The following is a 115,343-nucleotide window of genomic DNA, read 5'->3' as shown; positions in this document are numbered from 1 at the left end:
GTGAGTGCACGCTCGGCGAAAAGGGGCTACGCGCTCTGGGCGGAAAGCTTCCGGTACTCCAGCACGGTGTCGATGATCCCGTAGTCCTTGGCCTCTTCGGCGGTCAGGATCTTGTCCCGGTCGGTGTCCTTGCGGACCGTCGCGGCGTCCTTGCCGGTGTGGCGGGCCAGCGTGGTCTCCATCAGGGTGCGCATCCGCTCGATCTCGGCGGCCTGGATTTCCAGGTCGGAGAACTGCCCCTGGATGACGCCCTGCAGCGAAGGCTGGTGGATCAGCACCCGGGCGTTGGGCAGCGCCATCCGCTTGCCCGGGGTCCCGGCGGCCAGCAGCACCGCGGCCGCCGAGGCGGCCTGCCCCAGGCACACCGTCTGGATGTCGGCGCGCACGTACTGCATGGTGTCGTAAATCGCCATCAGCGAGGTGAATCCGCCGCCGGGCGAGTTGATGTACATGGTGATGTCGCGGTCGGGGTCCAGCGACTCGAGCACCAGCAACTGCGCCATGATGTCGTTCGCCGACGCGTCGTCCACCTGGACGCCGAGAAAGATGATGCGTTCCTCGAACAGCTTGTTGTAGGGATTCGACTCCTTGACACCGAAGCTGGAGTGCTCGATGAACGACGGGAGGATGTAGCGCGCCTGGGGCTGGGTTTCGGGGTTCACTGGGCTTCTCCATTGGTGATGTGGGCGGCGCGGGTGATGATGTGGTCGACGAAGCCGTATTCCAGGGCTTCCTGCGCGGTGAACCAGCGGTCGCGGTCGGAATCCGCCTCGATGCGTTCGATCGACTGGCCGGTGAATTCGGCGTTCAGCCGGAACATTTCCTTCTTGATGACGTGGAACTGCTCGGCCTGAATGGCGATGTCCGCCGCGCTCCCGGTCACCCCGCCCAGCGGCTGGTGCATCAGGATGCGGGCGTGCGGCAGCGCGTACCGCTTGCCCTTGGTGCCCGCGGCCAACAGGAACTCGCCCATCGAGGCGGCCATGCCCATCGCGTAGGTGGCGATGTCGCACGGCGCCAGCACCATGGTGTCGTAGATCGCCATGCCGGCACTGATCGAGCCGCCGGGCGAGTTGATGTAGAGCGAGATGTCTTTGGTGGAGTCCTCGGCGGCGAGCAGCAGAATCTGCGCGCACAGCCGATTGGCGATTTCGTCGCTCACCTCCGAACCCAGGAAGATGATGCGCTCGGACAGCAAGCGCTCATAGACGGAGTCCGTGAGGTTGAGACCCTGCGAGTTTGAACGCATGTCAGTCACGACCGGGGTACCTGCTTTCTGTCAGATCTGTCTTCACCGACACTAACCAACCGGGCCCGCCGTTTCGCGGCCACGCGCCCCTGAAACGGGCGCGTTCGCTCACAGCGTCATCGCGCGGTCACTCCTCGGCGTCGGCCTTCGTGGATTCTTCGGCGTCACCGGAGACGTCATCGGCGGCCTCGTCCGCCCCCGCGCGCTTGCCGAAGAACTCGTCGGTGTCGACGGTGTTTCCGGCGGTGTCGGTGACCGTCGCCGCGCGGATCACCTCGGCGATGGCCAGCGCCCGGCGCACATCGGCGAACATGGCCGGCAGCTGGTTGTTCTCCTGAAGGTAGGCCACGAGCTGCTGGGGCTCGATGCCGTACTGGCGCGACGTGGCCACCAGCCGCTCGGTCAGGTCGTCCTGGCCGACCTGGACCTCGAGCTCGTCGGCGAGCGCGTCGAGCAGCAGCTGCCGTTTGACGTCGGTCTCGGCGGCGGTGCGCGTCTCGGTCTCGAACTCCTCGCGCGACTTCCCTTGCTGGGCGAGCACCTCGTCGAGCTTGGATTCGTCGTGGTCGAGGCTGTGCAGGGCGTTGTGCAGCGCGCTGTCCACCTGCGCCTTCACGATCGCTTCGGGCAGCGGGATGTCGACCTGCTCGAGCAGCGTGTCGATCGCGGCGTCGCGGATGGCTTCGGCCTGCTGCGCGCGCTTGGTCCGGCCGACCTGCTCGCGCAGGTTGGACCGCAGCTCCTCGATGGTGTCGAATTCGCTGGCCAATTGGGCGAACTCGTCGTCGGGCTCGGGCAGCTCGCGCTGTTTGACCGACTTGACCGTGACGGTCACCTGCGCGTCCTTGCCCGCGTGCTCGCCGGTGGCCAACTGCGCGGTGAACTCCTTGGATTCGTCGACGGACAACCCGACCAGCGCCTCGTCGAGGCCCGCGATGAGCCGGCCGGAGCCGACCTCGTGGGACAGCCCCTGCGCGGCGGCGCCCGGCACCTCTTCGCCGTCGATGGTGGCCGACAGGTCGATGGAGACGAAGTCGCCGTCGGCGACCGGCCGGTCCACCCCGGTCAGGGTGCCGAATCGAGCCCGCAGGGACTGCAGTTCGGCGTCGACGTCGTCGTCACTGACCTCGATCGGGTCCACCGAGATGGTCAGCGAACCCGGGTCGGGCAGGGTGAGCTTGGGCCGGATGTCGACCTCGGCGGTGAACGCCAGCTCCTCGCCGTACTCCTTCTTGGTGACCTCGATCTCGGGCTGGCCCAGCGGGTGCACCTCCGACTCGGCGACCGCCTGTCCGTACCGCGCGGGCAGCGCGTCGGTGACGACCTGGTCGAGCATCGCCTCGCGGCCGAAGCGGGCCTCCAGCAACTTCGCCGGCGCCTTGCCGGGCCGGAAGCCGGGCAAGCGCACCTGCCTGGCCAACTCCTTGTAGGCCCGCTGGAAGTCCGGCTCGAGTTCGGAGAACGGGACCTCCACATTGATGCGCACCCGGGTGGGGCTCAACTGCTCGACGGTGCTCTTCACGGGTGTGCTCCTCGGTGCTCGTTCCTGGTCGTCGGTGGGCCGCGCAGCGTGCGGCCGGTCGTGCTGGTCGGGGTGACAGGATTTGAACCTGCGGCCTTCCGCTCCCAAAGCGGATGCGCTACCAAGCTGCGCTACACCCCGCGCTGACCTCGATGATCCTAAGGCCCCGCAAAGCCAGGTCCGTCACAGGCTTGGGCGGCGACCTCGCGGACCTCACGGAGTGATCACAAAGCCGCGTCGATTAGATTTGATCTTCGTCGCCAGCTACAGTCACGCTCGACTAAATACATGCGGGCGTAGCTCAATGGTAGAGCCCTAGTCTTCCAAACTAGCTACGCGGGTTCGATTCCCGTCGCCCGCTCGGGGCTAACTATCTGCTCGATAGAGAGGCGCCATGAGCGACCTGACGACGGACCCGTCGATCCATGGCTCATGCGCGTCGGATTTCGTCGGGGTTCGCGACGCGTTCGAGCGCAATTTCACCCTGCGCGACGAGGTCGGTGCGGCCGTCGCGGTGTGGGTGGACGGGTCTCTCGTCGTCAACCTGTGGGGCGGCTGGGCCGACGCGGCCCGCACCCGGCCCTGGCAGCAGAACACCCTGACCACGGTGTTGTCCGGCACGAAGGGCCTGTCGGCCACCTGCGTGCACCAACTGGCCGACCGCGGCGAGCTGGACCTGCAGGCGCCGGTGGCCCACTACTGGCCCGAGTTCGCTCAGGCGGGCAAACAGGACATCACGCTGGCGATGGTGATGAGCCACCGCTCCGGCGTGATCGGGCCGCGCACCCGGATGCGCTGGGAGCAGGTCGCGGATTGGGACTACGTCTGCGAACAGCTGGCCGCCGCCGAGCCCTGGTGGGAGCCGGGCACCGCGCAGGGCTACCACATGACCACCTTCGGCTTCATCATGGGCGAGGTGTTCCGCCGGGTCACGGGCCGCACGATCGGTCAGTACCTGCGGACCGAGATCGCCGAACCGTTCGGCGCCGACGTCCACATCGGGCTGCCGCTGGCCGAACAGCACCGCTGCGCCGAGCGGATCAACAAGCCGCACGCCCGGGACCTGCTGGCCGACGCGAAGGCGCCGGGCTGGCCGACCAGCCTGGCCGAGCACCCCAAGGCGGGCCTGTCCGTCTCGATGGGATTCGCCCCCGACGACGAGCTCGGCTCACACGATCTGGGCCTGTGGCGCGAACTCGAGTTCCCCGGCACCAACGGTCAGGTGTCGGCGCTGGGGTTGGCGACCTTCTACAACGCGCTCGCCCAGGAGAAGGTGCTCAGCCGCGAGCACATGGACCTGGTGCGGGTCTGTCAGGGCGGGCTGGAAACCGACCTGGTGCTGGGGCCGCGGGTCGCCGACCACGGCTGGGGTCTCGGATACATGCTCAACCAACGCTGCGTCAACGGACCCAACCCGCGGATCTTCGGCCACGGCGGGCTGGGCGGCTCGTTCGGGTTCGTCGATCTCGAGCACCGCATCGGCTACGCCTATGTGGCGAATCACTTCGACCCCACCAAGGCCAACGCCGACCCCCGCAGCCTGGTCCTGTCGAACGCGGTCTACTCCGTGCTGGGTGTCATCTAGCGGCGCCGTTAATGGCCGCCGCCACCGCCGCCACCGCCGCCGTGTCCACCACCGCCGGGGCCACCCCCGCCGGGGCCACCGGGACCGCCGGGCCCACCCGGTCCGCCGGGCCCACCGGGACCGCCCAACCCACCGGGACCGCCGGGTCCGCCGGGGTTGAGGTACGGATTAGGCCCGGGTCCGCGCCAATTGTCGTGGCAATTCCCGGTGTCCCAGTTGTCGCCCCAGCCGGGGTCCCAGAAATCGCCGGGGCACCACTGCGGGAACGGAGCGGGATGCGCCTGCGCGTCGGTCGCGACGCCCAGCCCCGCCAAGCCCAGACCCGCGATGGCGGAAATCGTTGCTGCTGATCGAGCGAGAGTCTTCATGGAGACAACACATGCCCACCCCGATTGAATTCAAACCGGAGGCGGCGATGTTTCGCCATTATTTTTGGCAGGTCGGACACCAGAACACGTTGCGGCCCTCCAGCACGGTCGTGCGGATCGGGGCTTTGCACACGCGGCACGGTTCGCCGGAGCGCCGGTAGACGTAGGAGCGGGGGCGGTCGGGGCGATACGAGGGCGCGCCGTGGTCGTGTTCGGGCCGCACCACGATGATCTTGCCCCGGCGCAACCCGACCTTCATCAGTGCCACCAGATCAATCCAGGCCGCATCGAATTCGTCCTCGCCGACGTCGCGGCCGGGGCGGAAGGGGTCGATGCCGTGGCGGTACAGCAACTCGCTGCGGTACACGTTGCCCACGCCGGCCATGACGGTCTGATCCATCAACAGTGCCCCAATGGGCCTGCGCGACTTGGCAATTCGCTTCCACGCCCACGACGGATCGGCGTCGCCGCGCAGCGGATCGGGACCCAGCCGGGCCAACACGTCGCTGACCTGCCCTTCGTCGATCACCTCGCACACCGTCGGGCCGCGCAGGTCCGTGCCGTAGTCGGCGCCGATCATGCGCATCCGCACCTGCCCGACCGCCTCGGGAAACGACCCGTCGTCGGGACGTTCCCATTCGGTGAAGGCGCCGTACAGGCCGAGATGCACGTGCACGATGGGGCCACCGGCGTAGTGGTGAAACAGGTGTTTGCCCCACGCGCTGGTGCGTTGCAACACCCGGCCGTCGACCGCCGCGGCCGCGTCGGCGAAGCGGCCCTGCGGGCTGGACACTGACACCGGCGCGCCGGCGTAGCGGCGTTGGTGCAGCCGGGCCAGCCGGTGCAGGATATGCCCTTCGGGCACGCGCGGACCTTTCCAGCGTCAGCCCGCCGCGCCGGGTACCGGCGGGGCTTGGTGGGTGCGTTCGTATTCGGCGAGGATGTCGATACGCCGTTGGTGGCGTTCGGCTTTCGACCATGGCGTGGTCACGAAGGCGTCGACGATGGCGAGCGCCTCGGCCACCGTGTGCATGCGACCGCCGATGCCGATCAGTTGCGCGTTGTTGTGTTCGCGGGCCAGGCTTGCGGTTTCGACGCTCCAGGCCAGCGCGCACCGGGCGCCGGGCACCTTGTTGGCCGCGATCTGCTCGCCGTTGCCCGACCCGCCCAGCACGATGCCCAGGCTGTCCGGGTCGGCCACCGTGCGCGTCGCGGTCGCGATGCAGAAGGCCGGGTAATCGTCGTCGGCGTCGTAGGTGAAGGCGCCGCAATCGATCGGCTCGTGGCCGGACTTTGCGAGGTGCTCGATGATCTGCTGCTTGAGCTCGAATCCGGCGTGGTCAGAGCCGAGGTAGACGCGCATGCCCGCAATCCTTACACAGCCGCGCGACGGCCCGAGCGCGCTAGGCGAAGTCGGGCTTCTCGGTGCGGCTGCGCTTGAGCTCGAAGAAGTGCGGGTAGGACGCGAAGGCCACCGAGGCGTCCCACAGCTTGCCCGCTTCCTCACCGCGCGGAATCTTCGAGAGCACCGGACCGAAGAACGCCACATCGTTGACGTGGATGGTGGGCGTGCCGACATCATCGCCGACCGCGTCCATCCCGGCGTGGTGGCTCTTGCGCAGCGCCTCGTCGTAGGCGTCGCTGTCGGCGGCGTCGGCCAACTCGGCCGGCAGGCCCACCTCGGCCAGCGACTGCTTGATCACGTCGTCCAGTTCTTTGTTGTCCTCGTTGTGAATCCGGGTTCCCATCGCGGTGTACAGCGGCGCCAGCACCTCGGCGCCGTGGGCCTGTTCGGCCGCGATCGCCACCCGCACCGGGCCGAAGGCCTTCGCCAAGCGTTCGCGGTATTCGTCGGGCAGGCCCTCGCGGTTTTCGTTGAGCACCGCCAGGCTCATCACGTGGAAGTTCACCTCGATGTCGCGAACCTTTTCCACCTCGAGGATCCAGCGCGAGGTGATCCACGCCCACGGGCACAGCGGATCGAACCAGAAATCGGCCTTGTTCTTCGCGGGCGCGTTGTCGGGCATGTCCTGTCCTCTCGTCGGTTGAAAGTCTGATCTGCACAACCGTAGGCCTCTCGCTCCTGTTCCCGGTTCGCCCGACCCGTAAGTTGGACACGTGGCACTCCCCAACCTCACCCGCGAACAAGCCGTCGAGCGCGCTTCGCTGATCACCGTCGCCAGCTACCAGATCGACCTCGACCTCACCGACTCCCACGGCGGTCCCGGCGAACGGACCTTCCGCTCGGTGACCACGGTGGTGTTCGACGCCCTCGCCGGCGCCGACACGGTCATCGACATCGCCGCCGACACGGTGCGCGGCGCCACGCTCAACGGTCGCGACCTCGACGTCTCCGGATACGACGAATCCACCGGCATCGAGTTGCGTGGCCTGGCCGACCGCAACGTCGTCGTGGTCGACGCGGACTGCCGCTACTCCAACACCGGTGAGGGTCTGCACCGGTTCGTCGACCCGGTCGACAACGAGACCTACCTGTACTCCCAATTCGAAACCGCCGACGCCAAGCGCATGTTCGCCTGCTTCGACCAGCCCGACCTCAAGGCGACCTTCGACGTGCGGGTGACCGCGCCCCGGCACTGGAAGGTGATCTCCAACGGCGCGACGGTGTCGGTGACCGACGGCCTGCACACCTTCGCCACCACCCCGCGGATGAGCACCTACCTGGTCGCCCTGATCGCCGGCCCGTACGCCGAGTGGAAGGACGCCTACACCGACGAACACGGCGAAATTCCGCTGGGCATCTACTGCCGGGCGTCGCTGGCGCCCTACATGGATGCCGAGCGGCTCTTCACCCAGACCAAGCAGGGATTCGGCTTCTACCACAAGAACTTCGGCTTGCCCTACGCCTTCGGGAAATACGATCAGCTGTTCGTCCCCGAGTTCAACGCCGGCGCAATGGAAAACGCCGGCGCGGTGACCTTCCTGGAGGACTACGTCTTCCGCAGCAAGGTCACCAGGGCGTCCTACGAACGTCGCGCCGAGACCGTGCTGCATGAGATGGCCCACATGTGGTTCGGGGATCTGGTCACCATGGCGTGGTGGGACGACCTGTGGCTGAACGAGTCCTTCGCGACGTTCGCGTCGGTGCTATGCCAAAGCGAGGCAACCGAATTCACCGAGGCATGGACCACGTTCGCGACGGTCGAAAAGTCGTGGGCCTACCGTCAGGACCAGTTGCCCTCGACCCATCCGATCGCCGCCGACATTCCGGACCTGGCCGCGGTCGAGGTGAACTTCGACGGCATCACCTACGCCAAGGGCGCGTCGGTGCTCAAGCAGCTCGTCGCCTACGTCGGGCTCGAGCACTTCCTGGCCGGGCTGCGCGACTACTTCCGCACCCACGCGTTCGGCAACGCCACGTTCGACGATCTGGTCGCCGCGCTGGAGAAGGCGTCGGGGCGCGACCTGTCCGATTGGGGGCAGCAGTGGCTGAAGACGACCGGGCTCAACACGCTGCGGCCCGATTTCGACGTCGACGGTGACGGCAGGTTCACGCGGTTCGCGGTGACCCAGAGCGGAGCCGCCCCGGGCGCCGGCGAGACCCGGGTGCACCGGCTGGCCATCGGCGTCTACGACGATGACGGGTCGGGAAAGCTGGTGCGGGTGCGCCGCGAGGAGCTCGACGTCGAGGGCCCGGTGACGGAAGTGCCTGCGTTGGTTGGGGCTTCGCGGGGACAACTGGTTCTGGTCAATGACGACGACCTGACGTACTGCTCGTTGCGGCTGGACGCCGAGTCGCTGCGCACCGCCCTGGGTCGCATCGCCGACATCGCCGAGCCACTGCCCCGCTCGCTGGTCTGGTCGGCGGCCTGGGAGATGACGCGCGAGGCCGAGCTGCGGGCCCGCGATTTCGTGGCCCTGGTGGCGGGCGGCGTGCACGCCGAAACCGAGGTCGGGGTGGCGCAGCGGCTGCTGCTTCAGGCGCAGACGGCGCTGACGTCCTACGCCGAGCCCGGCTGGGCACGCGAGGAGGGCTGGCCGCAGTTCGCCGACCGGCTGCTGGAATTGGCGCGCGCAGCGCAGCCCGGATCGGATCACCAGCTCGCCTTCGTCAACACGCTGTGCTCGTCGGTCCTGTCGACTCGCCATGTGGTGACGCTGGCCGACCTGCTCGACCGCTCCCCCGAAGACCTGGGATTGCCGGGCCTCGAGATCGACACCGACCTGCGGTGGCGGATCGTCACCGCGCTGGCCACCGCCGGCGACATCGACGCCGACGGGCCCGCCACGCCGTTCATCGACGCCGAGGTTCAGCGGGATCCGACCGCCGCCGGCAAGCGGCACGGCGCCCAGGCCGCGACGGCGCGGCCCCAACTGCAGGTCAAGGAGGAGGCGTGGACGAGGGTGGTCGAGGACGACACCCTGGCCAACATCACCGCCCGCGCGATCATCGCGGGCATCGCCCCGCCGGCGCAGCATGAGCTGCTCAAACCGTTCACCGCGCGGTATTTCGAGGCGATCTCGGGGGTGTGGGCGCGCCGGTCCAGCGAAGTGGCGCAGACGGTGGTGATCGGCCTGTACCCGCACTGGGACATCAGCGAGGACGGCATCGCCGCAGCCGACGAGTTCCTGTCCGACCCCGAGGTGCCGGCGGCGCTGCGCCGCCTGGTGCTCGAGGGCCAGGCCGGGGTGAAGCGATCGTTGCGGGCGCGCCGTTTCGACGCCGAGTAGCTAAGCCGGCGAAATGCCGGCGCTCAGCACGCGGATCGCGCTGACCAGCCCGTCCACCAGGTCGCCGCGCTCGAATGCCGAGGAAGCGGCGGCCACACCCAGCGGTGCGGCCGATTCGGCGCCGCGGCCGCGGACAGCGGAACCGTAGACCACCTCGATGACCTTCTGGTCGGGCGAGACGGCCAGCAGCACCGCATTGTCCGGCGTCGGCACGTCGGCCAGGATCTCGCGGGCCCGCGCGGCGGTGTCGTTGCCCAGGTCGCCGAGGTAGATCGCGAAACGCGTCTTGGAGGACCGCGACCCGAATTTCAGCGCGTCGTCCACCGCGACGAGATCTTTGGTCGAGAACGGGAACTGCACCGAGAGTTCGCCGGGCTCGGTGACCCCGGAGATCCGTCCGCTGGCGGTGATCACCGAGCCGTAGGGCAGCTCGGCGGGTTCCCTCGTCGCTACCTCACCACGTGCCACTGGCGCCACCTCCGACTGAGAATTCCGACGTGCCGTGCCCCCCATGGCTGTGGCCGACCTCTTCGCCGATGGCGGCCCACAGGATCGGCGGATGCGTCCACTTCTCGCCCAGCTTGTAGGACGCCGGGTGCGGCCCCTTGCGGGACCAGATCAGCACCGACAGCGCGACCACCAGCAACACGGGTATACCGACGATGATCAGGTGGAGATGCATAGGACTCACGACGCAAACCGTATCCCACCAAGCGATCCACCGGCGCGACCGGACACCAGATTGTGGCTCAGGCCGCGCCTTCGCCGAGGTATCGGGCCCAGGCCGGGTCCAGCTCCTTGACCGTCGACAACAGCCGCCAGTGCTGGCCGGTCGGCGGCATCGGCGGCCGCCGCAGCGCCCAGCCGAGCTCGCTGAGCAGCTTGTCGCCCTTGCGATGGTTGCAGGTCGAGCAGCAGGCGACGCAGTTCTCCCAGGAATGGTCGCCGCCGCGGCTGCGGGGCACCACGTGGTCGACGGTGTCCGCCTTCGCCCCGCAGTAGGCGCAGCAGAACCGGTCGCGGTGCATCAGCGCGGCGCGGGTCATCGGAACGCGCGCCCGGTAGGGAACGCGGACATACGAGCGCAGCTGGATCACCGAGGGCACGACGATCGAGCGGGTCGCCGAGTGGATGACGGGCCCGGCCGGGTCGTGATGCACCACGTCGGCCTTGCCGCAGATCACCATGACGATCGCGCGCCGCATCGGCAGCGCGGTCAGCGGCTCGTAGGTGGAATTCAGCAGCAACACCCGCCGGCGACTCCAGATGGAAGCGCTCTCCGGGCGGGCCGGCGGATGGATCTCGACACTGTGCAGCGATGACACGGTTGTGGGCCCGGTTGACCCTGCCGCGGCCACCTGACTACTGCGGTGGCTGCGGCGTCTCTTGCCCTGCGCCATAGATCCTCCGCGAACAGTCCACCATGATTCGCCGCCAATCGCACCCCTATTGCAGGTGAAACGCCGTGTCCAACCGGTGAACAGCGAGAGCGGCGTCGGGCCGCCGCGGCTTGCCGTCGCGACGATGCCCCACAATGGACGGCGATGGATGAGGTAGGACAGTCCTTCTACGACGCCGTCGGCGGTGCCGAGACCTTCCACGCGATCGTGTCGCGGTTTTACGCTCAGGTGCCCGAGGACGAGATTTTGAGCGAGCTGTATCCCCTGGATGACCTCGAGGGCGCCGAGGAGCGCTTGCGGATGTTCCTCGAGCAGTATTGGGGCGGCCCGCGCACCTACTCGGACCGGCGCGGACACCCCCGGCTGCGGATGCGGCACGTCCCGTTCCGGATCACTCCCCTGGCGCGCGACGCGTGGCTGCGCTGCATGCACACGGCCGTGGCCTCCATCGATTCGGCGACACTCGACGACGAGCACCGCCGCGAGTTGCTCAGCTATCTGGAGATGGCCGCCGACTCGCTGGTGAACTCGTCGTTCTGATGCCCAGTTCTGATGCCCAGCGAACCGAACGGAGCAGCATGAGCCCGGCAGCGTGGTGGTCGAGCGCGGTGTTCTATCAGGTGTATCCGCGGTCGTTCGCCGACAGCGACGGCGACGGCGTCGGCGACCTGGACGGAGTGACGGCCCGCCTGGACCACCTCGAGCAGCTCGGCGTGGACGCGATCTGGCTCAACCCGGTCACGGTCTCCCCGATGGCCGACCACGGGTATGACGTCGCCGATCCGCGCGACATCGACCCGTTGTTCGGCGGGATGGCGGCCATCGAACGGTTGATCGCCGCGGCGCACCGCCGGGGCATGAAGATCACCATGGACGTGGTGCCCAACCACACCAGTTCGGCCCATCCGTGGTTCGCCGCGGCGCTGGCCGCCGGGCCGGGCACCGACGCGCGGGAGCGGTATTTCTTCCGCGACGGCCGCGGCGCCGACGGGGAGCTGCCGCCCAACAACTGGACCTCCGTCTTCGGCGGCCCCGCCTGGACCCGGGTGGTCGAACCCGACGGTCAACCCGGCCAGTGGTACCTGCACCTGTTCGACACCGAGCAGCCGGACCTGAATTGGGAGCACCCGGACGTCTTCGACGATTTCGAGAAGACGCTGCGCTTCTGGCTGGAACGCGGCGTGGACGGCTTCCGCATCGACGTGGCGCACGGCATGGCCAAGCCGGCCGGCCTGCCGGATGCGCCCGACGTCGAGTCCAAGGTGTTGCACCACACCGACGACGACCCGCGCTTCAACAACCCGAGCGTGCACGACATCCACCGCGACATCCGCAGGGTGATCGACGACTACCCGGGGGCGGTGACCGTCGGCGAGGTGTGGGTGACCGACAACGCCCGCTGGGCGGAGTACCTGCGGCCCGATGAGCTGCACCTCGGGTTCAACTTCCGGCTGGCGAGGATCGAATTCGACGGCGCCGAGATCCGCGACGCGATCCAGAACTCGCTCGCCGCCACCGCCCTGCAAGACGCCGTCCCGACCTGGACGCTGTCCAACCACGACGTCGGCCGGGAGGTCACCCGCTACGGCGGCGGCGACCTCGGCCTGCGCCGGGCCCGCGCGATGGCGATGGTGATGCTCGCCCTGCCGGGCGCGGTGTTCATCTACAACGGCGAGGAACTGGGGCTGCCCGACGTCGAGCTGCCCGACGAGGTGCTGCAGGACCCGACGTGGGAACGCTCGGGACACACCGAGCGCGGCCGCGACAAATGCCGGGTGCCCATCCCCTGGTCGGGCGATGAGCCCCCGTTCGGGTTCTCGTCCTGCGCCGAGACCTGGTTGCCGATGCCGAAGGAGTGGGCGGCGCTGACCGTTAACAAGCAGAGCGCCGATCCCGACTCGACGCTGTCGTTTTTCCGGCGCGCGCTCGAATTGCGCAAGCGTCGCGTCGAGTTCGACGGCGACGATGTCGAATGGCTGGACGCCTCCGGCGACGCGGTGATCTTCCGGCGTCCCGGCGGCCTGGTGTGCGCGCTCAACTGCGGCGCACAGCCGGTGCCCGTGCCGCCGGGGGAACTCGTCCTGGCCAGCGCGCCGCTGCTCGACGCGAAACTCCCCCCGGACTCCGCGGCCTGGCTGGCGTAGCCGGTTCGGGCCTCACGGCCCGAGTCCCGGTGGGCGTTTCGCCGCGCACTGCTCTATATGTGGTGCATGACTTCCTACGCGTGGGCAGTGATCGGGGCCGGGCCGGCGGGCGTCGCCGCGGTGGGGAGGCTGCTGGATCACTGCGTCGCGGCCGAAAGGATCGCGTGGATCGATCCCGCCTTCGCCGGCGGCGACATCGGGCAAAAGTGGCGGTCGGTGTCGAGCAACACGCACGTGGGTCTGTTCCTCGAATACTTCAACGGCTCCAAGTCATTTCGGTTCGACGAAGCGCCGCCCCTGCCGCTGCGCGAGATCGACCCCCAGGAGACGTGCGCGCTGGGCCTGGTCGCCGAGCCGCTGGTGTGGATCACGGGGCAGCTTCGTGAGCAGGTCGCCACCTTCACGACGACCGCGACCGCGCTGTACCTGGAAAACCGGCGATGGCGCATCGAGACCGAACGGGACGACATCGTGGCCAGCAACGTGATCCTGGCCGTCGGGGCGGTCGCCAAGAAGCTTCATTACCCGGAGCTCGACGAGATTCCGGTGGAGGTTGCCCTCGATCCCGAGAAGCTCGCGCGTGAGCCGCTGCGGGGTGCGACGGTCGGCGTGTTCGGCTCGTCGCACTCGTCCATGATCGTGCTGCCGAATCTGCTGCGCCATCCCGTCGAGCGGGTGATCAACTTTTACCGAAGCCCACTGAAATACGCTGTGTACTTTGAGGATTGGATCCTGTTCGATGACACCGGGCTCAAGGGCCAGGCGGCGGTGTGGGCGCGGGAAAACATCGACGGGGTGCCGCCGGAACGATTGGAGCGATGCCTGGTATCGGCGCCGGAGTTCTCCGGGCAGCTGGCCCGGTGTGACCGGGTGGTCTACACCGTCGGCTTCGAACGCCGACGATTGCCCGAGACACCGCAGTTTGGGCAACTGGACTACAACCGCACCAACGGAATCCTTGCTCCCGGCCTGTTCGGGGTCGGGATCGCGTTTCCGCAGTACGCGCAGGACCGCTACGGGTACGGGCAATTCCGGGTGGGGCTCAAGAAGTTCATGGACTACCTGGATGCCGTGCTGCCGCTGTGGCTGAGTTACGGCCCCTGATCTCCGCGCCGCTGGACCGCCGACGCCGCGTTTAAACTCAGCCTGATTTCGTTCCCAAACCCGGGCGTCAGCCCAGCAGCAGCGCCGGGTCGCCGCGGCGGCGATACACCGAACCGAACCGGGCGTCCAGGCGCAGCCACGTCGGCGTGATGCGGACCCGGATCAATTCCTGGGCGTCGACGGCATCGGGTGACTGCGGCAGGAAACCCATCGCGGTCAGCGCGAACACGCAGCGCATCGGCAGCCCCACGTGTACGTCGGCGGAACTCACCTGGATGACCTCCTGGTCGAGCAGCGACACCGGCGGGCCGTGAGAGCTGCTGTGCTCCTTGGCAAGTCGCGCGCCGCTTTGGGCCAGACCGAGCACCACCCTGGCCGGGATGTCCTCGATGTGGGTGAATCCGGATTCCGGGGGCAGGGCGCCCCGCCACGCCGAGTCCATCGCGAATCCGGGATCGACGTAACCCGAGTCGTCCATCGCGGCCAGGCCGCGCGCCAGCGCATCCGCACCCACGGACAGGTCCGAGGGCCGGACCTCGCCCGGCACCACCCTGCTGGCCAGCACGTCGAAACCCGTTGCGACCCAGGCGGTCAGGAGCCCTTCGGATCGGGTCCGCAAGCGAATGATCGCCGCATCGTCGAGTCGCAGCGCGCGCTCGAGGAACGCGGCGAGATCCCGGCGGTGCTCGGCCCGAAATTGCGCGCCCAGCCACAGGCCGCGGTCGGCTACCTGATCCACCGCTGCAGATACTCCCGATGCTGCGGCGAGAGCCGTACCAGCCGCTCCTCCTCGATGTGGACGGCGGCCAGTTGCGACTCGGCGATGACGGCGGGCTTCGAGTCCGGATCCGCGTTGACCGAACGCACTTCGTAGCCCAGCGTGAAGTCGACCGCCCGCAACCGCTTGGTCCACATCGTCACCTGCAGCGGAGAATCGGCCAGCCGAAGCTGACCCTTGTAGGTGACCTTGACCTCGGCGATGAGCAACCCGATCGTCAAGATGTCGACCTCGAACGCCTCGCGCAGGAACTGCACCCGCGCCTCTTCGAGGATGGTGACCATGGTGGCGTGGTTGATGTGCTGGTACATGTCGATGTCCGACCAGCGCACCAGCACGGGCGCGACGAAGCCGATGCTCAACTCGATGAACCTCTTCCGCTCGTGCGGGTCATGCGACGGATTTGTCGCGCGGCGACGGACAGCGTCGCGAGATCCTTGTCCCCGTTTTCCTGGATCTCAAGGAGCGTCCGTCGGGCCCGCTCGACCCTGGACGCGGACAGGTGCTCCCACTCGGCGATCTTCTCTTCACCGCTTTCGTCGGGCTCCCCCACGGCGAGCACATCGAAGCACAGCGACCGCAGCGAGGCGTAGATGTCGTCACGGATTGCCAAGCGCGCCAACGAGTGCCAGCGGTCCCTGCGGGGCAGCTCGGAGACCGCCGTCAGCAGGCCGTCGGTGCCGAGCCGGTCCATCAGGGCGAAATAGGTGTCGGCCACCTCGGCGGCGTCGATGTCGTTGATGTCGCCGATGTCGATGATGTCGAGCAGGCTGAAGTGGTAGAGCCCGGCGGCCACCGTGTAGGCCAGGTCTTTGGGCGCGCCCTGGGAGGCGAATTCCGCGGCTTCCTTTTCCACGATGGCCTTGTCGTCACCGCGCAGCCATTCCGACATCCGCGGCGTCAGCGCCTTCACTTTGGCGGCGAACCGGTTGATCTCGGCGCCGACCGCCAATGGCTGTGGGCGGTAGTTGAGCAGCCAGCGTCCGGCGCGGTCGATCAGGCGTCGGGTGTCCAGGGTGAGCCGATCCGACAGGGCGACCGGCAGATTCTCCGCGCGGATGCGGCGCCAGATCTCGCTCACGCCGAAGATGGCGTCGGTGGCGACGTAGGTGCGCACCGCGTCGACCGACCCGACCCCGACGTCTTCGGTGATCCGGAAGGCGTAGCTGATGCCGGCGGCGTCCACCAGGTCGTTGATCAGCATGGTGGTCACGATCTCGCGGCGCAGCTGGTGGGTGCGGATCTCGCCGGTGAACCGTTCCCGCAACGGTTTCGGAAAGTACAGGGGCAACCGGGACGCGAACACGTCCTGTTCGGTCAGTTCGGTTTCGAGCATCTCCTCTTTGAGCCCCAGCTTCACGTGCGCCATCAGGGTGCACATCTCCGGTGAGGTGAGCCCGATGCCGGCCTCGGACCGCCGCTGAATCTCCTTTTCCGACGGCAGCGCTTCGAGTTCCCGGTTGATGCCGCGCTCGTCGACCAGGTACTGGATCAGCCTGGCGTGCACCGGAAGCAGGCTGGCCGCGTTCGCGCGGCTGGTGCCGATCAGGTCGTTCTGGTCCTCGTTGTCGGTGAGCACCAGTTGGGCGACCTCGTCGGTCATCGACTCCAGCAGCGGCTTGCGTTCCTCCGGCTTGACCTTGCCGGCGGTGACCAGGGAGTCGATCAGAATCTTGATGTTGACCTCGTGGTCGGAGCAGTCCACGCCGGCCGAGTTGTCCATCGCGTCGGTGTTGATCCGGCCGCCGGCCAGGTCGAACTCGACGCGGCCCAAGGCGGTCACCCCGAGGTTGCCGCCCTCGCCGATCACCTTGGCGCGAACCTGAGAACCGTTGACCCGCACCGGATCGTTGGCGCGGTCACCGACGTCGGAGTCGGATTCGGACTCGGCCTTGATGTAGGTGCCGATCCCCCCGTTGAACAACAGGTCCACCGGCGCCTGCAGGATGGCCTTGATCAGGTTGGGCGGGGTCATCTCGGTGACGTCACCGCCGATGCCCAACACGTCGCGGACCTGGGGGCTGACCGGAATGGACTTGTGCTCCCGGCTGTACACCCCGCCGCCCTCGCTGATCAGCGACGTGTCGTAGTCGTCCCAGGTGGAGCGCGGCAGCTCGAACATCCGCCGGCGTTCCTCCCACGAGGCCGCGGCATCGGGGTCGGGGTCGAGGAAGATGTGCCGGTGGTCGAAGGCGGCGAGTAGGCGGATGTGCTTGCTCAGCAGCATGCCGTTGCCGAAGACGTCACCGCTCATGTCGCCGATGCCGACCACGGTGAAGTCCTCGGTCTGGGTGTCGACGTCCATCTCCCGGAAGTGTCGCTTGACGGCCTCCCACGCGCCCTTGGCGGTGATGCCCATGGCCTTGTGGTCGTAGCCGACCGAGCCGCCGGACGCGAACGCGTCGCCCAGCCAGAAGCCGTAGGACTTGGCGACGTCGTTGGCGATGTCGGAGAACGTGGCGGTGCCTTTGTCCGCCGCCACCACCAGGTAGGCGTCGTCACCATCGCGACGGATGACTTCCGTTGGCGGGTTGACCTTTCCGGTCGCGTGGTCGACGTTGTCGGTGACGTCGAGCAGGCCGGAGATGAACAGCTGATAGCAGGCGACGCCTTCGGCGCGGGTGGCGTCCCGGTCGGCCGCGGCGTCGCCGGTGGGCAACGGTGGCCGCTTGACGACGAATCCGCCCTTGGCCCCGACGGGCACGATGACCGCGTTCTTGACCGCTTGCGCTTTGACCAGACCCAGGATTTCGGTGCGGAAGTCATCGCGACGGTCCGACCAGCGCAGGCCGCCGCGGGCCACCGGGCCGAACCGCAGGTGCACGCCTTCGACCCGCGGCGAATAGACGAAGATCTCGTACTTGGGGCGCGGCAACGGCAGCTCGTCGACCAGCTGAGCGTCCAGTTTGATCGCCAGCACGTTGCGGGCCCGGGCCGAACCCTTGCGTGTCACAAAGTAATTGGTGCGCAGCGTCGCCTGCACCAGCGACGCGAAGGCGCGCAGGATGCGGTCGGTGTCCAGACCCACCAGGGCGTCGATGTCGGCGGCGACCGCGGCGGCGGCCGCCTGCGCGTCACGGCCGGTCGAGGAACTCGGGTTCGGGTCGAACAGCGCCTCGAACAGCGCGACCAGGGACCGCGCGGTCGACGGGTGCTCGTTGAGCACCGATTCGATGTAGGACTGGCTGTAGGGAAAGCTAGCCTGCCGCAAGTACTTTGCGTAGGCGCGCAAGAGCACGACCTGTTGCCAGCGCAGCCCCGCGCGCATCACCAGCTCGTTGAAGCGGTCGATCTCGAGGCGTCCCTGCCAGATCGCGGTGACGGCGTCGGCGAATCGCTCGGCCATCTCGTCGCGCTCGGCTTGCGTCGACGCCGACTCGATGGTCGGGTGCGGGGATATCTTGAACTGATAGATCCACACCGGCAGCCCGTCGGAGCGGGTGACCGTGAACGGCCGCTCCTCGAGCACCACCACGCCCATGCTCTGCAGCATCGGCAGCAGCTGGCTCAGCGAGGCGGTGCGCCCGCCCAGGAACCAGGTCAGCTGGGCGGATCCGTCCTCGCCTTCGAGGAACACCAGCTTGACCGAATTGTCGTGCAGCTCTTTGATGATCGCGATGTGATCGATGGCATCGGCCGGTGTGACGGCCTGCTTGTAGACCTCGGGAAAGGCGTCCGCGTAGTACTCCGCGTCGGCGTGCCCGACGGAGCCTTCGGCGGCGGCGGCGATCAGCCGGTCGGTCCAGGTGCGCGCCGCTTCGCTCAGCATGCCCTGGATGCGGATCCGGTTGTCCTCGGAGACGTCGACCGGCGTGGCGCCGGGGTCATCGGAAGGCAGGCGCACCATGAAATGCATGAGCGCCCACGGTGATTCGCTGACCCGCGCGGTGAATTCCAGGCGGGTGCCGCCGAATTCGTGTACCAGGATGTCTTCGATCTGCAGCCGCACCGCCGTGGTGTAGCGGTCGCGGGGCAGATACACCAGGCAGGAAACGAAGTACTGGAGGCTGTCGGCGCGCAGGAACAACAACGCATTTCGCTGCGGACCCAGATCCACCACCGCTTTGGCCATCGCCAACAACCGTTCGGCGCTGAGCGTGAACAGTTCCGAGCGCGGAACGGTTTGGATGACGTCGAGCAGCAGCTGGCCGGGGTGGATCGGGTCGCTGTCGGCCATCGCCAGCGCCTCGCGGACCCGACGCGAGATCGTGGGGATCTCCAGGACGTCGGCGTTCATGGCGGCAACCGTGAACAGCCCGACGAAGCGGTGCTCGAGCACGCCGCCGTCGGCGTATTCGCGAACGGCGATGGCGTACGGGTAGGCGCCGTAGCGCAGGTAGCTGCCCACCACGGATTGCGCCAGGACCAGCAGCCGGTCGTCGTCGGTCAGCCGGGGGCGCGAGCCGGTGCGGGTGCGCAGCACGCCGAGCCCGGGCGTCCCGTCACCCGAGACGCGGCCGTCGTGCACGTGGCAGCGTTGATAGCCGAGCAGCAGGAAATTCCCGTTGCCCAGCCAGCGCAGCAGGGCCGCGACGTCGTCGCGGTCCGGCGCCGAGAAGCGGTCCTGCGCGTTGGCTTCGACCTGGGCGGCGAGGTCGTTCAGCGCGGCGATCAGGCCCGACGCGTCGCTGGCGACCTGTTGCACGTCGGCGAGAACCCGGGGCAGCAGCCGCTCGACCTCGGTGAGCCCCTTGCTGTCGACGGAAGGCAGGAGCTGCACGTGGATCCACGCCTCGCCGGCGTATTGCGATGCCCCCTCGGGCTTCGCTTCGACGCTGAGCAGATCGCCGGCGGGATTGCGGTGCACGTCGAACACCGGCGTCATGATCGCCGTATAGGGAACGCCGAGCCGATGCAGCAGCACGGTGACCGAATCCATCAGCATGCCGCCGTGGTCGGTGACGACCTGCAGCGCCGGCCCGAACCCGGCGGGGTCCTCCGCGGGGTAGACGGCGACGCGGCTTTCGCCGTCGGGGCGGTGCTGGCCGAGCCGGTAGTGCGCGCTCAGCATGGCCGGGGTGACGATCGCCGCCGGGACCGTCAGGTCGATGGGCCTGGTCTCCGCGCCGCCGGACTGGTCGCTATGCGGACCGCGATAGCTTTCCACATAGGCTTTGGAGATCCACTGGGGAATGTCCTGCTGCTGGGTGAACGTCGTCCATGGCTCGAGGTCCTGTTTGGCTCCGGGATCGATCGTCATGCCGACTGCTCCCAACTGGCGACGGTTGTCACTGCGCTCAAACGCCCCGTTCCCGCGCGGCGGGGGGCAGAGCCGACACTAGTCGCGCGTCAGCTTGCGGTGGGTCACTCTGTGCGGTCGCGCCGCCTCGGCGCCCAGCCGTTCGATCTTGTTTTCCTCGTATGCCCCGAAGTTGCCCTCGAACCAGAACCACTTGGCCTCGTTGTCGTCGTCACCCTCCCACGCAAGGATGTGGGTGCAGGTGCGGTCCAGGAACCACCGGTCGTGCGAAATCACCACCGCGCAGCCGGGGAACTGCTCGAGGGCGTTCTCCAGCGAGCTCAGGGTTTCGACGTCGAGGTCGTTGGTGGGCTCGTCGAGCAGGATGAGGTTTCCGCCCTGCTTGAGCGTCAGCGCGAGGTTGAGCCGGTTGCGCTCGCCGCCCGAGAGAACGCCGGCCGGCTTCTGCTGATCTGGGCCCTTGAACCCGAACGCCGACACGTAGGCCCGCGACGGCACCTCGGTCTGGCCGACGACGATGTGGTCCAGCCCGTCTGAGACGACCTCCCAGACGTTCTTCTTCGGATCGATGCCCGCGCGGGTCTGGTCGACGTAGCTCAGCTTGACCGTCTCGCCGACCTTGACCGTGCCGCTGTCCGGCTCCTCGAGACCGACGATGGTTTTGAACAGCGTGGTCTTGCCGACGCCGTTGGGGCCGATGACCCCGACGATGCCGTTGCGCGGCAGGGTGAACGACAGGTCCTTGATGAGGGTGCGTCCGCCGTAGCCCTTGTCGAGGTGCTCGACCTCGACCACCACGTTGCCCAGCCGCGGACCGACTGGGATCTGGATCTCCTCGAAGTCGAGCTTGCGCGTCTTCTCGGCCTCGGCGGCCATCTCCTCGTAGCGCTGCAGCCGTGCCTTGCTCTTGGCCTGGCGCGCCTTGGCCCCGGAGCGCACCCACGCCAGCTCCTCGGTCAACCGCTTCTGCAGCTTGGCGTCCTTGCGCCCCTGCACCGCGAGCCGTTCGGCCTTCTTCTCCAGGTACGTGGAGTAGTTGCCCTCGTACGGGTAGGCGCGGCCGCGGTCGAGTTCCAGGATCCATTCGGCGACGTTGTCCAGGAAGTACCGGTCGTGGGTGACCGCCAGGATCGCGCCCGCATACGAGGCGAGGTGCTGCTCGAGCCACTGCACGCTCTCGGCGTCGAGGTGGTTGGTGGGCTCGTCGAGGAGCAGCAGGTCGGGCTTGGACAGGAGCAGCTTGCACAGCGCGACGCGGCGGCGCTCACCACCGGACAGGTTGGTCACCGGCTCGTCGGGCGGCGGGCAGCGCAGCGCGTCCATGGCCTGCTCCAGCTGCGAGTCGAGGTCCCACGCGTCGGCGTGGTCGAGTTCCTCCTGCAGCCGTCCCATCTCCTCCATCAGCTCGTCGGAGTAGTCGGTGGCCATCAGCTCGGCGACCTCGTTGAAGCGGTCGAGCTTGACCTTGATCTCGCCCAGGCCCTCTTCGACGTTGCCGCGAACGGTCTTCTCCTCGTTCAGCGGCGGCTCCTGCAGCAGGATGCCGACGGTCGCGTCGTTGGCCAGGAAGGCGTCACCGTTGTTCGGCTTGTCCAGGCCCGCCATGATCCGCAAGACGCTCGACTTGCCGGCGCCGTTGGGCCCAACGACGCCGATCTTGGCGCCTGGATAGAAGCTCAACGTGACGTCGTCCAGGATCACCTTGTCGCCGTGCGCCTTGCGGACCTTCTTCATCGTGTAGATGAACTCAGCCATGCCGCGGTTGTGCCTTTCTGGTCTTGCGGGTATCGGGGGGATCCCCGCGGACCATCCTAGGCACCGCCGGGGGACGGCTAAGCCGAGAGAGGCAGTCCGTCACCGCCCGCGCCGTCGTCGGCCTCGGTGGTGTCGCCGTCGGCGTCCGCCGGTCCGCTCGCCGCGGTGGCATCCGCGGTGGTCGGACCGGTGTATCCGGGCTTCTCGATCCGGACGATCGCGCGCGACACGTCCGGCCCGACGGAGGTCGCCCGCATCTCCAGTGACGAGCGGCGGTTGCCGTCGCGGTCCTCGTACTCGCTGGTGTAGACGTGGCCCACCACGATCACCGGTGCGCCCTTGCCCAGCGCGGCCCCCACCCCGGTGACCAACCTGCCCCAGCAATTGACGTTGATGAACAGCGAGTTGCCGGGCTCCCAGCCGCCCTCGGCCGTGCGCCGGCGCGAATTGCTGGCCACGCGGAACTTCATGACCTCCTGGGTGCCGACCTGCCGTCGCTCCGGGTTGTTGACGATGTGGCCGACGACGGTGAGCGGTGTTTCAAACATGGGTTGATCCCTTTCGATTGCTTTTGTGGCTATGGCTGCCAGTAAGCGCGGCGGCACCGACGGCTCGACGGGACAACGGGCGCCGGCCCACCCGCCCTGTGGACGAAACCGTGACTGTGGATCGATGCTGATATCCGCCGATGATTGGAAGGCGTGGGACGACTACCTGCACTGGCAGACGGCCGACCGGGCCGTGCCCAAGCGGATCAACAGGCTCATCGCGGAGGCTTGCCGGTCGCCGCAGGCGGGCATCGGCAAGCCTGAGCCGCTGAAATACGGGCTCGTCGGCGCCTGGTCTCGGCGAATTACCCACGAACACCGGCTCGTCTATCGGGTCGTCGGCGATGACCTGCAGACCCTCCAGGTCCGGTATCACCACACCTAGTCGGTGGCGGACTCCTCGCGCGCCGGTCCCGACCCCTCGCGCTGCGCCAGCCGGCTCAGCATCGCGTTGTAGGCCGCCAGCTCGGCGTCATCGTCGCGGTCGGCGGCCCGGTCCAATCGTTTGGCGGTGCGACGGTCGCTGCGCGCCCACTGCACCAGCAGCGCCAGCATCACGATCACCAGCGGAAATTCCCCCGCCGACCAGGCGATGCCGCCGCCCAGCCGCTGGTCACCCAGCAGGTCGGTGTGCCAGCTCAGACCCAGCGAGCGGTAGTAGTCGGCGCCGAGCACCTTCTTGGTGCCCATCAACACCACCCCGAAGAACGCGTGCAGCGGTAGCGACGCGAACACCACGGCCACCTTGGCCAGCGGCGGGATCGGTCGCGGCGTCGGGTCCACCCCGATCACCACCCAATAGAACAGGTAGCCGCTCAGCAGGAAGTGCAGGTTCATCGCCAGGTGCCCGGCGTGACTGCTCGCGGTGATGTCGAAGAGGTTGGACAGGTACAACCCGTAGAACCCGGCGACGAACAGCACCGTGGCCACCACGGGGTTGGTGAGGAATCGCGAGAAACGACTGTGCAGCCCGGCCAGCAGCCACTCCCGCATGCCCGGCGGATCGTCGCGCCCCGCCGCGGGCAGCGCCCGCAGCGCCAGGGTGACCGGGGCGCCCAGCGCCAGCAGGATCGGCACCAGCATCGACAGGCACATGTGGACCACCATGTGCATGCTGAACATCGCCGGCATGTAGCGCCCGATTCCCGAGGACGTCACGAACAGCAACGCCGCGCAGCCGAGCAGCCAGGACACGGTCCGGCCCGGCGGCCACCTGTCGCCGCGCCGGCGCAGCCGCACCAGGCCGGCCACATAGAGCGCGGCGAGGACGATGGCCGCGGTGCCGAAGATCAGATCGAAGCGCCAGTCGAAGAGAATGCGTGCCACGGTCGGGGGCCCGTCGAAGTCGTAACCGATCTCGGCTTCGGGGACCGACGGCAGCCGGGCCGGCGGGGGCGGCGGCGCGGTGCGGCTCAGCCCGACGGCGATGCCGAACGTGAGGCCGAAGAGCGCGGCCTCGATCAGCGCCAGCCTGGCCAGCGCGGCGCGTGCCCGCGACGGGCTCGGATCCGCCTGCAGCGCAGCCACACTCACGCGCCGCTGGCGCCAGCCGACGCCACCCAACAGGCATAGCGCGACGAACTTGGCGACCACCAGGCGCCCATAACCGGTGGTGAGCAAATCGCCGGGCTGGACCCGCACCAGGGCGTTGACCAGTCCGCTCAACGCCATCGCCACCCAACACCACAGCGCGATCGACGAGAAGCGCCGCGCCGCCAGGCCGGTGTGGGCGCCGCCACGCAGGGCGTGGGCGAGCAAGGCGAGCAGGCCACCGGCCCACAGGCTGGCGGCGACCAGGTGGATCAGCAGGCCGTTGGTGGCCAGGTCGTGCGAGCCGCCGGCCGACGAATGACCGGTCAGGCCGAGCGGGATCAGCGTCAGCACCGACGCGGCGAGCAACACCGGCGTCCACGACCAGCGCAGCACCGACAGGCTCGCCACCGTGATCACGGCGGCCAGGATCGCGGTCCAGCGCCAGGCCGAGGCGGTGGCGATCAGGCCCGCCAACGACCAGATGCGCGCCGGGCCGATGTCGACGACCGCGCGACCGGACACGTCGGAGATGGTCAGTGGGACCAGTAGGGCCGCACACACCGCCCACACCCCCGACGCCACCGTCCCCAACCGCAGCGCGCGGTAGCCGTCGGCGTCGAGGACGCCGCTGCGTTGCGGCGGCACCAGGAAGGCGGCGAACAGGAACGACCCGACCGCCAGGACCGCGGCGATCTCCCCCGCCGCACGAACGAACGGCAACCCCAGCGTGGTCACCGGGCCCGGGTCGGGCAGGCCCGTCGCGGTCAGCGCGCTTGCCAGCGAGAGCGTCCCGATCCCGGCGGCCGTGCAGCCCGCCAGGGCCGCGACGCCGGCCAGCGCCGGCCACACCAGCGCGCGGCGCTGGGACGAGGCCGCGGTCGTGGCCGTGCCGGCCGGCGGAGCGACGGTCATACACCCAGGGTATGGGCGCGGGTGCCGGCTACCCGGGTCGGCTGCCCAGCCGGTCCTGATGCGCCTTGAGCTCGCGGGCCACGAACTGATCCCGGGCAATGCGTCCGACGTAGTTGGAGTCCCGGAGAATGTCGCGCAATTCGCGCAGGAAGGCGGCTCGCCGTTCGGCCAGGTCCGGGGCGGGGCCGATCAGGTCCTGATCCTCGACAACCTGGCGCGCGGTGGCGAACAACAGCGTCGACACCGATTCGCTGCTGCGGACCCGGGTCTGGGCCACATATTGCCGGCCGACGCCCAGCGCCAAGTCGGTCAGTTCCTGGTGGCCGATGTCGGCCGGGGCGTCGCGCAGCACGTCGGCGACGATCTCGTAGGCCTCGAAGAACACCCGCAGCATCGCGTCGGCCATCAGCGGACGCTTGGCGAACAGCAGCGCGTCGATCTCCTCGCCGCCGGCGGCGACGTGGGCTTGCCAGTTGTCGTGCCACGCCATCTCTTCGGCGATGTGGTCCCGGAAGGTCGCCGAGTCCGCGAAATAGAAGTCGAACTTCAGCAGATCGCGCAGCCGCGTCGCCTGGGCCCAGAACGCCGCCATGCGGTCGCCCTCGGCGTGCCTGGCGTGGGCCAGCGCGAGCTCCACGATCGAGGTCTCCAGGAAGGCGTGGATCACCGAGTTGCGGTAGAACGCGGCGGCGTGCTGGTGTTCGGGCGCGATGTGCCACACCGGCTCCCGGCCGCCGTCGACCCGGGTGATGGGGTGCCCGTTGGACAGGGCGTCGACCGCCGCCCGGACACCGTCGTGCGAGCGCAGGCGCAATGCGCTGGTGGACATCGGATTCTGTTTGCGTTCCAGATAGTCCAGCGAGTCCTGCAGCGTGTGGTGCAGCTGGCCCAGCGTCAGCGCCGCGCCGCGCGTGGTCAACAGCAGGGCGCACACCAGACCCGTCGCCGTCACCGGCGTCGCCTGCAGGATCCGCCAGGCGACCTCGAACGACATCTTCTGCAGGGCAAGCCGTTTGGCGTCCGGGTCCTGCGTCAGCGGGCCGTGCGGGGCGCCGAGGTACTGGCGCATCGACACCGCTTCGGGGAACCGGACGTAAATCTTGCCGTAGTTGCGTTCGCCCTGCGCCCTGATGAAGTTGTACAACCAGCCAACACCCTCGGGGGTCTTCTCCCCACCTCGGGCGTAGGCGGCGTATTCGGCGGTCTCGTGCAGCTGGTCGAAGCTGATCGAAACCGGTTGCAGCAGAATGTCTTCACTGCGCCCATCCAGGTACGCGTCGGCGACGTAGGCCAGCAGACCGAGCTTGGGCGGCAGCATCTTTCCGGTCCGCGAGCGGGTGCCCTCGATGGACCAGCTCAGGTTGAACCGCTTTTCGACGATGTAGCCGACGTATTCGCGCAGCACGTACTTGTACAGCTGGTCGTTGCCGATGTTGCGGCGGATGAAGATGACACCGGAACGCCGCAGCAGTGGCCCCATCGCCCCGAACGACAGGTTGATCCCGGCGAAGACATGCACCGGCGGTAACCGGTTCTCCTGCATGGCCACCGGCACCACGGCGCCGTCGATATAGGACCGATGGGAAAACAACAGCACCGCCGGGTGGGCTTCCAGGCCGGTGCGCATCGCGGCGACCTGGTACTCGTCGTAGTCGATCTCGGGATCGAACCCGCGGCTGATCATCCTGCCGAGCACCGAGACCAGGTCGACCGACGCCCTGCTCCACCCGGTGGCGAGTTCGTCGAGCATCTTCCCGGCCTCGTCGACGGTAGCGCCCGGGATCTTTGCCAGGCCGGCGCGAAACCGGTTGGACGCCAAGATCTCCGGCTTCACCAGGCGTGGCGACTTGTACTGCGGCCCGAGGATCCGGTACTCGACGCGTTCCATCGCCAAGATCGCGCGGCGGATCACGAATTGGGCGAAGTCGCTCTTGTCGTCCCCGACGGTGGTGTCACGCCACTGCCGGCGGAGTTCGGAGACCGTGGCCGATTCGCCGGCCACCACCCGCGCCCGCTGGGGTGCGTCGCGCAGGATCTGGGCCTGCATGCGTTGGTTGGGGTGGTAGGGATCCCGGCCGGGCAGCAGGCCGGTCAGCCTCGCGAGACGCCCGCGATCCGGCGGGGGTAGCCAAAACACCCGCACCGGCACGATCGAACGGTCCTCCCCCGACTCGAGCTGCTCGGCCAAAGATGTCATCGCTTCGGGCGGCGCGTCGAGCGCGGGCAGCGTGACCAGGTCGAAGTTCGCGCCCGGGTGGGCGGCACGCCGTTGATCCAGCCACGTCGTGACCAGTTCCATTTCGATCGGCGAGGCCATCGACGCCAATACCAGCGAGTCGGTTTCGGCGAGGATGGCGCTGGTATCTGCCGCCGGTTCGGTCATGGATGCCCTCGGGGCGGCGATTCCGGTGATTCGGCGCCGACGGTTCCGTCCGCGGCGGGCTGTTGCACCTCACCGTCCTTGAGAGCAACCTCGGATGCGTTCGGATTCGCCTTGGGCGCAGCCTTTTTCGCGGGGGACTTGCTCGCCGCTTTGGCCGGGGCCTTTTTCGCGGCGCCCTTTTTCGCGGCGGCCTTCTTGGCGCCGGGCTTCTTGGCGGTGGTCTTGGCGGCCCGGCTGCGGGCTTGGGCGGCCGCCTTCTTTTCGGCGTACAGGTCGACCTCGGGCAGTTCGCCGACGGGCCAGTTGGCGAGCGTGTCCAGATACAGCTGACGCACCTCTTCGATGCGCTCGGGGAGCGTGTCAACTGTCCAGTCCTGCACCGAGATCGGAGGAAAGACCGCGACGTCGACCGTGCCGGGGTTGATGATGGCCGAGTTCCTGGCGGCAACGAGCTCGGCATTGCGGATCACGATCGGGACGATCGGAATGCCCGCGGCCATCGCGAGGCGGAACGGCCCCTTCTTGAACGGACCGACCTCGGTGGTGTCGAGCCGGGTGCCCTCCGGGGCCATCAAAATGGAAAGCCCGTTCTTGGCCCTCTCCTCGACCGTGCGCATCGTCTCGAGCGCGGAGGCCGAGTCGTCCCGGTCGATGAACACCCCGTCCAGGGCCTTACCGAGCAGGGCCATGATCGGGTTCTTCTGCAGCTCCTTCTTGGCCACGGCGACCCAGTTGTCGTTGACCAGCGCTCCGGCGATGACGGGGTCAACCTGGTTGCGGTGGTTGTAGATAAAGACGGCCGGACGCTGCGCGGTCAGGTTCTCTTTCCCGACGACATTGAGATGCACTCCGGTGGTCGCGAGCACCGTTTGGGAGAACACGGAGGTGAAGAAATTGGCGCCGCGCCGCCGGCTTCCGGTCAGCACACCCATCGCCACCGCCCCGGCCCCGACGGGGACGATCGAGCCGAGCCCGGCAAGCGTGCGCACCTGGCGCCGCAGGCCCACCGGACCGCGGCTGCTGAACCGCAGGATCGGCCAGCCGCGGCGCTTGGCCACCGCCGCCATCTTGCCTTCGGGATTCGTCGGCCGCGGATTGCCGACCAGATACATCAGCGCGACGTCCTCGTCGCCGTCGGCGTAGAAGTAGCTGTCCTTGAGATCGATGTCGTGCTCGGCCGCAAAGCGTTGCACCGCAGCGGCTTTGCCCGGACCCCACAGGATCGGCTTCTGGACACCGCCGGTGAGTATGCCGTCTTCGGTGGTCTCGAATTTGTTGGTGAGCGTGTTGGGGATGCCGAGGAACCGCGCGACCGGATTGACCTGGATCGTCAGCGCCGACGAGCTGAGCACCACGGTGTGCCCGCGGGCCATGTGGGCGCGCACCAGCTCGCGCATCTCGGGGTAGATCCGCGACTCGATGCGCTGGACGAACAGCCGCTCGCCGATCTCGTCCAAGTCATCGATCAACCGGCCCGCCAGCGCCGCGGCGGCCTTGCCGATGAGGTCCTCGAACTCGATGCGCCCCAGGGTGTGGCTCAGGCCGGCCTGGACCATGCCGAGCAGTTCCCCCACGCCCATGTCGCGGCGCAGCAGCCGCTCCTGGGTCAGGATGACCGCGGTGAACCCGGCGACCAAGGTGCCGTCCAGGTCGAAGAACGCGCCGATTTTCGCGCCGGCGGGGCTGGCCATGATCTCGGCCACCGAGCCGGGCAGTCGCATGTCCGCCCCGCTTTCCGGGGTGTCGTCGGCCCGCTCTTTGGATGCGCTCATGAGCCCGACGCCGATCGAGACGACACGGCCGACTCGGTGAACGAGGCGGGGACCGCGCGCGGCGGCGGATCACCGGCCAGCGCCAGGATTTCGTCGAAACCGTCGAGCAGGCACTGGGCGAACAGCGCGTCGTTGCGTACCGAGGCCCTGTCGTAGCGCACGGTGATGGTGCACCACCCGCCACGCGAGATCAACACCACCATCATCGCCACGCCCGGCAGCGGACCGATACCATACTGCCGCAAGACTTTTGCGCCCGCGAGGTAGGTGTCTCCCGGAAAGACGGGCAGATTGCTGGCCTGCACGTCCGAACCGATCACCGAGCCGGTGAGGCCCTCCAGCACGGCGGTGGGCAAGACGCTGAGCACCGGCGCAAAAGAACCGATGATGTTCATCGCGGGCTCGTCGCGGCGCTGGGTCATCTGCGCGCGGATCTTCTTCATGCGGGACACCGGGTCGACGGTGCCGATCGGCGCGGCCAGGTTGACACCGGTGAACCGGTTGCCGCCGGCGTTGTCCGCTTCGGCCCGAAGGTTGACCGGCACCGCCATCGGCAGCGTGCTGATCGGCACGCCGAACGCCTCGTGGTACCGGCGCAAGGCTCCACACAGCCCGGCGAGGTAGGCGTCGTTGATCGATCCGCCGCCGGCTTTGGCGGCCCTGTGCAGGTCGGAGAGCGGGATGTCGATCGCCTCGGTGCGGGTGGTCAGGCTGCGCCGACGCAGCAGCGGCGACGGCTCGGCGGCCCGGTTGAGGACCCGCATGCCCGACATGGCGTATCCGACGATTCCCGAGACGGTGGCCGCCGGTTCCAGCACCGCGCGCCCGGCCGCTGACACCGCCCCCGACAGCGCACCCAGGACGCCGCCGACCACAGCGAGCGGGAGGTGGTTAATGCCTTGGCGCATCAGGTCATTCGACGTCAGGTCTTGCGGGATGGGCAGCGGCAGCGTCGGCTTCGCGGGCGGGTCGCGCTCGAGGTCATAGATCTCGGCGAACATCTGGACCCCGCCGACGCCGTCGGTGACGGCGTGGCTGACATGCAACAGAGTCGCCGCCTTCCCGTCCGCCAAGCCCTCGACCAGGGTGGCCGTCCACAGCGGCCGGGAGATGTCCATTGGTGATTGCAGGTTGACCTCGGCGAGGTCGAAGACGTCACGCAGGGTGCCGGGTTCGGACACGCGCACCCGGCGCACATGGAAATCCAGGTTGAAATCGGGATCGACCACCCAGCGCGGCGCGGCCGTCGGCAACGTCGGGACGACGACCTTCTGCCGCAGCCGCAGCACCCGCCGGGAGGCGTTCTCGAACCGGGCCCGGAACTGCTGCCAGTCCGGTGTGGTGTCCAACAGCTCCAGCGCCATGATCCCCGAGCGGGTGCGGGGATTCGCTTCGCCCCGGTGCATGAGGTAGTCGACCGGCCCAAGCTCGTCGGACAGTTTGATCGCCTCGACGGACTCAGTCATGGTCATCAACTCGACGAACCAACCTTGTCACCGTCGATCACGCTCCCGCCTTGGTCCGCGAACCCTGATGGTCACCACAACGCTAGTCGGGTTACCCCGCTGGTGAAAGGAGATGCGAGGACTGCAGCGCGCGCTCAGCCGGCCGTCAGCTGGCGGAAGTGGCCGACAGCGGCAGCGAATCCAGGACCGAGCTGACGCGCCGCCCGTAGACGACACCCAGGAAGTCGGCGACCGCGTCGGCGGCCAGCCGCGACCGAACCGTCGGGGTGATGTCGAAAGCGTGATGCGCGTTGGCGAGTTCGGCGTGCGCCACCGTGGCGGCACCGGCCCCGCGCAGCGCCGCGCAGAAGGCGCGGGCCTGGCCACTGGGAACCAGTTCGTCTTTCTCACCGTGCAGCACGAAGAACGGCGGCGCGTCGGGGTGCACATAGGAAATCGGCGACGCCGCGGTGAACCGCTCCGGCTCGTCGGCGTAGCGGGCCTTCACGACGAACTGCTCCAGGAACGGCAGCATCAGTTCGTGCATGTTGTCGAAGTCGGTGAAGTCGTAGACGCCGTAGTAGGGGGCGACCGCTTGGACGGTGGTGTCGGCGTCTTCGAAACCGGGCTGAAAATCGGGGTCGTTCGGGGTGAGCGCCGCCAGGGAGGCCAGGTGCCCGCCCGCGGACCCGCCGGTGATCGCGATGAAGTCGGGGTCGCCGCCGTAGTCGGCGATGTTCTCCCGGACCCATGCGATCGCCCGCTTGACGTCGATGAGATGCGCGGGGAAGGCGCTGCGCGGGCTCTTGCTGTAGTCGATCGACACGCAGATCCAGCCGAGTTGAACCATGCGGCTCATCAGCGTGTAGGCCTGCGGGCGCCTGCCGTTCAGCGCCCATGCCCCGCCCGGCACCTGGATGAGCACGGGCGCCCGGCACCCGGGGGCCAGGTCGTCGCGCCGCCAGATGTCGAGCAGGTTGTCGCGGCCGCGGGGGCCGTAGGAGATGTCGGAAGTCTGTGCCGCATACCGGCGGTGGGGCCCGGGCCTGCCCAACAGGCCACTGCGGGGGGCACATACGGTCCCGACGGTGGTCGGGTGGCATACCTGTTCACGGAAGCCGGGGCCGAAGGCCTCCTCGAGCGCGGTGGTGAGGGTTTGATCCGCCCGCTGGGCGGCCAACGTCTTGCCGACCCGTCCGATCGACGGATGCGCGACCCGCGACAGCGCATGACCGGTGACGACGTGCGGCGGGAATTCGGTGAAGAGCCAGCCGGTGAAAAAGCCCAGCGCGAGTGGGCCGCCTCGCAGCAGCAGGCTGCCGGCCCGATAGGCGACTTTGGCGTCGGCCGCCAGGCGTGATGCCTGGGCGCCGGCCCACGAACAGCGCGAAGTCAGGTCACTGGCCACGCTCATGACAACGTCACCTCTCGACGTCAGGCACACGCCTCGCTGCGGTTAACGGCCGATTGCCGGCCGATGTTGTACGTGTGTCGAGGTCCATCACGATAACCGATAAACGCGGCGCGGGAAGGCTTTTCGTGCGCGTGGCGGCGGGGAATCGGGCCGGGGGGTGCGGTTGGATAGACTGACCTGCACATTGCCTCCGTAGCTCAGGTGGATAGAGCAAGGGCCTTCTAATCCCTAGGTCGCAGGTTCGAATCCTGCCGGGGGCGCAGGCAGGCAAATCCGCGGGCGGCGCAGGGAATCCCGCTACGTCGGCAGCACGTGACGACGGGGTGGCCCCGGCCTTACAGCACAGGTGATCAGCAGCCGACCGGACCGCCGCCCGCCGGGCAGGTGGGTATGTCAATGGGTAAGCAGCTCACCGACGTCGTTGCGACGGCGAATGCGAGGACCAGCGCGAACAGAACTTTCTTCCCCCTGGTCATAACCGGAAAGCGTATGCCCGGCCGGCATTCCCCGCGGTGGTGTTTGGCAGAAACGGCAGAAAATCCCGCCGGAGCGGGGCGGCCGGGCGTGACCAAAACCTGTTGCGCCACTTGCCGTTGTGAGGTCAGTGGGCCGCGACATACTGCCGCCCAGCTTCTCGCTTTCAAGTAAGAGCGGGATTGCGCGGAGCCGGACGCGTCATGCGTCGCCGCACCGGTCGGACATTCCCGGTCGATTGGCGCGGTGATGCAGGTCACGACGCTATTTAGGGGGGAAATCAACGGCCACAGAACGCACCGTTAGAACCGGCGGTAATGGCTATTCGGCCCGACCGCATACCACCGGACGACCGGGCTTGGTCAAAGTGACTATCCAAAGTTTGCAGATTCAGTATTCTGGGAGAAGCGTGTCGTGACGAGCAGTTGACGCCCTCGGGGAGATCATTAGTTAGGGCGTCTTCTCTTCGAGGGGTTGGCGATATATGGCGTCGAATGACTGGCAGCCGGTAGTCCGTGTCGGAGAGCCGAGGTTCATAGCCGGCGTAGGAAGTCGAATCAAAGTCGAAGTGAAAACGAGGGGCTGGCTGAGCCGAGATTGGCGATGTTACTTCGGATCTCAGGTATCACAGCAGCAACTCGACGCGCGGTATTCCTCCTATCCGTGCTGGGACGAAGTCCAGCGGATCGAGGGCTCCTGCTCGGAGAATGAGGCGGAGCGCTACATCGAAATGATCGATGCGGCAATCCATTACGCCAACATCAAGTTGCGTAGCAATGCCACGCCGAGGACCGTCCTCCAGGGGGCGGGCTTCGATCAGCGGGCGTGTGCGGTGCGTGAGCGTCAAGCCGAACTCGACGAGCTGGCCAAGAAGTTGGCGAAACCGGAGTCCTAGTCTCCCGCATGTCCGCCCGGGTCCCAGGGCCCAATGGCCGGGCAGGTCATGCGTTTGCGCAGGTCATTCCGGAAATTGGACGAAGAGTCCCAGAAGTTGCAAATAACGTTTTCATAAACACAGCATTGTAGATTCCGACTTCCCCGTCGCACCGGCAAAGATTGGCGCGGCGCACCGCTTCGGGCCCGGCGAACTCGGCTCGGCGGTGAATGGCGTCCAACCGCCGAGACGTCCAATACGACCGATCGCCGATGTTCTTCGTAGCGCCCTTTCTCGCGCGTCCGTCGGTAATCGCGCTCACACCGGCCGAGCCGGACAACCGGCCGCGCAGTACCCTTACCTCGCCCGTCACTCCGCCGCCGAACGAACCGGCGGGCAGACGGTCCCGCAAACCAAACCCCAAGCCGGAGGTGCCCGACATGGCCCAGTCCGATCTGGTGTTGCTCGATATCGACAACCGCGTCGCGCTCATCACGGTCAACGATCCCGACCGGCGCAACGCGGTGACCGCCGAGATGTCGGGGCTGCTGCGCGACGCCGTCGAGCGGGTCGAAGCCGATAACGACGTGCACGCGGTGGTGGTCACGGGGGCCGGCAAGGCGTTCTGCGCGGGAGCCGACCTCAGCGCCCTGGGCGCCGCCGGCGGCGGGGCGGCCGAAACCGGCCTGCAGCAGCTGTACGACGGCTTCATGGCCATCGGTAGTTGCCGGCTGCCCACCATCGCCGCCGTCAACGGGGCGGCCGTCGGCGCCGGTCTGAATCTGGCCCTGGCCGCCGACGTGCGCATCGCCGGACCCGCGGCGCTGTTCGATGCGCGGTTCCAGAAGCTGGGGCTCCACCCGGGCGGCGGTGCGACGTGGATGTTGCAACGCGCGGTCGGGCCGCAGGCCGCCCGCGCGGCCCTGCTGTTCGGCATGCGCTTCGACGCCGAGGCCGCGGTGCGCCATGGCCTGGCGCTCAGTGTCGCCGACGATCCGGTGGCCGCGGCGCTGGAGCTCGCCGCCGGGCCGGCGGGCGCGCCGCGCGAGGTCGTGCTGGCGACCAAGGCGACCATGCGCGCCACCATCAGTCCGGGTTCGCTGGACCACGAGCAACACCAGCAAGCCATGCGCGCCGAGCTTGGGCCGCAGGCGCACTCGATCCAATCACCCGAATTCGCACAGCGATTGGCCGCCGCGCAACGCAGGTAGCCGGCGGACCGACGGGTCACAAATCGAGCAGCGCGATTTCGGGTGACTCGATCAGATCCCGTAACTCACAGACGAATTGGGCCGCCTGTGCGCCATCAGCGATGCGATGGTCGAACACACAGGTCAGCGACATCGTCGGGCGCACCACGATCGCGGCGCCGAGGGCCACCGGTCGCGGCTTGATCGCTCCCATCCCGAGGATGGCCGCTTCGGGGTGGTTGATCATTGGTACGCCATCGTCCACACCCAGCGCCCCAAAGTTCGAGACGGTGAACGTCGAGCCCCGCAACTCACCCGGCGTCAGGGTACCCGCACGTGCGCCGGCGATCAATTCTGCTGCGCGAGCGGCCAATTCGCGGGTGGTCTTGGCGTGGGCGTCGGCGAGGACCGGGACGAGCAGACCGCGTTCGGTGGCCGTGGCGATGCCCAAATGCACTCGGTGTTCGACGCGCAGCTGCGGACCCTGCGGGGACTCCACCCAGGCCGAATTCAGGATCTCGTTGTGCCGCAACGCGATGACCAGCAGCCGCAAGGTCAGCACGAAGGGTGTGATCTTCTGGTCCGTCGCGCCGAGTCGATCGGACAGCCGCACCAACTCGGTGCAGTCCACCTCGACGGTGACGTTCGCCGCTGGAATCTCCTTGTGCGACAGGGCCATTTTCTCTGCCATCCGGGCCTGCACGCCACGAACCGATCGCACATCGGCGCCGTTCCCGGTCCCGCCGGCCGCCGACAGCACGTCCTCGCGGGTGATGACGGCACCGGGGCGGTGCGGTAACGAGGCCAGGTCGACCATCAATTCTTTGGCCAGTTTGCGCACCGGAGGGGCGGCCAGCGGGCGGCCGCTCCGCCGGCTGCTGTCGACGCCGGCATCGGCGCCATAGCCGACCAGTGTGGGCGGCGCCGTTTCAGCCGCCGGTGGGTCGTCGCTGCGCGGTGTCGTGTCGATCTGCACCAGCACCTCCCCCACCTTGAGCACATCGCCTTCGGCGCCGTTGGTTTCGACGACCCGTCCGGCGTGCGGGCTGGGGATCTCGACCTCGGCCTTGGCGGTCTCCACCGTGCACAACACCTGGTTGAGCTCGACGTCGTCACCCACCGCGACGTTCCAATGCGTCACCGTCACCTCTTCCAGCCCCTCGCCGAGGTCGGGGACCCGAAACGGCTTGACCCGCTCCTGCGCGGACGGGGCGCTCACGGCTGTTCCAAGGCGCGCTCGGCGCAGTCCAGCAGCCGGTCGGGGCCGGGCAGCCACCACTTCTCCAACCGCGCAGGCGGGTAGGGGGTGTCAAACCCGCACGCGCGCAACACCGGCGCCTCCAGCTCGTAGAACATCTCCTCCTGGATGCGGGCGGCCAGCTCCGCGCCGAACCCCAGGCTGCGGGGTCCCTCGTGCATCACCACGCAGCGCCCGGTCCGGTGGATCGACGCGGCGACGGTGTCGAAGTCCAGGGGCACCAACGAGCGCAGGTCGATGACCTCCAGGCTCCAACCGCGTTGGCGCTGAGCCTCTTCCGCCGCGCCCACGGCGGTGCCGACCAGGCTGCCGTAGGTCACGACGGTGACATCGGTGCCCTGCCGGCGCACCATCGCTCGCCCGATCGGTGGTGCGGGCCGGGAGGCGTCGACCACGCCGCGGCCCTGGTAGCGTCGCTTCGGTTCCAGGTACATGACCGGATCCGGGCAGGCGATCGCGTGGCGCAGCAGCCAATACGCGTCGGCGGGGCTGGAAGGCACCACCACCTTCAATCCGGCGGTGTGCGCCCAGTACGACTCGGTGGAATCCGAATGATGCTCTGCGGCACCGATCCCCCCGAACGACGGGATGCGGACGGTCACCGGCATATTGATCTCGCCGCGGGTGCGGGTGCGGTATTTGGCCAGGTGGCTGACCACCTGGTCGAAGGCCGCATAGGAAAACCCGTCGAACTGAATCTCGGGCACGGGCACGAATCCGCGCAGCGCCAGCCCCACCGCGATCCCGATGATGGCGGACTCCGCCAGCGGCGTGTCGAAGCAGCGGCTCTCGCCGAACGCCTCGGCCAGTCCCTCGGTTGCCCGGAACACCCCACCGGCGACGGAGACGTCCTCGCCGAACACCAACACCCGGTCGTCGGCCGCCATCGCGTCGTGCAGGGCCCGGTTGAGCGCTTGGACCATGGTCAGCGACTGCGCACCGAGGGCAACGTTTTCCACTGCCGCCGTGAGTGTTTCGTCGTGGCCGGTGGGACGATCAGCGAGCTGAGTCATTGACGCCTCTCAATCGCTTCGGTCGAGTTCGGCTCGCAGCTGCTGTCGCTGTGCCTGCAGTCCCGGCGTGATTTCGGCGTACACCGAGGTGAACACCTCGTCGATGTCGAAATCGGGCGCATCGACCACCGCGTCGCGCAATTCGGTGCGCATCCGCTGTGCGCGGCCAATGACCCGTTCCTCCAAGCGTTCCGACCACAGGCCCTGGGCCCGCAGGTAGCAGCGGTACCGCGCGATCGGGTCCAGCGCCGCCCAGTGATCGACCTCGTCCTGCGTCCGGTATCGACTCGGGTCATCGGAGGTGGTGTGTGGGCCCATCCGGTAGGTGATCGCCTCGATCAATGTCGGGCCGCCGCCGGCGCGGGCACGGGCGGCGGCCTCGGCCGTCACGGCGTAGCAGGCCAAGACGTCATTTCCGTCTACTCGGACTCCGGGCATGCCGTAACCAATCGCCTTGTGCGCCAGCGACGGTGCGGCGGTCTGTTTGTGGATCGGCGTCGAGATCGCCCACTGGTTGTTCTGCACGAGGAACACGCAGGGCGTGGTGAACACGGCGGCGAAGTTCAGCGCCTCGTGCACGTCTCCCGTGCTGGTGGCGCCGTCACCGAGGAAGGCCAGCGTCACCGAATCTTCGCCCAGCCGTTGCGCGGCCATCGCGGCGCCCACGGCGTGCAGGGTCTGGGTGCCGATCGGAATCGAGAGCGGGGCGCAGCACTTCTTGGTGAATTCCAGGCCGCCATGCCAGGTTCCGCGCCACACGGCCCCGACGTGCCCGGGCGGGATGCCGCGCACCAAAAAGGCGCCCAGCTCGCGATATTGGGGGAACAACCAGTCGGTTTTGCGCAGGCACGCCGCCGCACCGATCTGGGCGGCTTCCTGACCGCGGCACGACGCAAAGAGCGCCAGTTCGCCTTGGCGCTTGAGGTTCACGAATTCGGCGTCGAGTTCCCGGGTGATCACCATCAGCTCGTAGAGCCAACTCAGCGTCTCCGCGGGAAGGTCGCGGCCATAACGGCGTTCGGGTGTCGGCGAGCCATCGGCGGCCACGAGTTGGACCGGCTCGAGGTCGACCGCCATGGGCATCGAAGACATCTGCGCCACACCGCCTCCCTCGCTGGGTGCCGCGTGGCCCCGCGAGCCACAGCGGGTCACAGCAAACGGTCAGCCGAGACCTACCGCGAGCGGAAGTCGATCGCCAGCTACACGAAAGGCTTCGCTCGCCGCGACACTGGCGTATTTCCCATTATGCCCTCAAATGAGAAGACACCGCGTTGATTGCGAAGACTGCGGAGCGTGTCGCGCGAGCCCCAAACGACGTGTCGCTGCACAGCCATCAAACGGTCAGCCGGGGACGGTCTCACCCGCCCTGCGCAACGTCATCTGCGCGTGCTTGAGCACCGGCGAGTCGACCATCTGTCCTTCGAAGGCGAAGACCCCGCGCTCGCTGCGCGCGGCCGCCAGCACCCGTCGCGCCCAGTCCAGCCGGTCCTCGCTGGGGCGATACGCCTCGCGCACCACCGGGATCTGGCTCGGGTGGATACACACGGTCCCGCCGAACCCCAGCGCGACGGCGTCCTCGGCCTCGGCCCGCAAGCCGTCGAGGTCGCGGATATCCAGGTGGACCGCATCGAGCGCCACCCGGCCGAAGGCGGACGCGTTGAGCAGCGCCGTCGACCGCACATGGTGGGCGACGTCCCGGTACGTGCCGTCGGCCCAGCGGCTGGAGCTACCACCGAGCGTGGCGACCAGGTCTTCGGCGCCCCACATCAGCGCAACCGTGCCCCGGGCCGCCGCGATTTCGGTGGCGAAGACCGCGCCGCGCGGCGTCTCCAGCAGCGCGATCACCTCGCGCGGCGCCAACGCTTCCACCTGCGCCGCCGATTCCGTCTTGGACAGCATCACCGTGGTGTAGGCGGTCGCGGCCAGGGCCTCGAGGTCGCGGGGGTATTCGTCGGTGTCGGCGGCGTTGATGCGCACAACGGTGCGCTCGGGGTCCAGCGGCGTCTCCTGCAACGCCTTGCGGGCGGCGGGCTTGTCCGCCTCGGCCACCCCGTCCTCGAGGTCGAGGATCACCACGTCGGCCGCGGCCGCGGCCTTCGCGAAACGTTCGGGCCGGTCGGCCGGGCAGAACAGCCATCCGGGGCCGGCGGCGTGCAGGTTCACTTGGCCTCCTGGTTGGACGGGCGTTTCTGGACCAGCGTGGTGCGCGCGGCGCGCGCGACGACGTCGCCGTGCTGGTTGCGTCCGGTGTGCTCGAGGGTGACGATGCCCTCGCCGGGCCGGCTCTTCGATTCCCGCTTGGCCGTGCACACGGTTTCGGCGTACAGGGTGTCGCCGTGGAAGACGGGTTTGGGGAAGGACACCTCGGAGAAGCCGAGATTGGCCACGATGGTGCCGAGCGTCAGCTGCGACACCGACAGTCCGACCACGGTGGAGAGGGTGAACATGGAGTTCACCAGGCGCTCGCCCCGAAAGCCCGGCTGCTCGGCCGCCCAGGCCGCGTCGAGGTGCAGCGACTGGGTGTTCATGGTCAGCGTGGTGAACAAGACGTTGTCGGCTTCGGTGACCGTGCGGCCGGGGCGGTGCAGGTACGTGGTGCCGATCTCGAACTCTTCAAACCACAAGCCCCGCTGGACAACCGACTTGCCGCCCTCGTTGCCGTCCGTCATGACAGTCCGAGCGATCGCGCGATGAGCATCAGCTGCACCTCGGTGGTGCCCTCACCGATTTCGAGGATCTTGCTGTCGCGGTAGTGACGCGCCACCGGGTACTCGTTCATGAAGCCATAGCCTCCGTGGATCTGCGTTGCGTCGCGGGCGTTGTCCATCGCCGCTTCCGACGCGATCATCTTCGCGATGGCCGCCTCCTTCTTGAAGGGCTTGCCCGCCAACATCTTTGCAGCGGCATCGTAATACGCCGTGCGGGCGACGTGGGCACGCGCTTCCATTCGCGCGATCTTGAAGCTGATCGCCTGGTACGAGCCGATCGGCTGGCCGAACGACTGACGTTCCTTGGAATACTTGACGCTCTCGTCGACGCAGCCCTGCGCCGCCCCCGTCGCCAGCGCGGCGATCGCGATGCGGCCCTCGTCCAGGATCGACAGGAAGTTCGCATAGCCCCGTCCACGCTCGCCCAGCAGGTTCTCCTCCGGGACCCGGGCGTCGGCAAAGCTCAGCGGATGAGTGTCCGACGCGTTCCAGCCCACCTTGCTATAGACCGGTTCGACGGTGAAACCCGGTGTGCCGCTGGGCACGATGATCGTCGAGATCTCTTTCTTGTCTCCCCCGACGCTGCCGGTGACCGCGGTGACCGTGACCAGTGAGGTGATGTCGGTGCCCGAGTTGGTGATGAACTGCTTGCTGCCGTTGATCACCCACTCACCGCCCTCGAGGCGGGCGGTGGTGCGGGTCGCGCCCGCGTCGGAGCCCGCGCCGGGCTCGGTGAGCCCGAAGCCGGCCAGCGCCCGGCCGGCTGTCAGGTCCGGCAGCCACCGGGTCTTCTGCTCCTCGGTACCGAACCGGTAGATGGGCATCGAGCCCAAACCCACACCGGCTTCGAGCGTGATCGCCACCGACTGGTCGACCTTGCCGAGTTCCTCGAGCGCCAGCGACAGCGCGAAGTAGTCGCCGCCCATGCCGCCGTACTCCTCGGGGAACGGCAGGCCAAACAGGCCCATCTCCCCCATCTTCGCGACGACCTCGTACGGAAAGCTGTGCTCCTCATCGTGTTTGGCCGACACCGGGGCCACCACGGTGCGCGCGAACTCGGCGACCGTGTCGCGCAGGTCCTCGTATTCCTTGGGGAGGGTCCCCGCGGTTATGGATGTGGTCATGTCTCGTCCTTGCTTTCTTCTTCCGGGATCAGCCGGGCCAGCACCTGATCCACGGTCACCTGATCACCCACGGAGACCAGCACCTCCACCTGCCCGGAAACGGGTGCGGCCAGCGAGTGTTCCATCTTCATCGCCTCGACGACGACCACCACGTCGCCTTCGGAAACGTCGGTGCCGGAGGGGGTTTGGACGGCGATCACGCTGCCCGGCATCGGACTGAGGATCTCGGCCCGCTGCGCGCCCGCGGCGCGATGGATCTTGTTCTCCTCGGCCTCGCGCAGGTGCCAGGTGCCCCGCTCGTCGGCGATCCACAGGTGCCGGTCGGCTTCGGCCCACCGGTAGTCGCGGCGCAGGCCGTCGATCACCGCGCTCATTCGTGCCGGCTCGACTTGCACAGCGGCCGAACAGGTTTCCCCGTCGCCGACCTGCACCGTGGCGGCCTCGGGAAGCCCCCACACCGACACGGTCTCGCTGCGCAGCGGGGTGCGCATGTCGGTGCGAACCGGCGCCGCGCTGCCGCCCACGCGCCATCCCGTGGGCGCCGCCCAGGGATTGCCGGCGAAGTGGCGCGCCCGCGACGCCAGGGCCGATTGCCGATAGAGCCCGGCCGCCGCGAGCACGTCGTCGGGGGCGGGCAGCGGCGCGAAGTCCGCCAATCGCTCGTCCAGCAGGGCGGTGTCCAGGTCGCCGGCGCGTACCCGCTCGTCGGCGAGCAGGAACCGCAGAAATTCGATGTTGGTTTGCACGCCCAGGATCGCGGTTTGGCTCAGCGCCCGGTCGAGTATCGCCAGCGCCTCGTCCCGGTCGGCCCCGTGGGCGATCACCTTGCTCAGCATCGGGTCGTAGTCGCTGCCGACCAGCGTGCCGGGCAGCAGCGACGAGTCGACCCGCACGCCGTCGCCGGAGGGTTCGAAGACCCGCAGCACCCGGCCTCCGGTGGGCAGGAATCCGCGCGCCGGATCCTCGGCGTACACCCGCGCCTCGATCGCGTGCCCGCGCAGTTCGATGTCGTCCTGGGCGAACGTCAGCTTCTCGCCGGCGGCGACCCGCAACTGCCACTCCACCAGGTCCAGCCCGGTGACGGCCTCGGTGACCGGATGCTCCACCTGCAGGCGGGTGTTCATCTCCATGAAGAAGAACTCGTCGGGACGCTCTGCGGAGACGATGAACTCGACCGTGCCCGCGCCGACGTAGTCGACGCTGCGCGCGGTGTTACAGGCGGCCGCGCCGATGCGCGCCCGGGTGGCCTCGTCGAGCAGCGGCGAGGGCGCCTCCTCGATGACCTTTTGGTGGCGCCGCTGCAGGCTGCACTCCCGCTCGCCGAGGTGCACGACGTTGCCGTGCGTGTCGGCGAGCACCTGCACTTCGATGTGCCTGGGGCGCAACACGAACCGCTCCAAAAACAAGGTGTCGTCGCCGAACGCGGAGGCGGCCTCGCGGCGGGCGCTGACGAGTGCCTCGCGCAGCTTGGCCGGCTCCTCGACCAGGCGCATGCCCTTGCCACCGCCGCCCGCCGAGGGCTTGATCAAGACCGGGTATCCGACGTCGTCGGCGGCCGCGACCAGCGCGTCGTCGTTCAGCCCCGGTTTGGCCACGCCGGGGACCACCGGCACGTCGAAGGCGGCGACCGCGTTCTTGGCGGTGATCTTGTCGCCCATCACCTGAATCGCCTGGGCGGGAGGCCCCAGGAACACCACACCGGCCCGCTCGCAGGCGGCCGCGAAATCGGCGTTCTCGGAGAGGAATCCGTACCCCGGGTGGATCGCTTGAGATCCGGTGCGCACGGCCGCCTCGACGACCTTGTCGATGTTCAGGTAGCTCTCGCGCGCCGCGGCCGGTCCCAATCGGACGGCCTCGTCGGCCTCGAGGACGTGCCGCGCGCCGGCGTCGGGATCGCTGTAGATGGCCACCGAACGGATGCCCAGGCGGCGCAGCGTCCGGATCACCCGCACGGCGATCTCGCCGCGGTTGGCCACTAATACTGTCTCGAACACTGCACTCACATCCGGAAGACGCCGTAGGAGACGGGTTCCAACGGTGCTTGGGCGCACACCGAAAGGGCAAGCCCGACAAATGTTCTCGTGTCGGCCGGGTCGATGATCCCGTCATCCCACAGCCGGGCCGTCGAATAGTACGGGTTGCCCTGGTCCTCGTACTGCCCGCGGATGGGCGCCTTGAACGCCTCTTCCTCGTCGGCCGACCATGGTTTGCCCGCCGCGCTGAGCTGCTCACCGCGCACGGTGGCCAGCACGGAGGCGGCCTGCTCGCCGCCCATGACCGAGATCCGGGCGTTGGGCCACATCCACAAGAACCGCGGCGAGTACGCCCGTCCGCACATCGAATAGTTGCCGGCCCCATAGGATCCGCCGATCACGATGGTCAGTTTGGGCACCCGGGCGCAGGCGACGGCGGTGACCATCTTGGCGCCATGCTTGGCGATGCCGCCGGCCTCGTAGTCCCGGCCGACCATGAACCCGGCGATGTTCTGCAGGAACAGCAGCGGGATCTTGCGCTTGTCGCACAATTCGATGAAATGCGCGCCCTTCAAAGCGGATTCGCTGAAGAGCACCCCGTTGTTGGCCACGATCCCCACCGGGTGGCCGTGGATGTGGGCGAACGCGGTCACCAGGGTCTTGCCGTAGTTGGCCTTGAATTCGCTGAATTCGCCGCCGTCGACCAGGCGCACGATGACCTCATGCACGTCGTAGGGCACCCGCGGGTCCGGCGGCACCACGTCGTAGAGCTCCGTCTGCGCGCACGGCGGCGGGACCGGGGATCGCACCTGCCACGGGCTGGGCTCGCGCGGGCCGAAGGTGGCCGCGATCGAGCGAACGATCCGCAACGCATGTTCATCGTCGTCGGCGAGGTGGTCGGTGACACCGGACACCCGGGAGTGCAGGTCGCCGCCGCCGAGTTCCTCAGCCGACACGATCTCGCCGGTCGCCGCCTTGACCAGTGGCGGGCCGCCCAAAAAGATCGTGCCCTGCTCGCGCACGATGACGGCCTCGTCGCTCATCGCCGGCACGTAGGCGCCGCCCGCGGTGCACGAACCCAGCACCGCGGCGACTTGCGGAATTCCCTTGGCGCTCATGGTCGCCTGGTTGAAGAAGATGCGGCCGAAGTGCTCGCGGTCGGGAAAGACCTCGTCCTGGCGCGGCAGGAAGGCCCCGCCGGAGTCCACCAGGTAGATGCACGGCAGCCGGTTCTGCAGCGCCACCTCCTGCGCGCGCAGGTGCTTCTTGACGGTCATCGGGTAGTAGGTGCCGCCCTTGACCGTCGCGTCGTTGGCGACGATCACGCACTCGCGCTCCGACACCCGGCCGATCCCGGTGATGATGCCGGCGCCGGGAGATTCGTCGTCGTACATGCCGTCGGCGGCCAGCGGTGAGAGCTCCAAGAACGGGCTGCCGGGGTCGAGCAGCCGGTCCACCCGTTCGCGCGGCAACAGCTTCCCGCGGCTGACGTGGCGTTCCCGCGCGCGCTCGTTGCCGCCAAGCGCGGCCGCGGCCAGCCTGGTGTTCAGCTCGCCGACCAGCCGGCGGTGCTCATCGGCGAACGACGCCTCGGGAGCCTTCGCGGGCGAGGTCATCACCTTGTCCATCGCCGCAGCAGCCTCCTTGCCGTCGGGCGGTCCAGCTTTTGAGTTAATGATCATTAACTCGGGGCCTGAGAATACCATTGCCGGCGTTGCCGGTCCAGGGGGCACCGTGCCCGGCGAATAACGCGAGTTAATTGCGAATAACTCGTGCTACGTTGGTGACGATTCACCACACGGAGGTCCGTCATGACAGCGTCTGCCTCCGACGGCCAGGCCGCTGGCGCTGAGGCCCCAAATCGTCGGAGCCAGTTGAAATCCGACCGCCGCCTAAAATTGCTGTCCGCCGCCGAGCGGCTGTTCGCCGAGCGCGGATTTCTCGCGGTCCGACTGGAGGACATCGGCGCCGCGGCCGGCGTCAGCGGTCCCGCCATCTACCGGCATTTCCCCAATAAGGAATCGCTTCTGGTCGAATTGCTGGTGGGCATCAGCACCCGGCTGCTCGCCGGCGCCCGGCAGGTGCGGGCCCGAAACTCCGATGCTTCCGCCGCGCTGGACGGCCTGATCGACTTCCACCTCGACTTCGCCCTGACCGAACCCGACCTGATCCGCATCCAGGACCGCGACCTGGCGTACCTGCCCGGGGCGGCCGAGAAGCAGGTGCGCAAGGCGCAGCGTCAATACGTCGAGGTCTGGGTGGGGGTCCTCCGCGAACTGAACCCCGAGCTGGCCGAGGCCGACGCCCGGCTGACCGCGCACGCCGTGTTCGGCCTGCTGAATTCGACGCCGCACAGCATGAAATCCCCCGATACGTCGCGCAGCAAGGGCGCGCGCGCCGCACGATCGCGCGCAGTCATGCGGGCGATGACGATCGCCGCGCTCGAGGCCGGAAACCAGTGCCCCTGAGCTCCCCGCCACAAGGTGAGTAAGTGCTTCAGCGCCCCGCACAGGTACCCTGCAAGCCATGAGGTGGACATGAACGATTCACGTCCCACCGAGCGGTTTAGTCCATCGCTACCGGGGCCGCAACAGCGCGGGTACGCGCCGCCCGCCGACCCCGCGTACGCCGATCAGACGCCGTACGCGCCCACCTATGGCGGGACGATGCCGCCCTGGGCGGCCACCGCCAACGAGACGAACACGACAAAGCGGTTACCGGCGTATTGGCAGCAAGACCTGCCGCCGTCGGACGACCCGCACTCGCGGGGCATGGCTCCCCCACCCCCCGAGGGGCCGAAATCGCCGCGCTGGCTGTGGATCGCCGCCGGCGCGGCGGTGCTGCTGGTCGTCGCCTTGGTGATTGCGCTGGCGCTCGCCAACGACGCGATCAAGACCCAGACCGCCGTTCCGCCGTTGCCGGCGATGCCAGAAACGACGCCGGAGAGCCCGACCCCGTCGGCGCGTAAGTCGCCGACCCTCATCCCGGCGCCGATACCCCCGACGAGCAGCCCCGAGCTGCCCACCTCGACGACGGGTCCGGCGGCAATGCAAGACGTCGTCTACACCGTCACGGGCGAAGGCCGCGCGATCAGCATCATGTACATCGACACCGGCGACCTCATCCAGACCGAATTCAACGTCGAGCTGCCGTGGAGCAAGCAGGTCAGCCTGGCGAAGTCGGCCGCGCACCCGGCCAACGTCACGATCGTCAACATCGGGCACAGCGTCACCTGCACCGTCACCGTCAACGGGGTTCAGGTGAGCAAGCGCGTCGGCGGGGGGCTGACGATCTGCGACGCTCGGGGCTGAGGCCCGCTCGAGGCGAACCCGTCACACGGCTTCGGTGACCGGGACCCCGCGCTGCGGGACGCGGACCACCAGCATCGCCACCAACCCGGCGATCAAGACCAGCGAAATCCCGCCCAGGCCGGCGCGCACGGCGCCGAACACGTCGACGAACACCGAGAACAGCCACGGCGCCAGGAACGCCACCGCCCGCCCGGTCATGGTGTAGAGGCCGAACGCGACGCCTTCCCGGCCGTGTTTGGCCATCTGCAGCAGCAGGGCGCGCGACGACGACTGCGTCGGCCCGATGAACATGCACAGCAGCAGCCCGCACACCCAGAAGGCCGCCGGGCCCGCCGACGCCATCAGGGTCAGTCCCAGGGTGATGATCGCGGCCAGCGAGGCCACGATGACGGGCTTCGATCCGACCCGGTGGTCGACGAACCCGCCCAGCACGGCGCCCACCGCGGCGACGACGCACGCCGCCACCCCGAAGATCAGCACGTCCGCCTGGGAGATGCCGTACACGTTGACGCCGAGCACCGCGCCGAACGCGAAGATCGCCGCCAGCCCATCCCGGAACAGCGCGCTGGCGACCAGGAAGTACACCAGGTTGCGGTCGCGGCGCCATTCCGCGGAAACCTCGGTCCACAGCTTGCGGTAACCGCCCAGCATGCTCGTGGGCTGATACAGCTCGGCCGGCCCGCTCAGCCGTTGCGCCACGAACAGCAACGGCAGCGCGAACACCGCCAGCCAGGCCGCCGCCACCAGCATCGCCTCGCGGACATAAAGCCCGTCCTGCAAGGGAATTCGCAGCAGTCCGCGCGTCGCGCCCGGTCCCGAGTCCGATCCCGAGATGAATCCGGTGTAGATCACCAGCAACAGCAGGACGCTGCCGCCGTAGCCCGCCGCCCAGCCGAATCCCGATATCCGGCCGGCGGTCTGCGGTGTCGAAAGCTGGCGCAGCATGGCGTTGTACGGGACGCTGGCCAAGTCGCCGCAGGCCGCCGTCGCCCCCAGCAGCACCAGGCCGGCCCACAGGTAGCCGGGCCGGTCGCGGATGAAGAACATCGAGGCGGTCAGCGTCACCGCCGCGGCCGTCAGCACGCTCAGGGCGACCCGCCTGCGATGCGGTGACTCCACCCACACGCCGACGGCGGGCGCCAATATCGCGACGGTCAGCCCGGCGATGGCCGCGGCCCGGCCCAGCCAGCTCGCCGGCGTGGTGCTGCCCCCGATGCCCACCCCGACGCTGCTGGTCAGATACACGGCGAAGACGAAGGTGGCCACGATCGCGTTCAGGCCGGTCGAGCCGCAGTCCCACAGCGCCCACGCGACGACGCGAGATCGCACGGGGGCGGCGGAACGTAACTCCGGCTGACTCATGCCCGGCACTCTAGCGGCGCCACCGATCGGCTGCGGATCGCCTTTCGTCGGCTGTCTACGATTGGCGCATGCCGGTACCCGCTCCAAGCCCCGAGGCGCGCGCAGTTGTCACCGGAGCTTCGCAGAACATCGGTGAAGCGCTGGCCACCGAACTCGCCGCCCGCGGACACAATCTGATCGTCACCGCGCGACGCGAGGATCTGCTGAAGAATCTGGCCGCCCGCCTGAGCGACCAGTATCACGTCTCCGTCGACGTGCGACCCGCCGACCTGGCCGACCCGGGCGACCGCGCGAAACTGTGCGACGAGCTGGCCGCCCGCCCCATCTCGATCCTGTGCGCCAATGCGGGCACCGCGACGTTCGGTCCGGTGGCGACGCTCGATCCGGCCGGCGAGAAGGCCCAATTGCAGCTGAATGTCCTAGGGGTGCATGACCTTACGTTGGCGGTGCTGCCCGGCATGGTCGAACGCAGGGCCGGGGGCATCCTGATTTCCGGTTCGGCCGCGGGCAATTCGCCGATCCCCTACAACGCCACCTACGCCGCCACCAAGGCGTTCGTGAATACCTTCACCGAATCGCTGCGCGGCGAGTTGCGCGGGTCGGGGGTCAACGTGACGCTGCTGGCGCCCGGCCCGGTGCGCACCGACCTGCCGGCCGACACCGAAGCGTCGATCGTGGAGCGGCTGGTGCCGGACTTCCTGTGGATCTCGACGGAGCACACGGCCCGGGTGTCGCTGGATGCGTTGGGCCGCAACAAAATGCGCGTCGTTCCCGGCCTGACGTCCAAGGCCATGTCGGTGGCGAGCGGGTACGCCCCGCGCGCCATCGTGGCGCCCATCGTGGGCGCGTTCTACAAAAAGCTCGGCGGCTAGGCGCGGGGCGGGTTGGGCAGCCCTCCTCTCACGGTCGTGCTGGCCCTCCGCTCACGGTTCGGGCCGGCCCCTCCGCTCACGGTCGTAACGCAGCGGCGGTTTTGCGCGCGATTCTTCGCCGTGGCGTTACGTCCGCGATCGACGGCGACGGAGGCACCCCACTACTTCCGGCGGCGGCGACCAGTGCCGCCGAAAATGCTTCTCACCGCTTCGCGTATCGCCGTGTTGATGCCGCTTTTCACCGTCGGGTTCTGCAGCACTTCCTCCCACATCGACGGGCCCTTTTCCCCTTTGGGTTCCGCCGGCTCCGGCATCGGCGGGACGGGTTCGTTCGAGGGGACGGGCGGGTAGTCGGACTGGGCTTGGGGCGCCTGCGGACCCTGGGGGGCCGGCTGGGGTTGCGCCGGGGGCTCAGCCGTGTGGCCGTACTTTGCCTGCAGCGGACTGTCTTTGGCCGCGGCCCCGATGGCCTCGTTGCCGATCGACGCCATCAGCGAGCGGGGCACCCGCATGCGGGTCCACGCGACCGGGGTGGGCGAGCCCTTCTCGGAGAGCACGGTCACGACGGCCTCGCCGATCCCGAGCGACGTCAACGCCGACTCCAGGTCGTAGACATCGGTTTTCGGGTAGGTGCGCACGGTCTTCGACAGCGCCTTCTGGTCGTCGGGGGTGAACGCCCGCAGCGCGTGCTGAATCCGCGCGCCCAACTGGGACAGCACGTCGTTGGGCAGGTCGGTGGGCAACTGGGTGCAGAAAAACACCCCGACGCCCTTCGAGCGGATCAGCTTGACGGTCTGCTCGACCTGCTCGAGGAAGGCCTTGGACGCGTCGGCGAACAACAGGTGCGCCTCGTCGAAGAAGAAGACCAGCTTGGGCTTGTCGATGTCGCCGACCTCGTCCAGGACGGTGAACAGGTCGGCCAGCAACCACATCAGGAAGGTGGAGAAGATGACCGGGCGCAACGACTGTCCGCCGAACTCCAACAGTGAGATGATGCCGCGGCCGCCCTCGACGCGCAGCAGGTCGTTCGGGTCGAGCTTCGGCTCGCCGAAGAACGTGTCGCCGCCCTCGCCCTCGAGGTTCACCAGCGCGCGCAGGATGACGCCGGCCGTCGTGGACGACACACCGCCAAGGGATTTCAGGTCGGCCTTGCCCTCGTCGCTGGTCAGGTGAGTGATGGCATCACGCAGGTTGGCCAGGGTGACCAGCTGGTAATTCTTTTCCTTGGCCCAGTGGAAGATCAGGCCCAGAGTGGACTCTTGAGTGGCGTTGAGCCCCAACACCTTTGACAGCAGCACCGGGCCGAAGCTGTCGACGGTGGCCCGAACCGGCACGCCGAGCCCACCGGTGCCCAGCGACAGGAACTCCACCGGGAAGCCCGTCGGAGTCCAGTCGTCTCCCGTGTCGCGGGCACGCGCGGCGGTTTTGTCGTCGCCCTTCCCCGGTGCGGACAGCCCGGACAGGTCGCCCTTCACGTCGGCCATCAGCACGGGTACACCCGCGGCGCTGAGCTGTTCGGCGATCAGCTGCAGCGTCTTGGTCTTGCCGGTTCCGGTGGCGCCGGCCACCAGCCCGTGCCTGTTCACGGTCGCCAGCGGAATGCGGATCTGCGCCGTCGGATCGGCGGCGCCGTCGACCACGACGGTGCCCAATTCCAGTGCCTGGCCGTCGACGGCGTAGCCGTCCGCGATCCGGCTCGCCGGCGTTGCCGCTGAATCGGTGCTCATCGTGCTGCGCCCCCTCTTCCCCAGTGATTCGGCATGCAGTTCGACAACGCTCACCCTACTTCTCGGGCGGATCCGGGGGCGAGGCCCAACGGCGACCCGCCGCGCCCGGCTCCGCCGCGCTTGCGATCGCCACGGGTCCGATGGTGGCGACCCGCCGCGCCCGGCTTCGCCGCGCTTGCGATCGCCACTGATATGTGAGTCATTTTGTCAAGGGGCAGGGTGAAGCGGCGGCCGCAACCGTCGTCGAGGCCGCCGCTTCGTTGACCAGATGAGCGTTGAGGTGTCGAGCGTGTCGTGTCGACGCGTGTCAGTCTGATATACGCGGGTTGGTTACCGCAGGACGGGACTTTCGAGTCGGAGCGGTCCGCTTGTCTAGATGTCGAGCGTGATCGGTTGTGGTGCAACGTGATTGCTCATAGCGGCGACGCGGGTCACTCCAAGACGCTTGCCGACATCTGCTTGCTCATCTGGACGTTTGTGGGCCGCTTAGTCCTCGAGGACGGCCAGCGACCAGCACCATCCGGCCAGCTCACGCGCGATCGCGGCGTTGGCCACCACGGAGCGTTTCTTGCGCTCATCGAATCGCATCCAGCGTTCATGCAGGCGCCGGTTGCCGGCCTGGCCGCGGGCGCGGGCGGCTGGGGATGCGGCATCCCAGCGGCGGCGCATCACCGCGCCGGGCCGGTAGGGGGCTCGGTGATGCCAGGCGGCTTCGATGAGCAGGCGGCGGGCATGACCATTGCCGGTCTTGGTCACCGCGCCCTGGGTTCGCGTCGCTCCTGAGGAGTACTCGCTTGGCACCAGCCCCAGATAGGCGCCGATACTGCGCCCGGTCAGCCGAGACCAGTCCCCGATCTCGACGGCCAGCCCGAACGCGGTCAGCGTGGACACCCCGCGCAGACACCCCAGCCGGGTCACCACCGGGGTGAACCGCGAATCAGCGGCCATCTCGGCGATCGCGGTATCGAGGCGCTCCCGGCGCTCGAGGGTGGCCAGCATCGCGTCGAAAGCGGTGTCGTAGGCCAGCTGCAGCGCGGCACTGTCGAACCGCTGCCGACGCAACCACCGCTGATGCTCACGGATCCAGGCTCGTCCACCGCAATAGACGATCCCCTGGCGCAACAACAGTTTCGACAGTCGATGCCGAGCAGACATCAAATCCCCACGGACATCCTCGCGGGCCCGCACCAAATCCCGCGCCGCTTCCTGCTCGATGCTGGGAACCGTCACTTCGGTGATCTGGCCCAGATGCAACAACCGCGCCAGATGCGCGGCGTCGCGGGCATCGGTTTTGACTCGGTCACCCGTCGGGCGAATCAACTTCGATGGCGCAGCCACCACACAGGCGATGCCCGCGGCATCCAACGCCCGGGCTAACCCGAACCCGGTCGGACCCGCCTCATAGGTCACCGCCACCGGGCCCGGAAGATCCCTTAGCCATGCTGCGATCTCACCACGGTCGGGGGTCAACCGCCGCTCGAATACCTCCCCGGTATCCCCATCCAACCCACACCCGACCACCGATCGGGCGTGCACATCCAACCCAACACTCGTACGCTGAATCTTCACTGGGGCCTCCATCCACATCTGTGGCTCTACTGGCCAGGACCAACTTCCTGACAGCAACCCACGTTCACATGTGGCGAGGCCCCAGCCTCCTCATACCGTCTAGTCTGAGCGCTGTGCGTGACGAATTGGTGTGGATCGACTGCGAGATGACCGGACTCGATCTCGGTTCGGACAAGCTGATCGAGATCGCGGCCCTGGTCACCGACGCCGATCTGAACATCCTCGGCGACGGTGTGGACGTGGTGATCCACGCCGACGACGCCGCCCTCTCGGCGATGGGTGACGTGGTGACCGAAATGCATTCGCGCTCCGGGTTGATCGACGAGGTGCGGGCGTCCGCCGTCGACCTGGCGACTGCCGAGGCGATGGTGCTGGACTACATCGGCCAACACGTCAAGCAACCCAAGACGGCGCCGCTGGCAGGAAACTCGATCGCCACCGATCGCGCGTTCATCGTGCGCGACATGCCGGCGCTGGACACGTACCTGCACTACCGCATGATCGATGTGAGCTCGATCAAAGAACTCTGCCGCCGCTGGTATCCGCGGATCTACTTCGGCCAGCCCACCAAGGGGCTCGCCCACCGCGCACTGGCCGACATCCATGAGTCGATCCGCGAATTGCAGTTCTATCGGCGCACCGCGTTCGTCTCCCCACCGGGCCCGTCTACCAGCGAAATCGAGGCGGTGGTCACCTCCCTTGACGGTGGACGAGACGCACCGGGACCAAGCGATTCGGCCAGCGCGCCGACGAGCCGCTAGTATCTACAGTCGCTGCTCGTGCAGGCCTGCGGGTCGGCACACAGCCATGGTGGGTGTAGTTCAGTTGGTAGAGCGTCAGGTTGTGATCCTGAATGTCGCGGGTTCGAGTCCCGTCACTCACCCCATTGGTCAGGGAGCATCGCCGCTCCCTGACCTTTTACGGTGGTAGCGACTCCGCGCACCGCTGTTGCACCGGTGAGTGGAATGCAGTGAATCGACAACGTCTTGCCTCGCCCATGATGCGAACGGCCATCGCGGCCGCCGCGCTGTTCCTCGCGGGCTGCGGTGGTTCGAGCCACACGTCGACGACGGTCATATCGACCCCGCCGGCTGAGACCAAAACGGTGACGAAGACCGTCGCCCCGCCGCCCCCACCGGGCCCGAAGACGTCCATCGAGGCCAACGGCACCTACATCGTCAACAAGGACATCGCGGCGGGCACCTATCGGACCGATGGCGGCAAATACGGCTGCTATTGGGCAAGGCTGCGCAGTTTCGACACCAACGACATCATCGACAACAACGTCGGCGACGGCCCCCAGGTGGTTCGGATCATGCGGACCGATACCGCGTTCATGACCCGAAGCTGCGGAAGCTGGCACAAGATCGACTGACCGAGCCGGTCAGGTGTTGGCGTTGCCCGCCTTCCACTCCGGCCACGGGATGTTCCAGTCGCCGAGCCCCTCGGTGCCCGGCAAGGTCGGGCCCACCGTGTGCACAACCTCGACGATGTCACCGCTCTTGCTGTGGTCGTAGAACCATTCGGCGTTGCTGGGGCTGACGTTCAGGCACCCGTGGCTGGTGTTGGTGTGACCCTGGGCGCCGACCGACCACGGCGCGGAGTGCACAAAGACTCCGCTGTAGGACATCTGGGTGGCCCAGTCGACTTCGGTGCGATATCCGTTGGGCGAGTTGACCGGAACCCCGTAGGTCGACGAATCCATGATCATGTGTTTGAACCGCGCGCCAACGATGTAGATGCCGTTGGCCGTTGGCGTGCTGTCCTTGCCCATCGACGTCGGCATGGTCTTGACGACCTCACCGTTGACCCGCACGGTCACGGTCTTCGTGGTGTCGTCGGCGGTCGAAATCACCTCGTCGCCAATGGTGAAGTGCGTCTTGACGTTGTCCTCACCGAACATCCCGTCGCCCAGATCCACGCCGTAGGTGTTGACGGCCACGTCGATGGTCGTTCCCGACTTCCAGAAATGCTCTGGGCGCCAATGTACTTCGCGATTGTTGAGCCAGTAGAACGCACCCTCCACCGGTGGGTTCGTGGTGATGGTGATGGCCTTCTGGGCCGCCGCCCGGTCCGCGATGTTCTCGTCGAAGCGGATCGCCACCGGTTGGCCGATGCCCACCACCTCGCCGTCGACCGGACTGACGTACGGCATGGTCAGGTGGGCCGGTGAGCTGGTCGCGAAGGTCATCTGCTTGCTGGCCGCGCCACCCAGCCCGGTCGCCTTGACGTTCAGCGTGTAGCGCCTGTTGTAGCCGAGCTGCTCGGTGGTGGACCAGCGCAGCCCGTCGGGGCTCAGCTTCCCGCTGATCGACCTGCCGTTTTCGTTGACCATGGTGACCGACGCGAGCACGCCGTCGGCGACGCTCACCGTCACCGGCGCATCCACCGTCACGCCGACGGCGCCGTCGGTCACCGAGGAGGTGAGCTTGGGGACCAGCAGGTCGGCAAAGGGCGTGCCCTTGTCGAAGATCACCTTCGCCGGCGCGGCCGCGTGGTTGCCACCGCAGGCGACGGCAAACACGGCAACCGCGGCGATCGCGGCCGCCAGCCACGATCTGCGTCCACGCAAAGGCGTCATCCAGTGACCTTCCATTCAATTCTCGAAGTTGGTCACCGCTGACCTCGCTGCACGCATTCTAAAGGGTTTCGCCGACCCGACATGCCCACACCGGCGCGGGCGGCCGTTCGGTGTCTCCGCCGCAATGAATTCGTCACTCGGGCGAGGTCAGCGACCTCGCGGCACCACATCTGCGCGGGCTTCCTGCAGCTGCGATTCGGCCCGGTCGCGGGTCGCGACGGCCTCGACGCGGGCGAGTTTGATGATGGCCGCCGTCATCACCGACGCGGCCGCCACCAGGGCGATCATCCCGGCGCGACCCGTGTTCAGCGTCTCGCCGAGCACGACCACGCCCAGGACCGCCGCCACCACGGGCTGCGACACCTGCAGCGTGGGCATCGACGCGGTCAGCGGGCCCGCCCGAAATGCGGCCTGGCTCCACACCACGCCCCCCAGCGCGACCAGGATGCAGGCGTAGAGCTCTGGAGCGCGGGTCACGGCGCCTAGCCCGTCGCCGAGCCGAGCGACGACCTCCTTGGTGAGCGCCGCAAAGGCGCCCCACAGCGCCCCCGACACGAAGGCGAACAACACGGCGGCCACCACGCCACCCCGGATGCGGCCGGCCACCACGCAGCCGACGAGCAGCGGCCCCAGGACGATCGCCACCACGGCCCAGGTTCTCAGCAATGCGCCACTATGGCCGGCCTGCGGATTGCCGACGACCACGACGACGACCACCGCGGCCGTCAACAGCGCGGCCCACACCCATTCCCCGCCGGTCACGGTGCGGTGCGACAACCTGGCGTTGAGGGGCAGGGCGAACAGCACCGACGACATCAGCAACGCCTGGACGAGCAGCACCGATCCTTCACCCAGGGCCGCGACCTGCAACGCGATGCTCGCCGCCAACAACAGCGTGCCCCACCACCAGCGTTGGCTGCGAAGCAAATTGGCGAACAATTCGACGGAGCCCACCGCCCGGTCGGTGATGCGCTGCGCCGCGCGTTGCTGCAGCACGTCGCCCGTGGCAATGCACAGCGCGGAACTCAGTGCGAGCAGAGCGGCGATCAGTGTGTGCGACATGAAAATCTCCGTCGGTATCCGGTGGTGCGAGCTCCGGAGTGTTGGAAAACCCTTGCTGCACGACGCATATCGGAAGTTCAGCTGCGATGGGCGGTGGCCCTGTCAGCCCACCTTCTGGTCAATGACCGGCCCCCGTTCGGTGCGTCGCGGGCCCAGCGGCCGCGCCCCACCGCGACCTCGCCCTCTTCACCGGTTGCGGACCGCTCGCGCAGCCACACCAACGGCCTTGGGGCCCACCACGTCCAACGGCCCAACAGATGAATGAAGGCCGGCACCAAAACCATTCGGACCAGGGTGGCGTCGACCAGCACGCCGAGGGTGAGACCCAGGCCCAGCATTCGCATGAACGACACGTGCGCGGGAATCAACGCGGCGAACGAAATCGACATCACCACTGCGGCGGTCGTGACGACGCGCCCGATCCCGGCGATGCCCAGCGCCGTGCTCTCGTCGGTGGCGGCGCGCGCCTCGAGTGCGGTCGGCGGCGTCTCTCGGTCGGCCTGCGAGGCCAGCCAATACTCATGGATGCGCGAGACCAGGAATACCTCGTAGTCCATGGCCAGCCCAAAGGCGATGCAGAACAACAGCACCGGGATGTTGGCGTTCAACGTGCCGTTCGGTGTGGTGCCCAGGGCGCCCAGGTGGCCGTCTTGAAAGATCCACACCATCGCGCCGAATGCCGCCGTCAGTGACAGCACGTTGCACACCAGCGCCTGCAACGGCAGCACCGCGCTGCCAGTCAGCAAGAAGAGCAGCGCGAACGTGATGAGGGCGATCAGGGCGAACACGATCGGCAGACGCTGGGTGATCGCGTCGACGCTGTCGCGGTTGATCTGCGCCAGACCGGTCAACAGCACCGAGCGCCCCGAGGGTCCAGCGACCTGATGCAATCGGTCGAGCTGGGTATTTGAGGCGTTCGAATAGAGCGGGGCGGTGCTCGACACCGTCAAGAACGCGGCGCCGTTGGACATGCCGGTGGCCTCGGCCGGCGGGCCCACCCGCTCTCCGCCCACGAACGTGCCGGTCGGCGCGCTCACCGCGGAGACGTCAGGCACGCGGGACAGCTCGGCGGCGTAATGCTGCAGGTCGGCGGGGCTCAGGCCGCGGGCGTCGGGGACGACGACGGATACCCCGGTGCCCAGCCCGTTAGCGAAATCGTTGTCCAACATGTCGGCCACCTGACGCGCCGACGCCCCTCTGGGCAGCACCCGCTCGTCGGGGAAGCCCCATTTCACCCCCAGGAACGGCGCCCCGAGCAACAGCAGCAACACCACGACACTCAGACCGACCGACATGGCGTGGCGCAACACGTAGCGGGTCGACCGATACCAGAACTGTGTCTCGAGCGGTTGGTGTGCGTGATCGCGGAACGCACGCTGCCCGTGCAGCACGCGATGCATCACCCGGCGCGCGTTCAGCGAGTCCAACCGCGGCCCCAGCAGCACGATCGCGGCAGGCGTGACCACGACAGCGGCCAGGGCCACGATGATCGCGGTGACCACGATCGTGTACGCCGACGACTTCAGGAAATACATCGGGAACAGCGCCATCACCGCCATCGACAGCCCGACGGTCGTGGCCGAGAACAGCACGGTCCGGCCGGCGGTGGCCATGGTGCGATACAGCGCCCGGTCGCGGTCCTCGGTCCGGGCCAGCTCCTCGCGGTAGCGGGTGATGATCAGCAGGTTGTAGTCGATGGCCAGGGCCAGGCCCATGGCGATGCTCAGGTCCAGGGCGTAGGTCGACACGTCGGTGGCGAAGGTGATCAACCGCAGCACCGACATGGTGCCGACGATGGCCAAGAGGCCAAGGACGATCGGCAGCGTCGCCGCCACCACACCGCCGAGCACCCAGACCAGGACCGCGAAGCTCAGCGGGATCGCGATGGACTCCATCAACAGCAGATCCCGCTGGTTCTGCCCGTTGATCTGCGCGTATGCCACGGCCATGCCGCCGGCGCGCACGGTCACGCCGTCGCGGTCGTGCACCAGGTCGCTGGTGAGCGTGCTGGCGTACTTCTGCGCGTCGTTCTCGCCGCCTTTCAGGCCGGCGACGATCATCCCGGATTTGTTGTCCTTGCTGATCAGCTGAGACGCGGCCTGGGGGCGATCGGGCGGCATGGTCCACGCCGACGACACGTTGAGCACCCACGGCGACCGTTTCAGCTGGTCGACGATGTCGGTGGCGACCCGGCGCGCCGATTCGCTGCGGACGCCGTCCGGGGCCGTCACCACGATCAGCATCTGCTGATCGGTTTGGTTGAACCTGTCGCGCAGGACCTCGGTTGCCCGCGCGGACTCCGAGGTCGGGTCCTGAAAGCCACCGCCGGAAAGGCTGTTGACCACCGGAAGCCCGAAGACTGCGGCCCCCACCAGCACCAGGAAGGCGATCCCGACGATGCGGCGCGGGGCGGCAATGGCTAGCCGGGTGATTACCTGCAGCATGGCGTATCGCCTACCCGAAACCACGCCTTTTGACCCGCCCCGGCGCCGATTGTTCGCATCGAGCAGTCACCCGGCGGCCGCCCTCGAGGTTTGACCATCTGGTACTCGGGTATCGAACGTAAAAGCACACTCAGCACGTGGATTCGGTGTGCGCAGTGCCGGATTGCCTGGGCTACAAGCGGATTGGATGTGCAATGAACACGACGGACGACGGCACCAACATTCGGCATCCAAGCGAAGACGACTGGCAGGCGGTGTTTGAAAATCAGGCCCGCACGTTCGGCGATCCGGTGGGCCCAGAGGATCTCGAAGCGTGGAAACGCCGAGTCAACCTCAACGACATTCTCATCGCCGAGGACGTCTCCGATCCCGAGCATCCGTTTCTGGTGGGAACGTCGATCATCTACCAAGCGCAGCTCACCGTTCCGGGTGGCGCCAACCTGCGAGCCGCGTGGCTGACGATGATCGCCGTCGCGTCAACGCATCAGGGCAAGGGACTCTGGGCGCAGCTCAGCGCGAAGGGACTCGGGATTCTGTTGGACCGCGGCTATCCGATCGTGTGCGGCGTCCCGACGCAGACCGCGATGTACGACGGCTTCGGCGCCGGGGTGGCCAGCTATAGCCACACCTATTCGATCGACCGCCGCTTCGCGAAGTTGCGGGCCGCACCGAGCGGCAGCCGGGCACGCGAGGTCAACGCCGCCGAGGCGAGACGACACTTGCCAGAACTCTACGAACGGTGGTGTGCCGCAACCAATGGCGCGATCACCCGGGACGACGCGTGGTGGGCCGACTACCTGGACGACCGGGAAACCCAGCGGGGCAACGGGTCGGCGCTGCATTACACGATCCATCCCGACGGCTTCCTGACGTATCGGGTCGTCGGATCGCAACAGCATGCATTTCGCCCGCCCCTGGGCACGGTGGTCGTCGAGGACTTCTGCCCTATCACCGAGGAGGCTCACACCGAGCTGCTGCAGACGGTGTTGGTCCTGGAGATGTTCTATCGCGTAGAGATCGACGTGCCGGGCGACGATCCGCTTCCGCTCAAACTCACCGATCAACGCGCCGCGGAGATCAAGGGCGTGAGCGACTTCCTGTGGGTGCGCATCAACGACGTCCCCGAGGTGCTGGGCGCGCGCACCTACACCGCCGATACCGACATCGTGCTCGACGTCACCGACCCGCTTCAGCTCGCGGGCGGACGGTTCCAGCTGCAAACACGCGGTGGCGCCGGGAAGTGCACGCCCCACGACGGGAACGCGGACATCGAGATCGGCCTGGCCGACCTGGCCACCATCTACATGGGGGCGCACCGGGCTTCCCAGCTGGCCCGGGCCGGCCGCATCACCGAAGCACGCGCGGGCGCGCTGGCCGAACTGGACGCCGCCTTCGCCACCGACCGCGCGCCCTTCTGCGGCACGGTGTTGTGAATGAAACTGCGCGACAGTACCTTTCGTCTTCCATGCAGATCGCGCGGCGAACAGTTGACGACGGCCCAGCCCGGCAAGGCCCAACCGGGTGCGCGGGCACGCTATCCTGGTAAATGGTCGGGATTTCACTCCGCGGCAAGACGCCTGTTATTGTCGCCTACGCGGTCTGACTGACCACAAGCGCCGTTAGCTCAGTTGGTAGAGCAGCTGACTCTTAATCAGCGGGTCCGGGGTTCGAAACCCTGACGGCGCACAGCTCACCGATAGCTCATCGTTCGGTGGCTTTTGCTTCCAGACTGGCGCCAGCGTCTCGGATCTCCCTTTTCATGGCCCCCGCGGGGGACCTACGATCGCTGCGACGGTGTTCGTCCAGAGGGGACCTGTGAAAACCGAGCTGAAGTGGGTCGAACCCCACGAGGGCCACTTCCACGCCAACATCGATGACCGCAGCGAGTACCGCGTCCACGCGGTCTCCACGGGCGGCTTCCGCGCCGAACGGGTCGACGACGGCTTCGTGCACCACGATCTCGGCCGGGCGACCGACGCCGCGGGAGCGCGGGCGATCTGCCAGGACCTGCACACGCGGGCGACGCGGCGCGCGGCGTGGGAGACGTACATGGCCGAGAACGACCCGCCCGGGTGGGAGTAGCCGGTTCGGCCGATCGACCTCCGCCGGCCAGTTGCCGTCGTATCCCCCCGCGAAACCCCTTCGTACAGGTAATTTCTTGCTGGCACCGATTGGTCTTGCCGCGTCGAAGGAGCTGCAATGGGGTTCATCCGACCCAATCTGCCCGTCGTCGACGTGGCCGACTGGAGCGCACGACCACGCGCCGAACGCATCGTGCCGATGGCCCGCCACATCGCCCAGCACGGGTTCGGCACCCCGCTGGTGATGCACGTGATGTACGGCGTGAAGATCGGGCTGTACATCCTCGGGGGCTGGCTGTTCGCATGGTCCACGCGCGGCATCGGTGGCTTCACCCAGGTCAGCGCCTGGTGGGCGGAGCCGATCGTGTTCCAAAAGGCCGTGCTGTACACGATGCTGTTCGAAGTCGTCGGCCTCGGATGCTGTTTCGGTCCGCTCGCCGGGCGCTACTTCCCACCGATGGGTTCCATCCTGTACTGGCTGCGCCCCGGCACCATCCGGTTGCCGCCCTGGCCCGACCGGGTGCCACTGACCAAGGGCAGCAACAGAACTCCCGTCGACGCGTTGCTCTACGGCATCCTGCTGGCGCTGCTGGTGTTCGCGCTGCTGTCCGACGGCACCGGCCCGATTCCCGCCCTGGACACCACGATCGGCGTGCTGCCGCGGTGGCAGACCGTCGCCGTCCTGGCGGTCCTGGCCCTAATCAGCTTGCGCGACAAGGTGATCTTCCTGGCCGCGCGCGGCGAGGTGTACGCGCCGCTGGCGCTGACGTTCCTGTTCGCCGGGGCGGACATCGTCGTCGGTGCCAAGGTCGTCTTCATGGTGATCTGGCTGGGCGCGGCGACATCCAAACTCAACAAACACTTCCCGTTCGTGATCTCGACGATGCTGGCGAACAATCCGTTCATCCCGTCGGGACCGCTCAAGCGGTCGATGTTCAAGCGCTATCCCGACGATTTGCGGCCCAGCGCGCTGGCGGGTTTCATCGCGCACTTCTCGACCGCGGTCGAAGGGCTGGTGCCGTTGGTGCTGTTGTTCTCACACGGCGGTTGGCCGACGGCGCTCGCGGCGTTCGTGATGATCGTGTTCCACCTGAACATCCTGCTGGCCTTTCCGATGGGCGTGCCGCTGGAATGGAACGTGTTCATGATCTTCGGCGTGCTGTGGCTGTTCGTCACGCACGCGCCCTTGGGCCTGTCGGACACCGGCAACCCGTGGCCGATCGCCCTCCTGTTCGCGGTGATGGCCGGGACCGTCGCCGCGGGAAACCTCTACCCGCGCAAGGTCTCCTTCCTGCCCGGCATGCGCTACTACGCCGGCAACTGGGACACCACCCTGTGGTGCGTCCGCCCGTCGGCCGACGAGAAGTTCCGCGTCGGCTCGCGCGCCCTGGGCCCGATGCAGCACCTGCAGCTCGAGCGGTTGTACGGCAGCAAAGAGGAAACCCTGGTACCGCTTCACCTCGCGCTCGCCTTCCGCGGCATGAACACCCACGGGCGCGCGCTGCTCACCCTGGCGCACCGGGCAATGGCCGACTACGACGAGGACGACTACAACCTGTGCGAGGGTGAAGTCCTGTGCTCAATGGTTCTCGGCTGGAACTTCGGCGACGGCCACATGCACAACGAGTGCCTCATCGAGGCGCTGCAGCAGCGGTGCGGATTCGAGCCCGGCGAGGTGCGAGTCGTGATCCTCGACGCCCAGCCCATCCACCGGCAACGGCAGGAATACCGGCTGGTCGACGCGGCGACCGGGGAATTCGAACGCGGCTACTGCGAGGTCGCCGACATGGTGGTGAATCAGCCCTGGGCCGACAACATTCCGGTGTACGTCCAGAGCGACCGCGTCAGCGGTTCCTGACGCGGCGCACCGCCACCACGACGACCAACGCCCCGACCCCGGCCAGCGACGCCAGCACCACGGGCTTCTGCACGAACCCGATCACCCGGGCCTTGAGGTCGTCGGCGAGGCGACGCGGGTTTGCCCGCTCGGCGAGGGAGTCGACGGTGGCCGCCAGCTGGTCACGGGCGACGTCGATGTCTCGCTTGATGGCTTCGGGGTCGCGGTCCGCCACTGTGTCCTCCAAGTCGCCCACTATCCGGCTCATGCACCTGCCCGAACTACCCTAGATCAGCTGGCGGTAACCCCGACGCTCCGGTGAACAGAAAGGGCCCCACCTTGACCGAGACCACGCGGCTTGCACCCGGCGACAAAGCGCCCTCCTTCAACCTGCCCGACGCCGACGGCAACAAGGTGTCGCTGGCCGACTACAAGGGGCGCCGGGTCATCGTCTACTTCTATCCGGCCGCGTCGACTCCCGGGTGCACCAAGCAGGCGTGCGACTTTCGGGACAGCCTGGCCGAGCTCAACGGCGCGGGCCTCGACGTCATCGGCATCTCCCCCGACAAGCCGGAGAAGCTCGCCAAATTCCGTGACGCGGAGGGGCTGACGTTCCCGCTGCTGTCCGATCCCGACCGCAAAGTGCTGACGGCCTATGGCGCCTACGGCGAAAAGCAGATGTACGGCAAGACCGTCACGGGCGTCATCCGCTCGACGTTCGTGGTCGACGAGAAGGGCAAGATCGCCGTCGCGCAGTACAACGTCAAGGCCACCGGCCACGTCGCCAAGCTGCGCCGCGACCTGTCCGTCTAGCCGATGACGGCGGCCTCGGCGTACTCGGTGATCGGCCGCGCGATCCCCTGTTCGTCGCACACCCGCTGCAGCTTCTCCAGCGTCTCGTCGATCCCCGGGCCAAGCCGCCTGCCGGGGGTGAAGGTCGCCGGAAGGTGCTGCATGCCCTGGATCACGCCGATGGTCGGATAGTGCACGGTGCCTTCGGGGTCGCAGCGGTAGTCGGGCATCCGGTCGAGGACCGCCGTGAGCATCGACTTGAACACCACCCGCGCGACATTCGAGCCGATGCAGCGGTGGATGCCTAGACCAAAGCTGAAGTGCCGGTTGTTCTTTCGCGCCAGGTCCAATCGATTCGGATCGGGGAACACCGCGGGATCGCGGTTGGCCATCGCCCAGGACAGCCACAGGCGATCGCCCTCCTTGAACTGCATGCCCGCGATCTCGAGATCGGCGGCGATCGTGCGGCCGTCCCCCGGCGCGGGCGTGAAGAAACGCAGGAATTCCTCGGTCGCCGAGGCGAGCAACGTGTCCGATTCCCGCCTCAGCAGTTCGCGCTGCTCGGGATTTTCGCCGAGCCATTCGAGCGCGTGCGCGGTCAACGCCGTCGTCGTGTCGAAACCTCCGCCGATGATCAGGCCGAGCATTCCGAGCAGTTCGGCGTCGGGGGCGGGTTCGCCGTCGATCCGCAGTCGTGCCAGCGCGTCCACGATGCCGGGGCGCGGGTGCTCGCGGATCTCGAGGAGGTGGTTGAACAGGTCCGCGCCCATCGCCATCGTCTGCTCCAAAACCCTTGGGGCGTCCGGGGAATCGGCGGGAGTGTAGACGTTGGCGTGGGCCGGCTCGCAATAGAGCTGCCACTTCTTCAGCGGAACGCCCATCAGGGCCAGCGTCAGGACGGCCGGCACGACGTTCGCGAGATCGTCGACGAAGTCGATCCGCCCGGTTTCGATCTTCTCGTCGATGCTGGCCCGCACGATCTCGTCGACGAATGGTTTCCAGCGTTTGATGGCCGCCGGCGACAGGTAGGGGTTGAGGATGCTGCGGTAGGCGGAGTGCTCGGGTTCATCCATCTCGAGCATGCCGCCACGTACGCCGGTGGCCTGCGGAATCGTGGGAATGGTGATGCCCTTGTAGCCGGTGACGTCATGGTCGTTGGACACGTGCGGGCATCGCGCGAGCTCGAAGACCTCCCGGCTGCCCGCCGCCACCCAATGCCCGTCGTAGGTGTCGGTCCACGCCACCGGGCACTTGGCGTGCATCTCCTCGGTGATTGCGGTGAACCGCTCGCGGTACTCCGGGGTGTGGCGATCGAAGTGGTAACGGTGGGTCTTGCCGGCCTTGGTGCGCGTGATGCCGGTGAGGGTGTCTTCCGTACTCACGGTGGCGTCTCCTGCGGACGAGTGGCTGCTGCCTGTAGAAGCAGTATGCGACGAGACTATCGGTCTCGTTAAGCATTCGGGCAGGCGAGTTTCCCGCTCAGCCGCGCTCTCAGGCCAGATTGGCCAGAAGCAGCGCCTCGCTGATCGCGGCGCGTTCCAGCACCCCCAGGTGCAGGCTCTCGTTGATGCTGTGCGCCTGGGTACCCGGGTCTTCCACGCCGGTGACGAGGATCTTTGCCTGCGGGAAGGCGGCGGCGAATTCCGCGATGAACGGGATGGAGCCGCCCATGCCCATGTCGATGGGCTCGGCCCCCCACGCCCGCCGGAACGCCGCGCGGGCCGCGTCGTAGACGTCGCCGCTGGCCTCGATGGCGTAGGGCTCGCCGAGGTCGCCGCGGGTGACGCTGACGTGCGCGCCCCACGGTGCGTGGCTTTGCAAATGGGCGGTCAGGGCGTCCAGGTGCGCGGCGGCGTCGCCGCCGGGAGCCACCCGCATGCTGATCTTGGCCCGCGCCCGCGGGATCAGCGTGTTCGACGCCTTGTCGATGGGGGTGGTGTCGATGCCGATCACCGTGATCGCGGGTTTCGCCCACAGCCGCTGCGGCACGGAGCCCGAGCCGATCTCGGACACGCCGTCGAGCAGGCCGGAGTCGGTGCGGACCCGCTCGGCCGGGTAGTCGGGGTAGTTCAGCGCGGCGGTGTCGGTTTCGTGCAGGCCCGCCACGGCCACGTTGCCGTCGTCGTCGTGCAGGCTGGCCAGCAACCGCACCAGGACGCTGAGCGCGTCGGGCACCACCCCGCCCCACAGGCCGGAGTGCAGCCCGTGGTCGAGCGTGGCGACCTCGACCACGCAGTCGACCAGACCCCGCAGCGACACCGTCAGCGCCGGGGTGTCGGCGCTCCAGTTGTCCGAGTCGGCGATGACGATCACGTCGGCGGCCAACGTGTCGCGGTGGGCCGCAAGCAATCGGGCGAGCGAGGGCGAACCGGATTCCTCTTCGCCCTCGACGAACACCGTCACGCCGACGGGCGGCCGGCCGCCATGTGCCCGAAAGGCCGCCAAATGCGTTGCGATACCGGCCTTGTCGTCGGCGCTGCCGCGGCCGTAGAGCCGCCCGTCACGTTCGGTGGGCTCGAACGGCGGCGACGTCCACTGGCCGCGGTCGCCCTCGGGCTGCACGTCGTGATGGGCATACAGCAGCACGGTCGGCGCGCCCGGCGGCGCGGGATGGCGCGCGATGACCGCGGGCGCTCCCCCCTCGCTGACGATCTGCACGTCGCCGAAACCGGCCTGCGACAACAGATCTGCCACCGCCTGGGCGCTGCGGTGCACCTCGGAGCGTCGGCCAGGATCGGCCCACACCGATTCGATGCGCACCAGGTCTTCCAGGTCGCGCCGCACCGACGGCAGCACCTCGCGGACGCGGTCAACCAGATCGCTCATGTCTTCCTCCTACGCACGCGCCGTCGAGCGTGGGGGCTAGGTACGAAGACCGGCGTGAATTCGCCCAGAGGACCCACACTCAAAGACAGAGGGAGGAGCCTACGTCGTCTCCAGGATCGCCACCGCGGCGGCGGTGTCCCCCTCGTGCGTCAACGACACGTGAATGATCACATCGGCCAGGTGTTTGGCGATGTCGCCGCTCAACCGCACCCGCGGCCGCCCCCACATATCGGTGACCACCTCGATGTCGCGGTGGATGTCCTCGGGCAGCACGGGCCGCTGCGCGAAGCGAGACCCTGACCATGCCTTGATCACCGCCTCCTTGGCCGCCCACCGAGCCGCCAGGTGACGCGCCGCCGACGAACTCTTGTCCGAGGCGTCGCGGCGCTCACCCGGGGTGAACGTCTCGGCGAAAACAGTTCCCGGCTGGTCGACCTGCTCGGCGAAATCAGGGATGGAGACGAGATCGATGCCTACTCCGACGATCGCCACGCACCGACCCTAGCCGACGTAAAGATCGTCTTCGCCAAGGCGGGCGTCGGCGTTGAGCAACATCGCCGCCTCCTGACGCTTCTCCGGCTCGTCGTGGTTGAACCGCCGGTCGGCCGGCTTCTCATACATCGGACGCCCGCCGGCGATCGCGGAGGCCAGCCGACGCTGACCGGCCAGCAGGCGCTGCTCGGCCCGCTTGCGGTAGCCGTCCCGATCGGCCGGGTCCAGCGCGGCGATGAACGCCTGCGGGTGCACCAGCGCGATCAGACCCGACACGTGGCCGAAGCCGAGGCTGGTCACCAGACCGGCCTTGAGCGGGAACTTGCCGCGCAGGTCCAAAGCCTCACGCACCCAGACGAAGTGACCGGCGGTGGCCAGCTCGTCGTCGACGCAATCCAGGCTGCGGTTGGGCGGGATGACGCCGTCACGCAGCATCTGGCACAGGCCCATCAGCTGGAACGCTGCCGCGCCACCCTTGCTGTGACCGGTGAGGGTCTTCTGGCTCACCACGAACAGCGGGTTGCCGGGCGACCGGCCCATCGAGTCGGCCAACCGCTCGTGCAGCTCGGTCTCGTTGGGGTCGTTGGCCAGCGTCGAGGTGTCGTGCTTGGACACGACCGCGATGTCGTCGGCTCCCACGCCCAGCTTGGCCAGCGAGCGGGCCAGCTGCGAGTCCTTGCCACCGCGACCGGCGCCGAGGCCTCCGAGCCCGGGCGCCGGGATCGAGGTGTGCACACCGTCGGCGAAGCTCTGTGCGTAGCCGACCACGGCCAGCACCGGCAATCCCATCTTGGCCGCCAGCGCACCGTTGGCCAGCAGGATGGTGCCACCGCCCTGGGCTTCCAGGAACCCGAGGCGGCGCCGGTCGTTGGCGCGCGAGAACTTCGAATCGCTGATGCCCTTGGCCCGCATCATCTCGGTGTCGGCGGTGGCCGCCATGTCACCGAAGCCGATGATGGCCTCCAGGGTCAGGTCGTCGAACCCACCGGCGACCACGAATTCGGCCTTGCCGAGCCGGATCTTGTCCACGCCCTCCTCGACCGACACCGCGACCGTCGCGCAGGCCGCGACCGGGTGCACCATCGCGCCGTAACCACCGACGTAGGACTGCATGACGTGGGCCGCAACGACATTCGGCAGGACCTCCTGCAGGATGTCGTTCGGCTTGGCCCGGCCCAGCAGGTTGCCGTGGTACATGGTCTGCATCGAGGTCATGCCGCCCATGCCGGTGCCCTGCGTGGAGGCCACCAGGCTGGGGTGCACCCAGCGCAGCAGCTCGGTCGGGGTGAAGCCCGAGGACAGGAACGCGTCCACGGTCGCCACGATGTTCCACAGCGCCACCCGGTCAATGGAATTGGCCATGTCCGGGGTGATGCCCCACACCGTCGGGTCGAACCCGGTGGGGATCTGCGCGCCGACCGTCCGCGACAGCTTGGTCTTCCTCGGAACGCGGATCTCGGTGCCCGCCTTGCGGATCACCTCCCAGTCGCTGGAGTCCGGCACCGGCCGGGCCACGGTGTGCTCGGGATCGAACTCGACGAACGCACGCGCGTCGGCCTCGCTGGACACCACGAACGAGAAGTCCTTGTCGAGGAACACACTGACCAGAAGCGGTGAGGCGTGATCGGGATCGATCGCACCGTCGTCGACGAATTCGCGGATGCCGCACCGCTCGACCACGGCGTCGTGGTAGCGATCGACCAGCTCCGACTCATCGACCAAGTCGCCGGATTCGGTGTCGTACCAACCGGGTTGGGGATCGTCCTCCCACTTGACCAGTCCGGTGGTCCAGGCCAGCTCGAGCACACCGGCCGCCGACAGCTCGCCGGCCACCTCCATCTCGAAGCGGGTCCGCGACGAACCGTACGGCCCGAGTTCCGCGCCGCCGACGATGACCACCAGGTCGTTGAGGTCGACGTCGAGGTCCGCCCATTCGGGGGGCGGCGCGGGGCTGTAGCCGCGCGGCGGGGACGGCAAGGCGGCGATGCTGCCCTCGGCCTCGGGCGCCTCGGGGTCGTCGTCCTCGCCCGAGGCGGATCGCTCGCGGGCCTTGGCGGCCAGCTCGGCCATGTCGAGGTTGGCCTCCCCGAGTCCACCGGTCAGGTCGGCCTTGATCGGCTCTGCGGCGGCCGCCACCTTCGACTCGATGTCGCAGAGGGCCAACAGCATTGCCGCCATCTCGTCCGTCGAGTACGTGGTGACGCCGGCCTCCTCGACCGCATCGACGATGGCGTCGTTGTGGCCCATCAGCCCGGTGCCGCGGGTCCAGCCGATCAGCGCGTGCGCCAGGCTGACCCTTGCCGCCCACGAGGATTCGGCGTGCCAACGACTCACCAACGCGTCGAGCGCCGACTTGGCCTCACCGTAGGCGCCGTCACCGCCGAACATTCCGCGGTTGGGTGAACCGGGCAGCACGACGTGCAGCCGCGACGCGATGTCGCGCTCGGCACCGATCTTCGACAGCCCGCCGATCAACCGCTGCACCGCCCACAGCAGCACCTTCATCTCCATCTCGGAGCGGGAGCCAGCCTCCGACAGGTCGCCGACGACGCGCGGCGCCGCGAACGGGAACAGCAGCGTCGGGGTCTGCGCGTCCTTGATGTGAATCGACTGCGGCCCAAGGCTTTCGGACTGCTCGGTGCCGACCCACTCGACCAGGGCGTCGATATCGGAGTAGGAGGCCATGTTGGCCGCGACCACCCACAGCGCCGCGCCGTAACGAGCGTGGTCGCGATACAGGCCCCGGTAGAACGCCAGCCGCTCGTCGTCGAGCTTCGACGTTGTGGCGATGACCGTGGCGCCGCCGTCGAGCAGTCGCGCGACGACCGACGCCGCGATCGAGCCCTTGGAGGCCCCCGTCACCACGGCGACTTCGTGTGCATACGGTCCGGGATCCGGATTCTCGGCGCCGGCCGCGATCCGGCCGAACAGCGACGCGTGGATCTGCCGGCCCGCGGCCAGGGCCTTGCCCTGCCACCAGGTGGCCTGGGTGGCCACGACATGGCCTGCGCCCTCGAACCTTTCGGACAGCTCCACCCACCGGGCGTCGATGTCGCCCTCGTCGGTCAGCCACAGCTTGACCAGGTCCTCGCGGGCGCTGGCCCACCGGTCGTCGAACAGCACCGCCTTCTTCGGCTCGAACACGGGCGCGACCAGGCGTGGCCAGTCCGCGCCGAGTTCGGCGGTCACCAGGTCGATCAGCTCGGCATCGGTGGCCGCCGGCGACGCGCTGACCGGGTCGTCGAGGCCCAGCTGGTTCAGCACCAGGCGGGCCGCCGACGCCAGCACGCCGTCGCGTCCGGTGATCTGGGCGGTGAATTCGCCCAGCGCGGCCGCGTCGATGGTCGCACCGCCACCGCCACCGCTCGACGACGGCAGCGCGACCGAGATGCCGTGGCGCGCGGCGACGGACGCGACCGCGGCGTCGATGGCCTTGTCGACGGCGGCGGCGTCGGCCAGGGCCCCCTCGTGCAGATGACCCATGGCGCCGCCGCGGACGCTGGTGCCCTCGCGGGTTCCCAGCGCGACTTCGACCGTGACGTGCTTGGCCCAACCCTCGCCCAGCTCCCAGGTCTTCTTGACCCGCTCGGCGATGGCGGCGGGCCGCTTGCCCGACGGCCCCAGCACCGTGCGCAGCTGGTCGTTGATCGCGTCGGAAAGCACTGGGCCGTAAGGCTTGTAGGTGCGCGCCAGCTTGGTCACCTGGGCGCGCAGCCCGGCCAGGTCGGCTTCGGCGGCGCCGTCGATGGCGCCGAGGTTCAGCTCCGAACCCAGGTCCACCAGCAGCTGGTTGCGCCGCGATGAGGCACCGTCGGTGATGGATTCGATGGAGTCCAGCTCCTCGATCTGGTCGATGCGCATCTTGGCCGACAACGCGATCAACGCCAACGTCGCGTCGGCGGCGTCGAATCCGATGTCGTCGGGGCGCGGGCCCGATGCGGCGGCCGCCGGTGCGGGGGCGGCCGGGGCGGCCTCCACCGGCGAACCGGATGCCTCCGGCGCCTCGACCGCGACCTCGTCGACCTCGGGCTCCGGCTCGGGATCGGTGTCGGTCGCGAACAGCACCGCGGCGTCGCGCTCGGCGTTGAGCACTTCGACTGTGCTGTGGGCATATTCGGGGAGCTTGAGCGTGTTGGTGGCCAGCCCGGCGACGGTCGGCGCGGACTTCACGCCGATCTCGACGAACCGCTCCACACCCAGGCCGCCGGCGGCCTCCTCGGTGAACAGCAGGTCCTGGGTCTCGATCCAGCGCACCGGGCTGGCGAACTGCCAGGCCAGCAGCTCGATCAGGACGGTGCGCGCCATCTCGATGCGACGCTCGGCGAGCCAGGTGTCGTAGTCGGCGAGGATGGGGTCGAGCGGCTCGGCCGGCACCAGGTCGCGGATCTCCTGGATGAAGTCGCGGTCCAGGGTGAACGGGCGGGGCACCAGGTTGGGGATGTAGCGCCCGATGATGACGTCGGGATCCTTGTCGCGCGGCATGACCCGGTCGAGGGAGCGCCGGAACTCCGCGACTCCCACCCGCAACACCCGCGAGTGGAACGGCACGTCGATGCCCGGAACCAGGATGAATGAGCGCTTGCCGCCGGTGATCTCGCGACGCCGCTCCACCTCGGCCTCCAGCGCCTCGAGCCCGCGGACCGTGCCGGCGATCGCATACTGCGAGCCGCGCAGGTTGAAGTTGACGATCTCGAGGAATTCGCCCGTGCTCTCGGCGATTCCCGCGACGAACCCCGGGACCTCGTCATCGGGGAGGTCGATCTGCGACGGCCGGATCGCCGCCAGCCGGTAGTTGGACCGGCCCAGCTCGTCGCGGGGCACGATGTCGTGCATCTTCGATCCACGGTGAAACACCGTCTCCAGCAACGCTTCCAGCTCATAGATGCCGGTCACGCAGGCCAGCGCGGTGTACTCGCCGACGGAGTGCCCGCAGGCGATCGCGTCTTCGACGAAGGCGCCCTGCTCGCGCATCTCGGCGACCTGCGCCGCCGCCACCGTGGCCATCGCGACCTGGGTGAACTGCGTCAGGTACAGCACCCCCTCGGGGTGGTTGTAGGGCACCCCGCTGGCGATGATGCTGGTCGGGTTGTCGCGCACCACGTGCAACACCGAGAAGCCGAGTGTGTCGCGGGTGAACTTGTCCGCCTTGTCCCACACCTTGCGGGCGGCCTTGGACCGGGCGCGGACGTCCATGCCCATGCCCTTGTGCTGAATTCCCTGACCGGGGAACGCGTAGACGGTGTGCGGGGCCGCCAGGCGTGCCGTCGCTGACATCACCAGGTCGGATTTAACCTTGGCGGTGACCTCCAAAACCTCTGCGCCCTGGTCGATTCCGACGCGGTCGACGCGGAAGGCGACCTCGTCACCGGGCCGCACCATGCCCAGGAAGCGCGCGGTCCAGCCGATCAGTCGCGCCGGCGGGCGGGCCTGGCCGTCGGTGGCGGTCACCGCGTGCTGGGCGGCGGCCGACAGCCACATGCCGTGCACGATGGGCGATTCCAGCCCGGCCAGCAGCGCGGCGGCCCGGTCGGTGTGGATGGGGTTGTGGTCGCCGGACACCACCGCGAACGGTCGCATGTCGACGGGCGCGGTGGTGGTGACGTCGCGGCGGCGCCGACGCGGAGTGTCGGTGGCGTTTTCGGAGACCGCGCCGCCGGCGCGCACCGGGTCGGCGAGTTCTGCGGCACCGGTGCGTCCGAGGATCGCAAAGCGCTCGTCGAGGGTCGCGATCACCTCACCGTCGGCGCCGGCGATGGTGACCGAGACGGGAACGACGCGCCCCATGTCGGTGTCGGCGGCCGCCAAAGCCGTTGCGGTGATCGTCAATTGGGCCGGGTTCTTCGGCAGCGCGCCGACCATGTGCGCGGCGTGGTCGAGATGCACCAGGCTCAGCAGCCCCTCCACCACCGGGATGCCGGTGTCGGTGACCGCCGAACCGATTGCGGAGAAGACCGCGGGCCAGCACGGGCCGACCAGGGCGTCGGGCACGGTGGTGAGGCTGGGCGCCAACGGCTCCCCGAAGGTGGCCGTGACACCGGTGTGGTCGGCGACGCGCTCGGGGTCCCAGTCCACCGTGACGGTGGCCGTTCCGTCGGTGACCGGGGGCATGAACTCCGGCCCGTCGACGCCGGCGGCGATCGCCAGCACCGACCGCATGGCCGTGGCGGCGTCGTCGGTGGAGACCACCGGCGTCGCGCCGTCAACGGTGTTGGGGGGCAAGGTGAACGGAATCTCGACCCAGACCCCTGACACCGGGACGCTGAGGACGACGCGGTCGCCTTCGACCTGCAGCCGCGCCCCGGTCGACGAGTGCGTGGCGCGGCGGCTTTCGGGTCCTTCGGAGTCTCCGTGCACCAGCCACTCGGAGGGGTCGGCGATCCGGTGGACCGGATTGATCGCGGTGCGGCCGGCCCACTGCACGTCCGGGGCATCCAGCACGACGGCCAACGGCCCGGTCACATCCGCGCGGCCGGTGCGGCGCGACGTGACGGCCGTCGGCTCGATCCCGGCGGCCAGCGCCTCGTCGACGGCCGCCTGCTCGAAGCGGTCCAGCAGTTCACCGACGGGTTCGTCCATTCGGGTGATCCCCGCGACGGCCGCGGTGCCCGGAATGATGCACACCTGGTCGGCGTCGTAGCGGGCATCGTGGGCCTGCCACAGCGAGTCGCTGCGCCACCAGCGCCGCACATCCTTGTCGATGACCGGCACGAAGTTGACCGGCTTGCCCACCGTCTTACACAGGGTGACGAAGAACGGAACGTCGGCCGGGTGCAGTTGGACGGTCTCGGCGTCGGGGTAGCGCTCGAGCAGCAGATCGATCGCCGCCCCGGGGTTCTCCAGCAGGGCCTCGTCGTTGAAGAGCGTCTCGATGGGGCCGAAATCCTTTGGGTGCAAACGCGCTTCGGCGCGCTGCAACATCTGCTGGAAACGGTCGCGCCAGGTGTCGGCCAGCCACGGGCTGCCCGGTGAGGCGGTGTCGGCGGTGGAATCGCCGTCCCCGATGGCCAGCTCGACGTAGCGCTGCAGCCACTGCAGGTAGGTCATCTCGCCGGCGTCGCCGAAGTACGGCTTGGCGGTGGTGGCCATCGCCGCGATGATCTCGTCGCGGCGCTGAGCCACGGCGTCGGCGTCACCGGCGACCTCGTCGAGCAGCCGTCCGCACCGCGAGGCGCTGTTGTCGATCTCGTGAATGTCCGCGCCGAGCTGGCTGCGGCTGGATGCCATGCCACCGGAGGCTTTCCCGGCGCCGATCCACTGGTCGGTGCCCTGGGTTTCCACCAGCATCCGCTTGACCGACGGCGAGGTCGTGGCCTCCTTGGCCGCCATTGCCGCGGTGCCGACCAGGATGCCGTCGATCGGCATCAGCGGGAAGCCGTAGGCCTGCGCCCAGCGCCCGGACAGGTAGTCGGCCGCCCGCTCGGGCGTGCCGATGCCGCCGCCGACGCAGACGGTGATGTTGGAGCGCGACCGCAGTTCCGAGTAGGTCGCCAGCAGCAGGTCGTCGAGGTCTTCCCAGGAGTGGTGGCCGCCGGCGCGGCCGCCCTCGATGTGCGCGATCACCGGTTTGGTGGACACCTCGGTGGCGATGCGGATGACCGAGCGGATCTGCTCGACGGTGCCGGGCTTGAAGACGACGTGACTGATGCCGACGTCGCCCAGCTCCTCGATCAGCTCGACGGCTTCCTCGAGCTCGGGGATGCCGGCGCTGATGACCAGCCCGTCGATGGCCGCGCCGGACTGACGCGCCTTCTGCACCAACCGCTTTCCGCCGACCTGCAGCTTCCACAGGTAGGGGTCGAGGAACAGCGCGTTGAACTGGTAGGTGCGACCGTCCTCCAGCAGCCCGGAGAGCTCGTCGATCCGGTTGGCGAAGATCTCCTCGGTGACCTGCCCGCCTCCGGCGAGCTCGGCCCAGTGGCCGGCGTTGGCCGCGGCGGCCACGATCTTGGCGTCGACCGTGGTCGGGGTCATGCCCGCGAGCAGAATCGGCGAACGGCCGGTCAGGCGGGTGAACTTGGTCGAGAGTTTGACCCGGCCGTCGGGCAGGCGAACCAGCGTCGGCGCGTAGCTCGACCAGGCCCGCGCCACCTCGGGGACGGCGCCGACGGTGAAGAGGTTGCGCTGACCCCCGCGGGTGGCGGCGGGCACGATGCCCACACCCAGGCCGCGGATCACCGGTGCGGTCAGCCGGGTCAGGATGTCACCGGGACCCAGGTCCAGGATCCACCGGGCGCCGGCGTCGTTGACGCGGGTGATCTCCTGCACCCAGTCGACCGGGCGCACCAGGATGGATTCCGTCAGTTCCCGGGCCAGGGCGACGTCCAGGCCCACCTTCTCGGCCCAGGCGCCGACGATGTCGATGCCGTCGGCCAGGCGGGGGGTGTGGAAGCCCACCTCGACCTGCACCGGATCGAACACCGGCGAGAAGACGTCGCCGCCGCGCAGCTTGTTCTTCCGGTCGGCCTCTTCCTTCTCCGAGATCTGCTGGCAATAGAGCTCGAAGCGGGACAGCTGTTCGGGGGTGCCGGTGATGACGACCGAACGGCGGCCGTTGCGGATGGACAGCACGGGCGGCAGGACGGTCCGCACGTCCTGCGCGAACTCGTCGAGCAGCCGGCTGATGCGCTCGGGGTCCGCATTGGTGACCGACACCATCGGCGGCCGGTCGCCCAGCACGGAGATCCCGCGGCGACGGGCCACCAGCGTCCCGGCCGCGCCGATCAGCTGGGCCAACGCCAGCAGCTCGACGTCGCGAGCGCCCCCGCCCTTGAGCGCCTCGACGGCGAGCACGCCCTGGGAATGCCCGGCGACGGCCACCGGCGGCGTCGCGCTCAGATCCATGCCTTGCCGCGCCAGCGCGCGCACGGCCGCGATCTGGGTGAGCAGCACGCCCGGGATCGATACCGCGGCCGAGGTCAGGTGCTTGTTCGACGGGATCGGGTCCTCGGCGGCCAGCGCGCGGACCCACGTCAGCGGCTCGAAGCCGATGGGACGCACCACGACCAGCTCTTTTGCCACCGGCTCGAGGAGCAGTTCGACCTCACCGACCAGCCCCGCCAGATCCGATTCGATGCCGGCCGACGACACCAGTTCTTCGAGGGTCTCCAGCCAGGCACTGCCCTGGCCACCGAACGCCACGGCGTAGGGCTCACCGGCCGTCAGGCGGTCGACAAGAGCGTGGGTGTCCCCGGCTGGGTGCTTGCCTCCCTGCGGGCCCTGCCCGTCGCGCTCGGCGGACACCCGGTCATGCTCGTGGATTGTCACCTTCTCTGTCTCCCCTGGTATGCGTCTTTACGTCTCGGTTCGTATGGGCGGTCACCACCAGAGGGTGGGCACTCGCCAGTGCTCCTCGATGCGGCGTGGTTCAGCGTCGAATCACAGCCGGGAAACGGCGGCCGGTGCGTTGTCGGCGACCGCCCGGATGGCGCTGAGCGGTGCGACGGACTTCATCGGCTGTACTAAGAGTGTCATAAGATTCCACCCCCGTTTTGCGTGGTGATCGGTTACTGGCGAGTTCTACGCATGGGTAACCGTGTCCTGGGTAACACGGGGTTTGACCGGCGGCGCGGACGCGATTCCCAAACCTGCTGCATGCAGGTGGTTACGGTCGAGTAGCTATAACTGCGCAGATCAAAGCAGTTTTGTTATCGAATCGTTATATAAATTTTTGGGGCCGCGGAGCGCCGTCTGAGCGGCATCACCGATGCCGACCGCCGGGCGGGCACACCGACCCGACGCGAAAATGAGCGAACGAGTGTTTGCTGGGCTTTCTAAGAGTCCGCATCCCGGTCGGACCGGACGACGATGTGGGGCCGCTAGGCCCACTGCCCGAATTGGGGCTTGAGGATCTCGTTGATGTCCACGCCCACCCCGCCGACGCTGCGTTTGTCGATCTCAACCTGGTGCAAGTGGGCGGCGGGATGGGCATACCCCTTGGGCGAGCCCCAGTTGTGCTGCCAGAAGTAAGAGCCCAAACCGTCGTGCAGTGCCCAGTCGATGGTCTTCGAATTGGCGTACACGCCTGTGCGCTGATGGCCGATGACCGACTCCCACGACCGCAGGTACGGCGCGATCTGGCTCTTGTACTGCTCATAGGAGGGGTCGTCGTCGATCGAGGCATAGATGGGCGCCGTGGCGGGGCCGCCGGCCGCGGCGTGGAGCTGCATTCCGCGTTGCGCGTGCTGCAGGCCGGCGTTGGCGCCGCCCAGCCAGTCCGCGGTGTTGCCCTTGCCGTACTGGTAGCAGGAGACGATCTTGAGTCCGTTGCTGTGGAGGTCGCGCGCTTCGGCGACCTGGATCGGCTTGCCGAGCATCCACTTCCCGCCGGGCCGTCGGTCCGAGACGTACCGGATCGATCCCACGGCGCCCGCGGCGCGGATCTCGCTGGCCGGAATGACCCCGGCCGCGTAGTCCAGCAGGGTGCCCAGCGACGCCGAGGCCGGCGCGGCATCCAATGACGCACCCGCGGCGCCCAGACCCAGCAGGGCAGGCGCCGCGGCCGCGTATTTGAACAGGTCGCGCCGCGAAACCGATGACACAAGCCACAGGGTACGACACAAACCCCATGTGACACATTGGTCACACTGATCACATGTGCGTCACGGTGCCGTATCGGCGCTGCAGCGCGCCCGCCGCGCCCAACGTCGCGTAGGGGCCGGTCACCGCCATGAGGCTCAGCAGCGAGCGGACCCTGGGGTCGCCGCGCTTGAGATGTCTCAGCTCCAGCAGGGCGTTGATGTTGTCCAGCGTGTCGACCATCAGGCCGATGTATTGCCAGCGCCGCCGGTTGGGTTCGTCGCTGCCGAGATAACCGATGCCCAGGGCCAGGGCCCGGGCCCCGAAAATGCGGATCAGATACTTGAGCTCCGTGGACAGCATGTGATCGGGCACCCCGTTCATGCGAGTCTGGGACGCCGGGTAGGCAAACGCCGTGGCGCCCAACAGGATCCGACCGACGGCGGCGGCGGCGAACGCGCGGCGCAGGCCCGCGGGCTGCGGCGGTGAGGCTGGTTTCGTTGTTGTGGTCATGCATGCAGTCTTCGCCGCGCAGGTAAGTAGGTCGATTACCTTCGAGGTAGTGGTTTAGCTCCACGCAACGGCGTTAGGTTCTTCACGATGCCTGGGAGTACAGCGGGTCTGGCGGTGCGCGAGTGGCGCACCCGTCGGCGATTGAGCCAGATGGAACTCGCGCATCAGCTAGGTGTGTCGCCCCGCCACCTCAGTTTTGTCGAGACCGGCCGGGCCAATCCCAGCCGCGCGTTGTTGCTGCGCATCGGCGAGTCCCTGGACCTGCCGCTGGCCGCGCGCAACCGACTGCTGCTCGACGGCGGCTACGCACCGATGTTCGGCGAGCACACCCTGGACGCCGAACGCATGAGGCCGGTGAAGGCGGCCGTCGACTCGGTACTGGCCGGCCACGCCCCGTACCCGGCCATCGTCACCGATGCCTGCTGGAACCTGATAGCGGGCAATGTGGGGTGCGTCGTGCTCGCCGAAGGGGTCGACGCCGAACTGCTGCGCCCACCGATCAACGTCATGAGGTTGTGCCTGCACCCGCGGGGATTGGCGCAGCGGTTGCTCAACCGCGCCGAGGTGCACGCCGCCATCCTGGGCCGGGTTCGCCGGCACGCGCAGGCCACCGCGGCCCCGGACATCCGCCGTCTTTACGAGGAGCTCTCGAGTTATCCGGTGCCCAAGGGCGGCGACCGCGGCGAGCGGACCGGCGAGCTCTACGTGCCGTTTCAGATGCTCACGCTGGACGGCACCGAGCTCCGATTCGTCAGCATCATCGCCACCTTCGGCAGTCCGCTCGACATCTCCGTGGAAAGCCTGATCATCGAGTCGTTCTTTCCCGCGGACCCGGCGACCGGCGACTACCTGCGCGGTCTCGACGGTGATCGGAGGCTGCGCGCGATCGCTCAGCAGCACCCGCAGTTGCTTCCCTACATCGGCTAGCGTCAGCGCGTGGACCTTAATTTATTATCACTATAAAGTTAGTAGAGTTACCGCGAGCGCTTGACTGCCACCGGAGTTCAGATGGAACGCGACCAGCTCATCGACCTGACCCGCCGCGCCTTGAAGTTGGCGCGCGACAAGACAACAGACCTCGCGCCGAGCGAGCACCGGGTCGAGGCGCGGGACTACACCAGTCCCGAACGCCACGACCTCGACCGGGCCATGCTGCTGGCCAGCCCGCAGTTGGTCGGCTACGTGTCCGAACTTCCCGCCCCGGGGGCGTATTGCACCAAGACGGTGATGGGTCGCTCCATCCTGTTGACCCGGACTGCCGATGGATCGGTGAAGGCGTTCGACAACGTGTGCCTGCATCGGCAGTCGCAGGTGGTCACGGGATGCGGCACCGCCAAACGGTTCACCTGTCCCTACCACGCGTGGACGTACGACAACACCGGGCGGTTGGTGGGCCTGCCGGGGCGTGAGGGTTTCCCGGACATGACGCTGCGCTCCGACGGCCTGGCCGAACTCCCGGCCACCGAGTTCGCCGGATTCCTCTGGGTCTCACTGGATCCCGGTACGGCGCTGGACGTGGCCGCGCACCTGGGACCGCTGGCCGACGAACTCGATTCCTGGGGCATCGGGCGCTGGTCGCCGTTGGGCGAGAAGGTGCTCGACACCCCGATCAACTGGAAGCTGGCGATCGACACCTTCGCCGAGAACTACCACTTCGCCACCGTCCACCAGCAGACGTTCGCCACCATCGCGCGCAGCAACTGCACGGTGTTCGACTCCTTCGGCCCGCACCACCGGCTGATCTTTCCGCTCAACACCATTCTGGAGCTCGACGAGCTGCCCGAGGAACAGTGGAATCCGTTCCACAACATGGTCGTGATCTACGCGCTGTTCCCCAACATCGTGCTGTCGGTGACGATCGCCAACGGCGAACTGTTCCGCGTCTACCCCGGTGATCAGCCGGGCCGCTCGGTCACCGTGCACCAGAACGCCACACCGCAGGACCTGTCCGACGAATCGGTGGCCGCCGGCGCTCAGGCCGTCTTCGAATACGCGCACGCCACCGTGCGCGACGAGGACTACCGGTTGGTGCAGGGGCTCCAGGCCAACCTCGAGTCGGGCGCCCGCGACCACCTGGTGTTCGGCCGCAACGAGCCGGGGCTGCAGCACCGACACATCACGTGGGCGCAGGCGCTGGCGAGTTCAGCTCGCTGACTCATCGGCCGACAGCACCGCGACCAGATCGTCCAGAAGCGTTGCCAGCGCACCGGTTTGAGAGGGGCGCACCGCGGTCAGCAGTTCGACCGCCTCGCCCCGCCGCCCGGCGGCCACCAACGGCACCAGACGATCCGCTGTTGTCTGCAGGTCGGGGTCGGAAGGTTCGATGTTCGCGACGGTGGTGGTGAGCACCTCGACCAGCTCCCAATCCCGATACAAGGCGAGCGATCGTTCGTTGAAGGCGAACGCGGTCACCGGCTGCCCGCCCAGCATCCCGCGGTAACGGTAGGGCCCCTCCATGTATTCGATCGGCAGGCCATGCGCGGGCGCCGGCACCACCGGCTCACCGACGATGTCGAGTCCCAGTGTGGGACAGGTGATCCGGTGACGGTCGGGCATGTACCGGGCCGGGGCAAGCGGGCGCACCAGGGGCCGCACCGTCTCCGGCCACCGAACGTAGCTGCTGATCGTGACCTCGATGTCTTCGGCGCATTGCGGCGACGTGGCGGGATCGGGGTAGCTCGTGGTGACACCGGTGAAGGGCTGCAGGACATTGCCGTTCGTCCGGTCGAACTGCCGCCACATGCTCAAGTCGACGCCGTTGTCGAAGTTGATGGTGCGCCATTCGTGCGACCGGGCCCGCGGATCCCCCGCCGTTCCCCCGCCGCCGGCGTATTTTGGAAACCATTGCCGATCGACATGGCCACTGTTGCCGGAGACCTGGTGGATCTCCTCGCCCCAGCATAGGGTGCCGGTCATCGCCATACCGGTCTGGAAGTAGGAGTAGGTGTCGTCTTGGCCGAAGCAGACGATCTTGCCATTGTAGGTCGAGGCGCCCACCGGAGTCGGTGCGCGCGTGGGGGTTACGGCCAGGTCCAGCCGCATCCGCCGGCCGGAATGGTCCTCCCCCACCAGGCTGACGCGGTAGGTGTAGGGCAGTAGACCCCCGTCGCCGTTGCGGCACGTGGTCCAGGACGCGGTGCCCGCACCGCCGGCGTAGCTGATGTCGAGATAACCCGTGGCCAGCTCCAGCTTGCGGGACGCCCCCGGTTCGAGGTTGGCCGGCGGCATGTCGTAATCCGTGTACGTGCCGTAATCGCCGGTGTCGAGGTCGAAGAGCGCCATCGTGTAGAAATCGGCGACGATCGTCCCGCCGGGCCGGTTCTTGTTGAAAATCGTCAGGAAGGCAAAGGACCGGTCTGTCTCGGCGGCGTCCAGCTGGCCAGCGATGAACCAGGTGTCCGACTCCTGGTCGGGGTGTTCGCCTTCGGCGGCGGGAAACTCGAGCTGGCCGTCGCCGGGCACCAACTGGAATGGGTAACTGCGCCAGTCGCTCTTCATATCGCGCCCGCCTCGACATCGTCGCTGATGATCCGCTCGCGGCTTCCCGCCTCGCTCTTTCTTCGCTATGTTAGCGTCAATAGCGAATTACGGTCACGGTCGTACTGCACCCACCGCTGCCTCGAGGAGGCGCCCCGATGACGAAGAATTCCGACCATCGTTGTTACGACGAAGTGTTCATCGGAGGGCAGTGGCGCAAGCCCGCCAATCCCCAACAGCTCGAAGTGATCTCGCCGCACTCCGAGGAGCCGGTCGGTCACGTCCAGGCGGCCGGCCCCGAGGACGTCGACGCCGCCGTTGTCGCCGCTCGGCACGCCTTCGACCACGGACCGTGGCCGCGGATGAGCCACGCCGATCGGATGGCCAAAGTCGAACAGCTCGCCGCGATCTACGCCCGCCACAGCGACGACATGGCCGACCTGATCACCGACGAGATGGGATCACCGCGCAGTTTCAGCCGGATGGGCCAGGGGGCGGCCGCCGCGTCGCTGATCCACCTCGCGCTGGCCGCCGCCCGCGACTTTCCGTGGACCGAACGCCGCCAGGGCGTGCTCGGCGAAGTGCACCTGCGCCGGGCCCCGGTTGGGGTGGTGGGCGCGATCGTGCCCTGGAACGTGCCCCAGTTTTTGATCATGCCCAAGCTGATCCCCGCGCTCATCGCGGGGTGCACGGTGATCGTCAAGCCCGCACCCGAAACGCCTTTGGACGCTTTGTGGTTGGCCGAGATGATCGAGCAGCTTGACCTGCCCGAGGGCGTGGTCTCGGTGCTGCCCGGCGGCACCGACGTCGGCGAGGCGCTGGTGCGCCACCCCGGCGTGGACAAGATCGCGTTCACCGGGTCCAGCGCCGTCGGGCGCCGGATCGCCGCGCTGTGCGGGGAACAACTGAAACGCGTGAGCCTGGAGCTGGGCGGCAAATCGGCGGCGATCATCCTCGACGACGCCGACATCGACAAGACCGTGGCCGGGTTGAAGAGCGCGGGCCTGATGAACAATGGCCAGGCCTGCGTCGCCCAGACCCGCATCCTGGTCAGCGACCGCAAGCACGACGAGGTCGTCGACGCCCTGGCCGGCATGATGTCAGCGCTGCACGTCGGTGACCCGGCCGATGAGGCAACGGACATCGGACCGCTTGTCGCCCAACGCCAACAGCGCCGCGTCCAGGACTACATCCAGTCCGGCCGCCGCGAAGGGGCCCGCGTCGTCCTGGGTGGCGAACAGAGCCCGTCCGAGCGCGGCTGGTACGTGCAGCCGACGCTGTTCGCCGACGCCACCAATGACATGCGCATCGCCCGGGAGGAGATTTTCGGGCCGGTGCTCACGGTGCTGCGCTACCGGGACGAGGACGACGCGATCCGCATCGCCAACGAAACCGACTACGGTCTGGCCGGTTCGGTGTGGACGTCCGACATCGGGCACGGCCTCGACGTCGCGGCCGCCGTCCGCACGGGGACCTACGGCATCAACATGTACACCCTCGACATCGGGGCACCGTTCGGCGGTTTCAAGCAATCCGGCATCGGGCGCGAGTTCGGCCCCGAGGGTCTGCACGAGTATGTCGAACTGCAGACGCTGATATGCAAAGGGCAGTTGCCACCCCTATGAGGTGCGCGGCCTCCACCGGGGGTCGCGGCCCAGGCCGGCGAGAAGCCTTGTCTGCGCGTCACTTTCGGCGGGTACGGCAAGCGGGGCCTTGAACATCGCCCCCGAGCTCAGCGTCTGGGAATCCGTCGGTAACCCGACGCAAAACCGTTCACACCACTCGGGGTCCAAGCTGTCGTCGGCCCCCGCCGCACGCGCGAGGTCCCAGGTATGCACCAGGACATCGCGGGTCAGATTCGGGATGAGCGGGTAGGCATCGAGCCGTGTCGCTACGCCCGAGGTAAAGGCCTCGGTCAGCGAGCGGTACGTCAGTCGCCAGCGCTCGAGGGGATCCTCACGCGGGCGGTCGGGCTTGAGTCCCAAGGGACGCAACAGGAGTACGTCGTGAAAGCCGATGACGTGCTCGAGCACTCCTCGGGCATCCCAGGCATCGCACGGGGATGGACGGTCCCATCTGCCGGTCGCCGCGGCAACCGCCTCACCGAACCGGCGGCACACCGCCAGGTGCAGTTCGGCGTTGTCATCCATCGCCGTGATGCGGGTCCTCGGGCACCTGCAGCGTCAGCTCGACCGGGCAGCACAGCGCGCCATGCTGATTGGTCACCTGGATTTCGAGGTCGACCAGGCAGCGCGGCGGGTCCACCGAGGTGTCCCGCCGTTTGGCCACCGCCCGCCCGCGCCCGGTCATGGTGTCGCCGGCGTACACCGACCCGGTCAGCCGCATGGAGCGCCGCATCACGCGGCTGCGCGGCCCCGCCCACTCGGTCGCGACGCGGTCGGCGAAGCCGGCGAGGTGCATCGTGTTGACGTAGATCGTCGGATTCCCTTGAGCTTGAGCGTAATCCGGGTCGAAGTGGCCGGGGAAGTAGTCCCACGTCGCTCCGGCGTTCTCCACCACGCGCTGGTAGCTGATGTGGTCAACCACCTCGGGCAGCTCGACCGGGACGGTGATCCGGTCGAAGTCCAGGCCGTCGCCGGTCACGAGGGCGGCCCGGGGGTGAAGCGGAACAGGGTGTTGCGGGAGGTGGCGACCACGGCGCCGTCCTGGCGGCGATAGGTCTCCAGCGTCTCGACGAAATGGCCGACGCCCAGCCTGGTCCGCTTTTCCGGCGACACCGACACCAGCTCGTCGACGACGGTCAGGACGTCGCCTTCCACGATGGGTTGGGGAAACTCAACCTCGTTGGCCGCGTTGATGAATGTGGTGCCCGGTAGCGGCACCCGCAGGGCGATCAATGAACCGGACCTCCTCCCTCCGGGCTGCCAGGGCGGCGTGATCAACCAGCCCATCAGCAAAGCGGGTGGCGCGAGCAGGCCTCCCCATTGCCGACGAGCGAACTCGGAATCCCAATAGGAACGGTTCCCGTCGCGGACCATCGCGGCGAACAATTGGATGCGTGCGGCGCTGACCGCGGTGGCCGCGGTGCGGGGTTCGCTTTTCGTGCCGACCATCCGCAACGCATCCTCGTAGGTGCCGAAGGCCAGCCGCTGACTGAAATCCTGGTCCACGTATCGATGCCGCTCACATGACGAGCGGATGCCGGCTCGGGACCGAATCCCACTGCAACGTACGGGATGTGAAGTACCATCCGCCGCGCTCGTAGACCAGTGTGTCGTGGAAGACCCCGGTGGCCCGCAGCGCGGTGTCCTCGAACATCGCGGCGAAAAGCACGGCGACGCAATGTTGGTCGGCGTTGACCCCGTCGACGGCGATCTCGTGGTCGACCGTGATCAACCGTTGCCCGTCGCCGCCGTCGAAGGCCGCGCGCAGATCGGTGAACGCCTCGCCGTCACGGGTATAGCTGGCGCCGGAATGGCGGAAGGTGGCGATCCAGCGCTCGCGGTCGCCCTCCGAATAGGCGCGATTGTGCCGGGCGTTCAGGTTGAGGATGGCGGCGCGGCCGGTGGCGGCATGGAGCAGCTGCTGTTCCTGATAGGTCATGGTCATTGTGCTTCGCAGCCTCTCTCACAGTGACGGGCAACGTTACCGGGCAACGATATACCCCTCTTTTTCCCGATCCCATGCGCCCGGACTCACGCCCCGGTTGCGCAACAGGTCTTTGCGGATGCGGCCGATGATGTTCTTTGGCAGTTCGTCCACCGTCTCGACGTATCGCGGCACGCAGAAGTACGGCATCCGGGCCGCGCAGAAGTCGAGCAACTCGGCGCAGTCCAGTGTGGCCCCGGGACGCAGGGTCACGGCTACCAGGATGTCGTCTTCGCCCAGCTCGCTGGGGACTCCGACGGCCGCTGCTTCGGCGACGGCGGGGTGACGCATGACGACGGTCTCCACTTCGACCGATGAGACGTTTTCGCCCCGCCTGCGCAACGAGTCTTTGACGCGGTCCACATAGGTCAGGTTCTGATCGGCATCGAGCCGGCCCAGGTCACCGGTGCGAAACCACTCCGGGTGCGGGTCCACCCGCATCCCCTGGCCCACATAGCCTTCGCTCATTACGTGGGCCCGCTTCGGCCGGCACGCGATCTCTCCGACGGCGCCGGCCGGTAGCGGATCGCCGCGCTCGTCGATGATGCGCACGTCGAAATCGGGGTTGGGCCGGCCCGAGGTTCCGGGTACACCCTCGTCGGCCACGGCCTTGAGGGCGATCGGGAACGCCTCGGTCAATCCGTACATCGTGACGATGCGGCAGCCGTAACGCTTTTCGATGTCACGGTAGGAGGCCGCGTCGATGGGCGCGGCGGAGATGAACCGGAGCGGCAGCTGCGCGTCCCGCGTATCGGCGGGCAGGTTTTGCAGCATCGAGACCATCGCGCCGGCGCCGGCGAAACCGACGGCGCCGTGGGCGCGGATCTCATCCCACACCTGCGCCGGGTGAAAGGCTTTCGCCAACACGGTGGTTCCACCGACCAGCATCGGTGCCAGCACGCTGGGCGCCGCACTCAGATGGAAGAGCGGCATCGCCGTCCACAGCACCTCCCCCGCGCCGAACTCCCACGCCGAAGCGACGGTCGCCGCCACCGAGAACAGGTAATGCCACGTCGTGGCAACCGCTTTGGAGGGCCCGGTCGTGCCCGAGGTGTAGAACAGCACGCCCACGTCCGCCGCGCCGGCGGGGCTGTCGCCCACCGGGTGAACCGGCGTGCTACTCAACGCCTCGGTGAGCGAAACATCCAGCACCACAACGTCGGTCGCCGCATTCAGTCCGCCCGCGACCTCGTCGACGCGGGGCCGCCGCTCAGCATCGGTGAGGATCACCTTGGCGCATGACAGCCGAAGGGTGTGCAGCAAAAACTCACCCTTGTTCGCGGCATTGATGGCAGCGCTGACCGCGCCGATGCGCGCCGCGCCCAACCAGAAGTAGACCCATTCCGGGCAGGTGGCGGTGAACAACGCCACGCAGTCGCCGCGGCCGACGCCCAAGCCGGACAGTATGTTTGCCGCCGCGCGGGACCGCCGCCGCATCTGCTCGAAGGTCACGTCGACACCGGCGATCGACATCATCACCCGGTCGGGATGCTGCTCGGCCCGCCGATCCAGCACAGCCGGCACGGTGAAACCGTCGACACCGAAATCGGCGGGACCGGGCATCAGGGTTTCATCAGGCTTTCGCGGCCGCCGGGTCCGGCGCGCCGTCGGCGGTGTAGCCGAAATCGGACGGCGACGGTTGCGTTCCCGGGTAGAAGCGGTGCGCCCAGCGGCGAAGGGCCGCGTAATCGTGCGCCTCCTCGGGAGCCAGATTCGGCTTCTCGAGATACTTCATGTTCTCCCAGGTGAAGAAGTCCTGCTTGATGACTTCTTGCTGCAGCGCGAGGAACCGGGCGGCGCGTCCGGTCGGCACGTCACCGGTGTCGCCCGGCTCACGAACGGAGGCCTGCGTGTAGAAGTAGTCTGTGTAGTCCTCGTCGACCGGCGTCTGTCCGGTGACCTGAACGGTGGCCACCAGCTCGCTGGGGAATCGCACCACGCCCAGCCCCAGCGAGTAGTTGTCGTAGATGATCTTGGCGTCGACCGGCCCGTTCGGGGTCAGCCAGGTCTGCGCCCGGCCCCCGCCGAAATGGGCGTTGACCGTGGCGTGTAGGTGGTAGCCGGACACCTCGAACGACGCGGTGGTGGCGGGATTGGCGGCCTTGTGCACGTACTGAACGTGGTACGGGTCGGCGGCGTTCTCGATGATCATCTGCGGGTGCACCTTGACCCGGTTGAGCATCTGGGTGTGCGGGTGCAGGGGGTAGTACTCGTTGGTCTCCAGCTCGGGCAACACCGGCGGCTGCCAGTACGGCGCCCGACCGTGCCGCTCGTGCCAGGCCAGCACGAAGCCGTACCACTCCATGCTCGGATAGGTCCGGATGCGGACGTTGTTCTTGCAGCCGATCTTGCTGTAGGGAATCAGCGCGTTGCTGCCGTCACCGCGCCATTGCCAACCGTGCCAAGGACAGACGATGTTCTCGCCCTCCACGGTGCCGCCGACGGCGAGGTTGGCGCCGAGGTGCTGGCAGTAGGCGTCCATCACATGAACCTGGCCCGACTCGGTGCGAAAGAGCACCAGCTCCTCACCGAAGTAGTGCGCGCGCTTGACCTGACCGGGAGCCAGGTCGGAGCCGAAGGCGACGATGAACCAGCCCGTCGGGAAACGGTAGGTCGACAGGGCGATGCCGGCCTGCCCGAACTCTCGTTCTGAGGGGTCCTCGGCCGACTCCGGGGCCGGGTCCGAAACTGTACGCGTCACGAGCACTCCAGTTCGACGACTAGCTCTATTTTTACTATCTTAGGCATAGAACGTCAACGCGGCGCTCACCGGTTCCCGGTGCGTCGCCGCAGAATGGGGCCCGGCGATGACGGCTGCAGCGGTCGACCTGTCCGATCTGTCTTTGTGGTGCAACGGCTTTCCCGACGACCTGTTCGCCGAGCTGCGACGCAGCAGCCCACTGTTCCGGCACGAGCTGACGCCGGGAGTGGCCCAGACCGTGCACCGCGATTTCTGGATGGCGACCAAACACCGGCACGCGGTCCGCCTGCACCGCGACACCGAGTCGTTCACCGCGGCCGACGGCCCGCTCATCCAGCCGGTCGCCATGTTCTCGTCGTTCCCGACGATCATCACGTTGGACCCGCCGGAGCTGAACAGACGCCGCAAACTCATCTCCAACGCGTTCAATCCGCGCGCCATAGCCAAACTCGAGGAGGGGATCCGCGCGCGTGCCGCACGGATGATCGACGACTTGCTGGCCGCGGGCGGCGGGGACTGGATCGAGGACGTCGCCGACGCGTTGCCGATGTCGGTGATCGGCGACATCATCGGCATCCCGGACGAGGATCGGCCGCGAATCTTCGGCATCTTCGACCAGATCCTCAAAGCGCTTGCGCCCGAAGCACACCCGAGCGGGCGGGTAGAACTCGATCTCTTCGCTTCGGTGTTCAGGTACGCGATGGAGCTCACGGCCGAAAAGCGGCGCAATCCCACCGACGACATCTGGAGCACGCTCGCGACTGCGGTGATCACCGGCGAGGACGGCGAGCGATTCAGCTTGCCCGAGAACGAGCTCGAGTTCTTCTTCTTCGTGCTGGCGTTCGCCGGCAGCGACACCACCAAGAACGCGTTGGCCATCGGGCTGCAGGCGTTCGTGCGCAATCCACAGCAAATCGAGCGGTATCGCGCGCAGGAAGCGTTGCGGCCCGGCGCGGTCGAGGAGGTGCTGCGCTGGGCGTCGCCGGTGGCGTACTGGACGCGCACCGCGAAGGTCGACGTCGAGATGGACGGCCAGCGCATCGCCAAGGGCGAGCGGGTGGTGTCGATGCTGCGCTCGGCCAACCGCGACGAGGAAGTCTTCGATTCACCGTTCGTCTTCGACATCGGCCGCCAGCCCAACCCGCACGTGGCGTTCGGGGGCGGCGGACCGCACCACTGCCTGGGCGCCATGCTGGCCCGTGCGGAACTGCGCGCGGTCTTCGACGAACTGCTGCTGCGCTGCGATGACATCGAAATCGGCCCGGCCAAGGCCGCCCATCCCAACCTGACCACCAACATGTCGATCTACGACGAGATGGCGATATCGCTACGCGAGCGCCGCTGAGTCTGATTGCCCGACTTCTCACTCGCGCCGTTCCGGCGCTCGCCGTCGTCGGGCGAGTCTGATTGCCCGACTTCTCACTCGCGCCGTTCCGGCGCTCGCCGTCGTCGGGCGAGTCAGTCCTCGACAAGCCGCAGCGCGGCCTTCGGGCACTGGTCCACCGCGGCGCGCACGTCGATTTCCAGCCGCGCCGGCACGGGGCCGTCCGCGATCTGCACCACGTCGGCGTCCCCCAGCTCGAACACGTCCGGCGCAAGCGATTCGCAAAAGCCGTTGGCCTCGCACAAGTTTTCGTCGACCGTCACGCGCATCAGATGCCCTCCACTTCTCTTAGAGACCCTTGGGGCGGGTCCCGATCACCCCGCTGGCCGCGAGGCGTGTCAGTTCTTCGTCGGTCAGCCCGCACCGATCGCGCAGGATCTCTTCATTGTGCTCGCCCAGCTTCGGCGGCGGCCGCAGCAGCCAGTGGTCCTGGCCGTCGAGCAGGGCGAACGGCGGGCACGGGTAGAGACCGAGGCCGGTGCTGCCATGGTGCAGCGCCTCGAAAAACCCGCGCTCGCGCAGCTGCGGATTGTCGGTGACCAGCGACGGCGATACCACCGGCGCGGCGGGAATTCCCGCACCGGCCAGGCGTTCCACCGTCGGTTCAAGGGTCTGGCGGGCGAACCACTCCGCCAGCCGGGCGTCGATCTCGTCGGCTCGTTGCCGGCGACCGGCAACGGTGGACAGCACCTCGTCCCGGCACCATGCGGGACGGTCCATCACGTCGACCAGCGCGTGCCACTGCGCGTCGTCGCGAATGGTCACGGCGATCCAATCGTCCTTGTCGCCGGCGCAGCGGTAGATGTTCTGGATCGCCGTGCCGTGACCGCGATTGCCCCGACGGCTCAGCGTCACACCGAAGACCTCGGACTCGATCGCCTGGATCGCGGTGGCGTTGAGCACCGTTTCCAGCATCGGCAACTCGACCAGCTGGCCCTTCCCGGTGCGCTCGGCGAAGCTCAGCGCGGCGAGCACGGCGAACGCGGCGTGCACACCGGCCAGCGGGTCGCAGGCCCCGCGCGGGGTCACCGGCGGGGCCTCGGGCAGCCCGGTCACCCAGGCCAAGCCCGCGATCTGCTCCATGGTGGGCGCGAAGCCGACCCGATCCCGCCACGGGCCCTCGACGCCGAACGCGGGCATCCGGGCGAACACCAGTCTGGGGTTGACCCCAAGCAGCACCTCGGCGGTGAGGCCGAAGTGCTCCATCACCCGCGGCGAGAAATTCTCGATCACGACGTCGGCGCCGGCGACCAGTTCGGCGAACAGGCGACGACCCTCCTCGGATCCCAAATCCAGTGTCACCGAACGCTTGTTGGTGTTCATCGCGTGGAACACCCAGCCGTACTCCCACCAGTCGTCCACGTCGGTGCGCATTCCGCCCGAGTAGCGGATGCCGTCGGGCCGCTGGATGGATTCGATCTTGACGACGTCGGCGCCGAACGCGGCCAGCAGGTGGGTCGCGGCGGGCCCGGCCCAGAACGCGGTCAGGTCGATGATGCGAACACCGGCCAGCGGTAACCCGTCCAGCGCCGGTTCGGATTCGGATTCGTCACGGCGCCAAGGCGATTCGTCATCGTCCTCGCCAAGTGAGGGCGTGGCACCCACGCGTGCGGGCGCGCAGGCCGACATCAACCACGGCGGGCGGGGCTGGTGAAAACCGGCGGGGTTGTGGATGAAGGCGTCGCGCTGGCGCACGTATTCCAGATCCCGGATGGTGGAGCCGTTGCCCAGCGCGGCGATCGGCAGCCGGAACAGCTGTCCGAGCTCAACGATTTCGGCGACGGTCCGTTCGGCCAGCCAGGGATGGATCTGCTCGCGGATCAGGTCGCGGTATTGCCACCGGCCGATCTGAAACCGCAGCTGTTCGATCTCCTCCAATTGCGGGCATTCGACCATCGCGGCGAAGTCGAGCCACTGCTGCCCGGTGACCATGGTGATCCCGACGTAGCCGTCCTTGGCGGGCTCGATCGACGGCACTTCGGTGGTGCGGCGGATCGGCGGGACGCGCAGCAGTTGCGAATGCAGCCATTCGCTGCTCTGCATCGCGGTGAGCGCTTCCAGCATGGACAGGTCGAGGTGCTCGCCGGGCCCGCCGCGCTCGATGCGGCGGCGCACGGCCAGCGCGCCGAACGCCGCGAACACACCGCCCATGTACTCGCCCAGATCGCCGCCGATGGAAATCGGGGGCCCGGCGGGATCGCCGCGGAAGCCGGGTGAGCCCGCCCACGCTTGCAAGGTGAACTCGCTGGCGGCGCGGTCCGCGTAGGGTCCGCTCCAGCCGAAATCGGAGATCGTCACGATGACGGCCCGCGGCGAGTGTTCCAGCAGTTGCCGCGGGTCGATCCCCATCGCCGCGGCCCGCGCCGGGCCCGCGGTGACGACGACGACGTCGGCAGCGCCCAGCGTGGCGCGAAAGCGCGCCGAATCCTCGGCGCCGGGCGCGAACGTCATGCTGCGCTTGCCCGCGTTGAGGTAGCTGAAAAAAGGAGCGGTGCCGTCTTCGGCGACCGGCGAACAGCTGGCGGTGTACCGGCGCAGCCAATCCCCTTGCGGCGGTTCGATTTTGTAGACCTGCGCGCCGGCGTCAAGCAGCAGCTTTCCGCAGTAGCTGCCCGCTATGCGGTCACTGATCTCGACGACACGCAAATCGTGTAGCGGTGTCGGCCGGCTGTCGGACCGCTCGCTCAATTGCACCCGCCCTTCCGATCGACGCGCGATCAGAGAAGCTATTTATATCATTACTGCTAAAATAGCTAAGCCAGCGAGTTGCTTTTGTTTCGAGGATCGGATGACCGCCTTGGGAATTGGCCCCGACGCCCGGCGCCGGTTGTCGGCGCCGCGGATCGCCGAAATCGTAGCCGATGAGTTGCGTCGTCAGATCATCGACGGCGACCTCGCCGATGGCGATCTGCTGCCGCGCCAAGAGGTGCTCGTCGAGCAGTTCAACGTGAGCCTGGTGTCGCTGCGCGAGGCGTTGCGGATCCTGGAGACCGAGGGGCTGGTGTCGGTGCGGCGGGGCAACCGCGGCGGTGCCGTCGTGCACGCCCCGGCGAAGACCAGCGCCGCCTACATGCTCGGCCTGTTGCTGCAGAGCGAGTCCGTTGAGGTGGCCGATCTCGGCATGGCGTTGCAGGAACTCGAGCCCGCCTGCGCGGCGCTGGCCGCCCGCCGCCCGGACCGGGCCGAGACGCTGGTGCCCGAACTCACGCGGATCAACGAGTCGATGGCCGAACACCTCGAAGACGGCCGCCGGTTCACCGAAATCGGCCGTGAATTCCATGATCTCGTCGTCCGCGGCTGCGGCAACCACACGATCATCGCGGTCGTGGGCAGCCTGGAGACGCTGTGGACCAGTCACGAACGGCAATGGGCCGACGAGAGCGCGTCGCGGGGCACCTATCCGTCGCTGGCTCAGCGCCGCGCGGTGCTCACCACCCACGTCAAGCTGACCGAGACGATCGCGGAGGGCAACGTCGACCGGGCCCGTCGTATCGCCGGACGCCACCTCGCCGACACCCAGACCTACGTGCTGTCCGGTCAGCACGATCAACGCATCTATGCGCTCTCCCCGCAGGCCTTGTCGCGGTCGCGGGACATCCGGCACTCCTGAAGGGCGGCCTGCAACGGTCATGCGAACCGCATTGGTCACCGGCGGTAGCGGCGGGATCGGAAAAGGGTGCGCCCGCAAGCTCGTTGAGCGCGGCTACGAGGTGGTGCTGTCGGCGCGCCGGGAAGATCCGTTGCGCGCCGCCGCCGAGGAGATCGGTGCGCGCCATGTGGTGGCCGACGCCTCCGATCCGATCGGATTCCCCGCCGCGATAAGCGCATTGGGGGAAATCGACCTCGTCGTCCACGCGGCGGGGGCGCTCGGCGGAACCTACGCGCGCAAGCAGACCTTCGAGCAGTGGCAGGCCATCATGTCGGCCAACCTGGATTCGTGCTTCGTGGTGACGTCCGCGGTGCTGCCCAGGATGAAGGCGGGCTCGCGGCTGGTGTTCATCTCGTCGTCGGCGGCACACGAGCCGATGCCGGCCCGCACCGCGTATTCCGCCTCAAAGGCCGGCATGAACGCGTTCGCGCGGGCCCTGGCGCTCGAAGTCGATCGCGACGGCATCAGCGTGCATATCGTCACGCCCGGCCCGGTGGCCACCGAGATGCTGCAGGACGTTCCGTTCGAGATGTACGCGATCGCGGTCTCCGACGTCGCCGAGGCGGTCGTCTGGCTGGATACCGTCGACCCGTCGGTCGATTTGCCGGAGATCCGCCTGTCCGCGGTGGAGCGCGGCCCCTACGCGCGGCCGCCGGTCGTGCCCACCGAGGCCCGCCGCCGCGCGCAACGGGGTTGACGCCTACGGCGCCGGGAACGGCTTGATCACCGATTCGCCGAACTCGTGCAACGAGTCCGGTGCGGCGAAGTCGGCGAACCAGACGTAGAACCGCTCGACCCCCTGCCGGGCCAGTCCGCTGAAGTGCCCGACCAGCTCGTGGGCATCCCCGCAGACCAGTCCGGATCCCAGGTTGCCGAATCGCCGGGTGCTCACCTCGCGCACGGTGTCGGGATCGCCGCCGGAGCGGACGAAGCCCACCATCTGCTGGATGGACAACCGGGCCCTCCCCGCGGCCGCGGCCAGCGTCGGCAGCTTGTCGAGCTGATGGGCAGGCAGATTCCACCAATCCGCGTATCTGCGAACGAGTTCCATCATCCGGGGTCCGCTGCCACCCAGGACCAGCGGTATCGGGTAGGACCGACGCGGGGCCTGCGGCGCCACCTCGGCCTCGTCCGTCCCGTCGCCCCAGTACTGCCTGAGCAGTCTCAGGTGGCGGTCGAGCTGATCGACCCGTGCTTTCGGATCCTGCTGGCCGACATCGAATCTGGCGAACTCCGCGGGCCACGACCCCGCCCCCAGACCGAGCTCGAATCGGCCGCCGGACGCCTCTGAGAGGGTGACGGCCTGTTTGGCCAGCACCGCGGGATGCCGGAAGGCGTCGCAGAGCACCAGATGCCCGATCCGCAGCCGCTCGGTCTTGGCGGCCACCCAGGTGGCGATCCCCATTGCCTCCCAGATGCTTTCGTCGGGCAGGCCGGGCGCCTCGAGGTGATCGATGAAAGCGATGCCGTCGAAACCGCTGGCCTCGGCCCGGCGCGCACGCTCGGCGATGTCGCCCGCCGACAACCGGACCTGCGGCAGGAACAGATACCACTCGGCCATGCGCCACCTATGCGTCCGACCCCGTGTCATTGACGGCAGGGCTAGTTTATTATCTTTACTATGTTAGAGGTCTTATGGATGTAGGGCTGAACTCGGAGCAGTTGTCGCTCCGCGACGCCGTACGCGACATATTACGTACGGAGTGCCCGCCTGAGGCCGCCCGCCAAGCGCTCACGGATCCGGAGCGCTGGCGCGCCCTGTGGAAGACGGTCGTGGATCTCGGGTGGACCGAGCTCGCCGCCCCCTCCGAGGAAGAGGCGGGCGACTACGGGCCGGTCGAGCTGGCCGTGGTTCTCGAGGAATGCGGTGCCGCCCTCGCCCCGATCCCCTTGCTGAGCAGCGTCGGTCTGGCCGCGGGCGTGCTGCGTGACGCCGGACTCGACTCGGTCCTGGCCGACATCGCCGGTGGAACCGTGGCGACGCTGGCCGTCCACGCGCCCGGGTCGCGCCTGCCCGGGGCGCCGATGACCCTGCGCGACGGCCGGCTGCGCGGTCGTGCGGTCGCGGTCCCCCACCTGTCGCGCGCCGAGCTGGTCGTCACCCTTGCCCGCGACGACGCCGGTGACACCGTCGCGGCGGTCGCGCGTTGCGGCGACGGTGTCACCGTGGTGCCCGCGGCTGAATCCACCGACCCCGCCGAACCGTTGGCGACGGCCGACATCGACGCCGAGCCCGTGGCCGTCGCGAGCGCCGACGTCGAGTCCGCATTGGCGGCGCCGTGGGTGGCCTGCGCCGCGGACCTGATCGGCGTCGCGAGCGCCGCGTTGCGCCGCTCGGTCGAACACGCGAAGTCGCGGCGCCAGTTCGGCCAACCGATCGGCGCATACCAGGGGATCAAACACGCGTTGGCCGACAACTACGTCGGCCTGGAACGCGCCCGCAGTCTCACCTATGCGGCCGCGGCCCGGCTCGCCGATCCGGCTGCGGCACCCGGCGACGCGTGGACCTCCGCCGCGCTCGCCAAAGCGGCGGCCGGTGACGCGGCCGCCGCCTGTGCGCGCACGGCGGTCCAGGTGCACGGCGCGCTCGGCCAGACCTGGGAGCACGACGTCCACCTCTACGTCAGGCGCGCCTGGCAGGGCGCCGCGCTGCTGGGCGACAGTCGCGCGCTCTACCACGAGGTGGGCCGCCGATTCTGCGGGGGCGCCGCGTGAGCCCCATGGTGGACGAATTCGGCGCGTGGTTGGCGGAGTTCCTGCCCGACGACTACTACGAGAAGTATCGGCAGTACCGGTGGGACCTGGGCCTGCGGCGCGATTACCAGCGGGCCGCGTTCGAGGCCGGATGGATCCAGCCGACCTGGCCCCGCGAACACGGCGGACGGTCCCTCGGTCTGCGCGACGCCATGGAGGTCCGGCTCGAGGCCGCGCTGCGCTCGGCGCCCAAACTGCCCAACATCGCCGGTCCCAACGTCGCCGCGCCCGGCATTCGTCAGTTCGGCACCGCCGCCCAGGTCGAGCGCCTGCTCGTCCCGCTGTTACGTGGTGACGAATGGTGGGCGCTGGGCATGTCCGAACCCGAAGCCGGGTCCGATTTCGCCGGACTGCGCACGCGCGCCGAACGCGACGGCGACGTGTTCCGGGTCAACGGCCACAAGATCTGGACCACCCAGGCCCACAAGTCGCGGTGGTGCACCCTGTATGCCCGCACGGATCCCGATGCGCCGAAACACCGCGGCATTTCATGCCTGATCCTGGATCTGCACGCGCCCGGGGTCAGGATCGAGCCGATCCGCATGGCCTCGATCTCCGACGAGACGTTCTGCGAGGTCTTCCTCGACGACGTCGAGGTGCCGGGCGACAACCTGCTGGGGCCGCTCAACGGCGGCTGGAATGTCGCCCTGTCGTCGCTGCAGCATGAACGCCAGATGATCTGGATCATGAACTGGGTCGAGATCAAACGCGGGCTCGAGGCGGTGCGCACCGCCGGCGCCGGGGTCTCGGGCGACGACGTCTACACCGAGCTCGGCTCGCTGATCGCCGACGCCGAAGCCCTGCGGGCCACCGGATATCGCGCGCTGGGCAACGAGCTGGCGGGGCGGCCCAGCCCAGAAGCCGACACCATGAAGCTGCTCGGATCGCTTACGTTGCAGCGTGTTTGGGAACTCAGCGCCGCCGCTGCGGGCCCGGAGTCGGCCGCCGATCCGGACCTGCTGTTCGAACGTCAGGACGCGCTGGCCGCGACCATCTACGGCGGAACGTCGGAGGTGCAGCGCAACATCATCGCCGAGCGGCTGCTCGGACTGCCGAAGGGATGACCACGATGGACTACGACCTCGGCGACGACGCCGGACAACTGCGAAGCCACCTGCGCGAGCTGGTCGCCAACCACATCCCCGCCGACTTCCTCGGCGCCTGCACCGAAAACCCGCAGGACCTCGCCACCACCGAGACGTTCTGCAAACTGCTGGCCACCGAGGGGCTGCTCGCGCTGGCGTGGCCGAAAGAGCATGGCGGCGGCGGGGGTTCGGTCTGGCAGCAGACGGTGCTGCGCGAGGAGATGTGGGCGCAACACGAGCCGCGCGGTCCGCAGTACATGGGGATCAACTGGGTCGGGCCGGCGCTGATGCGGTACGGGACCGAGGAACAGAAAGCCAAGCACCTGGCGGCCATCGCCGCCGGGGATGTCATCTGGTGCCAAGGCTTTTCGGAGCCCGAGGCCGGAACCGACCTGGTGTCGTTGCGTACCCGCGCCGTCGCCGACGGTGACGGATGGCGCATCACCGGGCAGAAGGTGTGGACCTCGTACGCGCTGATGGCGTCGTGGTGCGTGCTGGCGGCGTGCACCGACCCCGACGCCCCAAAACACAAGCGGCTCACCCTGTTTCTGATCCCGATGGACCGTCCCGGTTTCACCGTCCGGCCGATCCCGTCGATGCTGGGGCCGCACCATCTCAACGAGATGTTCCTGGACGACGTGCAGGCGTTTCCCGGCGACGTGCTCGGCGAGGTCGGCGACGGATGGCGGGTGATGCGCGAGGCGCTGGCCTTCGAGCGGGTGGGCATCGCCCGCTACGCGCGGTGCGAGTCGCTGCTCGAACGCATGCGCAGCCAGCTCGGCGACGAGTGGGACGAGCTGCCCGAGACGATTCGGACGCGGTGGGTGCGGGCGCTGGTCGACCTGCGGGTCGCCCGGCTGCTGGCCTATCGCGCCGTGTCACTGCAGGACGATCCGGCGGCGGGCGCGGCCGCCAGCGCCGCGCGCATCGTCACGACGACCCTCGATCAGCAGGTGGCCGAGCTGCTGTTCGACGTGCTGGGCCCCACGGCGCTGGACAGCGGCAGTTCCGCGCCGCTGCACGGGGCGATCGAAGACCATTGGCGTTACGCACAGGCGGCCACCGTCGCATCGGGCACCATCGAAGTGCAGAAGATGCTGGTGGCACGAGACGTGTTGGGAGGAAGCCGGTGAAAACCGATCTGCCACAAGACATCAGCGACTTCGCCGCCGTCGCGGGCAAGCGGCTCACCCGATTAGGCGGACCGCCGGCCGCGCTGCGCGCCGAGGCCGACGACTCCGTCCGGGACGCGGCCCGTGCCGCGTTGAACGAGGTGGGCGCGTTCGACCTGGACGTGCGCTCGTCCCCGGACGATCTGCTGGCCGCCGCGGTGCTGTGCCAGGCCGCCGGCGCCACGGTGCTGCCCTATCCACTTGTGGAGGAGCTGTTGTCGATCGATGGCGCGCGGCTGGCCCTGGTGAATCCGAAAGCCCCGCGCATCGACCACGGCGATTTGGCCGGCGACTGGATCGCCGCGGACCTGGACGGCAACCGGTACCGGCCGCGGCCGGCCGCGCGCACCGGCGCCAAGCTGGGGCCGTTCCTGGTTCCGGCGACCTTGGGCGCACCCGAGGGAAGCGTCGGAGCCCCCGACGTTAACCTTCATCTCGTGCTCGGATCATGGCGGATTCTGGGAGCGGTGCAGCAGTCGCTGCAGATCGTCACCGAGCACGTGCGCGCCCGGATCCAGTTCGGTAAGCCGCTCGCGGACTTTCAGGCCGTCAGGTTTGCCGTCGCGGACGCCGCCGTCGCGGTGCGCGGGCTGCACGAACTCGCGAAGTACACGATCTGCCGACCCGAATCGCTGCCGGCGCCGATCCATTCGGCCGACGCACTGGTGCTTCGGCTCAAAGCCGCCGACACCGCGCGCCAGGTGATGCGCACGTCGCACCAGTTACTCGGGGCCCTGGGTTTCTGCGACGAGTCCGACGTCAGCGTGCTCGACCGGCACACCCAGCCGCTGATCCGGTTGCCGCTGGGCACCGACGAACTCGCCCTGCGCCTGATCCCCAGCGTGTCGGACGGGTCGCTGGAGACGCTGTTCAGCGAGCCGGTATCTGCGTGAGCCGCCGCACGACGATTGAGGAGGAACGGCGAAGGTGACCGCCGGCGACGATGCAGAGCGAAGCGATGAGGAGGAGCGGCGAAGGTGACCGCCGGCGACGATGCAGAGCGAAGCGATGAGGAGGAGCGGCGCAGGTGAGTAGCGAACCTGTCGCGGCCGAAGCGGCGGCGAACCCGTTCGCCGACGGGGTTCCCTTCGGAACCAAGCTGCGAGAGCTCGCCGAACAACGTGGGAACGATGCCGGCGTCACGATCGTCGCGCTCGACGGCACCGCGCAGACGCTGACGTTCGGTGAGCTCGACGCCCGCGCCAACCAGTGGGGCCGCGCCCTCGCCGCCGCCGGCGCCGCAATCGGTTCCCTTGTGGCGCTTGCTATTCCGAATTCCCAGCATCTGGTGCTGGCGACGCTGGGGTGCTGGAAGATTGGCGCGGTTCCGGTGCCCATGCACTGGGATCTTCCCGAGTGGGAGCGCGACCGGGTGCGCGAGGTGATCGATCCCGCCGTCGTCGTCGATGAAAAGAGCCGCTGGGACCTCGACGCCCGCGCGGCCGCCGAGTCCGACGGCCCCCTGCCGGTGGCCGTCTCCCCCACCGCCAACGGGATCTGCAGCAGCGGTTCGACCGGCGTGCCCAAGGTGATCCTCAACCTGGCGCCCTCACTGTGGATCCCCCAGCAGGGCGAGCCGTTCCTGTCGAACTGGACACCGGTTTCCCAGCCGCAGACGATCATGGTGCCCGCGCCGATGTATCACACCAACGGCTTCGCCACCTTCCTCATGCTGCTGGCGGGCGACCATCTGGTGATACTCGAAAAGTTCGACGCCGCATTGGCTCTCGATGTGATCGAGCGCTTTCGGATCACCAACTTCACCGCGACGCCCACCATGCTGGCGCGCATCGCGGCCCGGCCCGACGTCCGGGAGCGCGACCTGTCCAGCATCGTCTTCATTCTGCAGGGCGCCGCGGTGATGCCGCCCTCGTTGCTGCATACGTGGTTCGAACTGCTCAGCCCGGAGCAGATCGTGACGGCGTACGGGATGACGGAAAATCTGGGGCTCACCGCGCTGCGCGGCGACGAGTGGCTCGCCCACCCGGGCAGCGTGGGCCGCGGATTCCGGGACACCGAGATCCGGATTCTGGACGCAGAGAAGCGGCCGCTGGGTCCCGGCGAGGACGGGGACGTGTATCTGCGGGCACCGATGAGCGCGGGGTATCGCTACCTGGGTGGGGCGCCCCCACTGCCGTCGACCGAGGACGGCTTCCGCTCCGCCGGGGACATGGGCCACCTCGACGAGGACGGCTTTCTCTACATCGTGGACCGCCGCGTCGACATGATCGTCAGTGGCGGCGCCAATGTCTTTCCCGCCGAGGTCGAGTCGGCGCTGGCCGGCCACCCAGGTATCGCCGACGTGGTCGTGATCGGGCTTGCCGATCCGCAGTGGGGGCGCCGCGTGCACGCGGTGATCCAGCGCGCCGAGGCCGACGGCGCCGAGCCCCTCACCGAGCAGGGCGTGATCGACTACGCGAAGAGCCGCCTGGCCCCCTACAAGGCGCCCAAGACGGTGGAATTCGTCGACGCGATACCGCGCACCGCGGCCACCAAGGTCAACCGCTCGGCGATGATCGCGGCGCGGGGCGGCTGAGCGTCCGACCGTCGGTCGGCGCGACGACCCAGAAGGTATGGCTTCGCGGATGGGCCCCAGGACGCGGTAACCTCATTCTCAGAGCGTAAGGACTGCGCCAGGGAAGGGAACAGCGCCGATGACCGCCCCCAATGACGAAGCCGAAGTGACGCGCGGCGACCGCTTCATCAAGACCGCCGTCGCGATCCTGGGCGAGACGGGACGCACCGACTTCACCGTGCAGGAGGTCGTCGCCCGCTCCAAGACGTCGCTGCGGGCCTTCTACCAACACTTCGCCAGCAAGGACGAACTACTTCTGGCGCTGTTCGACAGAACCATCGCTCAATCGGTTCAGGCCTGGCGCGCCGAAACCGCGGGACTGGACAGCACGTCGGCCCTGAAATTGCTGATCGATCGGCTCAGCGAGCAACCGGAATCGAGCACCCAGGACAGTCTGAATCGCGCGCTGACCCTCTACAACCAGCACTTGGCCGAGACTCGTCCCCGTGACTACGCCCGGGTGCTCACACCGTTGCACCGGCTGACTCGCGACATCGTCGGGCAGGGCATCACCGAGGGCGTCTTCAACCCCGGATTGGACGTTGGTGCGGCCGCCGCCATCGTCATGCAGACGGTGATGGGCGCGCAGCGATTGCGTTGGCTGGGTTCGGAATTGAACGGCGCACCCGTGGATACGGGCCACCTCTACGACTTCTGCAGCCGCGCGCTCGGCATCCGCGAGACGGACGAAGAGTCGACGGTCCCGTCGCTGGCCGAGCTGTTCGCTCAGATCGGCATGCGCCCGGGCAGCCGCAACGGCGAGTTCGCGATGACCATGCCGGTCAGCCCGCAAGTCGTCAACACGTCCGGCGCCCTGCAGGGCGGCTTGATCGCGACGCTGGTGGACGTGGCGGGCGGCCAATTCGGGCTGGATTACCTGGAGCCGGGCACCACGATGACGACCTCGGATCTGTTTGTGCGCTACCTGCGGCCCGTCCGCCAGGGCTCGGCGTTCGCGGTGCCCAAGGTGTTGCGATCCGGACGACGGGCGATGGTGATGCAGGTGGACATCTTCGGCGACGGAGACGGCGACGACGACGAATTGCTCGCCACGGCCACCGTGAACTTCGCCATCATCAACGGCGCGACGCCGACGATCGGGCCGCGGGCCGACGAATAACGCGGGTGTCCCTCGCTGCCCAGCGGTGGTAACGTCGTTACCACGCAATGAGAATTTAGACCATTTGCAAGGAGATCGCCATGCCGTCTCGCGAGCTTCCCTTCCCGGTTTTCGACGCGGACAACCACATGTACGAGCCGCAGGAGGCGCTCACCAAGTTCCTGCCGGACAAACGCAAGAACGTCATCGACTACGTCCAGGTGCGCGGCCGCACCAAGATCGTGGTGCGCGGCCACATCAGTGAATACATCCCCAACCCGACGTTCGAGGTGGTGGCACGCCCGGGCGCCCAGGAGGACTACTTCCGCAACGGCTCACAGGGCAAGAGCTATCGCGAAATCCTCGGCGAGCCAATGAAAGCCATCCCGGCCTTCCGCGAACCGGGCGCGCGCCTGGAGGTCATGGACGAGCTCGGCATCGACTTCGCGCTGATGTTCCCGACACTGGCCAGCCTGGTCGAGGAGCGCATGAAGGACGACCCGGAGATGACCCATGACGTCATCCACGCCCTCAACGAATGGATGTACGAGCAATGGTCGTTCAACTATAAGGACCGCATCTTTGCCACCCCGGTGATCACCCTGCCGATCGTGGACCGTGCGCTCGAGGAACTGCAGTGGTGCCTGGAGCGCGGCGCCCGCACGGTGCTGGTGCGTCCCGCGCCGGTGCCCGGCTACCGCGGCAGCCGGTCGTTCGGGCTCGAAGAATTCGACCCGTTCTGGCAGGCCTGCGTGCGGGCCGAGATCCCCGTTTCGATGCACGCCTCGGACAGCGGCTACTCCGAATTGCTCAACATCTGGGAGCCGGGCGACGAGTTCCTGCCGTTCAAGCCGACCGCCTTCCGCAGCCTGGCCATGGGCCATCGCCCCATCGAGGATGCGTTCGGTGCCCTGATCTGCCATGGCGCGCTGTCCCGCAACCCTGACCTGCGGATACTGTCCATCGAGAACGGCGCGGACTGGGTGCCGACCCTGTTCCGGGGCCTCAAGGGCGTCTACAAGAAGATGCCGCAGGCGTTCACCGAGGACCCGATCGAGACGTTCAAGCGGTGCGTCTACGTCAGCCCGTTCTGGGAAGACCGGTTCACCGAGATCGTCAACATGGTGGGCACCGACCGGGTGGTCTTCGGATCCGACTGGCCGCACCCCGAGGGCCTGAAAGACCCGATCACGTTCGTCGACGAGCTGGCCGATTTCAGCGACGAGGACAAGGCAAAGATCATGGGCGGCAACCTGATGAAGCTGATGAAGGTTTCCGCGCCGGCGTCGAAGAAGCCCGTCTCGGCCTGATCGCGCGCCGGGCGCAGTCCGCTGGACGGCCGAAACATGATGTGCGCCCGTTGCTTTGGGCGGCCATCGCGCACTCGCACGTCGGCAGCGCGTAGTCGATCCACCTGATTGCGGGTGTGGGCATGACGTGACGGGTCCGCGTGGCGCCGCCGATGGCGCACTCGTGCAACGCGTTTCCGCACCCACGCGCCACCGCCGATGGCTATCTCGATTTTCGGCAACGTCAATTTTGCGCGTCGCCGAATTCGCCGGATGTAACACTCCGGTATCAAACCGTTGCGATATGCAACTAATACCATTGCTAATCTGAACATCTACGTGTGCAAAATTGGTCGCTTGATTTGACCCGGTTACGACTCTGATTAGCCCGCAGGCCCGTCGAAAACTGCGAGGAGGAACGGCCAGATGGTGGCCGAAAAGGACTGGGACCGAACGGTCGGCGCGGCCGAGGACGTGCGGCGCGTCTTCGAGAATGTCCCCATGCTGTTGGTCGGCCTCGAAGGGCCCGAGCACCGATTCGTCGCGGTCAACGCGGCGTACCGCGTCCTCAGTCCGCCCATCGACTCGATCGGGCTGCTGACGCGCGAGGTCTATCCCGAACTGGTGAGCCAGGAAATCATCCAGATGTTCGACCGGGTGTACCAAACGGGCGAGCCGCAATCGGGAACAGAGTGGCGGGTCCAAGCCGACTTCGACGGCGCGGGGCAGGCGCAGGAACACTTCTTCGACTTCATCGTCACGGCACGCCGCGCCGAGGACGGCACGATCGAGGGCGTGCAGCTGGCGTTCACCGACGTCACAGACCGGGTGCAAACGCGGATGGCCGCCGAGGCGCGCCTCGAGGAGCTGTCCGAGCGGTACCGCAACGTCCGCGATTCCGCCACGGTCATGCAGCAGGCGTTGCTCGCGCCGTCGGTGCCCGTCATTCCCGGCGCGGATGTGACGGCGCAGTATCTCGTCGCCGCGGAGGACACCGCGGCCGGTGGCGACTGGTTCGATGCGATTCCCCTGGGGGACAGGCTGGTTCTCGTCGTCGGTGACGTCGTCGGCCATGGTGTCGAAGCGGCGGCGGTGATGTCGCAGCTGCGGACCGCGCTGCGGATGCAGGTCGTGGCGGGATATCCGATCGCCGAGGCGCTCGAGGCCGTCGACCGGTTCCGCAAGCACGTGCCCGGGTCGAACACGGCCACAATTTGCGTCGGCGCGCTCGATTTCGGCACCGGCGAATTCCGTTACTGCACCGCCGGACACCCGCCGCCGCTGCTGGTGACGTCCGAGGCGACCTCGCGCTATCTCGAGCCTTCCGGCGCGGGTCCGCTCGGCAGCGGCACCGGGTTTCCGGTCCGCACCGAGTTCCTCGATGTGGGCGACTCGATCCTGCTGTACACCGACGGCCTGATCGAGCGGCCCGGCCGGCCACTGGGCGCCAGCACCGCCGAATTCGCCGAACTGGCCGCGAATATCGCCGGCGGCCAACGCGGCTTCGTCATCGAATCATCGATGCGAGCGATCGACCGAATCTGTTCGGAGACACTGGAACTGCTGCTGCGCTCGACCGGCTACAGCGACGACGTGACACTGCTCGCGGCGCAACGCCGCACTCCACCCGCGCCGCTGAACATGACGCTGGACGCAACCCTGCACGCCGCCCGCGCGGTACGCACTCGGCTCCGGCAGTGGCTGGCGGAGATCGGCGCCACCGCCGACGACATCTCCGATGTCGTGCACGCGATCTCGGAGTTCGTCGAGAACTCGGTCGAGCACGGGTACGCGACCGACGTCTCCGACGGCATTGTCGTCGAAGCGATGCTGTCCGGCGATGGCGATCTGCACATTTCGGTGATCGACCGCGGACGGTGGAAAAATCACCGCGAAGGCGAAACGGGCCGCGGCCGCGGCCTTGCCATGGCCGAAGCCTTGGTGTCGGAGGCGCACGTCAGTCACGGCCCCGATGGGACGACCGCGCGGGTGACGCACCACCTGTCGCGGCCGGCGGACTTCGTTACCGACTCGCTGGTCAGCCGCGCGACCCGTCAGCGGACGGTCAACTCCGAATTCGTCTCCGCGGTCACCGAACCGGGCCGCATCGTGGTCAGCGGCGACGTCGATTCCAACACCGCGTCCACGCTGGACCGTCAGATCGCGGTCGAAAGCCGTTCCGGCGTCGCACCGTTGACCATCGATCTCAGCGCGGTCACCCACCTCGGATCGTCGGGCGTCAGCGCCCTTGCCGCCGCGCGGGAGCGGGCACAACGACAGGGCAGCGAGTACGTGCTGGTGGCCCCGCCGGGAAGCCCGGCGCACCACGTCTTGTCACTGGTGCAGATCCCGGTGGTCAGCGGTCTGGCCGAGAACGTCGTCGCCGAGGGCTAGGACCGCTCGGACCGCTCGCCGTGCCGTACCTGGCTGAACGGCACCCCGCGGTCGGCGGCATATTCGCGGGGGAAGCCCAGCACCCGCTCGCCGATCACGTTGCGGGCCATTTCCGTTGTGCCGCCGCCGATCGCGACCGTCTGCCGCGACAGGTAGCGCAGCCCCGCCTCCAGGCCGGCGCCCGGCTCCCCCACCACGCCGGCGCTTCCCGCGATCTCCAGCGCCGTGTCGACGTCGGTGGTCACGGTTTCGGAGTGGAACAGTCTGATGAGCGTTCCGGCCGCCGGCGGCAGGACGCCGTCTCTGACACTGCGGTACACATGGCCGATCAACTGCTCGGCCACCGCGCGGTGCACCAGGACCCTGCCGGCCTTTTCCTGCACGCGTGGGTCGTCGGCCTGTCCGGTCTTCTCCACGAGGCCGACGTAGTCGACCGGGATCGCGTTGCCTCCCTCGCTGCCGCCGCCGCTGGCGAACTCCGAGCCCTGCCCCACTGCGCGGCGCTCGTGGTACAGCTGTCGCGAGGCCACCGCCCAGCCGCCATTGACCTCCCCGACAACGGCGTCGTCTGGAACGTCGACTCCGTCGAGGAACTCCTCGCAGAACTCGGTGGAACCGCTCAGCATGGTGATGTGCCGCAACGTGATTCCCGGATGAGAGATGGGCACCAGGAACATGGTCAGGCCCTCGTGTTTGGGCACATCCCAATTCGTGCGGGCCAGGCACAGGCCGTAATCGGCGGCGAACGCGCTCGTGCTCCACGTCTTGGCGCCGTTGATGATCCAACGGTCGCCATCGCGCTCGGCCCGGGTGAGCACGCCGGCCAGGTCCGATCCGCCGCTGGGTTCGCTCAACAATTGCACCAGCACCTCTTCGCCGCGCAGCGCCGCGGCGATGTGCTGCTTCTTCTGGTCTTCGCTGCCGGTGTCGAGCAGCGTTGCGCAGCAGATGGTGAACGTCGGGGTGTTAAGGATCAGGGGCATTTCGTAGTCGAGGGTTTCGGCGTCGAATGCCTTTTGGTATTCGTAGTCCAGCCCCAGACCGCCATACTCGCGGGGAAAGCAGATGCCGGCGAATCCGCCGTCGTACAAGCGCTTTTGGAGTTCTCGGGCCCGCAGCCAAGCCCGCTCGTCGTCGCGCGGGGCCGGTGGTGGGGCGTCGCGGTCGATGGCGGGCATGTTGTCGGCCAACCATGCCCTGGCCCGGGCGGCGAACTCTGCGACAGATTCGGTGTGCGTCATCTGTCCGAACGACCCGCCTTTTCGAACTCGTACACCCGCAGGTTGTGTTCCTCGGGCGTACCAAACATGCTGCGGTACAACGTAACCCGGCGAAGGTACAGGTGCAGGTCATGCTCCCACGTGACACCGATGCCGCCGTGCATCTGTACGCAGGCCTGGACGATCTGGCCGGCCATCTCCCCCACGTAGGACTTCGCGATGCTGGCCGACAATCCCGCCTGCGGCGCGCGACCCGCCACGTTGTCCACCGCCGCCCACGTGGTCGCCCGGCAGGCCTCCAGCCACAGCTTCATGTCGGCGAACTTGTGTTTGAGGGCCTGATACGACGCCAGCGGGCGACCGAATGTGTGCCGGTCCAGCGCCCACTGGGCGGTGAAGTCAAACACCGTTTGCAGGACGCCGACGACCTCGGCGCACTGCAACACCTGGGCGATCTGGCTTTGTCGATCGACCAGTGCGGGTGTCTCACCGGCGGTGCCGACGGCCGCAGACCGGGGCACGACGACACCCTCGAAGCGCACGCGGGCGTATTGCTTGACCAAGTCCACCGACTGCTGGGGCTCGATGCTGACGCCCGGAGCGTCCGTCGGGACCAGAAACTGGCGAATCTCAGCGCCATTCGGGCCGCCGCGCGCCACCACCAGCAGCGCCGAGCTCTGGGCGCCCGCCTCGACGCGGTCCTTGACGCCGTCGATGCGGTAGCCGGCGTCGGTTTCGGTCGCCGTCACCGCGGGAGCCAGTGGCGCCCAGCCCTGGCCGGGCTCACAAACCGCCCACGACGCCACCGATTCACCCGCGATCAGCGCCTCGATGGCATCGGCGTGCGCTTCGGAGTTGGAGCACTCGGCGAGCGTCGACAGGACGGTGCTGACCGGATACAGCGGCCCGGGCGCGACCGTCTTTCCGAGCTGCTCGGCGACCATCGCCAGGTCGGCGAAGCCGCTCTCCGACACACTCCCGCCGCCCAGCTCCTCCGGAACGAGCAGCCCCGTCCAGCCGAGCTCCGCGGCGCGCCGCCACCACGCTGGGTCAAACGACGCCCCCTCGGCGTGTAGCTCCCGCACCCGGCGCAGCGGCGCTTCCTTTTCGAGAAAGGCCTGGGTCGTCGAGGTGAAGAGGACCTTTTCGGGGGAGTCGATGGTGGTCATGGTGCCGAGGGAATCCTTCTTGACATTCGATCGCTGCGGGTGCAACGGAAACGGTTTGGGTGTTTGATCATCCGCCCGATCGGTCCTCGGTTGGCTGGCATTTCTGATGTTAGCAACGGGCAATACGGTAAGAGATACCGGAGTTCAGTCGGTAAAAGCGGTGACGAGGTTTCCGCCTCGGCGAACAGCGCGGGCCGTCGCGTTTACCCGGACGAGCCGTTCCTACATGGCGAACACGCGGCGCACCGCCTGGGCGTGCAACGCCCGGTTCTCCCGGGAAACAATCCAATCCGGCACCATCGAGTCGAAGCCATTGAAGGTCGCTGCAATCACATGCAATTCGGTGTGGACGTAAGCGTGCAGCAGCCGATTGGCGTAGTCGATGGCCTCGTCGCGACAGGGATCGATCTCGGAGCAGCTGACGAACGTGGGTGGCAGCCCCTCGAGGTTTGCCCGGTGCGCCGGGACGTGTTGCCCACTGGCGCTGGCGTGGCCGAGGTAGTGATTCCATGCCCGGCTCACGGCCGGGCCGTTGAGGCCCGGGGTGCGCTGGAACTCGCGACGCGACGGCGTGGCGTCGGAGTCGAGCATCGGCTGGTGCAGGATCTGCATCAGGATGGCCGGACCTTCCTGGTCGAACATGCGCTGGGTCAGGCCGGCGACCAGCGCCGCGCCGGCGTCGCGCCCCATGACCGCGATGCGGCCGGCGTCGGCGTCCAGTTCTTCACTGTTGTCGACCACGTAGCGGAAGGCCGCTTCGACGTCGTCCAGCGCCGCCGGGCACGGATTCTCCGGCGCCAGCCGGTAGTCGACGGAAACCACCAGACAGCCGCCGTCGCGGGCCAACTCCACGCAGTGCGCATGGTCCGTCTCCAGGTTGCCGGTGACGAACCCGCCGCCATGGGCGTACACCACCAGGGGCGCCGGGGATTCGGTGTCGCCGCGGTACAAACGGAGCCCCAGCTGACCGCCGGGCCCGGCGATGGATCGGGAGTCGATCGAGACGCCGCTGGTGTCGGCCGCCGCGGCGCGCTGGGCGGCCAGCAGGTTGGCGTGCTCCCGTTCGGCGGCCAGTGTCTCGGCGCGGAACTCGAAGGCGCCCAACTCGACGGCGGCGTCGCGCAGTACCGGGTCGATGCGGGTGAGGCCGTGTGGGCGGGCCAGGTTCGTCTGTGTCATACCTATTCGTTTTCTCCGGCTCGTCATGCACGCTAAACCACCTTCAAGGTAGACCTGCGCGTTTGGCCGGAGGCAGACGAGGTAGGTATTGGCGCGAAAAGCCCCGGGGCGGCGCGGCGAACGGGACCGGCCGTGCCGAACGCGTTGCGGCATTGCCTAACCGGGGTGTGGCGATCGCGCGAGCCGTTGGGATTCGTTGCTATTTATACTATGATAGCTAAATTCCGCTCGGTACACACCCGCCGTGGACTCGCGGTCGACGATCGGTCCGCGCGAACGGCCTGACTCGGTTGTTTTCAGGAGGAAGCGCTGATGACGCTCAGCACTGACCCGAACGGTCAGCCCGTGGTGCCCCCGCTCGACTTCACCGGTGAAACCAGCCCCTATCCGTTCTTCGAGTACATGCGGCGCACGGACCCGGTCTGGCATGGTTCCCTGGCCGATTCCGGACAGCTGCCCGAGGAATTGCGGCCCGACGACGAATGGGTCCTGTTCGATTACGACGCTGTGTCCCAGGCTTTCCGCGACGACCGGGTGTTCACGTCGGCCGCCTACGACAAGACCATCGGGCTGGTGATGGGACACACCATTTTGGCGATGGGCGGCAGGGAGCACCACGACCACCGCAACCTGGTGGCCAAAGCCTTTCGTGCGACCGCGCTGGCGCGGTGGGAGCCCTCGGTCATCGGGCCGGTGTGCGATCAGCTCGTCGACGAAATCAAGAACGACGGCCAGGCGGACCTGGTGAAGGCGGTGACCTTCGAGTTCCCGACGCGGATCATCTCCACGCTGCTCGGTCTGCCCGCCGAAGATCTCGACCTGTTCCGACGCCTGTCGCTCGACCTCATCTCGATCCCGACCGACATCGAGGCGGGGTTGAACGCCGCCACCGAGCTCTACGACTACTTCCTCAAACAGGTCGAGCAGCGCAGGCGCAAGCTCACCGACGACATCATCGGAGACCTGGTCGCCGCGGAGATCGACGGCGAGAAGCTCACCGACGAGGCCATCATCGCCTTCCTGCGGCTGCTTCTTCCGGCCGGGCTGGAAACCACGTACCGTTCGTCGGGCAATTTGCTGTATCTGCTGTTGACGCACCCCGAGCAGCTGGCGATGGTCCGTCGGGACCGATCCTTGCTGCCGATGGCGATCGAGGAGGGCCTACGCTTCGAAACGCCACTGACCACGGTCATGCGTACCACGACCGAGGAGGTCGAAATCGGCGGTAAGACAATCCCGGCCAACGCCCAGATCGACATGTGTATGGGTTCGGCCAATCGCGACGAGACCCGCTGGACCGATGCCGATACGTTCGACATCTGCCGCCCGCGCCAGGCCCACATCGCCTTCGCGGGCGGCATTCACATGTGCCTGGGCATGCATCTGGCGCGACTGGAAACGCGGGTCATGTTGAACAGCCTGTTCGATCGCGTCGAGGATTTGGCGTTCGTCCCCGACGACGGCACCGGCGTGGAATCCAAGATCGTCGGGCTCACCTTCCGGTCGCCCAACAAGCTTCCGGTCACTTTCGCGCCCGCCGCATGAAAAGCCGCGCAGCGATCCTGCACGACGTGGGAGGGCCGTGGTCGGTCGAGGAATTCGAACTGGATCCGCCCAAGGCCGGAGAGGTCCTGGTGCAGATGGCCGCCGCCGGCTTGTGCCACTCCGACGACCACATCCTCAAAGGAGACATGTCGGCGCCCAATGAGGTGATGCGATCCCTCGGCCTGCCCACCATGTTCCCGACGATCGGCGGCCACGAGGGCGCCGGGATCGTGCGTGAGGTCGGCCCGGGCGTCACCGACTTTGCGCCGGGCGACCACGTGGTGATGTCGTTCGTCGCGGTGTGCGGCCAATGCCGTTGGTGCGCCAGCGGAATCGAGTACCTTTGCGACCAGGGCATCGGCACCATGGTCCCGGGAATGCCCACCGACGGCACGTTCCGCCACCACACGGCCGACGGCCGGAAGCTGGGCCACATCTCCAAGATCGGCGCCTTCGCCGAACACACGGTGGTATCGACGAATTCATTGGTGAAGATCGAGCAACACCTGCCGCTGGCCTCGAGCGCGCTGCTGTCGTGCGCCATCCCGACCGGATACGGTTCCGTCGCCAACCGGTCCAACATGCGTGCCGGCGATACCCTCGTGGTGATCGGCGTCGGCGGGATCGGCACGGGCGCCATCCAGGGAGCCCGGATCAACGGCGCCGCGCAGATCGTGGCCGTCGATCCTGTTGACTTCAAACAGAAATCGGCTTTGCAATTCGGTGCCACGCACAGCGTGGCGACGACGACCGAGGCGCTGGACCTGGTGCGGGGTCTGACGTACGGGGTGATGGCCGACGCCGTGGTGGTCTCACCGTCGTTGATCACCGCCGAGGACGTCCGCGATGCGGTGCGTCTCACCCGCAAGGGCGGCACCTGTGTGCTCACCGGCATGACGTCGCAGTTGACCCGGTCGGTCAAGATCGACCTGCAGGACTTCATCTTGACCAATAAGACGTTGGCGGGCACCATCTTCGGCTCGTGTAACCCGAAGGCGGACGTCGCCAGGTTGGCGAGGCTGTATGAGACGGGTCAGTTACAGCTCGACGAGATGATCACCAAGCGCTATCGCCTCGATGAGGTCAACGACGCCTACGACGATCTGCTCAACGGCAAAATCGTCCGGGGCATCATCGATTTCGGGATAGCCTGAAATCCTGCTTACATCTTGATCGCGGGGATCAGCCTACTGAGATTCCAGAGCCGGTCTCGTCGCGCCGACAGGCAGGAGATCGCCAGTGCGACAGCGGTTATCGCGGCCAGCACGATGATCGCCTGCCATAGTCGGGCGTCGATGCCGCCCAGGATGAGCTGCCGGAGCCCGTTGACGCCATAGGTCATCGGGTCGAAGCGGTGCAGGATCTGGAACGGCCGTGACGTGGTTTCCACGGGGTACATGCCGCCCGCACTGACGAGCTGCAACATGAGCAGAGCCATGATCAGCACCCGGCCCACCGCTGGACCGACAAGCGCGTTGATCGCCTGCGTCGCGGCTACGAACGCACCGGAGATCAGCACCATGAACCCCAGCATGGCCGCCGGATGGACGGCGTGCATACCGAGGGCGAACCGGACCACGCAGTAGAGAATGACGGCTTGGAATAGCGCGATCGCGGCGGCGGGCAGGTAGCTGGCGAGCACCACGCGGAATGCGAGCACCTCCGCCGCGATCGGGCGAGTCTGCAAGGGCCGCAGCACCATCCACAGCACCAACGCACCGAAGAACAAGGCGAGCGTGAGGAAGAACGGAGCCATCCCGGTGCCGAAGTTGGGCGCGGCGTTCTCATGTGAAGCCTCGAGTTGCACCGGACCACCAATGGTTTCGGCGACCGCATCCTTTTGCTGGCTTGTCCAGTTGGGTACCTGCTTGGCCCCGTCGGCGAGTTTGGTCGCCAGCTCGGCCGATCCCGCCTTGAGTTGTCGTGCGCCGTCGTCGAGCTTGGCGATGCCACCGGCCAATTCGGCGTTGCCGGTGGCGACTTGCTGGGCTCCGTCGCGCAGCTGGGTGAGCTTGTTCGTCAGCTCCTGTCCCTTGCTGCCGACCTGGTCGAGCGCCGACCCCAGGGGGTTGCCCGGGTTCCGCAACCCCGATGTCATGGCAATCGCCGCGTTCTGCGCGTCGGTGAGCTGCTGGCGGATCTGGGGCGTGAATTGGTGACCCCGGAGCTGATCCTGGATGCCGCGCAGGTTGTTCGCCAGCGGATCCTGTCGTGCGGAGAGCTGGTCGATCACCGATGACAGCGAGTTTGCGGCGGCATCCTGCGCCCCGGCGATGGCACCGAGTTGGTCGTTGGCCTGCGCAAGTGCGGCCGCGCCCTGTTGCAATTGCTGCGTGCTGCCGCCGATTTGCGACACCGCCTTGGTCACCGCGAGCAGCGGGTCGGTGGCTTGGTTGATTCCGTCTGACAGTTGCTTGGCGCCCGTGGCAAGCGTTGCCGAGCCGGACCGCGCGGTGTCCAGGCCGGACACCAGCTGACCGGCGCCGTCATCGAGTTGCGCGGCGCCGTCGGCGGCCTGCTTGATCCCCGATCCCGACGAAACCACCACCGACAGCATCTGATTGACGGCCTGTCCCGAGATCCGGCTGGACACGGCGTTGAGCACCTGGCCGATGGCGGTACGACCGATACTCGTCGAGATGTAGTTGTTGGCGTCGTTGTAGACGGCGATCAGGTTGGCCTTCTTGGGTTGCCCGGTCACCGGCGACGCAATGGCCGCGCTGAAATCGGGCGGTAATTCGACCATGAAGTAGTACTTGCCGTGGTCGACTCCGTTGCGTGCCTCCGCTAGGTCCACGACGTGCCAGTCAAGGCCGCCGTCCGCGGTCAGGCTCTTGGCGATCTCCGCGCCGGCGTTGAACTGTTGCCCGGATACGACGGCACCACGATCGGAGTTGACCAACGCCACGGGCATCTTGTTGGTGTGGCCGAACGGATCCCAGAACGCCCACAGGTACAGCGCCCCGTACACCAGGGGTAGCAGCATCAGTACGACGATCGCCACGCGCGTCAAGCGGCTACGGCCGAAACGTTTGATCTCCGAGCCAAAGGCGAGTCCAGCCAACATCGTTCAGCCCTCTCCGGTCAGGATGCGGTGATCGTGTAGTTCGTGGTCGGGCGCCTCCGTGCCGAGCGGGTTGGTCACCCCGACGACGACGGTGCGCTGCTCGGCGATCACGCCGAGCCTGTCGGCCGCGATCGTTCGCCGGGAATTGTCGCGAACCTGCTCGAGGTCGCCGACCACCAGGATCGGCCGATTCGACAACAACGCCAGCGTGATGCGCAGCAGAAACAGTTCGAGGTCTGACAGTTCGACGATGTAGGCGTCGCCGGACGGCGGGGCCATCTCGCCGAAGACCTCGGCCAGCTCGGCCGGACCCGATTGAAGCGGCACCGACGAATACCACGGCGCCAGCCACCGCCGTTGCTCGGCGAGCACGGTCTCCACGGTCACCGAATCCTCCAGCTCGTCGATGCCTTCGAAGGCCGCGATCGAGCACTGCCGGCGGATCGCGCGCGGGGTTGTTTCGCCGAGTACGGTGAGCGTGCCGTGGCTCGGCCTGAAACGTCCCGCGAGCGTCAGCAGCAGCGTGGTCTGCCCTGGGCCCCCGGGCATCTGAATCGCGTGAAATCCCGACGTCAGGGTTAGGTCGACCCCCGAGAAGAGCGGCCCGTGCTCACCGTCGACCCCCAATCCGCGGGCGATGATCACCGGCGCTGCGGCGTCCGGCCCGTCATTCGTACCCATGGTGAGGCCCTCCCTGACCGGCGGAAGCCCGAATCGATCCCAGCACCGCGGTGACCAGCTGCGCTAGCAGGTCGGGGTTGATGGTCCCGGGACGCAGGACCTCTTCCATCGCCACGCCGAGGTTGATGGTGACGACGAGCTGGGCGAGGTCGGCGAGCTCTCGATCGGATGCCACGGACGGGCTCGATTTGACGATGTGCACCGCTTGGTGGGCGGCGGCGGCGCGGCGGCGTTCGATGAGGCGCTCGCGCAGCTGGTTGTCGCGCTGGGCGCGCAGCCAGTATTCGACGAACAGCACGTAGAAATCGGAATGGTCGCGAACCGCGTCCAGCCATGACCGGCTCAATTCCCGTGCGGCCGCACCGGTGTCGCCGCCGCTGCTGTCCAGCGCTGTGGCGATCTGCTCGCCGCGGAGCTCGAATTCGCGGTCGAGCAGGGCCAAAAACAGCTCATCTTTGGATTCGAAATTCGAGTAGACCGCTCCCTTGGTGAAACCCGCGGCCTGGCCGATGGCATCGATGGTGGCCCCGGCGAAGCCTTCGGCGGCGAAAACCTTCGACGCCGCGTCCAGGATGCGGTCGCGAACCTCGCCGCGGGTGGGGCGGGTTCGGTGCGCCTTGACAGGAGACATGGTCAGCAGCATACTCCCCGGTATCGAATGGATACTATTGAGTATCGAAAGGATGGCGCCAAGAAAGCTTGGCCAGGGTGTGATCCCAGAGTTCGCGCGCGAGGATCGGATCGTAGGCCGCCCGATTGGCTTTGGCGACTTTGCCTTTCGCGTAGTATTCGCCGACCGCCCAGTCGACGCCGGGCACGCTGGTCACCAGCTGATCGGCGCCATCATCCGCGGACTTGATCATTCGGCTGACGGGCGTGCGTTGCATGGTCGTCAGAAACCGCGAGCCGGACGAATGACCGATATTTGTGTTGACGAAACCGGGGTGGACCACTGCCACCGAAAGGCCATCGGCCCGATACCGGCGATCTAATTCCTTGGTGAACAAGATGTTTGCCAACTTCGCCACCGCGTAGGCGGTGCTGGGCCGGCGCCGTGCCGTCGTGTCGAAATCGGCGAGCTTGACGTTGCGCAGCAGCCGCTGTGACGAGCTGGACGTGTTGACGATCGTGGCGCGTGACTCCAGCAGCACATCCAGCAATTGGGTGGTCAACAGGAACGGCGCCAGGTAGTTGACCTGATAGGTGCGTTCGTAGCCGTCGGGGGTCAGCTCGATATTGCTGGCCATCCTGCCCGCATTGTTGAGCAACACGTCGATACGCGGATGTTGCGAACGAATCTTGCCCGCCAGCGCCCGCACCTGGGACAGGTCGGCGTAATCGACGACGAAGTGGTCCGCGTCCAATTCGGCGGCCACCGCGGCGGTCTTGGTTGGGGTGCGGCCCACCACGACGATCTGGTCGCCGGTGCGGCAGAGGCGACGCGCCGCAGCCGCGCCGATGCCGTCGCTGGCACCCGTGATGACAATCGTCCTGCGCGTCATGGCGAGACCTCCACGGGGAGTGTAGCGATCACGCGACAGGCGGGCCGCCGCTCAACGACGAGTTCACTGTTCGGCCAACGCCCCACCACCATCTGCACTCAGCTGAGCCGGGGGAAGTGCCAGCATGCCGTTAGGAGTACGGGCGGAGCCCGATCACCGCCGCAGTGAGTAACGAACCGGCAGGTGCTTGAGCCCGCCGACGAAGGTCGTAGCGACCAGCTCCGGGTCACCGGTCAGTTCAATGGATTCCAGGCGTGGCAGCAGCTCGGAGAAGAAGCTGCTGACCTCCATGCGGGCCAGCGCCGCACCCATGCAGAAGTGCACGCCGTAGCCGAAGGCCAGGTGCTTGTTGGGGTCGCGACCGACGTCGAAGCGGAACGGGTCGTCGAAGACTTCCTCGTCGCGGTTGGCCGATACGTAGGACAACAGCACGGATTCGCCTGCGGCGATGGGCACTCCGCGCACCACGGTGTCGCTGGAGGCGGTGCGCATGAACTCCTTGACCGGGGTGACCCAGCGGATCATCTCGTCGGTGGCCAGCGGCATCAGGTCGAGGTTGTCGCGCAGGCGTTGCAGCTGGTCGGGGTTCTCGATGAGCGCCTGCAGGCCGCCGGAGATGGTGGCGCTGGTGGTGTCGTGGCCCGCGGTGGCGACGATCAGGTAGTACGAGACGGTGTCGATGTCCGACAGCGGTTCGCCGTCCACGCGGGCGTTGGCGATCGCCGAGGCGAGATCCTCGGTCGGGTGCTCGCGGCGGGACGCCGTCACGCCGTTGAAGTACTGGAACATGTCGAACAACGCCGGCAGCTGATCCTCGTTGGAGCTGCCGCGCTTGAATTCGGAATCGTCGCTGCCGAACAGTTCCTGGGTCAGCTTGAGCATGCGGGGAAAGTCTGCCTCGGGCAGGCCCAGCAGCGACATGATCACGTAGAGCGGGTAGTTGACCGCGACCTCTTGAACGAAGTCGCATTCGGGACCGGCTGCCATCATCTTGTCGACGTAGATCTTGGCCAGTTCGTCGACGCGAACCTTCAAGGCCCGCATCGCCTTCGGGCGAAACCAGTCGGAGCCGATCGCGCGTACCACCCGGTGCTGCGGGTCGTCCATGTGGATCAGCGTGCGCACACCCGCGGCGGCCTGCATCTCGTCGCCTTCGGCGGTCGTGAGCACCGGACGCGGCCAGTTGGTGAAGAGCATGTTTTCACGCTCGATGTCCATGATGTCGGCGTGTTTGGTGATCGCCCAGAACGGTCGGTAATTCGGGACCTCCACCCACGACACCGGGGCGTTGGCGCGCAGGTGCGTCAACGCCGCGTGCAGCCCCTGCTCGTCGGTGTAGGCCAACGGGTCCGCCAGCAGGTTGGCGGCCTCGTCCATCGTGGTTGCGCTC

At 67.8% G+C, this 115,343-nt stretch carries 93 protein-coding genes, 5 tRNA genes and 1 pseudogene (1 of these 99 cut by a window edge); 39 read left to right on the top strand and 60 right to left on the bottom strand.

Annotation, left to right across the window (positions count from 1 at the left end; all coding sequences use genetic code 11):
* Nucleotides 1-4, top strand: the final stretch of a protein-coding gene (mmuM, locus tag P6281_RS07715) for a homocysteine S-methyltransferase (RefSeq protein WP_162130209.1). The gene continues 905 nt to the left of window position 1, outside the view; the window shows 4 of its 909 coding nt (coding positions 906-909); its start codon lies beyond the left edge, outside the window; its stop codon occupies nt 2-4.
* A gap of 22 nt (nt 5-26) precedes the next feature.
* Here the strand turns inward: mmuM and clpP2 are convergent, their stop codons facing one another.
* From clpP2 to P6281_RS07695, 4 genes are all read right to left on the bottom strand, one after another.
* Nucleotides 27-662, bottom strand: coding sequence for an ATP-dependent CLP protease proteolytic subunit ClpP2 (clpP2, locus tag P6281_RS07710; protein ID WP_008255179.1), 636 nt, complete (start codon nt 660-662; stop codon nt 27-29).
* Entirely contained in the window at nt 659-1,249 is a 591-nt protein-coding gene (gene clpP1 / locus P6281_RS07705; RefSeq protein ID WP_008255177.1) for an ATP-dependent CLP protease proteolytic subunit ClpP1, read from the bottom strand. Before clpP1 ends, clpP2 begins: the two co-directional genes overlap by 4 nt.
* A 127-nt stretch (nt 1,250-1,376) precedes the next feature.
* Entirely contained in the window at nt 1,377-2,771 is a 1,395-nt protein-coding gene (gene tig, locus P6281_RS07700; RefSeq protein ID WP_014384165.1) for a trigger factor, read from the bottom strand.
* Nucleotides 2,772-2,835: 64 nt separating this feature from the next.
* Nucleotides 2,836-2,912, bottom strand: a tRNA-Pro gene (locus tag P6281_RS07695).
* Nucleotides 2,913-3,061: 149 nt separating this feature from the next.
* On the opposite strand from P6281_RS07695, the gene P6281_RS07690 reads away from it, so the two are divergent.
* Nucleotides 3,062-3,132 (top strand) — tRNA-Gly (locus P6281_RS07690).
* A gap of 33 nt (nt 3,133-3,165) precedes the next feature.
* Nucleotides 3,166-4,356, top strand: a complete 1,191-nt coding sequence (locus tag P6281_RS07685; protein ID WP_009955465.1) for a serine hydrolase domain-containing protein — start codon at nt 3,166-3,168, stop codon at nt 4,354-4,356.
* Between the two features lie 8 nt (nt 4,357-4,364).
* On the opposite strand, the gene P6281_RS07680 is transcribed toward P6281_RS07685, so the two are convergent.
* From P6281_RS07680 to P6281_RS07665, 4 genes are read right to left on the bottom strand one after another with little or no spacing between them, the layout of a single operon-like run.
* Nucleotides 4,365-4,724: a hypothetical protein gene (locus P6281_RS07680; protein ID WP_074020979.1), complete on the bottom strand. Its 360-nt coding sequence runs from the start codon at nt 4,722-4,724 to the stop codon at nt 4,365-4,367.
* Nucleotides 4,725-4,782: 58 nt separating this feature from the next.
* The gene (locus tag P6281_RS07675) at nt 4,783-5,589 is read right to left on the bottom strand and encodes an Fpg/Nei family DNA glycosylase (protein WP_324738691.1); all 807 of its coding nucleotides are present in this window, start codon (nt 5,587-5,589) and stop codon (nt 4,783-4,785) included.
* Nucleotides 5,590-5,607: 18 nt separating this feature from the next.
* Nucleotides 5,608-6,087: a ribose-5-phosphate isomerase gene (locus P6281_RS07670; RefSeq protein ID WP_009955467.1), complete on the bottom strand. Its 480-nt coding sequence runs from the start codon at nt 6,085-6,087 to the stop codon at nt 5,608-5,610.
* A gap of 40 nt (nt 6,088-6,127) precedes the next feature.
* Nucleotides 6,128-6,751: a mycothiol-dependent nitroreductase Rv2466c family protein gene (locus tag P6281_RS07665; protein ID WP_008255169.1), complete on the bottom strand. Its 624-nt coding sequence runs from the start codon at nt 6,749-6,751 to the stop codon at nt 6,128-6,130.
* Nucleotides 6,752-6,842: 91 nt separating this feature from the next.
* On the opposite strand from P6281_RS07665, the gene pepN reads away from it, so the two are divergent.
* On the top strand, nt 6,843-9,416 hold the full coding sequence (pepN, locus tag P6281_RS07660) for an aminopeptidase N (protein WP_014382173.1): 2,574 nt from the start codon (nt 6,843-6,845) through the stop codon (nt 9,414-9,416).
* On the opposite strand, the gene P6281_RS07655 is transcribed toward pepN, so the two are convergent.
* The 3 genes from P6281_RS07655 to P6281_RS07645 form a co-directional block, all read right to left on the bottom strand.
* Nucleotides 9,417-9,884, bottom strand: a complete 468-nt coding sequence (locus P6281_RS07655; protein WP_008255165.1) for a DUF5130 domain-containing protein — start codon at nt 9,882-9,884, stop codon at nt 9,417-9,419.
* Nucleotides 9,871-10,098 (bottom strand): aa3-type cytochrome oxidase subunit CtaJ, encoded by a 228-nt coding sequence (ctaJ, locus tag P6281_RS07650; protein WP_008255162.1) that lies wholly within the window; start codon nt 10,096-10,098, stop codon nt 9,871-9,873. Before ctaJ ends, P6281_RS07655 begins: the two co-directional genes overlap by 14 nt.
* Before the next feature lie 67 nt (nt 10,099-10,165).
* The gene (locus P6281_RS07645) at nt 10,166-10,816 is read right to left on the bottom strand and encodes an HNH endonuclease (protein WP_026071535.1); all 651 of its coding nucleotides are present in this window, start codon (nt 10,814-10,816) and stop codon (nt 10,166-10,168) included.
* A 144-nt stretch (nt 10,817-10,960) separates the two neighbouring features.
* Here P6281_RS07645 and P6281_RS07640 point away from each other — a divergent pair, with 144 nt between their 5' ends.
* From P6281_RS07640 to P6281_RS07630, 3 genes are all read left to right on the top strand, one after another.
* The gene (locus P6281_RS07640) at nt 10,961-11,356 is read left to right on the top strand and encodes a globin (protein ID WP_008255158.1); all 396 of its coding nucleotides are present in this window, start codon (nt 10,961-10,963) and stop codon (nt 11,354-11,356) included.
* A gap of 38 nt (nt 11,357-11,394) precedes the next feature.
* Nucleotides 11,395-12,960: a glycoside hydrolase family 13 protein gene (locus P6281_RS07635; protein WP_014382172.1), complete on the top strand. Its 1,566-nt coding sequence runs from the start codon at nt 11,395-11,397 to the stop codon at nt 12,958-12,960.
* A gap of 87 nt (nt 12,961-13,047) precedes the next feature.
* The gene (locus tag P6281_RS07630; protein ID WP_014382171.1) at nt 13,048-14,064 is read left to right on the top strand and encodes a pyridine nucleotide-disulfide oxidoreductase; all 1,017 of its coding nucleotides are present in this window, start codon (nt 13,048-13,050) and stop codon (nt 14,062-14,064) included.
* A gap of 67 nt (nt 14,065-14,131) precedes the next feature.
* Here P6281_RS07630 and P6281_RS07625 read toward each other — a convergent pair whose 3' ends face one another.
* The 5 genes from P6281_RS07625 to P6281_RS07605 all read right to left on the bottom strand — a co-directional run bounded on the left by P6281_RS07625 (nt 14,132) and on the right by P6281_RS07605 (nt 22,345).
* A complete protein-coding gene (locus tag P6281_RS07625; RefSeq protein ID WP_014382170.1) occupies nt 14,132-14,803 on the bottom strand; it encodes a hypothetical protein in 672 nt (223 codons plus the stop codon).
* On the bottom strand, nt 14,791-15,204 hold the full coding sequence (locus P6281_RS07620) for an acyl-CoA thioesterase (RefSeq protein WP_008255151.1): 414 nt from the start codon (nt 15,202-15,204) through the stop codon (nt 14,791-14,793). Before P6281_RS07620 ends, P6281_RS07625 begins: the two co-directional genes overlap by 13 nt.
* Nucleotides 15,201-20,042 carry an NAD-glutamate dehydrogenase gene (locus P6281_RS07615; protein WP_014384161.1) on the bottom strand — a complete coding sequence of 1,614 codons (4,842 nt, stop codon included), beginning with the start codon at nt 20,040-20,042 and terminating at the stop codon, nt 15,201-15,203. The genes P6281_RS07620 and P6281_RS07615 overlap by 4 nt, the downstream gene beginning before the upstream one ends.
* Nucleotides 20,043-20,120: 78 nt before the next feature.
* Nucleotides 20,121-21,797 (bottom strand): energy-dependent translational throttle protein EttA, encoded by a 1,677-nt coding sequence (gene ettA / locus P6281_RS07610; RefSeq protein ID WP_009955480.1) that lies wholly within the window; start codon nt 21,795-21,797, stop codon nt 20,121-20,123.
* A 77-nt stretch (nt 21,798-21,874) separates the two neighbouring features.
* Nucleotides 21,875-22,345 (bottom strand): single-stranded DNA-binding protein, encoded by a 471-nt coding sequence (locus P6281_RS07605; RefSeq protein ID WP_009955482.1) that lies wholly within the window; start codon nt 22,343-22,345, stop codon nt 21,875-21,877.
* A 124-nt stretch (nt 22,346-22,469) separates the two neighbouring features.
* On the opposite strand from P6281_RS07605, the gene P6281_RS07600 reads away from it, so the two are divergent.
* Nucleotides 22,470-22,730, top strand: coding sequence for a Txe/YoeB family addiction module toxin (locus tag P6281_RS07600; protein WP_009955484.1), 261 nt, complete (start codon nt 22,470-22,472; stop codon nt 22,728-22,730).
* On the opposite strand, the gene P6281_RS07595 is transcribed toward P6281_RS07600, so the two are convergent.
* The 5 genes from P6281_RS07595 to P6281_RS07575 all read right to left on the bottom strand — a co-directional run bounded on the left by P6281_RS07595 (nt 22,727) and on the right by P6281_RS07575 (nt 31,804).
* Nucleotides 22,727-24,790 (bottom strand): cytochrome c oxidase assembly protein, encoded by a 2,064-nt coding sequence (locus tag P6281_RS07595; protein WP_095662616.1) that lies wholly within the window; start codon nt 24,788-24,790, stop codon nt 22,727-22,729. The two genes, P6281_RS07600 and P6281_RS07595, sit on opposite strands and share 4 nt — an antisense overlap.
* Nucleotides 24,791-24,818: 28 nt before the next feature.
* Nucleotides 24,819-27,173, bottom strand: coding sequence for a glycerol-3-phosphate 1-O-acyltransferase (locus P6281_RS07590; protein WP_014384158.1), 2,355 nt, complete (start codon nt 27,171-27,173; stop codon nt 24,819-24,821).
* Complete coding sequence (locus P6281_RS07585) at nt 27,170-28,945, bottom strand: HAD-IB family hydrolase/lysophospholipid acyltransferase family protein (protein ID WP_014384157.1); 1,776 nt, start codon at nt 28,943-28,945, stop codon at nt 27,170-27,172. Before P6281_RS07585 ends, P6281_RS07590 begins: the two co-directional genes overlap by 4 nt.
* The gene (locus tag P6281_RS07580; protein WP_085977683.1) at nt 28,942-30,411 is read right to left on the bottom strand and encodes a WS/DGAT/MGAT family O-acyltransferase; all 1,470 of its coding nucleotides are present in this window, start codon (nt 30,409-30,411) and stop codon (nt 28,942-28,944) included. Before P6281_RS07580 ends, P6281_RS07585 begins: the two co-directional genes overlap by 4 nt.
* Nucleotides 30,412-30,556: 145 nt before the next feature.
* Nucleotides 30,557-31,804, bottom strand: a complete 1,248-nt coding sequence (locus tag P6281_RS07575; RefSeq protein WP_009955409.1) for an alpha/beta hydrolase — start codon at nt 31,802-31,804, stop codon at nt 30,557-30,559.
* A gap of 186 nt (nt 31,805-31,990) precedes the next feature.
* On the opposite strand from P6281_RS07575, the gene P6281_RS07570 reads away from it, so the two are divergent.
* The 3 genes from P6281_RS07570 (at nt 31,991) to P6281_RS07560 (ending at nt 34,363) form a co-directional block, all read left to right on the top strand.
* Nucleotides 31,991-32,064: transfer RNA gene (locus tag P6281_RS07570), tRNA-Arg, on the top strand.
* A 698-nt stretch (nt 32,065-32,762) separates the two neighbouring features.
* Nucleotides 32,763-33,173 carry a hypothetical protein gene (locus tag P6281_RS07565; RefSeq protein WP_026071477.1) on the top strand — a complete coding sequence of 137 codons (411 nt, stop codon included), beginning with the start codon at nt 32,763-32,765 and terminating at the stop codon, nt 33,171-33,173.
* Between the two features lie 419 nt (nt 33,174-33,592).
* Nucleotides 33,593-34,363 (top strand): enoyl-CoA hydratase, encoded by a 771-nt coding sequence (locus tag P6281_RS07560; protein ID WP_036458548.1) that lies wholly within the window; start codon nt 33,593-33,595, stop codon nt 34,361-34,363.
* 16 nt (nt 34,364-34,379) lie between these two features.
* On the opposite strand, the gene P6281_RS07555 is transcribed toward P6281_RS07560, so the two are convergent.
* The 8 genes from P6281_RS07555 to P6281_RS07520 all read right to left on the bottom strand — a co-directional run bounded on the left by P6281_RS07555 (nt 34,380) and on the right by P6281_RS07520 (nt 44,034).
* Nucleotides 34,380-35,561: a dihydrolipoamide acetyltransferase family protein gene (locus P6281_RS07555; protein ID WP_324738690.1), complete on the bottom strand. Its 1,182-nt coding sequence runs from the start codon at nt 35,559-35,561 to the stop codon at nt 34,380-34,382.
* Nucleotides 35,558-36,613 (bottom strand): 3-methyl-2-oxobutanoate dehydrogenase subunit beta, encoded by a 1,056-nt coding sequence (bkdB, locus tag P6281_RS07550; RefSeq protein WP_324738689.1) that lies wholly within the window; start codon nt 36,611-36,613, stop codon nt 35,558-35,560. The genes P6281_RS07555 and bkdB overlap by 4 nt, the downstream gene beginning before the upstream one ends.
* Nucleotides 36,614-36,622: 9 nt before the next feature.
* Nucleotides 36,623-37,705 (bottom strand): pyruvate dehydrogenase (acetyl-transferring) E1 component subunit alpha, encoded by a 1,083-nt coding sequence (gene pdhA, locus P6281_RS07545; protein WP_201406304.1) that lies wholly within the window; start codon nt 37,703-37,705, stop codon nt 36,623-36,625.
* 249 nt (nt 37,706-37,954) lie between these two features.
* A complete protein-coding gene (locus P6281_RS07540; RefSeq protein ID WP_014382158.1) occupies nt 37,955-38,776 on the bottom strand; it encodes an HpcH/HpaI aldolase/citrate lyase family protein in 822 nt (273 codons plus the stop codon).
* Nucleotides 38,773-39,282, bottom strand: coding sequence for a MaoC family dehydratase (locus P6281_RS07535; protein WP_009957496.1), 510 nt, complete (start codon nt 39,280-39,282; stop codon nt 38,773-38,775). Before P6281_RS07535 ends, P6281_RS07540 begins: the two co-directional genes overlap by 4 nt.
* The gene (locus P6281_RS07530; protein ID WP_008255120.1) at nt 39,279-40,445 is read right to left on the bottom strand and encodes an acyl-CoA dehydrogenase family protein; all 1,167 of its coding nucleotides are present in this window, start codon (nt 40,443-40,445) and stop codon (nt 39,279-39,281) included. Before P6281_RS07530 ends, P6281_RS07535 begins: the two co-directional genes overlap by 4 nt.
* Nucleotides 40,442-42,439: an acetyl-CoA carboxylase biotin carboxylase subunit gene (locus P6281_RS07525; RefSeq protein ID WP_201407324.1), complete on the bottom strand. Its 1,998-nt coding sequence runs from the start codon at nt 42,437-42,439 to the stop codon at nt 40,442-40,444. The genes P6281_RS07530 and P6281_RS07525 overlap by 4 nt, the downstream gene beginning before the upstream one ends.
* A 5-nt stretch (nt 42,440-42,444) precedes the next feature.
* Nucleotides 42,445-44,034, bottom strand: coding sequence for a carboxyl transferase domain-containing protein (locus tag P6281_RS07520; protein ID WP_029385536.1), 1,590 nt, complete (start codon nt 44,032-44,034; stop codon nt 42,445-42,447).
* A gap of 195 nt (nt 44,035-44,229) precedes the next feature.
* Between P6281_RS07520 and P6281_RS07515 the strand changes: the two genes are divergently transcribed.
* Together P6281_RS07515 and P6281_RS07510 are read left to right on the top strand one after the other, a co-directional pair.
* Nucleotides 44,230-44,886, top strand: a complete 657-nt coding sequence (locus P6281_RS07515; RefSeq protein ID WP_041784848.1) for an SACE_7040 family transcriptional regulator — start codon at nt 44,230-44,232, stop codon at nt 44,884-44,886.
* 63 nt (nt 44,887-44,949) lie between these two features.
* Nucleotides 44,950-45,729 carry an MmpS family transport accessory protein gene (locus P6281_RS07510; protein WP_201358654.1) on the top strand — a complete coding sequence of 260 codons (780 nt, stop codon included), beginning with the start codon at nt 44,950-44,952 and terminating at the stop codon, nt 45,727-45,729.
* A 21-nt stretch (nt 45,730-45,750) separates the two neighbouring features.
* On the opposite strand, the gene P6281_RS07505 is transcribed toward P6281_RS07510, so the two are convergent.
* Entirely contained in the window at nt 45,751-47,091 is a 1,341-nt protein-coding gene (locus tag P6281_RS07505; protein WP_009957502.1) for an MFS transporter, read from the bottom strand.
* Nucleotides 47,092-47,159: 68 nt separating this feature from the next.
* Between P6281_RS07505 and cmrA the strand changes: the two genes are divergently transcribed.
* Nucleotides 47,160-47,963, top strand: coding sequence for a mycolate reductase (cmrA, locus tag P6281_RS07500; RefSeq protein WP_324738688.1), 804 nt, complete (start codon nt 47,160-47,162; stop codon nt 47,961-47,963).
* 161 nt (nt 47,964-48,124) lie between these two features.
* On the opposite strand, the gene P6281_RS07495 is transcribed toward cmrA, so the two are convergent.
* Entirely contained in the window at nt 48,125-49,690 is a 1,566-nt protein-coding gene (locus P6281_RS07495; RefSeq protein ID WP_014384146.1) for a helicase HerA-like domain-containing protein, read from the bottom strand.
* Nucleotides 49,691-50,176: 486 nt separating this feature from the next.
* Nucleotides 50,177-51,259: an IS110 family transposase gene (locus P6281_RS07490; RefSeq protein ID WP_438362663.1), complete on the bottom strand. Its 1,083-nt coding sequence runs from the start codon at nt 51,257-51,259 to the stop codon at nt 50,177-50,179.
* 113 nt (nt 51,260-51,372) lie between these two features.
* Here P6281_RS07490 and orn point away from each other — a divergent pair, with 113 nt between their 5' ends.
* The 3 genes from orn to P6281_RS07475 all read left to right on the top strand — a co-directional run bounded on the left by orn (nt 51,373) and on the right by P6281_RS07475 (nt 52,634).
* Nucleotides 51,373-52,020 (top strand): oligoribonuclease, encoded by a 648-nt coding sequence (gene orn, locus P6281_RS07485; RefSeq protein ID WP_008255097.1) that lies wholly within the window; start codon nt 51,373-51,375, stop codon nt 52,018-52,020.
* A gap of 49 nt (nt 52,021-52,069) precedes the next feature.
* Nucleotides 52,070-52,145: transfer RNA gene (locus P6281_RS07480), tRNA-His, on the top strand.
* A 111-nt stretch (nt 52,146-52,256) separates the two neighbouring features.
* On the top strand, nt 52,257-52,634 hold the full coding sequence (locus P6281_RS07475) for a hypothetical protein (RefSeq protein ID WP_014382148.1): 378 nt from the start codon (nt 52,257-52,259) through the stop codon (nt 52,632-52,634).
* A 9-nt stretch (nt 52,635-52,643) separates the two neighbouring features.
* On the opposite strand, the gene P6281_RS07470 is transcribed toward P6281_RS07475, so the two are convergent.
* The 3 genes from P6281_RS07470 to P6281_RS07460 all read right to left on the bottom strand — a co-directional run bounded on the left by P6281_RS07470 (nt 52,644) and on the right by P6281_RS07460 (nt 57,346).
* Nucleotides 52,644-53,855, bottom strand: coding sequence for a L,D-transpeptidase (locus tag P6281_RS07470; protein WP_014384145.1), 1,212 nt, complete (start codon nt 53,853-53,855; stop codon nt 52,644-52,646).
* A 132-nt stretch (nt 53,856-53,987) separates the two neighbouring features.
* Nucleotides 53,988-54,902: a DMT family transporter gene (locus P6281_RS07465; RefSeq protein ID WP_014384144.1), complete on the bottom strand. Its 915-nt coding sequence runs from the start codon at nt 54,900-54,902 to the stop codon at nt 53,988-53,990.
* Between the two features lie 77 nt (nt 54,903-54,979).
* Nucleotides 54,980-57,346 carry an MMPL family transporter gene (locus P6281_RS07460; protein ID WP_201408052.1) on the bottom strand — a complete coding sequence of 789 codons (2,367 nt, stop codon included), beginning with the start codon at nt 57,344-57,346 and terminating at the stop codon, nt 54,980-54,982.
* 194 nt (nt 57,347-57,540) lie between these two features.
* Between P6281_RS07460 and P6281_RS07455 the strand changes: the two genes are divergently transcribed.
* The 4 genes from P6281_RS07455 (at nt 57,541) to P6281_RS07440 (ending at nt 61,285) form a co-directional block, all read left to right on the top strand.
* Nucleotides 57,541-58,779, top strand: coding sequence for a GNAT family N-acetyltransferase (locus P6281_RS07455; RefSeq protein ID WP_201408051.1), 1,239 nt, complete (start codon nt 57,541-57,543; stop codon nt 58,777-58,779).
* A 180-nt stretch (nt 58,780-58,959) separates the two neighbouring features.
* A tRNA-Lys gene (locus P6281_RS07450) sits at nt 58,960-59,032 on the top strand.
* Nucleotides 59,033-59,161: 129 nt separating this feature from the next.
* Nucleotides 59,162-59,428 (top strand): hypothetical protein, encoded by a 267-nt coding sequence (locus tag P6281_RS07445; RefSeq protein ID WP_201408050.1) that lies wholly within the window; start codon nt 59,162-59,164, stop codon nt 59,426-59,428.
* 117 nt (nt 59,429-59,545) lie between these two features.
* A complete protein-coding gene (locus P6281_RS07440; RefSeq protein WP_201408049.1) occupies nt 59,546-61,285 on the top strand; it encodes a DUF3556 domain-containing protein in 1,740 nt (579 codons plus the stop codon).
* Here the strand turns inward: P6281_RS07440 and P6281_RS07435 are convergent.
* Nucleotides 61,272-61,499 (bottom strand): DUF3618 domain-containing protein, encoded by a 228-nt coding sequence (locus tag P6281_RS07435; RefSeq protein ID WP_008255080.1) that lies wholly within the window; start codon nt 61,497-61,499, stop codon nt 61,272-61,274. The two genes, P6281_RS07440 and P6281_RS07435, sit on opposite strands and share 14 nt — an antisense overlap.
* Before the next feature lie 104 nt (nt 61,500-61,603).
* On the opposite strand from P6281_RS07435, the gene bcp reads away from it, so the two are divergent.
* Nucleotides 61,604-62,077: a thioredoxin-dependent thiol peroxidase gene (gene bcp / locus P6281_RS07430; RefSeq protein ID WP_008255078.1), complete on the top strand. Its 474-nt coding sequence runs from the start codon at nt 61,604-61,606 to the stop codon at nt 62,075-62,077.
* Here the strand turns inward: bcp and P6281_RS07425 are convergent.
* The 6 genes from P6281_RS07425 to P6281_RS07400 form a co-directional block, all read right to left on the bottom strand.
* On the bottom strand, nt 62,074-63,438 hold the full coding sequence (locus P6281_RS07425) for a cytochrome P450 (RefSeq protein WP_324738687.1): 1,365 nt from the start codon (nt 63,436-63,438) through the stop codon (nt 62,074-62,076). The genes bcp and P6281_RS07425 overlap by 4 nt on opposite strands.
* A 109-nt stretch (nt 63,439-63,547) precedes the next feature.
* The gene (locus P6281_RS07420; protein ID WP_014384136.1) at nt 63,548-64,882 is read right to left on the bottom strand and encodes a dipeptidase; all 1,335 of its coding nucleotides are present in this window, start codon (nt 64,880-64,882) and stop codon (nt 63,548-63,550) included.
* A gap of 99 nt (nt 64,883-64,981) precedes the next feature.
* Nucleotides 64,982-65,374 (bottom strand): holo-ACP synthase AcpS, encoded by a 393-nt coding sequence (acpS, locus tag P6281_RS07415; RefSeq protein ID WP_008255070.1) that lies wholly within the window; start codon nt 65,372-65,374, stop codon nt 64,982-64,984.
* A 9-nt stretch (nt 65,375-65,383) separates the two neighbouring features.
* A complete protein-coding gene (locus P6281_RS07410) occupies nt 65,384-74,638 on the bottom strand; it encodes a type I polyketide synthase (protein WP_201408047.1) in 9,255 nt (3,084 codons plus the stop codon).
* Between the two features lie 551 nt (nt 74,639-75,189).
* Nucleotides 75,190-75,912, bottom strand: a complete 723-nt coding sequence (locus P6281_RS07405) for a DUF1906 domain-containing protein (RefSeq protein WP_009957520.1) — start codon at nt 75,910-75,912, stop codon at nt 75,190-75,192.
* A 49-nt stretch (nt 75,913-75,961) separates the two neighbouring features.
* Entirely contained in the window at nt 75,962-76,402 is a 441-nt protein-coding gene (locus P6281_RS07400) for a hypothetical protein (protein ID WP_014384134.1), read from the bottom strand.
* An 87-nt stretch (nt 76,403-76,489) separates the two neighbouring features.
* Here P6281_RS07400 and P6281_RS07395 point away from each other — a divergent pair, with 87 nt between their 5' ends.
* Both P6281_RS07395 and P6281_RS07390 read left to right on the top strand, forming a co-directional pair.
* The gene (locus P6281_RS07395; RefSeq protein WP_080587986.1) at nt 76,490-77,329 is read left to right on the top strand and encodes a helix-turn-helix domain-containing protein; all 840 of its coding nucleotides are present in this window, start codon (nt 76,490-76,492) and stop codon (nt 77,327-77,329) included.
* Between the two features lie 81 nt (nt 77,330-77,410).
* Nucleotides 77,411-78,556: an aromatic ring-hydroxylating oxygenase subunit alpha gene (locus P6281_RS07390; protein ID WP_014384132.1), complete on the top strand. Its 1,146-nt coding sequence runs from the start codon at nt 77,411-77,413 to the stop codon at nt 78,554-78,556.
* Here P6281_RS07390 and P6281_RS07385 read toward each other — a convergent pair.
* Nucleotides 78,545-79,900: a hypothetical protein gene (locus tag P6281_RS07385; protein WP_009957525.1), complete on the bottom strand. Its 1,356-nt coding sequence runs from the start codon at nt 79,898-79,900 to the stop codon at nt 78,545-78,547. The genes P6281_RS07390 and P6281_RS07385 overlap by 12 nt on opposite strands.
* A gap of 137 nt (nt 79,901-80,037) precedes the next feature.
* Between P6281_RS07385 and P6281_RS07380 the strand changes: the two genes are divergently transcribed.
* Nucleotides 80,038-81,504 (top strand): aldehyde dehydrogenase, encoded by a 1,467-nt coding sequence (locus tag P6281_RS07380; protein WP_009957526.1) that lies wholly within the window; start codon nt 80,038-80,040, stop codon nt 81,502-81,504.
* Here P6281_RS07380 and P6281_RS07375 read toward each other — a convergent pair.
* Genes P6281_RS07375 through P6281_RS07350 form a run of 6 tightly spaced genes read right to left on the bottom strand, consistent with a single transcriptional unit; the run spans nt 81,499 to nt 86,189 of the window.
* Nucleotides 81,499-82,029, bottom strand: coding sequence for a maleylpyruvate isomerase family mycothiol-dependent enzyme (locus P6281_RS07375; protein ID WP_014384131.1), 531 nt, complete (start codon nt 82,027-82,029; stop codon nt 81,499-81,501). The genes P6281_RS07380 and P6281_RS07375 overlap by 6 nt on opposite strands.
* Nucleotides 82,022-82,483 carry a MaoC/PaaZ C-terminal domain-containing protein gene (locus tag P6281_RS07370; RefSeq protein ID WP_008255054.1) on the bottom strand — a complete coding sequence of 154 codons (462 nt, stop codon included), beginning with the start codon at nt 82,481-82,483 and terminating at the stop codon, nt 82,022-82,024. Before P6281_RS07370 ends, P6281_RS07375 begins: the two co-directional genes overlap by 8 nt.
* Nucleotides 82,480-83,010 (bottom strand): FAS1-like dehydratase domain-containing protein, encoded by a 531-nt coding sequence (locus P6281_RS07365; RefSeq protein ID WP_008255052.1) that lies wholly within the window; start codon nt 83,008-83,010, stop codon nt 82,480-82,482. The genes P6281_RS07370 and P6281_RS07365 overlap by 4 nt, the downstream gene beginning before the upstream one ends.
* 13 nt (nt 83,011-83,023) lie before the next feature.
* Complete coding sequence (locus P6281_RS07360; RefSeq protein WP_009957528.1) at nt 83,024-83,449, bottom strand: nuclear transport factor 2 family protein; 426 nt, start codon at nt 83,447-83,449, stop codon at nt 83,024-83,026.
* A gap of 36 nt (nt 83,450-83,485) precedes the next feature.
* Nucleotides 83,486-85,051, bottom strand: a complete 1,566-nt coding sequence (locus P6281_RS07355) for an AMP-binding protein (protein ID WP_014384130.1) — start codon at nt 85,049-85,051, stop codon at nt 83,486-83,488.
* 10 nt (nt 85,052-85,061) lie between these two features.
* On the bottom strand, nt 85,062-86,189 hold the full coding sequence (locus P6281_RS07350; RefSeq protein ID WP_014382134.1) for an aromatic ring-hydroxylating oxygenase subunit alpha: 1,128 nt from the start codon (nt 86,187-86,189) through the stop codon (nt 85,062-85,064).
* 106 nt (nt 86,190-86,295) lie between these two features.
* Between P6281_RS07350 and P6281_RS07345 the strand changes: the two genes are divergently transcribed.
* Complete coding sequence (locus tag P6281_RS07345; protein WP_008255044.1) at nt 86,296-87,534, top strand: cytochrome P450; 1,239 nt, start codon at nt 86,296-86,298, stop codon at nt 87,532-87,534.
* Between the two features lie 113 nt (nt 87,535-87,647).
* On the opposite strand, the gene P6281_RS07340 is transcribed toward P6281_RS07345, so the two are convergent.
* Together P6281_RS07340 and P6281_RS07335 are read right to left on the bottom strand one after the other, a co-directional pair.
* Nucleotides 87,648-87,842: a ferredoxin gene (locus P6281_RS07340; RefSeq protein WP_009957531.1), complete on the bottom strand. Its 195-nt coding sequence runs from the start codon at nt 87,840-87,842 to the stop codon at nt 87,648-87,650.
* A 19-nt stretch (nt 87,843-87,861) separates the two neighbouring features.
* Nucleotides 87,862-90,267, bottom strand: coding sequence for a CaiB/BaiF CoA-transferase family protein (locus P6281_RS07335; RefSeq protein ID WP_202378027.1), 2,406 nt, complete (start codon nt 90,265-90,267; stop codon nt 87,862-87,864).
* Between the two features lie 94 nt (nt 90,268-90,361).
* Here P6281_RS07335 and P6281_RS07330 point away from each other — a divergent pair, with 94 nt between their 5' ends.
* Complete coding sequence (locus P6281_RS07330; protein ID WP_008255038.1) at nt 90,362-91,183, top strand: FadR/GntR family transcriptional regulator; 822 nt, start codon at nt 90,362-90,364, stop codon at nt 91,181-91,183.
* A 19-nt stretch (nt 91,184-91,202) separates the two neighbouring features.
* Entirely contained in the window at nt 91,203-91,919 is a 717-nt protein-coding gene (locus P6281_RS07325) for an SDR family oxidoreductase (protein ID WP_014941555.1), read from the top strand.
* A 3-nt stretch (nt 91,920-91,922) separates the two neighbouring features.
* Here P6281_RS07325 and P6281_RS07320 read toward each other — a convergent pair whose 3' ends face one another.
* Nucleotides 91,923-92,783, bottom strand: a complete 861-nt coding sequence (locus tag P6281_RS07320) for an LLM class flavin-dependent oxidoreductase (protein ID WP_202378026.1) — start codon at nt 92,781-92,783, stop codon at nt 91,923-91,925.
* 74 nt (nt 92,784-92,857) lie between these two features.
* Here P6281_RS07320 and P6281_RS07315 point away from each other — a divergent pair, with 74 nt between their 5' ends.
* From P6281_RS07315 to P6281_RS07280, 9 genes and pseudogenes are all read left to right on the top strand, one after another.
* Nucleotides 92,858-93,937, top strand: coding sequence for an acyl-CoA dehydrogenase family protein (locus P6281_RS07315; RefSeq protein WP_202321000.1), 1,080 nt, complete (start codon nt 92,858-92,860; stop codon nt 93,935-93,937).
* A gap of 5 nt (nt 93,938-93,942) precedes the next feature.
* Nucleotides 93,943-94,557: pseudogene (locus tag P6281_RS26140) on the top strand (acyl-CoA dehydrogenase family protein); the annotation flags it as partial.
* Between the two features lie 15 nt (nt 94,558-94,572).
* Nucleotides 94,573-95,040: an acyl-CoA dehydrogenase family protein gene (locus P6281_RS26135; protein WP_442757122.1), complete on the top strand. Its 468-nt coding sequence runs from the start codon at nt 94,573-94,575 to the stop codon at nt 95,038-95,040.
* A complete protein-coding gene (locus tag P6281_RS07305) occupies nt 95,037-96,194 on the top strand; it encodes an acyl-CoA dehydrogenase family protein (RefSeq protein ID WP_009957675.1) in 1,158 nt (385 codons plus the stop codon). The genes P6281_RS26135 and P6281_RS07305 overlap by 4 nt, the downstream gene beginning before the upstream one ends.
* Complete coding sequence (locus tag P6281_RS07300; RefSeq protein ID WP_008255026.1) at nt 96,191-97,126, top strand: acyl-CoA dehydrogenase family protein; 936 nt, start codon at nt 96,191-96,193, stop codon at nt 97,124-97,126. The genes P6281_RS07305 and P6281_RS07300 overlap by 4 nt, the downstream gene beginning before the upstream one ends.
* Before the next feature lie 134 nt (nt 97,127-97,260).
* A complete protein-coding gene (locus tag P6281_RS07295; RefSeq protein WP_008255024.1) occupies nt 97,261-98,769 on the top strand; it encodes a class I adenylate-forming enzyme family protein in 1,509 nt (502 codons plus the stop codon).
* A gap of 118 nt (nt 98,770-98,887) precedes the next feature.
* Complete coding sequence (locus P6281_RS07290; RefSeq protein WP_008255023.1) at nt 98,888-99,928, top strand: hotdog fold thioesterase; 1,041 nt, start codon at nt 98,888-98,890, stop codon at nt 99,926-99,928.
* Between the two features lie 80 nt (nt 99,929-100,008).
* Nucleotides 100,009-101,217 carry an amidohydrolase family protein gene (locus P6281_RS07285; protein ID WP_008255021.1) on the top strand — a complete coding sequence of 403 codons (1,209 nt, stop codon included), beginning with the start codon at nt 100,009-100,011 and terminating at the stop codon, nt 101,215-101,217.
* Between the two features lie 405 nt (nt 101,218-101,622).
* Nucleotides 101,623-103,590 carry a SpoIIE family protein phosphatase gene (locus P6281_RS07280; RefSeq protein ID WP_324738686.1) on the top strand — a complete coding sequence of 656 codons (1,968 nt, stop codon included), beginning with the start codon at nt 101,623-101,625 and terminating at the stop codon, nt 103,588-103,590.
* Here the strand turns inward: P6281_RS07280 and P6281_RS07275 are convergent.
* The 3 genes from P6281_RS07275 to P6281_RS07265 all read right to left on the bottom strand — a co-directional run bounded on the left by P6281_RS07275 (nt 103,587) and on the right by P6281_RS07265 (nt 107,158).
* Complete coding sequence (locus P6281_RS07275) at nt 103,587-104,831, bottom strand: acyl-CoA dehydrogenase family protein (RefSeq protein WP_009957678.1); 1,245 nt, start codon at nt 104,829-104,831, stop codon at nt 103,587-103,589. The two genes, P6281_RS07280 and P6281_RS07275, sit on opposite strands and share 4 nt — an antisense overlap.
* Complete coding sequence (locus tag P6281_RS07270) at nt 104,828-105,979, bottom strand: acyl-CoA dehydrogenase family protein (RefSeq protein ID WP_043955648.1); 1,152 nt, start codon at nt 105,977-105,979, stop codon at nt 104,828-104,830. The genes P6281_RS07275 and P6281_RS07270 overlap by 4 nt, the downstream gene beginning before the upstream one ends.
* A gap of 222 nt (nt 105,980-106,201) precedes the next feature.
* A complete protein-coding gene (locus P6281_RS07265) occupies nt 106,202-107,158 on the bottom strand; it encodes an alpha/beta hydrolase (protein WP_008255011.1) in 957 nt (318 codons plus the stop codon).
* Between the two features lie 312 nt (nt 107,159-107,470).
* On the opposite strand from P6281_RS07265, the gene P6281_RS07260 reads away from it, so the two are divergent.
* On the top strand, nt 107,471-108,703 hold the full coding sequence (locus P6281_RS07260; protein WP_008255006.1) for a cytochrome P450: 1,233 nt from the start codon (nt 107,471-107,473) through the stop codon (nt 108,701-108,703).
* Nucleotides 108,700-109,857: a Zn-dependent alcohol dehydrogenase gene (locus tag P6281_RS07255; RefSeq protein ID WP_009957681.1), complete on the top strand. Its 1,158-nt coding sequence runs from the start codon at nt 108,700-108,702 to the stop codon at nt 109,855-109,857. Before P6281_RS07260 ends, P6281_RS07255 begins: the two co-directional genes overlap by 4 nt.
* An 8-nt stretch (nt 109,858-109,865) precedes the next feature.
* Here the strand turns inward: P6281_RS07255 and P6281_RS07250 are convergent, their stop codons facing one another.
* The 5 genes from P6281_RS07250 to P6281_RS07230 all read right to left on the bottom strand — a co-directional run bounded on the left by P6281_RS07250 (nt 109,866) and on the right by P6281_RS07230 (nt 115,330).
* Entirely contained in the window at nt 109,866-111,770 is a 1,905-nt protein-coding gene (locus P6281_RS07250; RefSeq protein WP_201359147.1) for a YhgE/Pip domain-containing protein, read from the bottom strand.
* Nucleotides 111,771-111,773: 3 nt separating this feature from the next.
* Nucleotides 111,774-112,451: a hypothetical protein gene (locus P6281_RS07245; RefSeq protein ID WP_095762996.1), complete on the bottom strand. Its 678-nt coding sequence runs from the start codon at nt 112,449-112,451 to the stop codon at nt 111,774-111,776.
* On the bottom strand, nt 112,438-113,094 hold the full coding sequence (locus tag P6281_RS07240) for a TetR/AcrR family transcriptional regulator (protein ID WP_009957684.1): 657 nt from the start codon (nt 113,092-113,094) through the stop codon (nt 112,438-112,440). Before P6281_RS07240 ends, P6281_RS07245 begins: the two co-directional genes overlap by 14 nt.
* A 22-nt stretch (nt 113,095-113,116) precedes the next feature.
* A complete protein-coding gene (locus tag P6281_RS07235) occupies nt 113,117-113,953 on the bottom strand; it encodes an SDR family NAD(P)-dependent oxidoreductase (RefSeq protein WP_324738685.1) in 837 nt (278 codons plus the stop codon).
* Nucleotides 113,954-114,106: 153 nt separating this feature from the next.
* Nucleotides 114,107-115,330, bottom strand: a complete 1,224-nt coding sequence (locus tag P6281_RS07230; protein WP_014382125.1) for a cytochrome P450 — start codon at nt 115,328-115,330, stop codon at nt 114,107-114,109.
* Nucleotides 115,331-115,343: the final 13 nt, after the last annotated feature.

It is taken from the genome of Mycobacterium sp. 5-140-3-2 (assembly GCF_035666375.1).
In the GTDB taxonomy this organism is placed as follows: domain Bacteria; phylum Actinomycetota; class Actinomycetes; order Mycobacteriales; family Mycobacteriaceae; genus Mycobacterium; species Mycobacterium intracellulare.
The sequence above is the reverse complement of the archived record's forward strand: the minus strand, read 5'-3'. Positions and strand labels throughout refer to the sequence as shown.

Excerpts from the sequence above, each read along its gene's own strand:
- P6281_RS07590 (WP_014384158.1), bottom strand. The coding sequence starts at position 27,173 with ATGACCGAACCGGCGGCAGATACCAGCGCCATCCTCGCCGAAACCGAC.
- P6281_RS07615 (WP_014384161.1), bottom strand. The coding sequence starts at position 20,042 with ATGACGATCGATCCCGGAGCCAAACAGGACCTCGAGCCATGGACGACG.
- P6281_RS07470 (WP_014384145.1), bottom strand. The coding sequence starts at position 53,855 with ATGGAAGGTCACTGGATGACGCCTTTGCGTGGACGCAGATCGTGGCTG.
- P6281_RS07530 (WP_008255120.1), bottom strand. The coding sequence starts at position 40,445 with ATGACCACATCCATAACCGCGGGGACCCTCCCCAAGGAATACGAGGAC.
- P6281_RS07330 (WP_008255038.1), top strand. The coding sequence starts at position 90,362 with ATGACCGCCTTGGGAATTGGCCCCGACGCCCGGCGCCGGTTGTCGGCG.
- P6281_RS07325 (WP_014941555.1), top strand. The coding sequence starts at position 91,203 with ATGCGAACCGCATTGGTCACCGGCGGTAGCGGCGGGATCGGAAAAGGG.
- P6281_RS07320 (WP_202378026.1), bottom strand. The coding sequence starts at position 92,783 with ATGGCCGAGTGGTATCTGTTCCTGCCGCAGGTCCGGTTGTCGGCGGGC.
- P6281_RS07585 (WP_014384157.1), bottom strand. The coding sequence starts at position 28,945 with ATGAGCGCATCCAAAGAGCGGGCCGACGACACCCCGGAAAGCGGGGCG.
- P6281_RS07250 (WP_201359147.1), bottom strand. The coding sequence starts at position 111,770 with ATGTTGGCTGGACTCGCCTTTGGCTCGGAGATCAAACGTTTCGGCCGT.
- P6281_RS07680 (WP_074020979.1), bottom strand. The coding sequence starts at position 4,724 with ATGAAGACTCTCGCTCGATCAGCAGCAACGATTTCCGCCATCGCGGGT.
- P6281_RS07360 (WP_009957528.1), bottom strand. The coding sequence starts at position 83,449 with ATGACCATGACCTATCAGGAACAGCAGCTGCTCCATGCCGCCACCGGC.
- P6281_RS07670 (WP_009955467.1), bottom strand. The coding sequence starts at position 6,087 with ATGCGCGTCTACCTCGGCTCTGACCACGCCGGATTCGAGCTCAAGCAG.
- P6281_RS07520 (WP_029385536.1), bottom strand. The coding sequence starts at position 44,034 with ATGACCTCGCCCGCGAAGGCTCCCGAGGCGTCGTTCGCCGATGAGCAC.
- P6281_RS07305 (WP_009957675.1), top strand. The coding sequence starts at position 95,037 with ATGACCACGATGGACTACGACCTCGGCGACGACGCCGGACAACTGCGA.
- P6281_RS07290 (WP_008255023.1), top strand. The coding sequence starts at position 98,888 with ATGACCGCCCCCAATGACGAAGCCGAAGTGACGCGCGGCGACCGCTTC.
- P6281_RS07685 (WP_009955465.1), top strand. The coding sequence starts at position 3,166 with ATGAGCGACCTGACGACGGACCCGTCGATCCATGGCTCATGCGCGTCG.
- P6281_RS07260 (WP_008255006.1), top strand. The coding sequence starts at position 107,471 with ATGACGCTCAGCACTGACCCGAACGGTCAGCCCGTGGTGCCCCCGCTC.
- P6281_RS07505 (WP_009957502.1), bottom strand. The coding sequence starts at position 47,091 with ATGAGTCAGCCGGAGTTACGTTCCGCCGCCCCCGTGCGATCTCGCGTC.
- P6281_RS07235 (WP_324738685.1), bottom strand. The coding sequence starts at position 113,953 with ATGACGCGCAGGACGATTGTCATCACGGGTGCCAGCGACGGCATCGGC.
- P6281_RS07580 (WP_085977683.1), bottom strand. The coding sequence starts at position 30,411 with ATGACTGAGTCCGTCGAGGCGATCAAACTGTCCGACGAGCTTGGGCCG.
- P6281_RS07340 (WP_009957531.1), bottom strand. The coding sequence starts at position 87,842 with ATGCGCGTGACGGTCGACGAAAACTTGTGCGAGGCCAACGGCTTTTGC.
- P6281_RS07400 (WP_014384134.1), bottom strand. The coding sequence starts at position 76,402 with ATGACCACAACAACGAAACCAGCCTCACCGCCGCAGCCCGCGGGCCTG.
- P6281_RS07285 (WP_008255021.1), top strand. The coding sequence starts at position 100,009 with ATGCCGTCTCGCGAGCTTCCCTTCCCGGTTTTCGACGCGGACAACCAC.
- P6281_RS07460 (WP_201408052.1), bottom strand. The coding sequence starts at position 57,346 with ATGCTGCAGGTAATCACCCGGCTAGCCATTGCCGCCCCGCGCCGCATC.
- P6281_RS07515 (WP_041784848.1), top strand. The coding sequence starts at position 44,230 with ATGACAGCGTCTGCCTCCGACGGCCAGGCCGCTGGCGCTGAGGCCCCA.
- P6281_RS07600 (WP_009955484.1), top strand. The coding sequence starts at position 22,470 with ATGCTGATATCCGCCGATGATTGGAAGGCGTGGGACGACTACCTGCAC.
- P6281_RS07535 (WP_009957496.1), bottom strand. The coding sequence starts at position 39,282 with ATGACGGACGGCAACGAGGGCGGCAAGTCGGTTGTCCAGCGGGGCTTG.
- P6281_RS07345 (WP_008255044.1), top strand. The coding sequence starts at position 86,296 with ATGACGGCTGCAGCGGTCGACCTGTCCGATCTGTCTTTGTGGTGCAAC.
- P6281_RS07595 (WP_095662616.1), bottom strand. The coding sequence starts at position 24,790 with ATGACCGTCGCTCCGCCGGCCGGCACGGCCACGACCGCGGCCTCGTCC.
- P6281_RS07640 (WP_008255158.1), top strand. The coding sequence starts at position 10,961 with ATGGATGAGGTAGGACAGTCCTTCTACGACGCCGTCGGCGGTGCCGAG.
- P6281_RS07375 (WP_014384131.1), bottom strand. The coding sequence starts at position 82,029 with ATGGATGACAACGCCGAACTGCACCTGGCGGTGTGCCGCCGGTTCGGT.
- P6281_RS07635 (WP_014382172.1), top strand. The coding sequence starts at position 11,395 with ATGAGCCCGGCAGCGTGGTGGTCGAGCGCGGTGTTCTATCAGGTGTAT.
- P6281_RS07240 (WP_009957684.1), bottom strand. The coding sequence starts at position 113,094 with ATGCTGCTGACCATGTCTCCTGTCAAGGCGCACCGAACCCGCCCCACC.
- P6281_RS07245 (WP_095762996.1), bottom strand. The coding sequence starts at position 112,451 with ATGGGTACGAATGACGGGCCGGACGCCGCAGCGCCGGTGATCATCGCC.
- P6281_RS07605 (WP_009955482.1), bottom strand. The coding sequence starts at position 22,345 with ATGTTTGAAACACCGCTCACCGTCGTCGGCCACATCGTCAACAACCCG.
- P6281_RS07230 (WP_014382125.1), bottom strand. The coding sequence starts at position 115,330 with ATGGACGAGGCCGCCAACCTGCTGGCGGACCCGTTGGCCTACACCGAC.
- P6281_RS07315 (WP_202321000.1), top strand. The coding sequence starts at position 92,858 with ATGGATGTAGGGCTGAACTCGGAGCAGTTGTCGCTCCGCGACGCCGTA.
- cmrA (WP_324738688.1), top strand. The coding sequence starts at position 47,160 with ATGCCGGTACCCGCTCCAAGCCCCGAGGCGCGCGCAGTTGTCACCGGA.
- P6281_RS07355 (WP_014384130.1), bottom strand. The coding sequence starts at position 85,051 with ATGCCCGGTCCCGCCGATTTCGGTGTCGACGGTTTCACCGTGCCGGCT.
- P6281_RS07390 (WP_014384132.1), top strand. The coding sequence starts at position 77,411 with ATGGAACGCGACCAGCTCATCGACCTGACCCGCCGCGCCTTGAAGTTG.
- P6281_RS07455 (WP_201408051.1), top strand. The coding sequence starts at position 57,541 with ATGAACACGACGGACGACGGCACCAACATTCGGCATCCAAGCGAAGAC.
- pdhA (WP_201406304.1), bottom strand. The coding sequence starts at position 37,705 with ATGTCTTCGATGCCCATGGCGGTCGACCTCGAGCCGGTCCAACTCGTG.
- P6281_RS07440 (WP_201408049.1), top strand. The coding sequence starts at position 59,546 with ATGGGGTTCATCCGACCCAATCTGCCCGTCGTCGACGTGGCCGACTGG.
- P6281_RS07565 (WP_026071477.1), top strand. The coding sequence starts at position 32,763 with ATGGCGTCGAATGACTGGCAGCCGGTAGTCCGTGTCGGAGAGCCGAGG.
- P6281_RS07645 (WP_026071535.1), bottom strand. The coding sequence starts at position 10,816 with ATGGCGCAGGGCAAGAGACGCCGCAGCCACCGCAGTAGTCAGGTGGCC.
- P6281_RS07270 (WP_043955648.1), bottom strand. The coding sequence starts at position 105,979 with ATGACCACCATCGACTCCCCCGAAAAGGTCCTCTTCACCTCGACGACC.
- clpP1 (WP_008255177.1), bottom strand. The coding sequence starts at position 1,249 with ATGCGTTCAAACTCGCAGGGTCTCAACCTCACGGACTCCGTCTATGAG.
- P6281_RS07465 (WP_014384144.1), bottom strand. The coding sequence starts at position 54,902 with ATGTCGCACACACTGATCGCCGCTCTGCTCGCACTGAGTTCCGCGCTG.
- P6281_RS07380 (WP_009957526.1), top strand. The coding sequence starts at position 80,038 with ATGACGAAGAATTCCGACCATCGTTGTTACGACGAAGTGTTCATCGGA.
- P6281_RS07265 (WP_008255011.1), bottom strand. The coding sequence starts at position 107,158 with ATGACACAGACGAACCTGGCCCGCCCACACGGCCTCACCCGCATCGAC.
- P6281_RS07275 (WP_009957678.1), bottom strand. The coding sequence starts at position 104,831 with ATGACGCACACCGAATCTGTCGCAGAGTTCGCCGCCCGGGCCAGGGCA.
- ctaJ (WP_008255162.1), bottom strand. The coding sequence starts at position 10,098 with ATGCATCTCCACCTGATCATCGTCGGTATACCCGTGTTGCTGGTGGTC.
- P6281_RS07495 (WP_014384146.1), bottom strand. The coding sequence starts at position 49,690 with ATGAGCACCGATTCAGCGGCAACGCCGGCGAGCCGGATCGCGGACGGC.
- P6281_RS07560 (WP_036458548.1), top strand. The coding sequence starts at position 33,593 with ATGGCCCAGTCCGATCTGGTGTTGCTCGATATCGACAACCGCGTCGCG.
- P6281_RS07255 (WP_009957681.1), top strand. The coding sequence starts at position 108,700 with ATGAAAAGCCGCGCAGCGATCCTGCACGACGTGGGAGGGCCGTGGTCG.
- P6281_RS07475 (WP_014382148.1), top strand. The coding sequence starts at position 52,257 with ATGATGCGAACGGCCATCGCGGCCGCCGCGCTGTTCCTCGCGGGCTGC.
- P6281_RS07280 (WP_324738686.1), top strand. The coding sequence starts at position 101,623 with ATGGTGGCCGAAAAGGACTGGGACCGAACGGTCGGCGCGGCCGAGGAC.
- P6281_RS07575 (WP_009955409.1), bottom strand. The coding sequence starts at position 31,804 with ATGAGCGTGGCCAGTGACCTGACTTCGCGCTGTTCGTGGGCCGGCGCC.
- P6281_RS07665 (WP_008255169.1), bottom strand. The coding sequence starts at position 6,751 with ATGCCCGACAACGCGCCCGCGAAGAACAAGGCCGATTTCTGGTTCGAT.
- ettA (WP_009955480.1), bottom strand. The coding sequence starts at position 21,797 with ATGGCTGAGTTCATCTACACGATGAAGAAGGTCCGCAAGGCGCACGGC.
- P6281_RS07420 (WP_014384136.1), bottom strand. The coding sequence starts at position 64,882 with ATGAGCGATCTGGTTGACCGCGTCCGCGAGGTGCTGCCGTCGGTGCGG.
- bkdB (WP_324738689.1), bottom strand. The coding sequence starts at position 36,613 with ATGACTCAGCTCGCTGATCGTCCCACCGGCCACGACGAAACACTCACG.
- P6281_RS07395 (WP_080587986.1), top strand. The coding sequence starts at position 76,490 with ATGCCTGGGAGTACAGCGGGTCTGGCGGTGCGCGAGTGGCGCACCCGT.
- P6281_RS07385 (WP_009957525.1), bottom strand. The coding sequence starts at position 79,900 with ATGAAGAGCGACTGGCGCAGTTACCCATTCCAGTTGGTGCCCGGCGAC.